The organism is Oxalicibacterium flavum, assembly GCF_014635065.1.
In the GTDB taxonomy this organism is placed as follows: domain Bacteria; phylum Pseudomonadota; class Gammaproteobacteria; order Burkholderiales; family Burkholderiaceae_D; genus Oxalicibacterium; species Oxalicibacterium flavum.
In genome coordinates this window covers 223133-338475 of the sequence record NZ_BMCG01000003.1, presented here as the reverse complement: position 1 = coordinate 338475, position 115343 = coordinate 223133, and the positions used below count along the sequence as shown (strand labels likewise).

Below are 115343 nucleotides of genomic sequence, written 5' to 3'. Positions count from 1 at the left end.
GCGCACCGGTCACACGCACCAGCTCCAGAATGGTATGCAGTGCAATGGTCTCGGCCATCACCGGCACCCCGGCCAATCCGAGGCGCGATGCCACCGGGCCACTGTGCGCGACGCCGCTGCGCCCGATATGCGGATCCTGCGGACGCAGCCAGACCGTGAAGTCGAAGGTCTTCGCATATTGCAGGGCGCGCAACAGGACCGTGGTATCGAGGATCGGCTGGTCGGCCTGCGAGAAGCCGACGCAACCGGCATCGGTCAGCTCCGCCATCTCTGTCAAGGCCTCGCCCTGCAGCTTCATGGTCAGCGCGCCGAGCGGATAGACATGCGCCTGGTTCAGCAAGCGTGCGCGATGCTTGAGCATCTCGACCAGTCCCGGTTCGTCGAGCACCGGATCGGTATCGGGAGGGCACACCAGCGAGGTCACGCCGCCCTGCACCGCCGCCTGCATTTCCGACTCCAGTGTGGCCTTGTGTTCGTACCCCGGTTCGCGCAGGCGCGCAGAAAGATCGACCAGACCGGGTGCCACCACCAGGCTGCTGGCGTCGATCACCTTGCTCGCCGAAAAACCGTCGGGCGCGTGGCCGATGCCGACGATCCGACCTGCCGCAATATAGATGTCCTGCCGGGCATCGATGCCGTTTGCCGGATCGATCAGGCGACCATTCTTGATATGGATCTTCATCTTTTAATTTCCCGCCAAAATGCCCATGACTGCCATGCGTACCGCGATGCCGAACGTGACCTGCGGCAGGATCACCGCCTGCGTGCCGTCGGCCACTGCCGACTCGATCTCGACGCCGCGGTTCATCGGTCCCGGATGCATGACGATCGCGTCGGGCTTGGCCAGTGCCAGGCGCTCGGTCGTCAGGCCGTAGCTCTTGAAGAACTCCTGCGCCGACGGCAGCAGCGCGCCGCTCATGCGCTCGTTTTGCAGGCGCAACATGATGATGACATCGACGCCCTTCAATCCCTTGTTGATGTCGGTGAAGACGCGCACGCCCATCTGCTCGAGCCCGCTGGGCAGCAGCGTGCGTGGACCGATCGCGCGCACTTCCGGCACGCCCAGGGTGGTCAGCGCATGGATGTCCGAGCGCGCCACGCGGCTGTGCAGGATGTCGCCGACGATGGCCACCGTCAGATTGGTGAAATCCTTCTTGTAGTGGCGGATCGTGTACATGTCGAGCAGGCCCTGCGTCGGGTGCGCATGGCGCCCGTCGCCGGCATTGACCACATGCACGTGCGGCTGCCTGGTATCGTTGAGATGCTTGGCGATCAGATAGGGCGCGCCCGACTGCGAATGGCGCACCACGAACATGTCGGCATGCATGGCCGACAGGTTGTCGATGGTATCGAGCAGCGATTCGCCCTTGCTCGAACTCGAGGCGGCGATGTTGAGGTTGATGACGTCGGCCGACAGCCGCTTGGCGGCGATCTCGAAGGTGGTACGGGTGCGCGTCGAATTCTCGAAGAACAGGTTGAAGACGCCCTTGCCGCGCATCAGCGGTACCTTCTTGACCTCGCGGTCGCCAATGCTGACGAACGACGACGCGGTATCGAGGATGTGCAGGATGTTCGCCTTCGGCAGGCCTTCGATGGTGAGCAGGTGCTGCAGCTCGCCGTTCTTGTTCAATTGCGGATTAAGCATGATCCACCGTCAGGAAGAAGCGGCCGTCTTCGGCACGTTGAAGGACCAGCAGGCGCTGGTCCGGAAGAGAAACGGTTTCGGCCAGGAAATCGGCTGCGATCGGCAGCTCGCGCCCGCCGCGATCGGCCAGCGCCGCCAGCAGCACGCGCGCCGGACGGCCGTAGTCGAACAGTTCGTTGATCGCGGCGCGCGTGGTGCGGCCGGTGTAGAGCACGTCGTCAACCAGCACGATGGTCGCGCCCTCGACATCGAACGGAATCTGGGTCGATTTGACATCGGCCTTCAGTCCCTTCTCCGCATAGTCGTCGCGATGAAAGGACACATCGACGAAGCCGAGCCGCTCGGTCAGTTGCAGATCGGCGGCCAGGCGTTCGGCCAGCCAGGCGCCGCCGGAATGGATGCCGACGAGGGCGACATTCTCCACTTGTGCAAGCCCGGCTTTCACCTGCTGCAGCAAGGTCGAATACATCGCCTCGGCATCGAGTTCAGGAGTGGGATTCGTCATCGAAATATTGTTGAAGAATGATTGCAGCCGCGCGATCGTCGATCGCCTCGCCGCGTTGGTGAGAAATCACGGCAGACGAATACCGCTCGTCCACCAGTACGGTTGCCACATCGAAACGTCCATGCAACTGGTTGGCAAAGCGTCGGCAGCGCACGCTCATTTCGTGTTCGACGCCGTCCGGATGACGCGGCAGTCCGACCACGCACACCGCCGGCTGCCATTGCCGGATCAGTTCGCCGATCTCGGCAAACTTGCCATCGTTGGTGGCGGCGCGGATGACGGCCAGCGGCTGCGCCTGCCGGATCACGGTATTGCCGACCGCCACGCCGATGCGCTTGAGACCGAAATCGAAGGCGAGCACCGTATCCACTAGCGGCCGCGCTCCAGGCCGGCATCATGCATGCCCGACCTCGCCGCTCAGCATGGTCATATCGATACCGAGCAGTCGCAGCGCCGCCGAAAAGCGCTGTTCCAGCGGCAGATCGAACAGAATGCCGGGGTCGGCACGCACCGTCAGCCAGCCATTGCGCGAAATCTCGTCTTCCAGCTGCCCTGCGCCCCAGCCAGAGCAGCCAAGGCTGACCAGCAGACGCTGCGGCCCGTCTCCGCGTGCCACCGCTTCCAGAATGTCCCTGGAGGTCGTCAATGCCACTTCCGAGGTGACCGGCATGGTCGAGGAAAAGTCGCCGGCCGGCGCATGCAGCACGAAACCGCGGTCATCCTGCACCGGCCCGCCATACAGCACGGTCGCCTGCTGCGCCGGGATTCCCGGCGCGATCTCCAGCTTGAGATCGATGCGCGCCAGCAGATTCTCGACCGTCATGTCGGTCGGCTTGTTGATGATCACGCCGAGCGCGCCGCTTGCATTGTGCTCGCACAGATAGACCACCGAACCGCCAAAGACCGGATCCAGCATGGACGGCATCGCAATCAGAAAATGATCGGCAAGGTGGAGTTCCGCCACGGGCGGCACATCGGTATCGGAAGAAAAATCGGGGGATTCCGGGACATCACCCGGATCAGAGGGAAGGTGGCTGGTCTTGCGTTGCTTCGACATGACCCCTATTTTAGCAGTTTTGTCCGGCCATTCCAGGCGGTTTTTCCCGGCCAGCGCGCCTGGCTTCATACGGCGCCATCCCTTTTGCGGCATAGTGCAAGACTGCCCATTACCTGCCACCCCATGCCCGACTTCGACCGTTCTCTCGTCTGGCTGCGCCGCGACCTGCGCAGCTTCGACCATGCCGCGCTGCATCATGCGCTGGCGCAAAGCCGCCAGGTGTATTGCGTCTTCGTGTTCGACCGCACGATTCTCGACCTGCTGCCTCGGCGCGACAAACGTGTCGAGTTCATCCATGCCAGCCTGCGCGAACTCGACGGCGAACTCAAGGCGATGGGCGGCGGGCTGATCGTGCTGCACGACCATGCGGAACCCGCCATTCCGCGCCTGGCAGCCGAACTGGATGTGGAAGCGGTCTTCGTCAATCGCGACTACGAGCCGCAGGCCGTACGGCGCGACCGCGCCGTCGCCACCGCATTGGAAAGAGACGGCCGGACCTTCCACACCTTCAAGGATCAGGTGATCTTCGAGTGCAGCGAGATATTGACGAAGAGCGGTACGCCATTTTCCGTTTTCACGCCCTACAAGAATGCCTGGCTGCGGCAACTGCATGCCGGCGGCGACATGGGGCCTTCGATATCGATGCGCAGCGTTCCCGTCTGGCTACACCACCGCCCGGCATGCACGAGATGCCGTCACTCGCAGAGATTGGTTTCGAGAAAACCGATCTGGAGGAACTGGGCATCCTCATCGGCATGAGCGGTGCGCAGGCGCTGTTCGACGATTTTGTCGAGCGCATGTCCGAGTACGGCCGACGACGCGACTTTCCCGCAAGCAAGGGACCGTCCTATCTGTCGGTCCATCTGCGTTTCGGCACCATCTCCATCCGTGCGCTGGTACGGCGCGCGCTGGAGATCATACGAGGCCCGGCTGCGGATGGCGCGGCCACCTGGCTGTCGGAACTGATCTGGCGCGAATTCTATTTCATGATCCTGCATCATCATCCGCATGTCGCACAGCGGGCCTTCAAACCCGCCTACGATGCCATCGCCTGGGAACAAGGCGAACATGCCGACCGCCTGTTCGAGGTCTGGTGCGAGGGACGCACGGGCTACCCGCTGGTCGATGCGGCCATGGCGCAACTCAACCGGACCGGCTACATGCACAATCGCCTGCGCATGGTCGCGGCTTCCTTTCTGGTCAAGGATCTCGGCATCGACTGGCGGCGCGGCGAACATTATTTCGCGGAAAAGCTCAACGATTTCGATCTCGCTGCCAACAACGGCGGCTGGCAATGGGCGGCCTCCTCCGGCTGCGATGCGCAACCCTGGTTTCGCATCTTCAATCCAGTCACGCAATCCGAGAAATGCGATGCCGAGGGCAAGTTCATCCGGCGCTATCTGCCGCAGCTTACCGCACTGCCGGCCAAACAGGTGCATGCGCCCTGGAAGCTGTCCGCCGAGGATTTACGGGCCTTCGACATTGAACTGGGCAAGAACTATCCGCACCCCATCGTCTCGCACGAAGAAGCCCGGGCGAGGACCCTGCAACGCTATGCGGTGGTCAAGACGGTCGCCGAAGCGGCTGATCGTGAAGCAGAGGATGACGCGGCCCCATGAAAAATCCCGCCGGCAGGCGGGATTCTTTTGTACCGGCAATGAGCCTTGGCATCAGTGCAATGCCGAATACCTGCCGACGAAGCCGGCAATCAGTTCCAGCAACACATCTTCCTGATACGGCTTGCCCAGGTACTCATTGACGCCAAGCTCCATCGCAAAGTTGCGATGCTTGGCGGCCGTGCGCGACGTGATCATGATGATCGGGATGCCGCGCGTGCGTTCATCGTCGCGAATGTTGCGCGTCAGGTCGAAACCGTCCATGCGCGGCATCTCGATGTCGACCAGCATCACATCGGGCGTCACCGACTGCAGATGTTCGAGCGCATCCACGCCATCCTTGGCCAGCACCACCTGATAGCCTTCGCGCGTCAGCAGGCGCTGCGTGACGCGGCGCACCGTCAGCGAATCGTCAACCACCATCACGATCGGTTGCGCACGCAGCCCCTGCACCGGCGCCGCGGGTTGCCCTGCATGATCGTCGGATGTCAGTTCGACCACCGCACCCATGTTGTCCGGCGCATCGGACGGCGTCAGACGCGGTGCACGAATATTCTCCTGCGCGGCGCGCTGCGCCAACGGCACCGGGTTGAGGATCAGCACGATCTCGCCGGAACCGAGCACCGTCGCACCGGCAATGCCGATCATGCGCGACAGCTGCGGACCGATGTTCTTGACCACCACCTCGCGGTTGCCGATGACTTCATCGACATGAATCGCCACGCGGTCGCTGCCGCTCTTCAGGATCAGCAGCGGCGAATACTGCTGCGTCACCGGCGTCGCTTCCGCATCGCCAAGCAGGGCCGACAGATAATGCAGCGGCACGCGCTGCGACTGCCAGAGAAGTGCGCCTTCGTTATAGGCCAGTGACAGCGGACCGACCTTCAACTGCTGCACCTGTTCCACCAGCACCGACGGCACTGCGTAAATCCGTCCGCCCGTCGAGAGCAGGACCACCTGCGTCACCGCCAGCGTCAATGGCAGATGGATGGTGAATTGCGCACCCGCGCCGGGTTCCGAAACGATGGCAATACGACCGCCCAGGGAAACCGCTTCCGAACGCACCACGTCCATGCCGATGCCGCGCCCCGCCAGTTCCGTCACCTCCTCGGCGGTCGAGAATCCGGGATGGAAGATCAGTTCGCTCGTTTCTGCATCGGACAGTTGCGCATCGCTGCCCAGCAATCCGATAGCAGTCGCCTTGTTGCGAATGCCATCGATATCGAGCCCGCGACCGTCGTCCGAGAACTGGATGACGACCTCGTTGCCTTCCTGCCGCACCTCGATGCGCAGTTCGCCGGTTTCGCTCTTGCCCGCCGCGCGGCGCCGCTCGCGCGACTCGATGCCATGCACGATGGCATTGCGCAGCAGATGTTCGAACGGACCGGTCATCTTCTCGAGCACGCTGCGGTCGAGTTCCACTGCCGCGCCACGAATGTCGAGATTGACGCGCTTGTCCATCTCCTTGGCTGCCTGGCGCGTGACACGGTAGAGGCGGTCGGCAATGCTGGCGAACTTCACCATGCGCACGCGCATCAGATCCTGCTGCAGATCGCGCGTCAGGCGGGCCTGTACCGACAGGCCGGCGCTGGCACTTTCGATGGTGCGATTCAGCGTCTGCTGCACGGTGCCGACGTCACTGACACTTTCGGCCATCATGCGCGTGAGTTCCTGCAGACGCGTGAAGCGGTCGAACTCGAGCGGATCGAATTCGCGCTCGGGCGAACTTCCCATGCTCGACGTGATTTGCGACTCTGCCTGCATTTCGATTTCGCGCAGCTGGTCGCGCAGCCGCGAAACGTTGTCCGACAACTCGCCCAGCGACTGTCGCAATGTGCCGACTTCGTTTTCCAGCCGCGACCGGGAAATCGACACTTCACCGGCCTGATTGACCACACGATCGAGAATATCGGCGCGCACCCTCACCAACGGCGCAGCTGCCTGCGTCGTCACCGCGCGCGGCGCCTCGGCGGTCTGCAGGCGCCGTTCCTGCACAACATCGCTGCCGCCTGTCGTTGCGTCCTGTACGGGTGCCGTTACTTCGCCAGCGGATTCCGAGGCGGCCTGTTCAGACGCAGATTCGGCTCCTGAGGAAGCGGAAGTGTCGCCATCCTGCAATTGCTCGAACAACTGCGAAGCAAGATCATGCCGCGCCAGCAGATCGTCGAACATCGGCGCCGCCGGGTGACCGGCATGCGAGATGGTCTCGATGCGGGTCTCCATCTCGTGCAGATGCTGTCCCAGGGCCATGGCACCGGCCATGCGCGCGCTTCCCTTCACCGTGTGCAACAGGCGCAACAGGGTCTGCGGCATGACGGCATCGTCAGGCTGCAACTGCCAGCCGCGCAATGCCTCGCCGATCTGCGGCAACATGTCGCGACCCTCTTCGATGAAGACGGGCAACAAGTCCGCGTCGATCTCGTCCTGCATGAACAGTGCGGCATCGCTCGTCTCGATCGCATCCTGTCCATGTGCCGCAGCAGCAAGATGTGATGCGGGCAAATCCGGCACCTCCGATACGCCGTCGTCATCGGAAAGGAATGAAGCACTGGCGGCCGTACCGGCAACGATAGGCTCCAGCGACCTTCCCTCGAAATCCTCGGGCATGGCCGTGAGCTGCGCGACCTGTTCCGCTTCATCTTCCGGCATCTCGCCCAATGCGAACTTCAGAAGCATGGCGCGTATGCACTCCACCGACTGGTCGAGCACATCGTATTCGCTCCACAGCAGCTTGACGGGCTTGCGCGCCAGGTATTGCAACACCATCTCCAGCGCATAGGCCAACTGGTGCAGGGAGAGGAAACCGACCGTGGCCGAACTGCCCGCCAGTGAATGCGCGGCATGCACCGCCTGCACGCTGACATGACGATCCGGTTCGTGCCGCCATTCGCTGAAGTCATGCGCGAGCCTGCGCACCAGTTCGTCTGTCTCGGTCAGATAGATGCTGTAAAGCGGCATGCCGATCTCGAGATCGCCGATGCGCTTGATGTGATCGTCGGCAGCAGGCCCGCCGACTGGATTGCCGGGAAAATCAACGACATTCTCCGCAGCCGACTCCATATCCTGTGCAGGCGACTCCTGCGCGGCGTCATGCTGCTCGGCTGCCATTTCTTCCGTTGCCGACGTGAACCGTCCGAACTGCACGAGTTCCTCATCGCTCAACTGCAACTCTTCGGCTTCCACCGTCTCCGGCGTTGACTCGAGCGAAAACGGCTGGCCATGCCGAACGCGTTCCGCTGCGTCGATCAGCGCACGACCATCGCGTTGCGAACCGCCGGTCTGCCGCAGTTCGCTCACCCACGCACCAAGCTGCTGCGCCGCGCAATCGATCAATGCATGCAGCTCGGGATCGCCACCCTGCGTATCCGCAAGGCGCAGATTGAGCACCTGCTCGATGCTCCAGGCAGCTTCGCCGAAGGCAACCAGTCCCACCATCCGGCTGCTGCCCTTGAGCGTATGAAAGGAGCGCCGCAAGGTCGTCAGGTATTCCTGGTTGTGTGGCGCGTTGCGCGACAGCGGCAAGGTCTCTGCGATGCAGGCCAGCACCTCGACCGCCTCGCCGAGAAAAATATCGAGCAGTTCGGCGTCCGCCTCCGCCTCGGTCTCGGGCGTTGCCGGTGATGCGATCGCATCGGTGGCGGGCTGCTCCGGTTCCGCCAGCGCGATTTCGTCGAGCGCGGCGGAAGAAGCGATGAAATCCGGCGATTCCAGCATGTCGATCACGGCACGCGCGCGATCGCCGGCATCCGGGTTGTCAACCAGGCGCGCATCCAGGCGCACCTGTTCCAGCGATTCCTTCAATTGTTCCTGCAACTGCAGATTGTCCGGCTCTGCCGCCAGCGAATGCGCCAGCTGCTGCGACTGCCGCTGGTGCGCGGCCAGTTCGTCCTCCACCGTCGGCGCTGCCAGGACCTGCTCTTCGCTATCCATTGCGGTTTCGGGCAACGCCGCGGCAGTCTGCCCGTCGTCCGTCATGTCCGCACCGTCAGCCTCTGCATGACGGCGACGATCGTCGATCAGGTTGGCGCGAAAGGTGCCGCTTTCATCATCGAAGCTGAAGCGATGACTGCCCTCGCCATGCAGAGGCAACGTCTCGATGAAGAAACTCAGGGCACCGACATTCTGCGCCACCTGTTCCAGCAGTGCCGCATCGGCCACCTCTTCCGTGGCGACGAAACCGCGCACCGTCTCCTGCACGTGGCGGACCGCGCGCATCGCTTCCTCATGGTCGAGTATCGCGAGGGCGCCGTGAATCTGGTACAGAATCCCTTCGACCTCGCTCAATCCGGCTTTCTGCTGCGGATCGCGGAAATAGGCATCGAGCTGCTTTTCCACCTGCCGCAGACTCGACTGCAGTTCACTCGCCAGCACGGTCATGCTCTGCCGCTGCTGTGCCTGGCGCGACATCTCGTCGAGCCATTGCGCGGACGGCGCCAGCGGTTCACCGGCCACCGCCGACAACAGACGCGCGGTCACGGCCTCGGCGCGCTCGGCAAAATCGTCGGGCAGATGCCCGATCTGCTGCAATGCCTGCTCGACGAACAGCAGGCTGGTGGCAATTTCCAGACTCACCGCATCGCCCGGCACGGTGTGCGCGGCATGACGCGCAATCCCGCTCAATTCACGCAGAAGTTTTCCAAGAGCCGGCGCGTTCAGACCATCACCGGCCTCGGCCAGCCCTGCCATCTCCTGCTGAAATGCCGAGGCCACGCCCGTATCGCCGCCGGCAATGCGGTTCCACAGAATCTTGGCCTGCGACAGACGTGCACGCGCATCGGTCAGCGATTGCGCATCCACCTGCCCGTAACGGCGCGCTTCGTAATCGGCGGGCACCGCGCCGTCGAGCCGATAGGTGCTGCGGATCAGACTGGCCTGCGGTGACGGAGCATCGATGCGCGCCAGAAAGAACAGCGCGTCGCGCAACAGACGTTCGGCAATGCTGGCCGATCCTTCTGCCAGACGCCGCAGTTGCAGATTGATGCGCGCAAACAGTTGCCTGACGTACAGCTCGCCGCCGATCTGGTCGTCGGCGACGGCATCGGCAAACCCTGCCATGACCCACCAGAAGGCACGCGTCTGCGGACTCGTCTGCGCCGCTTCGACCTTTTGCAGGAGATCGCGCATGGCAATCGCACCAGCCTGCCCGGAGCGTCCGCCACCGCCTTTCAGATACAGCAGCAACGCGCGCTCGAAGCGCTTGCGCAGAACGACATAGTCGTCGCGCGTCAATGCATGCGAAGCAGGCGGCAGCTGCGGACGCGCGGTCAGGTTGGGGAAGAACAGATCGGCCGGATGAATGCGTTCGGCACCGCGCACCTCGAGCAGCGCCCGATAGTAGGGAAACAGTCGCACCGGCTGATGCGGCAATCCGGCCAGCAGTTCTTCCAGATATTCGACCAGCGCCCGGCATGCCAGCGCGATCGTGTCTGCCGCCTCCGGGGTCAGTTCAACCTGGCCGGATTCGAAACGCTCCAGCAGATCTTCCACGGTCTCGGTCAGGATGACGACGCCATCGACATCGACAATCTGCAGCGCGCCATGCACCTGGTGCAGCCATGTCCTGGCCTGCCGCAGGGCAGTCGAACGCAGGTCGGCGTCCTGCGTCAGTGCTTCGGTCAGTGCGGCGCGCGAATGCGCCAGCGCGTCGGCGATTTCACCGATCACCCAGGACAGCGGCCCGGCATCGAAATCGTCCGCGCCAGCGTGCGGCGGGAAGGAAGAAGGGGTATTCATGACTGCCTCGCGATGCAGCGGCAACCGGTCAGCTGACGGTTACCGCAGTTTCTGTACGGCCAGGCCATCAGGGCCGCAGCCGGATCGATCAAGCCGTGACGCGGAAACGCGATACCGAGTTCTTCAGCTCCTCGGCCAGTTTGGAAAGTTCGCGAATCGAATGGGCGGTTTGCTGCGTGCCTTCCTGGGTCTGCTCGGTAATCGTCAGAATGCCCTGGATGTTCTGCGCCACGCCGTTGGCCGAAGTCGCCTGCTGCTCGGTCGCCGAGGAAATGCTCTGGATCAGCTCCGCCAGCCGGTTCGACACGCGGCGGATGTCGGCCAGCGCGGCGCCCGCCGCATCCGACAGACGCGCGCCCTCGACCACGCCCTGCGTCGATTTTTCCATGGCGGCGACCGCGTCGTGGGTATCGGTCTGAATCGTGCGGACCAGCGCGCCGATCTGCTTGGTTGCCTCGCCCGACCGTTCGGCCAGCCGCTGCACCTCTTCGGCCACCACCGAGAAGCCGCGTCCCGCTTCGCCGGCCGACGCGGCCTGGATCGCCGCGTTCAGCGCCAGCACGTTGGTCTGCTCGGTAATGTCGGAAATCAGCTCGGTGATCTCGCCGATCTCCTGCGAGGATTCGCCAAGGCGCTTGATTCGCTTCGAGGTTTCCTGGATCTGCTCGCGAATCTCGTTCATGCCCTTGATCGCGTTTTCCACCGCGCGCGCGCCCTGGTCCGCTGCCGACACCGATTGCCGCGCCACCTCCGCCGATTCGTTGGCGGACCTGGATACGTCGGTAATCTGCACGGCCATTTCGAGCACCGCCTGACCGGTTTCCTGAATGTTGCGCGACTGCTTCTGCGATGCCTCGAGCAGTTCGGTCGAAATGTTCTGCGCCTGATCCGACGCCGAGGTCACCTGTTCCGCGGTGCTGGTGACGCGGCCGACCAGGCCGCGCAGCTCTTCCACCGTGTAGTTGACCGAGTCGGCAATCGCGCCGGTAATATCTTCCGACACCGTGGCCTGGATCGTCAGATCGCCGTCGGCCACTTCCTGCAGCTCGTTCATCAGACGCAGAATTGCCGCTTGGTTCTGGTCATTGGCCTGTTTGGCTTCCTCTTCCTGCTTCAGAGCTTCGAGGCGCTGGTTCTCCGCTTCCAGACGACGTGCTTCTGCCTCCTTGGTACGGTTGCGGCTGTCCTGCAGCAGCACCAGCGCAATGCCGGCCGCCGACAACAGCGCGGTAAAGACCGCCAGCAGCATCAGCCAGAACGGCAGTGTCAGCGAATCCTGCTCCGCGCGATAGCTTTGCTGCACATCGGTCAGGCGTTGCTTGATCGCCTCGTTTTCCTTGAAGATCAGTTCTTCGGCCTGCTTGGCGGCGATGAAGTTCTGCAGGTTGCCGAGAATCTGCGCGATCGACTTCTGGTATTCGCCAAAGGCAGCCTGCAGCTCGAGCAGCTTCTCGCGCGTTTCCGGTTCAGTCACACGCGCCAGCCGCAGGGATTCGCTGCCATTGAGAAATCCCTCCGTGATGTCGCGGAAGGTGTTGGTGTCCTTGCCCAGCAGGAAGGCGGTCTCCGGGTTCACACCTTCGGAACTCAGGAATTCGTTGGCGCTTCGCGCCAGGCGCTGGGTCAGCATCACGAGCTGGCCGGCAGCCGAAATCTCGCGCGGCGAGGCGCCGCTCTGCGCCTTCAGGTTGGATATCTGCTCCGACAGTTCCAGCAGCGTTGGCGACAGTTCGTTCATGGTCTGCAGCGTGGCGCCAAAGCCGGTCAGCACGCCTTCCATCTTCAGGATGCTTGCCGCGGCCTTGTCCGAGCCGGCCCACAATGCCCTGGCTTCCTTGAGCATGTTCGCCATTTCAGCATCCGGCGCGCCGATACTGCGTCCCTGATAGACGCCGCCCTGCGACAGCACCGTCAGATCATTGTTGAGCTCCTTACGGCTGTCGGCCAGTTGGCGGAACGCTTCCTTGTTACCCTGGATCGCGTTCGGCGTCGCCTTGCCGACGCGCTGCGAGTGCATCAGCGCGTCGCCCGCAATCTGGGTCTGGGTCGAGGTCAGGGCGGAATAATCGGCATTCATCCAGACGAAGATCGCGCCCAGTACCAGCGAAGCACCCAGCGCGGTCAGCAGGATACGGACCTGCTTCTGCAGCGGCAGCTTGCCGATCAGCGGCAGACGAATGTCGCCGCTCTTCTGCAGCACGTCGCCAATGTAGGTGGCGTTGGGATTGAATTCGCCCTGGCCGTTGCCTGTGCCGGCCTGTGCCTTCGTCGTCTCGGCCGTATCGATGTGCAGCACGGTATCGATGTCTTCGTGCGTGCCGTCAGCCGTTGTCTCCGCCGCATTCTTGTTTCTGGAAAAGAGCGGTAATGTGAACGCCATTTTTAATTCTCCTGACCCTGTTTATCGTGCGTCGCGTTCCTTTCCCGGAAACGCCTTATCGTCCCACCTGCAGAAAATCCGGATGCCGAACCAGGCCCTCGAGATCGAGTTCGATCCAGAGATTGGCTTCCTCATCCATGAAACGACGTCCCTCCCAAGGACATCCCTCTTCCGTTGCCGGCTGCTCCTGCATGCCGGCCGCATGACGCAGGCCAAGCACACCGGATACCAGCAGGCCGCAATTGATGCCAAGCGCCGCGCCAAAGGCGACGATCCTGGAATCCTTGTCGAACGTGCTTTGCGGTCCGCCATCGAAACAGGCGAGGTCGATGACACCGACCAGATTGCCGCGAATGTTGATCAGACCGCGGTACCAGGAACGGGTCAGGGGTACCGGGGTGAGTTCGTGCGCCGAAACGATTTCGCCGGCCGTCTGCAGATCGAGCAGCCAGCGGCGGCCTCCCATCAGCAATCCGAGCTGGCTGGCCTGTACCGCTTCGCTGTCGTGTGCATGGTGCATGCGCTCGACCAACTGCGCCTGGAATTCGCGCAGCCGCATGCGGCGGGCAGTACCGTCAGGCTGCCGTGCCTCGAGATCGGACGCAGACTGACTCATGTGAGCGCGTCAGCCGAGCGCGGCGATCTTGGACAGCAGTTCGGCCGGATCGACGGGCTTGACGATGTAGTCGCGCGCACCCTGGCGCAATCCCCAGATACGGTCGGTTTCCTGGCCCTTGCTGGTGCAGATGATGATGGGCACATCCTGCGTCTCGGGATCGCGCGTGATCGAGCGCGTGACCTGGAAGCCGTTCTGGCCCGGCATCACGATGTCCATCAGGATCAATTGCGGCTTGTCTGCCTTGATTTTCTGCAATGCTTCCTCGCCGCTCTCCGCAGTGGAAACCGAATAGCCCTTCTTGACCAGGATGTCGGTCAGGAAGTAGCGCTCGGTGGGAGAATCATCGACGATGAGAACTTTTTGTATGGCCATCTGAAACCCTTGGATCTGGATTATGGTGCGACCGCCGCCGCCGTGTATTCGCGCACGGTCTTGAGCAGGCTGTCTTTGGTGAATGGTTTGGTGAGGTAGGCGTTGGAGCCGACCATGGCGCCGCGCGCGCGATCGAACAGACCGTCCTTGGATGACAGCATGACAACCGGTGTAGCGTGGAATTTTGCGCTCTTCTTGATGAGGGCGCAGGTTTGGTAGCCGTCGAGACGCGGCATCAGGATGTCGCAGAAGATGAGTGCAGGCCGGTGATCGTTCATCTTGGCCAGGGCGTCGAAACCGTCATCCGCCAGCACCACCTTGTAGCCTGCCTGCCCCAGAAAGATCTCGGCCGACCGACGGATCGTGCTGCTGTCGTCGATCACCATGATTTTCATCTCAGCGCTATCCGGTAACGTTGTCATGATCCGTCTCGTTGAACTGTGGGACACAATATACGGCCCAATAGTGACACAAAGCAAGATTCTTGAAACATTCCGGGATGCCCCTCGCCTGCATGCCGTGGTTTTTCGACACAAATTGTTAAGCAGGCAAGGCAGAGGCCATGAGCAAGGCGCCGATTATCGGCGCCCGGAAAACCTTGTCAGACGGCGACCATCTCGAAGTCTTCCTTGCGCGCGCCGCATTCCGGACATGTCCAGTTCATCGGCACATCGGCCCAGCGCGTGCCGGGGGCGATACCTTCTTCCGGCAAACCCGTGGCTTCGTCGTAGATCCAGCCGCAGATCAGGCACATCCAGGTTTGAAATGGTTCGGTCGATGTTTCGTTATTGCTCACGGCAGACAGCCCTTCAAGTTAAAATGCACAGTCAGCTATCTTAATATACCCGTCGTGCAAAACCAAACTTCCCCGCTCATTTTGACCTTCGGTCCGGCCGATCCGGTCGGTGCAGTCGGCATCCAGGCGGATCTGGCCTCGTTTGCCGCCATGGGTTGCCACGGCCTGTCGGTGGTGACCGGTCTGTTCATCGGCGACACCGCGCGCATCGAGGACCTGCAGGTGATCGACGCCGACTGGGTTACCGACCAGGCGCGCGTCCTGCTCGAAGACATGCCGGTGGCCGCCTTCAAGATCGGCGGCGTCGGCAGTGTGGAAAACGCCGCGGCGATTGCCGAGATCGTGTCCGACTATCCCGACGTGCCGCTGATCTTCGATCCGTTCCTGTCTTCCCAGCCCGAGCAAGGCACCGACAGCGAAGACATGCTGATGGCCGTGCGCGAACTGCTGATTCCGCAGACCACGGTGCTGACCCTGTCGACGGTGGAACTGGCGCGCCTGGCCGAAACCTGGCGCGAACCGTCGGACGAGGACATGATCGCGGTCGATGTCATGCGCCTGATCGACATGGGCTGCGAATACGTGTTCGTCACCGGCACGCCGTCCGACCTGTCGGACGTTGCCAACACCCTGTTCGACGACAGCGGCGTGGTGCGTCACGACAACTGGCAGCGCGTATCCGGCTCGTGCAGCGGCGCCGGTGCCACGCTGTCGTCAACCATCGCTGCGCTGCTCGCCAACGGCCTCGACGTACCGGAAGCCGTGTTCGAGGCGCAGGAATTCACGATCGCCTCGATCGCCAACGCGCAGCGCCTCGGCATGGGCCGGCTGGTGCCGGACCGCTATTTCTGGGCGCGCGAATCGGACGAACTCGGCAGCGCGCCGCCTCCCATACAGTAATCATCTTTTCATCCGCATGACTTCCAACAACGAAACACTCTTCGCCCGCGCGCAACAAAGCACGCCGGGCGGCGTGAACTCGCCGGTACGCGCCTTCCGCTCGGTCGGCGGCACGCCGCGCTTCATCACCCGCGCGGAAGGCCCCTATTTCTGGGATGCCGACGACAAGCGCTACATCGACTACATCGGTTCCTGGGGCCCGGCCATCGTCGGCCATGCGCATCCGGACGTGGTGCGTGCAGTGCAGGACGCCGCCGTGCGCGGCCTGTCCTTTGGTGCGCCGACCGAGGCCGAGATCGAGATGGCCGAACTGATCTGCAGGTTGGTGCCGTCGATCGAGCAGGTACGCCTGGTCTCGAGCGGCACCGAAGCCGCGATGAGCGCGCTGCGCCTGGCGCGCGGCGCGACCGGACGCGACCTGATCGTCAAGTTCGAAGGCTGCTATCACGGCCATGCCGATGCCCTGCTGGTCAAGGCCGGCAGCGGCCTGCTGACCTTCGGCAATCCGACTTCGGCCGGCGTGCCGGAAGATTTCGCCAAGCACACGCTGGTGCTCGACTACAACGATGCGCAGCAACTGGAGGACACCTTCCGCGACATGGGTGAGCGCATCGCCTGCGTGATCGTCGAACCGGTCGCCGGCAACATGAACCTGCTGCGCGCCACGCCGGAATTCCTGCAGACCATGCGCCGCCTGTGCACGCAGCACGGCGCGGTACTGATCTTCGACGAGGTGATGTCGGGCTTCCGCGTCGCGCTCGGCGGCGCGCAATCGCTGTACGGCATTCAGCCCGACCTGACCGTGCTGGGCAAGGTCATCGGCGGCGGCCTGCCGGTCGCAGCCTTCGGCGGCCGCGCCAACCTGATGAAGCACCTGGCGCCGCTCGGCGGCGTCTATCAGGCCGGCACGCTGTCCGGCAATCCGGTCACGGTGGCGGCCGGTCTCGCGACGCTGGCCTTGATCCAGGCGCCCGGCTTTTACGACCGCCTGGCAGCACAGACCACAAAACTGGTACAGGGCTTGAGCACGGCGGCACAGGACAGCGGCGTGCCCTTCTGCGCCGATGCGGTCGGCGGCATGTTCGGCCTGTATTTCGCGCCGCAACTGCCGGTATCGCACGCGACCATGATGGAATGCGACAAGGAAGCCTTCAACCGCTTCTTCCACGCGATACTGGATGCCGGCGTCTATCTGGCGCCGTCGGCCTTCGAGGCCGGCTTCGTCTCGGCGCAGCACGACGATGCGGTGATTGCCGACACGCTGACCGCCGCACGCAAGGCGTTCGCGGTCGTCGCCGGAAAATAGATCAGGGAGTCCTGCCGAAACGCCTGCCGTTTTCACAAACGGCAGGCGTTGTTCATTTGAGCCAGCCGCGCCGGCGGAAGTAGAGGAAAGGCGTGATCGCCGAGGCCAGCATCAGCAGGATGGACATCGGATAGCCGAAGGTCCAGTCCAGCTCCGGCAGCACCTTGAAGTTCATGCCATAGATGCTGGCGATCAGCGTCGGCGGCAGGAAGGCGACCGAGGCCACCGAGAAGATCTTGATGATCTTGTTCTGGTTGATGTTGATGAAACCGACGGTGGCATCCATCAGGAAGTTGATCTTGTCGAACAGGAAGGCGGTATGACCGTCCAGCGATTCGATATCGCGCATGATCTGGCGCGCTTCCTCGAACTGCTCCGAGCTCAGCAGGCGGCCGCGCATCAGGAAGCTGACCGCGCGGCGCGTATCCATCATGTTGCGCCGGATGCGTCCGTTCAAATCCTCCTCGTGCGCAATCGAGTTCAGCACCAGTGCCGCGTCCTCGTCGCTCAGCGCTTCCTGCAGCACGCGGCGGCTGACTTCCTCCAGCGTCAGATAGACGCCTTCCAGAATGTCGGCCGAATACTCGGCGTCGGTCGCATAGAGATCCAGCAGCACGTCGCGATAATCCGAGATCGAACCCGGACGCGACCGCGCGCGCATGCGCACCAGGCGGAAGATCGGCAAGTCTTCCGAGTGCACAGAGAACAGGATGTTTTTTGCAAGGATGAAGGCAACCGTGGTGATGCGCGAAGGACCGTCGTCTTCCTCGATCAGGAAGTCGGTGCGCAGGTGCAGGTCGCCATTGTCTTCTTCGTAATAGCGGGCGGACGCCTCGATGTCCTTGACCTCGTCCTCATCGGGCAGGGTCACGCCATAGATGCTCTTGACCCAGCTGCGCTCTTCCTCGTTCGGATCGCGCAGATCGACCCAGACCGGCGTCGTGTTGGCGAGATCGGCGCGAGTCTCGATGTTGACCTGGTTCAGGCGGCCATTCTGCAGTACAAACACATTGATCATAAGCTCTCCCTGCGCCGTCTTCCTCGCGACAAACGGCGCAACGCCCGCAACGCGCCGACGTCTGCGGGCAATACACATACAAGGGGATACGGCCGGTACACGACTCGATGCGACCGGGCACGACCTCCCACCATATCCGGCGAGAGGCGCTTGAAGGCGTGAGCGTTAAAGCACTATCTCGCGGATCGACCGCCATTTTGCGGTCGGCAACATAGACTAGGACTACCCAAAACGGGAACTCCGGAAACGAAAACAGCGCAAGTGTACTGATAAGTCCATGGGCTCGCAAGCCGATTGAAGGATAAGACCGCGTCTTTGGGGATGACGTTCAACGCCGCAGTATGCGGACCGAATGTGACGCCGCAATGAAACCGGCGTACCAAGAGCGGCTAACAAAACCCAGCGAACCGCAGGTTCGCGGTCGAGACGAGACGCGAAACCGCAGGCAGTACAAAAGTACGACAAGGTGAAGCAACGACGTAGCTAGGGTTTTGTTAGTCGCTCTAGGGCAGCGTCGCGGAATTCATGCGACGCAGGATCAGGTCGGTACGTCGCGCCAGATAGCCGGAGCCGCGATTGACGTCGTAGTAGCGCGGGTTGGGCAGCATGACGGCCAGCCGCGCCGCCTGGTACGGACTGAGACCGGCTGCCGAGACGCCGTAGTAATGGCGCGCCGCCGCCTCGGCGCCGAACACGCCGACACCCCACTCGACCGAATTCAGATAAATCTCGAAGATGCGTTCCTTGTCCATCCAGAACTCGAGCATGTAGGTGATGACCACTTCCTGTCCCTTGCGCAGGTAGCTGCGCTCGCCCGACAGGAACAGGTTCTTGGCGAGCTGCTGGGTAATCGTCGAACCGCCGGCCACCACGCGCCCCTTCTTCTGGTTCTTTTCGTATGCCTTCTGCAGCGCCTGCCAGTCAACACCTTCATGGCCCGAGAAATTGGCATCCTCGGAAGCGATGATGGCGCGCTTGAGGTGATTGGAAATACGGTTGTACGGCACCCACTGGTGCTTGAGCTGCGCCTTCGGATTCTTTTCGCGCATGACCGACAGCTGATGGCGCATGAAGCTGGTTGACTCCGGATCGAAGCGCGTCCACCAGCCGATCTGCATGAAGAAATAGAACTGCAGCACCAGCACCACCAGGAATGGCAGCGCGATCAGCCAGCACAATATGGAACGCAGTTTCTTCTTCATTCCTTGTTCTCGAGTTGCGCGCGCAACTGCGCAAAGACTTCTGTCGTTTCCGGCCGCACGCCGCGCCAGCGGCAGAACGATTCGGCCGCCTGCTCAACCAGCATGCCGAGTCCGTCGCGCACCTGCGCGCCATGCGCGGCGGCAAAAGCCATGAAGGCGGTCGGCGCCGCACCGTACATCATGTCGTAGGCCAGCGTATGCGGCACAAAGACCGATGGCGGAATTTGCGGCACCTCGGCCGACAGGCTGGCGGCGGTGGCATTGATGACGACGTCGAAGGCGCCGGCGATGCCGTCGAAGGTGGCGACCTCGATGGCGCCGCTGCCGGCGAACTGCGCCGCCAGTTCCTGCGCGCGCGCCGGCGTGCGGTTGGCGAGCACCAGGCGTGCCGGCTGCTGATCCAGCAGCGGCAGGATCACCCCGCGCGCGGCACCGCCGGCGCCCAGCAGCAGCACCGACTTGCCGGCGAGCGCAACGCCCGCGTTCTGCACGATGTCGCGCACCAGGCCGACGCCATCGGTATTGTCGCCGACGATCTCCCCGCCTTCGAACAGCAGCGTATTGACTGCGCCCGCCGCCTGCGCCCGCTCGGTCAGGCGCGTTGCCAGTGCCGCCGCTTCGAGCTTGAACGGCACCGTCACGTTCATGCCGCGACCGCCTTCGCGCACGAAGTCCGCGACCGTGGCGGCGAATCCATCGAGCGGTGCCAGCAGGCGCTCATACTTCAATGCCTGCCGCGTCTGACGCGCGAACTGCGCATGGATTTCGGGCGACTTGCTGTGCGCGATCGGGTTGCCGATCACCGCGTAGCGGTCGGGCTGTGCATTCGTCTTGTTCACTCAGTTGCCTCTCGTTTCTGTCTGCAGGGCATCCTCGCGCGTGAAGTTGAAGCGCGTGATGATTTCCCACACGTCGTCACGGCCGGTGGAGCGCATGTTGTCTGGAAAGCGGCCGAACGGCGCCGCGCGGCGCACGATGGCGAGCGCCGCCTGATCGAGCGCCGGATTGCCGGACGTACGTTCGATGCGCGGCCCGCCCTCCTTCATGTAGAGCGTGCCGTCCTGATAGATCGGGATATAGACCACCATCTGCCCGTAGAGCTTCTTGCCATCCTTCTGCGGGAAATTGACGGTGCCGATGCGCTCGATGCGATCCTGCAGCGCCTTGTAATAGGCGGCATAGCCGACCTCGCGCGTACTCGGCGTGACCTGCGTCTTCTTCGGCCGCTTGTTGTAGTCCTCGATGCTGCGCGCGATCTCGGCTTCGCGCCGCAGCAGCGCGCGCGCACTGTCGAGCATGTCGGCCGCACGCGGCTGCGGCGTGTTCCTGACCGGCTCGGTCTCGGTTGACGCCTGCGTGCGCTGCGCCTGTTGCTTCTGCATCTGCGCCAGCATTTGCTGCTGCTGACGCTCGAGTTCCTCGACCTTGCGGCGCGAGGCCTTTGCGCTGTCGCCGTCGGCACTCTGCCGCAGGTCCGGCAGCGGCGACTTGGCACGCCCTTCGGCCGCATTGCCGCCGCCATCGAGATTGGCCTGCGCCAAGGCATCGGCCTTGAGCGGCGCGCGATCGTGCTTGGCATTGACGAGGATCACCTCGAGCCCCGGATCGGTCGGCTTGAACTTGAACGCTTCCGGCGCGACGAAGCGCACGGCCAGTAGTGCCGCATGCACCGCCACGGAAACCGCGATGGCAATCGACAGCGTACGGTTTTTGAGAAGCAGATTCACGCGACCGGGTTCGGAAGAAGAAGGAATCGGCCGATTTTAAGTCAAACCGGCATCGGCCGAGGCTTTTTGCATGATGGCGATGGCATCCGCTTCAGTCTTTGGCGGCTGCTTCCGGGTCGGCTGCGGCGTCGCCAGCCGCAGCGCTGTCGGCCGCATCATCGGCCGCCGCATCGTCAGGCACCGGCTCGGCATCAGCTTCCAGCAGGTCGTCCGACATTTCCTCGTCGAGCTCTTCGGCCACCGCCTCGCTGTCTGCCTGCTGGATGTCGAGAACGCGCGCCTCGACCGACAGATCGACCTCGTCCCAGCGCAGCAGGTCGAGCCTGACCTGCGCGCCGCGCGCCGCCTGCGGCATGCCCGGCATGCGAATCACCAGCGGGATGTCGGTCAGGCGCACGATCTCGTCCTTGAGCACGACGGCCTCAACCTGCATGCCCGACGCATCGCCCTTTTCCTGCGCCAGCCAGCGCAGGCACCAGTAACGCTCCATGTCGCTCTGGAACGCGGCATAGGAACTGTAGGCCGCGTCGAAGGCCGAGACGATCGCGAACAGGTCGGCGTCGCGCTGCTTGAACGGCGCCACCAGCGGCGCGGTCACGCCGTGTTCGGCGCAGGCCAGTATCTGCCACTGGTTGACGAGGTCGGTATAGCGGCGCAGCGGCGAGGTGCTCCATGCGTACTGGTCAACGCCGAGTCCCTGGTGCGGTGCCGCGTGCGTGACCATGCGCACCTGCATCTTGGCGGCCCAGCCGTTGCCCGCGCCCTGGCTGCGATAGATGCCGGGCACGCCGTGGTCGTGCAGCAGCTTGCCCCAGGTGCTGTTGGCGAAGATCGCAAGCTCGGCGACGATCTTGTCAAGCGGCGCACCGCGCTTGCGGCGCAGGATGGTGACGACCTCGTCCTCGACATAGAAGTTGAAATCGACGCGGTTGTTCTGCTCGGGACGCAGGCCGAAGGCTTCGCGCTTGGCCATGCGGCCCTTTTCCAGCAGCTGCACCCATTGCCACAGCAGCACCAGATCATCCTTGTACGGATAGTCGCCGGTGCCGGCTTCCAGGCTTTCCTCGGTGACCAGCGCGTCGAGATCGTTGTGGCGCAGGTTGGCGGCAATCGGCACGCGCTCGGCGCGCGTCTCGGTCGAGATCAGCGACCAGTCGCTCGGATCGAGCGTCGCATACAGAGACAGCGCCGGACACGCGCGGCCCTCGCCGAGCGTGAAGATCTCGACCAGTTCGTCCGGCAGCATGGTGATCTTGTCGCCCGGCATATAGACCGTGGACAGGCGCTGGCGTGCGATCGCATCGAGCGCATCGCCGCGCTTGATGCCGAGACCGGGCGCGGCGATGTGGATGCCGACGCGCACCTTGCCGTCCGGCAGGCGCGTGACCGACATCGCATCGTCGATCTCGGTGGTGGTCACGTCGTCGATCGAAAACGCCTGCACCTCGGCCAGCGGCAGCTCGGGCAGGTTCGGCAGTTCCACTGGCGGAAAGCCGATTCCCTTCGGGAAGGCGTCGAACAGGAATTTCGAAAAATGCAGCTGGTGCGCCGACGCAATGCCGCCGACCGTCAGCATCAGGCGTTGCGGCTGCGTCTGCAGTTCGTTGCTGGCCGTCTCCAGCGCCTTGTACTCGATGCTGTTCTTGTCCGGCTTGAACAACAGTTGCAGCACGTTGCCGCGCATCGCTTCCGGCAGGCGGCCCGCCTTCAGTTCCTCCACGTACTGCGCCTGCACCAGTCCCTGCTGGCGCTTCTTCTCGATGCCGGCCAGCGCCGCCTTCAGCGCGGTTTCGGGCGCGGCCTTGTAGCGTCCCTTGCCCTTCTTCTGGAAATAGATGGGCGCGGCATGCATGCGCATGATGAGACCGGCCGCTTCGTGCGGCTTCGGCTCGTGGCCGAAGTATTCGGTGCCGAGTTCGGCAAAGCCGAATTCCTCCTGTCCCGCCACTTCCCACAGGAAATCGAGGTCGATCTCGCCGGCGATGGCCTGCGCTTCTTCCATCAACTGCGCAGCCGACGGCGCGGCGAACTGCAGCAATACATCCTTGGCGCGCACCTTGGCCCGTTTGCCGGATGGCATCTCGACCTGGTAGGCCTCGCCCTGCTGCGACAGCACGGCACCGGCCTTGAACTCGCCGGATTCGTCAAAAAATAAATTCATCTGAAACTTTGTCTGGATTGGGCCGGCGCATCCTATCCGCGCGGCGTGGTGTCTGGTTGGTACTGCTCAATAGTTATAGGTGCCGCTATTTTCTCATTCGGCGCTCATCTGCCGGGTGTGTGCAAATTCTCCAGTCCCGGCAGAAAGACCTCCGTCACCAGCAGCAGGCCGCGCCGGCGCCGGTACAGGCAGCGCCGCGCATACAGGAAAGGCGGCAATTCCGTGTTCAGCACCGCAGCAGCCCGGCGCAGCAGCGGATGCCGGCGCGACAGGCGCGCGTACTCGAGTTCGCCGCGCCGCACGCGCGGATCGCCGAACAGCGTGGTACCCAGCGAACGTTCGCCGAGCCGGCCGAAGAACGGCCAGTCCGCAGCCGTCGCCGACAGCGGCACCACGGTATGCGCATAGACCACCGGGCGCTCGTCGCAGCGCAGCAGCACTTCGCGCTGCTGTACTTGCAGACGCCGCGGCAAGGCGATCTGCGCGAACTCGTCATGCAGTGCCGGCGCGCGCTCCTGTACCAGGCGCTGCACGCGGAACTGGCGGCAACGCTGCATCAGCTTGACGGTCAGCGACATCTGGTCGGTCAGCCAGCCGCGCATGAAGGGCGAGGCGGCGACGTGGTTGACATGCGCATGCCAGCCCGCAATGGTTGCAGCCGTCTTGCCTTCCGCTTTCGCTTCTGCTTCACCTTGCGTCACGCGCGCGCTCCTGCCGCATCGATGCCGCAGAACGCGAGCACCTGATCCGCATAGGCGGCGAAATCCGACATACCGTGGTCGCTACCTTCGATCACATGCTGGCGTGCGCCTTCGAACTGCGCGACCATCTCGCGCCAGTCGAGCAGTTCGTCGCCGGTCGCCGCGATCAGGAAGTAGCGCTCGGGCCGCGTGATGCGCGGCACCGCCAATGCCTCGAGTTCCGCCAGGTATTCGGCCTTGAACTCGAAGGGTTCATTCGTGTGGTATTGCGTCTTGACGCCGACCTGCGAGGCCAGGTCGCGCGCCGCGTGCACGGCCGGATTCAGCAGCACGGCGCGGCAACCGAGTTGCTCGGCCATCCAGGTCGCGTAGTAGCCGCCCAGCGACGAGCCGATCAGGGTCAGGCGTTGCGGATCGGCACGCTGCGCGATCTGCATCGCGAGTTCGACCGCCGCGCGCGGCGATGCCGGCAATTGCGGGCAGACGTAATCGTCGCCGTGTCCGAGCGCCTGCATGCGCGCCGCCAGCAGACTGGTCTTGAACGACTGCGGCGAAGAACGGAAACCGTGGAGATACAGGATCATGTCGGCAGCGCGTCGAGGATTTTCCGGTGCACGCCGCCGAAGCCGCCATTGCTCATGACGAGCACGTGGTCGCCGGGACGCGCGGCCGCGACGATCGCCTGCACCAGCGCAGGCAATTCGTCGAAGGCGCGCGCCTTGTCGCCGAGCGGCGACAGCGCGGCCGACAGGTCCCAGCCCAGCGCATCCTTGCCGCCACCCGTCGCGCCGTAGCCGAATACCAGATCGGCATCGGTCAGGCTGGCCGGCAGCGCATCCTTCATGGTACCGAGCTTCATGGTGTTGGAACGCGGCTCGAGCACGGCGAGGATGCGCGCGTCGCCCACTTTCCTGCGCAGGCCCTCGACGGTTGTCGCAATTGCGGTCGGGTGATGCGCAAAGTCGTCATAGACGGCGACGCCGTTGACGGTGCCGCGCAGCTCCATGCGGCGCTTGACGTTCTCGAAACGCGCCAGCGCCGCGATCGCCTGTGCCGGCGGCACGCCGACATGGCGCGCGGCGGCAATCGCGGCCAGCGCGTTCAGACGGTTGTGTTCGCCGGTCAGCGCCCATTGCACGGTGCCCTGCATTTCGCCGTCGAACAGCACGTCGAAGCTGCCGTCGGCGTGCGTCGTCAGCGCCCAGCCCTGTTCGCCGCCAAACCATTCGACGCCGCTCCAGCAGCCGCGCTGCAGCACGCGCTGCAGTGACGCTTCGCGCGCATTGGCGATCACGCGGCCGATGCCGGGCACGGTGCGCACCAGATGATGGAACTGGGTTTCGATCGCCTGCAGATCGGGGAAGATGTCGGCGTGGTCGTACTCGAGATTGTTGAGGATCGCGGTCCTGGCGCGGTAATGGACGAACTTGCTGCGCTTGTCGAAGAAGGCGGTGTCGTATTCGTCCGCCTCGATCACGAAGAAGGACGACGCCTCGCCGCCGCCCGACAACCGCGCCGAGATGCCGAAGTTCATCGGCACGCCGCCGATCAGGAAGCCCGGATCGTAGCCGGCATCTTCCAGTATCCAGGCCAGCATCGACGAAGTGGTGGTCTTGCCGTGCGTACCGGCCACCGCCAGCACCCACTTGCCTTGCAGGATGTGTTCGCCTATCCACTGCGGTCCCGACACGTAGGGCAGGCCGCGGTTGAGGATTTCCTCCATCAGCGGATTGCCGCGCGAGACGACGTTGCCGATCACGTACAGGTCCGGGTTCAGTGCGATCTGTTCGGTGCCGAAACCTTCGATCAATTCGATGCCCTGCGCTTCGAGCTGGGTGCTCATCGGCGGATAAACGTTGGCGTCGCAACCGGTCACTTTATGGCCGGCCGCCTTGGCCAGAACCGCCAGGCCGCCCATGAAAGTGCCACAGACGCCAAGGATGTGGATATGCATTGTAGAATTTCGGATTGGAATAAACAGGATTCTACCCGACCCGACCTGATCGCTTCACGGTCCGCTCATGTGGCGACCGCCCAGGTTCGTCGGCTTCCCCGCCACGCATGCCCTCCCATTTCCCCAACGATACCGAACAGCTGCGCGCCGAGATCGCAGCGGCCGCCGCACGCCTGATCGCCGAAGACGGCGTGGATTACGGCACAGCCAAGCGCAAGGCGGCGAAACAGATACTGGGTAACAACAAGGTACGCGGCGATGTGCTGCCGGACAATGCCGCGGTGGAAGACGAGGTACGTGCCTACAACGCACTGTTCTTCGCCGACACGCAGCCCGCGCGACTGCGCCACCTGCGCGAACTGGCGATCCGCCTGATGCGCGAACTTGAACCCTTTCAGCCCTTCCTGACGGGTGCCGTGCTCAATGGCACCGCCGGCGAACATTCGGACATCCATCTGCAACTGTTTGCGGACAGTCCCAAGGATGTCGAAATCTACCTGCTCAACAAGGGTATCGACTTCGAAGTGTCCGAATCGCCGCACTTCGGCGGCCATGGCGACGTGGAGACCCTGAGCTTCCTCTGGCACAATGAAGGCGTGCATCTGGCCCTGTACGACACCGATGACCTGCGCGGCGGCCGCAAAACCGGCAACCGCTCCGAACGCGCTTCCACCGCTACCGTGGAAGCCTTGCTCGCTCCCGACAACTCCAGCCCGCTTATCCCATGACCAAGAAAATCCTGCTGTTCGCCATGGTTGCCCTCGTCTTCGGCATCCTCGGCAGCCTCTACAGCGCCTGGCGCTACATGCCGGCCACGCCCGAGTCGCCCGTCGTGGCCAAGCTGCTCGCCAACAAGATGCCGGACGTCGTCAACCAGCGCGCGCAGTCGCTGTCGGCCTATCAGGGCAAAACCCTGGTGCTGAACTTCTGGGCCACCTGGTGCGCGCCGTGCGTGGACGAAATGCCGGAGCTCGTGCAATTGCAGAAGGATTTCGCCGAACGCGACGTGCAGGTGCTCGGCATCAGCATCGATACCCCCGACAACGTCCGCGCATTTGCCGAGAAATACAACATCAGCTATCCGCTGCTGCTGGCCGGCATGACCGGCACCGATCTGGCCCGGCAATTCGGCAACCAGACCGGCGGCCTGCCTTTCACGGTGCTGGTCACGCCTTCCGGCGCCGTGAAAAAGACCTATCTGGGCCGTCTGAAAATGGAAGAACTGCGAGCCGACCTGCTCGCCATCTGAGCGTCCGCGGCACGATTTCTCCTTGCCAAGGCTTTTCATTTAGCGGCAAAATGCCGCCATCGTCGTCAAACGGAGTTTTATCTCCATGGCAAGAAACATCCTTTTACTGAACGGTCCGAACCTGAATCTGCTCGGCACGCGCGAGCCTGAAGTCTATGGCAGCACGACCCTGGCCGACGTGGAACAGGCTGCGACCGCGCAGGCAACGCAGGCCGGAGCGACCTTGCACACCTTCCAGAGCAATCATGAAGGCGCGCTGATCGATCGTATTCAGGCGGCGAAAAAGGAGGGAGTAGATGCCATTGTCATCAATCCGGGCGGACTCACGCATACCAGCGTCGCCCTGCGCGATGCCCTCACCGGCGTTGCCATCCCGTTCGTGGAAATTCATATCTCGAACATCCATCAGCGCGAAGCGTTTCGCCATCACTCGTATCTGTCGGCCGTGGCGGCCGGCGTGATCTGCGGGCTGGGCACGGACGGCTATGCAGCCGCCATCTCCTTTGCGCTCAAAAATCTTTAAAATTCACTATTTGACGGCAAATACCTTATAATTTCCGCCAATTTACATTTTTCTACCTAATACCCAAGGAATTCTTTCATGGATCTACGCAAGCTCAAGACGCTGATCGACCTCGTCGCCGAATCCGATATCGCTGAACTCGAAGTCACCGAAGGCGAAAGCAAGGTCCGTATCGTCAAATCGGGCGGTACGCAAGGTCAGGTCGTGATGATGCAGCCGCAGAGCGCGCCGCAGCAGTTCGTGGCACCGACCGCCGCACCCGCTGCAGCGCCGGCAGCCGCGCCGGCGGCACCTGCCGCTCCCGAAACCAAGGGCCACGTTGTCAAATCGCCCATGGTCGGCAGCTTCTACCGCGCCTCCGCACCGGGCGCACCGGCCTTCGTCGAAGTCGGCAGCACGGTCAAGGAAGGCGACACGCTCTGCATCATCGAAGCCATGAAGCTGCTCAACGAGATCGATGCCGAGGTGTCCGGCGTCGTCAAGGAAATCCTGGTCGAGAACGGCCAGCCGGTCGAATTCGGCCAACCACTGTTCATCATCGGTTGAATCACGTGATGCGCGGCACGCATGCCGCGCCGCCGGCCATCGGCTTCATTCTCTAGACGAGTCCAGTTCTCATGTTTGAAAAAATCCTCATTGCCAATCGTGGAGAGATCGCGCTTCGCATTCAGCGCGCCTGCCGCGAGATGGGCATCAAGACCGTGGTCGTCCACTCGGAAGCGGATCGCGACGCCAAGTACGTCAAGCTGGCCGACGAGTCGGTCTGCATCGGCCCCGCGCCTTCCCCGCTCAGCTACCTGAACATGCCGGCCATCATCAGCGCGGCCGAAGTGACCGATGCCGAGGCGATCCATCCGGGCTACGGCTTCCTGTCCGAAAACGCGGACTTCGCCGAGCGCGTCGAGAAGTCGGGTTTCGTTTTCATCGGCCCGCGCTCGGACTCGATCCGCATGATGGGCGACAAGGTCTCGGCCAAGCAGGCGATGATCGCCGCCGGCGTGCCCTGCGTGCCGGGCTCCGACGGCGCCCTGCCCGAAGATCCGAAGGAAATCATCCAGGTTGCGCGCCGCGTCGGCTATCCGGTCATCATCAAGGCAGCCGGCGGCGGCGGCGGTCGCGGCATGCGCGTGGTGCATACCGAGGCAGCCCTGCTCAATGCGGTCACCATGACCAAGACCGAAGCCGGCGCCGCCTTCGGCAACCCGGAAGTCTATATGGAGAAGTTCCTGGAAAATCCGCGCCACGTGGAAATCCAGATCCTCGCCGACGAGCACAAGAACGCCATCTGGCTCGGCGAACGCGACTGCTCGATGCAGCGTCGCCACCAGAAGGTGCTGGAAGAAGCGCCGGCGCCCGGCATTCCGCGCAAGACCATCGAACGCATCGGCGACCGCTGCGCCGAAGCCTGCCGCAAGATGGGCTATCGCGGCGCCGGCACCTTCGAATTCCTCTATGAAAACGGCGAGTTCTACTTCATCGAGATGAACACGCGCGTGCAGGTCGAGCATCCGGTGACCGAGATGATCACCGGCATCGACATCGTGCAGGAACAGATCCGCATCGCCGCCGGCGAAAAGCTGCGCTATCGCCAGCGCGACGTGATCCTGAGCGGCCATTCGATCGAGTGCCGCATCAATGCCGAGGACCCGTTCAAGTTCACGCCGTCGCCGGGCAAGATCGTGTCGTGGCATGCACCGGGCGGCCCCGGCATCCGCGTCGATTCGCATGCCTATGCCGGCTACTACGTACCGCCGAACTACGACTCGATGGTCGGCAAGGTCATCGCCTACGGCGCCACGCGCGAGCAGGCGATTCGCCGCATGCAGATCGCGCTGTCGGAAATGGTGGTCGAAGGCATTTCGACCAACATCCCGCTGCACCGCGAGCTGATGGTTGACGCGCGCTTCATCGAAGGCGGCACCAACATCCACTATCTCGAGCAGAAACTGTCGGAACGCCCCAAGGGCTGATCCTTCTTCTGCCGCGCGGCCCTCGCCGCGCACAAGAAAGGCCGCATCCCTTCCGCCCCGCGGACGATGCGGCCTTTCCCTTCCCTGACCCGCACAAATCAGCCATACTTTGCCCTGGCTATCGCACGCAACCACCGAGGAATCATGAGCTGGACAGAAATCGTCATCGAAGTCGAACGCACCCAGGCAGAAGCCCTGTCCGATGCCCTCATGGAAATCGGTGCGCTGTCGGTCTCGGTGGAAGATGCGGACGTCGGCACCGAAGCGGAACAACCGCTGTTCGGCGAACCCGGCATGGAGCCGACGCAGGCCGCCTGGGAGCACAGCCGCGTGGTGGCGCTGACACCTGCCGACGCCGATCATGCAGCGCTGGTAGCCGAAGCCGCCGCCTCGTCCGGATTGGGCAACGCCATACCCAACTACACGCTGCGCGAAGTCGCCGAACAGGATTGGGTACGCCTGACGCAGTCGCAATTCGAACCCATCCATATCGGTACGAACATCTGGGTCGTGCCGAGCTGGCATGACGCACCCGATCCGTCGGCGCTGGTGCTCGAACTCGATCCGGGCCTCGCTTTCGGCACCGGCAGTCATCCAACCACGCGCCTGTGCATGGAATGGCTGGAAGCGCATCCGCCCGTCGGTCTGCGCGTACTCGACTACGGTTGCGGCTCCGGTATTCTCGCCATGGTCGCGAAGAAGCTCGGCGCGCGCGAAGTGATCGGCATCGACATCGATCCGCAGGCGATCGAAGCCGCGCGCGAGAATACCGCGCGCAACGACTGCGAGGTCGCCTATTACGTGCCGGACGACTTTGCCGCCTCCGGTCACGAACATGCCTTCGACGTGGTGGTCGCCAACATCCTCGCCAATCCGCTCAAGCTGATGGCGCCGATGCTGGCCGGCCGCGTCAGGCCCGGCGGGCAGCTGGTGCTGTCCGGCGTGCTGGCCACCCAGGTCGAGGACGTTACCGCCATCTATCGCCCCTTCATCGAACTGTCCGTGTGGCGCGAGCATGAAGGCTGGGTTGCGCTGGCCGGCCGGCTGCCCGCCTGAGGAAAAACGGCAATGGCACTTGCAACGCAATGTCCCCACTGCCAAACGACGTTCCGCGTCGTCCACGATCAATTGAAGCTGCGCGCCGGCCTGGTGCGCTGCGGCCGCTGCAAGCAGATCTTCAACGGCATCGAACACCTGCTGCCGTCTGACGGCGCTGCGCCGCCGCGTGTCGTGCCCTCGGGCAGCGCACCGACGGCAACGGCGGCACCCGCGACGGTCGCCAACCAGGCAACGCCGGCTGCACCGTCATTCAACGATAACGCCGTACAGGCGGTCGCCCCCGCCGCCGCGCCGGCAGCGCCCGCCGTCCCCGAGGAAGACGAGCCCTCGACCTTCACCGCGGCAGCCTCGCCGTCGCCGGCATCGGTCATGCCGACCAGCCGCCTGTCGTTTGCGATCCCCTCGCACTTCGAGCGCGAACATACCGCGCCCATCTATCACGAAGGCGATCCCAAACCCGAGGATCCGCTGCAGCGCATGACGCTGGTGGACATCGACCGCGATCTGCCGGACAGCTTCGACGACCTCGACGCCGCTGCGCAAACCACGACATCGAGTGACGAACCCGACGATCTTGACAAGGCGATCGACGACCTGCAGCGCAAACCATGGCGCCGCAGCGCCGGCAGGAAGCACGCCACGGACGACAGCCTGGCCGACGACGAACTGCCGGATGAAGAACCGGGCTTCGTGCGCCAGCATCGCGCGCAGCGGGAAACCAGCGCCACCTTGCGCACCACGCTGATCGTCGGCTGCTGCCTGCTCGCATTGACCGCCTTGCTGCAGGCTGGCTATGTCTTCCGCAACCAGTTGGCCGGTGTGTTCCCGCAGGCCAAGCCGGCGCTGTCGGCGCTGTGCCAGGCCTTCGGCTGCCGCATCGACCTGCCGGCCAACATCAGCGCGGTCTCCATCGAATCCAGCGAACTGCAGGCGCAGGACAGTGAACGCAGCCGCTTTCTGCTGAACGTTCTGCTGCGCAATGACAGCAGCCTTTCGCAGGAATGGCCGTCGCTCGAACTGACGCTGAACGATGCCGCCGAACGTCCGCTGCTGCGCCGCGTGTTCGCGCCATCCGAATACCTGCACGAAGCCGGCCTGCTGCGCACCGGTTTCGCCGCCAACAGCGAACGCAGCGCGCGCCTTGCCTTCGAACTCGAGGAGACCCGCGCTTCAGGCTACCGCGTCTATCTCTTTTATCCGTGACCGTTGACAGGTGCTGCGCCTGCCGCCGCGCCCGCTCTCTTTCCTTCTTCCTTCCACTTTTTCCTTGCCATGAAATCACTCATCTGCGGTTCGCTTGCCTTCGATAACATCATGTCCTTCCAGGGCCTGTTTTCCGAGGCGCTGCTGGCCGACCAGCTCCACAAGATCAACGTCTCCTTCCTCGTCCCGCACATGCGCCGCGAGTTCGGCGGCTGCGCCGGCAACATCGCCTACAACCTGAAGCTGCTGGGTGGCGAACCCGTGATCATGGCGACCCTCGGCCAGGACGGCGCGCCGTATCGCGAACATCTGACCCGCCTCGGCCTGTCGCAGCAAAGCGTGCGCACCGTTGACGACACCTTCACCGGCCAGGCCTTCATCACCACCGATGCCGGCGGCAACCAGATCACCGCCTTCCATCCGGGCGCGATGAGCTTCTCGCACCAGAACAAGGTGGCTGACGCCGGCGCGGTCGCGATCGCCATCGTCGCGCCTGACGGCCGCGACGGCATGCTGCAGCATGCACAGCACTGCGCCGAACTGAAGATTCCGTTCATCTTCGATCCGGGCCAGGGCCTGCCGATGTTCAATGGCGACGAGCTCAAGAACTTCATCGAGCAGGCGACCTACGTCGCCGTCAACGACTACGAAGCCGAGCTGCTGACCAGCCGCACCGGACTCAGCCTGAACCAGATCGCCGAACGCGTGTCGGCGCTGGTCGTCACGCGCGGCGAGAACGGCGCGGAGATATTCGCGGCCGGCGAGCATCTCGCCATTCCGTGCGTGAAGGTGGAAAAGGAAGTTGACCCGACCGGCTGCGGCGATGCCTTCCGTGCCGGCATGCTGTACGGCCTGACCAATGGACTGGACTGGGCCACCACCGGCCGCCTGGCGAGCCTGATGGGATCGATCAAGATCGCGCACCAGGGCCCGCAGAACCACGTGCTGTCGCGTGCGGAAATCGAAAACCGCTTCGAACAGGCCTTCGGCTATCGTTTCTGAGCGGGAGTATCGGTAAGCGTCATGGCCGGTGCAATACCGGCCGCGACGCTTACATGAACGAGGTGATGGCGATCGCGACCAGCTGGATCGCGATGCGCAGCAGGATCAGCGCTACCAGCGGCGACAGATCGATGGAGCCGATCAGGGGCACGACACGGCGCAAGGGGCGCATGACGGGTTCATTGAGCGCGCGCACGAATGGCGCCAGCGGTGCCTGCGGATTGACCCAGCTGAAGATCACTTCGATCAGAATCAACCCGATCAGACCGTACAGTGCCCAGTGGATGACGTTCATCAGGGCCAGCAGGAACAGGAACGGGACCGCGAATACACCGCGCAACCAGATTTCGATCGCCGTGGCAATCAGTGCCACGACAAATGCTCCCAGCAGACTCGCCCAGTCATAGCCGCCGGCTCCCGGCAATACCCGCCGCAAAGGCCTGACCAGCCAGTCGGTCAATTGATAAACGAATTGTGCGATCTGGATCGGTGGGCGCACGCGCACGGCCTGCATCCAGAAACGCAGCAGCAACGCACCCGCGAGGATGATGGCGACCGTATCGACAATCAGCATGAATATGCTATCGAGCAAGGCAGACTCCTTGAAATGAAAAACCGCTGTGCGACGCAAGCCGCACAGCGGAATTGTGCCCGAAATCAATCAGGCGCATCCGGACATCGCCGGAATTACGGGCGGTTGGTACCCGTCGGGAATGGCCATGCCGCTGCCGGGTTCAACACCGTTTTCACCGCAGGAGCTGCCACGGCTGCCGGTTTGGCTGCAGGCTTTTTAGGCGCTGGCGGCTTCTTCGGAGCTGCCGGTTTCTTGGCTGCCGCAGGCTTCGCTGCAGCTTTCTTCGCTACCGGCTTCTTGGCGGCTGCCTTTTTAGCTACCGGCTTCTTGGCAACCGGCTTCTTAGCCGCAGCCTTTTTAGCTACCGGTTTCTTGGCTGCTGCCTTTTTGGCTGCCGGCTTCTTGGCTGCCGGCTTCTTGGCGACCGACTTCTTGGCAACGGCTTTCTTCGCTACCGGCTTCTTGGCCGCTGCCTTTTTGGCTACCGGCTTCTTGGCGACTGCCTTTTTAGCGACGACTTTCTTGGCTGCCGCTTTTTTGGCTACCGGCTTCTTGGCGACTGCTTTCTTGGCCACTGCCTTTTTGGCAACTGGCTTCTTGGCTGCTGCCTTCTTCGCTACCGGCTTCTTGGCAACCGCTTTTTTAGCCACTGGCTTTTTGGCGACTGCTTTCTTGGCTACCGGCTTCTTGGCTGCTGCCTTCTTGGCTGCGACAGGTTTCTTAGCAGCGGTTTTCTTGGCGGCGGGCTTCTTGGCCGCCGGTTTTTTTGCTGTTGCCATATTGTTTCTCCTTCACGTGATGGAAAAAATCAAGTTTCTAAGGTTGAAACCCGCCCACACCATCGCGATGGAATTGGCGGATTATTCATCGGCACAAGCGTGTTCATGCTTGCGCTAATGAATTCGGCTCCAGCTGAACTGCTGCATCTCCTCACTTATGCAGCACTTCAGCCATGCTGACCATGCCATCGACTGTTACGACGACTGGCAATAGTCAAAAAAAACGCCAGCGCACGCGCCGGCATTGGAATTCTGTTTCCCGAAGGACAAGCCTTTTTTAAACGAAAAAGCCGCCACACCTGATTGAATCAGGTGAAGCGGCTTGCTCAGCAGATGAGATCGTATCGGTCTTCTACTGTTCATTAAAGTCGGTTGTTGCCTTTCCTGTTTTACGCAGAGTCGGCTTCGACATCTGCCTGTTTTTTGTGCTGCCTGTTTTTCAGGCAGCTACAAGATGGTCAACTTCTGTGCTCCGGTCATTCCCAGTTGAGTGCACCGCCGGTCTGATATTCGATGACGCGCGTTTCGAAAAAGTTGCGCTCTTTTTTCAGATCGATCATTTCGCTCATCCAGGGGAAAGGATTTTCCTCCTGCTCGAACATCGGTTCCAGACCAATCTGCTGCGCGCGACGATTTGCGATGAACCGCAGATAGCCCTTGAACATCGGAGCATTCAAGCCAAGCACTCCACGCGGCATTGTATCCTCTGCGTAACGATATTCCAACTCCACCGCGCGTAAAAACAACGATTTGATTTCGTCCTTGAACTGCGGCGTCCACAGATGCGGATTCTCGAGCTTGATCGTGTTGATCAAGTCGATGCCGAAGTTGCAGTGCATGGACTCGTCGCGCAGGATGTATTGGTACTGTTCGGCTGCGCCCATCATCTTGTTCTGGCGACCGAGCGCGAGAATCTGCGCGAAGCCGACATAGAAGAACAGGCCTTCCATCAGGCAGGCAAACACGATCAGCGAACGCAGCAGCGTCTGGTCGGATTCCAGCGTACCGGTCTTGAATTCGGGATCGGTCAGCACATCGATGAACGGGATCAGGAACTGATCCTTGTCGTGAATCGATTTGATCTCGTTGTAGGCATTGAAGATCTCGCCTTCATCCAGACCCAGCGATTCGACGATGTACTGATAGGCGTGGGTGTGAATCGCTTCCTCGAAAGCCTGGCGCAGCAGGTACTGGCGGCACTCCGGCGCCGTGATGTGGCGATAGGTGCCGAGCACGATATTGTTGGCGGCCAGCGAATCGGCAGTGACGAAGAAGCCGAGATTGCGCTTGACGATGCGGCGCTCGTCCTCGGTCAGGCCGTTCGGGTTCTTCCACAGCTCGATGTCGCGCTGCATGTTGATTTCCTGCGGCATCCAGTGGTTGGCGCAGCCGGCCAGGTATTTGTCCCAGGCCCATTTGTACTTGAATGGCACCAGTTGATTGACGTCCGTCTGGCCGTTGATCACGCGCTTGTCGGCGGCATCCATGCGGCGTGCCGTATCGGCTGCAGCAACCGGCTTGGCCATCAGCGCAGGATCCAGGGCGACGTCCTGCTGCGCCGCGGCACGCGGCTGGACGGCCGGCTGCAATCCTGGCTGGGGCTGCGCGGGCGTCGGCTTGACTTCATCATCCCAACTAAGCATGACTCATTTCCTTATCTGTTTGCTGCCGATGCCGCACCTTGTTGCGAACAAAGGCCCTGTCAGGGCTTTGTCCGCATTGCGTGGTGCAAGTTCATTCGGCACGTTGTCTATATGAGGCCCGGTTCACGATTCGCTTCACGTTCGATCCATGAAACCGGGCAGATTTCCTTACTGGCAGGCTTCGCATTCCTCGAAACCCGGATCGCCTGGACGCAGCATGCAGGCCGGGCCGTCGGCTTCCGGCGCCGCTTGCGAACCGCCGAGACCGGCACCCGAATCCACCGCGTTCAGCGCACCGGCCTTGGAGGTCGATTTCTCGGTGTGCGTGGCGCCGATGGTGCGCAGGTAGTAGGTGGTCTTCAGGCCGCGCAGCCATGCCAGCTTGTAGGTTTCGTCGAGCTTCTTGCCCGAGGCGCCGGCCATGTAGATGTTCAGCGACTGTGCCTGATCGATCCACTTCTGGCGACGCGAGGCGGCTTCCACCAGCCATTTCGGTTCGACTTCGAAGGCGGTCGCATAGATGTCGCGCAGGTCCTGCGGGATGCGGTCGATCTTGGCCAGGCTGCCATCGAAGTACTTGAGGTCGGAAATCATGACTTCGTCCCACAGGCCGCGTGCCTTGAGGTCGCGCACCAGGTATTCGTTGATCTCCGTAAACTCGCCCGACAGGTTCGATTTCACGTACAGGTTCTGGTAGGTCGGCTCGATGCAGGCCGACACGCCGATGATGTTGGAAATCGTCGCCGTCGGCGCGATCGCCACGCAGTTCGAGTTGCGCATGCCGTACTGCTTGATGCGGTCGCGCAGCGAGGTCCAGTCCAGCGTTTCGCTGCTGTCGGCTTCCAGGTAGCCGCCGCGTTCCTCGGCCAGCAGCTTGAGCGAATCCTGCGGCAGAATGCCGCGATCCCACAGCGAGCCGCGGTAGGAGCTGTAGCGGCCGCGTTCCTCGGCCAGCTCGGTTGACGCCCAGTAGGCGTAGTAGCAGACGGCTTCCATCGAGCGGTCGGCGAATTCGACGGCGTCGGCCGATGCGTACGGCACGCGCATCATGTGCAGGCAATCCTGGAAACCCATGATGCCGAGGCCGACCGGACGGTGGCGCAGGTTGGAATCACGTGCTTTCTTGACCGCGTAGTAGTTGATGTCGATCACGTTGTCGAGCATGCGCATCGCGGTACGGATGGTCTTCTGCAGCTTGTCCAGATCGAGCTTGCCGTCCTTCATGTGAGCCGGCATGTTGACCGAACCCAGGTTGCAGACCGCGATTTCGGAATCGTTGGTGTTCAGCGTGATCTCGGTGCACAGGTTGGAGCTGTGAACGACGCCGACGTGCTGCTGCGGCGAGCGGATGTTGCACGGATCCTTGAACGTGATCCACGGATGGCCGGTTTCGAACAGCATCGACAGCATCTTGCGCCACAGGTCGAGCGCCTGCACCTTCTTGAACAGCTTGAGTTCGCCGCGCGCGGCCTTGGCTTCGTAGCCGGTATAGGCTTCCTCGAAGGCCTTGCCGACCTTGTCGTGCAGGTCCGGGCAGTCGGCCGGCGAGAACAGCGTCCACTCGCCCTTCTCCATCACGCGCTTCATGAACAGGTCGGGAATCCAGTTCGCGGTGTTCATGTCGTGCGTGCGGCGGCGGTCGTCGCCGGTGTTCTTGCGCAGGTCGAGGAATTCCTCGATGTCCATGTGCCAGGTTTCCAGGTAGGCGCAGACCGCGCCCTTGCGCTTGCCGCCCTGGTTGACGGCGACGGCGGTGTCGTTGACCACCTTCAGGAACGGCACCACGCCCTGCGACTTGCCGTTGGTGCCCTTGATGTGCGAACCGAGCGCGCGCACCGGGGTCCAGTCGTTGCCGAGGCCGCCTGCGTATTTGGCCAGCAGCGCGTTTTCCTTGATCGCCTCGTAGATGCCGTCCAGATCGTCGGCCACCGTCGTCAGGTAGCACGACGACAGCTGCGAACGTTGCGTGCCGGAATTGAACAGCGTCGGCGTCGAGCTCATGAAGTCGAAGGACGACAGCAGGTTGTAGAACTCGATGGCGCGCGCTTCACGGTCGATTTCGTTGAGCGCCAGGCCCATCGCGACGCGCATGTAGAACGCCTGCGGCATTTCGATGCGGGTTTCGCGGATGTGCAGGAAGTAGCGGTCGTACAGCGTCTGCAGGCCGAGGTAGCCGAACTGCAGGTCGCGTTCCGGCTTGAGCGCATCGGCCAGCTTCTTCAGGTCGAACTGGCCGAGCTTGGCGTCCAGCAGATCGGCGTCGATGCCCTTCTTGATGAATTTCGGGAAGTATTCGAGATACTCCGCCGGCGCGTCGGCCTGCGCGACTTCCTTGCCGAACACTTCCTTGCGGATGGTGTGCATCAGCAGGCGCGCGGTCACGGTGCTGTAGGCCGGGTCCTTTTCCATCAGCGCGCGGGCAGCCAGGATGGCGGACTTGTGCAGTTCCTCGACCGGCACGCCGTCGTACAGGTTCTTGATCGTTTCGTTGATGATGGCGGCGGCATCGACGTGCTGCTCCAGACCTTCGCAGGCGGCGTTGATCAGGCGGCGCACCTCGTCCAGATCGAGCGGACGGCGCTGGCCGTTCTCGATCACGTGCAACTGGTGTTCCTGCGAGGCAGGCTGCGCAGCCTGCTGCTGCGCGCGCTCTTCCATGCGCTTGGCGCGGTAGAGCACGTAGGCGCGGGCCACGTCATGCTCGCCCGAACGCATCAGCGACAGTTCGACCTGATCCTGGATGTCTTCAATATGGAAGGTGCCGCCGGCCGGCTGGCGGCGCACCAGCGCATTGACGACGTTGGACGTCAGTTGCTCGACCAGTTCGCGCACGCGCGCGGATGCCGCGCCCTGCCCGCCGTTGACGGCGAGGAAGGCCTTGGTGACGGCGATCGAGATCTTCGACGGCTCGAAGCCGACGACGGCGCCGTTGCGGCGGATAATGCGGTAGTTGTTCAGGCCGACCTGGTTGGTGCTGGCGGTCGAGGGAGCGACGGCCAGCGAACCGGCGTTGGCGATATCCGAAGGCGACTTGGCCGAAATTTCTTGTGCAGAGTGCATGAAGACTCCTTCTGGCAGATTGCAGGCGCTTGCCTTGCGTGATTTAAAAAAAGAGAAAACCGGAGCATGGCCGGTTTCGCGAAACGTCATGGAAACAGGGCCTCGACAAGGAAAATGCCCTGTTCATATGCTGCAGTTTTTGTACCACCCGCTGCATCCATCCGGCCTGTCGGCCTTATCCGGCGCGGCTGCGAGCCGAAAGGACGGACATGGGAGTATTGCGCCGATAACCCACTACATCTAGTAAGGAAACCGCGATTTGCACTAATTCTAGTACCTCGATTCCCGATGCGCAATCGATTTATCCCGGTTTTTTCAGATAATTTTTTTATAAGAACTTTGCATCATTCATAGCCTGCTTCGCACGCTCGCCGGAAGCGCAAGCCGGCTCTGCATTTGCCGTCTTGGCCGGCGTTTTCCACTGCGTCCGCCGCCGTTTCTTCCAGCGCCAGATAATCGCGCTCGTAGCGCTGCCAGTCGAAACAAGGACCGGGATCGGTCTTCCTGCCGGGCGCGATATCCTCGTGGCCCATCACGTCGGCCAGCGGATACGCCGCCCGCAGCGCAGCCGTCAACGCGGCCAGCGTATCGTACTGGGCCGGCTCGAACGGAAGGTCGTCGGTTCCTTCCAGCTCGATGCCGATCGAGAAATCGTTGCAGCGCTCGCGTCCGCAGAAGGCCGACACGCCCGCATGCCAGGCCTGGTCATGCGCGGAGACGAACTGCACCAGCGCGCCGTCACGCCGGATCAGGAAATGCGCGGAGACGCGCAGCGACCGCAACTGGTCGAAATACGGATGGGCATCGCAATCCAGACGGTTCAGGAACAGGTCGGCGATGTAGGGACCGCCGAACTCGCCCGGCGGCAGGCTGATGTTGTGCACCACCAGCAGCGCGATCTCGGTCCCCTCGGCACGCTGGTCGAAATTCGGGGACGGCATGCGCAGCGCCTGGTCTGCCCAGCCGTCGGCATCGATGCGAATGGCGGAAACCGGCATGCGCTACTCCGGCGCCTGGATGTTCAGGCGCTGCATGCGATAGCGTAGCTGGCGGAAACTGATGCCCAGCAGTTCGGCCGCCTGGGTGCGGTTGAAGCGCGTGCGCGCCAGCGCGCGGCAGATCACTTCGCGCTCGACGCTGTCGAGATGATCGGGCAGCGAGGCCGGCAGTTCCGTGTCGGCCAACACCGGTACGGAATGGTCATCGGCTACCCTGTACGGCACGGCTTCTTCCTCTACCTTTGTCACCGCTGCGGCCTGAAGCAGCCGTGCGTCGCCGTCATCGTCCAGTTGGACTGCCGGATTCACCGCAGCCCCTTTCAGCAACAGGTCCGCCGCCTCGATGCGACCCTCCACCGAGAACGCCAGTGCGCGTTCCAGGATGTTCTCGAGTTCGCGCACGTTGCCCGGGAATGCATACCGCTGCAGCGCAGCCAGCGCCTCGTCTGTCAGTGTCGCCGGCTGGCCGCCATTCAACCGCTGCAGGATGGCATCGGCCAGCATGCCGACATCCGACAATCGCTCGCGCAAGGGCGGCAAATGCAGTTCGATCACATTGAGCCGGTAATAGAGATCCTGACGAAAGCTGCCGCGCGCCACGCATGCATGCAGGTCCTGGTGCGTGGCACTGATGATGCGCACATCGACCGCCTCCTCCTGCGTGGCGCCGACGCGGCGCACGCGGCGCTCCTGGATCGCACGCAGCAGCTTGACCTGCATCGGCAGCGGCAGGTCGGCCACCTCGTCGAGCAGCAGCGTGCCGCCGTCGGCCGCCTGGAAAAAGCCGTCCCTATCCTCGACTGCGCCGGTGAACGCGCCCTTGCGGTAGCCGAAGAACTCGGCCTCCATCAGGTTTTCGGGAATGGCACCACAGTTGACGGCGACAAAGGGCTTGTCGCTGCGCGCGCTCTGGGCATGAATGTCACGCGCCGCCAGTTCCTTGCCGCTGCCGGACTCGCCGCTGATGGCGACCGGCGCCATGCTGCGCGCAAGTCGCGCGATCTGCGCGCGCAAGGCCTGCATGGCGTCCGATTGTCCCATCAGGCGCAACGGCTGCGCCTGCTGTACGCCACCCGGCCTGTGCGCGGCAGGCGGCTCGCTGATGCGCAGCGCCGAACGCACCATGATGCGCAATTGCTCGAGTCCGACGGGCTTGGAGAGGTAATCGAAGGCGCCGGCCTTGAGCGCCGCGACCGCATTGTCGGCGCTGCCGAAGGCGGTGATCACGGCCACCGGCGTCTGTTTATGGTTGGCAGTGATTTCCTGCACCAGCTCGATGCCGGAACCGTCGGGCAGCCGCATGTCGGTCAACACCAGCGCATAGTGCGTGTCCTGCAGATGGCGGCGCGCAACCGCCAGCGATTCGGCGCTATCGACATCCAGTCCCATGCGGATCAGCGTCATCTCGAGCAGTTCGCGCAGGTCGGCTTCGTCATCGACGATCAGGATGCGGGGAGAACTCATGCTGTGCGGCTCGCAAAAATCATTGTCCATCCATGCCGTCATCGACGGAAAAGGCGATCACGAAACGTCCCGAGGGCTGTCCAGGCTCACTGTCACCGCGGCCGTCGTTTCTATATTCATAGTTGAGCCTTGCGCCATTGTTCATGCACAGCTCCCTCGCAAGATACAAGCCAAGGCCTGTTCCCTTGCTCGACGTCGTGTAGAAGGGCTCGAACAGATGGGCACGTACCGCGCGCGTCATCTGCGGACCGTCGTCGCGTACATGCAACTCGACGCGATGGCCGGCGATCACGTTCACGTACAGGCGGATGCTGCCGGGCGCGCCGCTTGCATAGCGTAACGCATTTGTGAGCAAGTTCAAGATGATCTCGCGCAAATGCAGCGGATCGAAACGCACACGGATGCCGCGCATGCCGGCAATCGCGATCACCTCGGGGCCGACCTTCTGCATCTCGCGCAATTCGGTCACGATGTCCTCGACCAGCGCGCCCAGATCGAGCGGCTTCTGGTCGCGATCGGCCTTGCGCGACAGCTTCAGGATGTCTTCGATCATCCGGTTCAGGCGCGCCACATTGTCATTGATGATGCCCAGTAGCCGCTGCCGCGCGGTATCCGCCTCGTCCTCCGCCAGCAGCGCGGCGGCATGGCCGATGGCAGAAAGCGGATTGCGCACTTCATGCGCAATGCTGGCGGTCAGGCGCCCCATGGATGCCAGTTTCAGTTGCTGTGCCTGGTTTTCGATTTCCGTCACATCCTGCAGAAAGACGACCACGCGCCCTTCCTGCACACCTCCGGTATCCACCCGCACGAACCGCAAACGCAGATGCATGGAAGGATCGCGCCGTACCCCGACAATGGTGGTATTGCCGCCCTGCAGGGTCGAGTCGTCGAGATGGCGAATACGCAGGAAGATGGGAGCATGGGTAGGCGACGTCCGGCCGGCGCCGGTTTTCCTGCGCCACTCCTCATAGGCATCGGCGATCGGCTGCAGCCAGCCCAGATCGGCCAGCCTGCCATGCGCCGCCTCGGCCGTGAGCGACAGGCCAAGCATGCGCGCGGCCGACGGATTGCCGGTCAGGATGCGGCCATTGCGATCGATCACCAGCACGCCATCTTCCATGTCCTCGATGACCAGCCGGTTGATCGCCTGCTGCACCTGCAGTGCCTTGCCGCGTCCCAGCGCCAGCGACTCCTGCTTGATCAGGCGATCGGCCAGCCGATTGATGGACAGGATGATGATGAAAAACGCCGCACAGTACAGGCCGATCTGCGTGGACGAAATATCGGCACTGGCATTCAGCAACTGATAGCCGTTTTCAGCCAGCATGACCACGGTGGCGATCGACACGAAGAACAGTGCCAGCACCAGCGGCGCCAGGATCGCACCACCGGCGAGCGGGAACAGATACAGGATCGCCAGCCCGCTCTTCAGACCGCCTACCGACAGATAAAGCAGAGAAACCGCAGCCAGATCGACCAGAATCTGTACCGTGACCTGCCACAGAAAACGATGGCGCCAGTACGCAGCCAGCAGCGCGAACCCTAGCGCCAGCACCATATAGACGATGCAGACGCCCCAGAAATATTCGTCCGCACGCGCGGCCCTGGCGCCGGCCCAGCCGAAATAGCCGAGCAGCAGCGCCACGATCACGGTGCGGGTAAAGGCAAACGTCTGCAGCGTACGCCAGAACGTCTCGCGCACATCCCCGGAAATCGGGCGCGATTGCGTCATACTCGGGTGCCGGTGTGCTGGCGGCGATGCTCGTCACAGCAGAACGCTGCATCGGACGCATCACGAACCGCTTCTGAAGAAGGAAAATGTACGCCGCAATGGGCGCAGGCAATCATGACTTCGGCCTCGGGCAGGGCCGGTTGTGAAGGTTGAGGCGGAGGTGAGGCGGCTTCCTGACGCGCTTTCTGCTGCGCTTTGGCCTTGCTGCGCAATACCCAGATCACGGCAAAAATCAGGATGGCCCATGCCAGCAGTTTCATGCAATGCTCCGATGCAGCACGACCTCCAGCACGAAACGGCTGCCGACATAAGCCAGGAACAGCGTCGCAAAACCGGCCAGCGTGAAGGTCAGTGCGGTCTTGCCGCGCCAGCCGCGCCAGAAGCGTCCGATCAGCAGAATGCCGAACAGCGCCCACGACAGCATGGTGAAGACGGTCTTGTGTTCCCACTTGAAGGCCTGACCGAACACTTCCTCCGAGAACACCACGCCGGACAGCACCGTCAGGGTCAGCAGCACGAAGCCGAAGGTGATCAGCCGGAACAGCAGTTTCTCCATCGTCAGCAATGCCGGCAGGCGATCGATCGCCATCGCGAACAGACCGCTCTGGCTGCGCGGCAGGCGCGTATGCAGCTTGGATTCCTGCACCGCCATCAGCACTGCATGGAAGGCGGCAATCGTCAGCGTGCTGTATGCGAGCAGGGCAATCGCGATATGCCAGGAAAACAGCGCCGACCTGCCTTCGAGCGGCACCACGCTACCCGGGAACAGCAGCGGCAGCCATACCGAAACCGCGGCACAGGGCAGCACCAGGATGCGCAGGCCGTCGAGCGTGAAATTGCGGTTCTCCAGCCAGTAGGCGGCCACCGAGATCCACAAGGTGGCCGACAGCATGATGGCAAACCCCATGTGCAATTGAGCCGGCTCCGTCATTTCCATCCACAATGCACTGCCGTGCAGCAGCCACCCGGCCAGCACGCCGAGTGAAATGGCCAGGCGCCGGCGCGAGGGGAGGAAGGCGCACACCGCGTAGCACAAGGCCGCAAGGGCAAGAGAATAGGTATACATATCGTTTCGAGTTTACACCATGTGACCTCGTGCTTTTGTCCCCGATCAAGAAAATCCGGCAGGAAAATCAACGGACATCCCTGTTGCCGATAGGGTGAACGGATACACCGCCGCCACCTCCTCTGTTCCGAGCCGGTGCGGCCGTGCGGATGCCGCGCATCGGTTAAAATGCGAGATTGCCGTTCGCCCTGCGCGACCCACGTTTTCCTTACCCCGTCACCACCATGCTCGACAATCTCACCCAACGTCTGGCCAAGGCCGTCAAGACCATGCGCGGCGAAGCGCGCCTGACCGAAGCTAACACCGCCGACATGCTGCGCGAAGTGCGCCTGGCCCTGCTCGAGGCCGACGTCGCCCTGCCCGCCGTGCGCGAATTCATCGGCCGCGTCAAGGAAAGGGCGATGGGCGAAGACGTCGTCGGCTCGCTGACGCCGGGCCAGGCGCTGGTCGGCGTGGTGCAGCGCGAACTCGCCGCCATCATGGGCGCCGATCTCGGCCGCGACGCATCCGAACTCAATTTCGCGACCCAGCCACCGGCGATCATCCTGATGGCCGGCCTGCAGGGCGCGGGCAAGACCACCACCGTCGGCAAGCTTGCCAAGTACCTGCGCGAGCAGAAGAAAAAGAAGGTGCTGACCGTTTCCGCCGACGTCTATCGTCCGGCCGCGATCGGCCAGCTGCAGACCGTGACGGAACAGGTCGGCGCCGATTTCTTCCCGTCGCAGCCGACCGACAAGCCGGTCGACATCGCACGCGCCGCGCTCGATTACGCCAAGCGCCACTACCATGACGTGCTGATCATCGATACCGCCGGCCGGCTCGGCATCGACGAGGCGATGATGCAGGAAATCCGCGCCCTGCACGATGCCGTCAATCCGATCGAAACCCTGTTCGTGGTTGACGCCATGCTCGGCCAGGACGCGATCAACACCGCCAAGGCCTTCAGCGACGCGCTGCCGCTGACCGGCGTGGTGCTGACCAAACTCGACGGCGACTCGCGCGGCGGCGCGGCGCTGTCGGTGCGCCACATCACCGGCAAGCCGATCAAGTTCGCCGGCGTGGCCGAGAAGATGGACGGCCTCGAAGCCTTCGATCCGGCGCGCATGGCCGACCGAATCCTCGGCATGGGCGACATCCTGGCGCTGGTCGAGGAAGCCCGCAAGGGCGTCGACATGGAGGCCGCCCAGGGCCTGGCGCAGAAGATCAAGGGCGGCGGCAAGTTCGACCTGACCGACTTCCAGCTGCAGCTGGCGCAGATGAAGAAGATGGGCGGCATGGCCAACTTGATGGACAAGCTGCCGGCGCAGCTGCAGATGGCGGCCGGCAACGCCAACATGGGCATGGCCGACAAGCAGGTTGCGCGCATGGAAGGCATCATCAATTCGATGACGCCGGCCGAACGGGCCAAGCCGGACCTGATCAAGGCTTCGCGCAAGCGCCGCATCGCCGCTGGCGCCGGCGTCCAGGTGCAGGAAGTCAACCGCATGCTCAACCAGTTCGAGCAGATGCAGACCATGATGAAGAAGCTCAAGGGCGGCAACATGGCCAAGCTCATGCGCGGCATGAAAGGCATGCTGCCCGGGATGCGATAAGCCCGTCTCTCTCTGCCCAAAAGCCCGGCCCGCAGCCGGGCTTTTTTGATGGATGCGCCGCCAACCCGCGCCGGCAAAGGCCGGATAAGCCCCGTCATCCTATCCACCATCCAAGCGGAGGTGCGCGAAAACACTGCACACTGCCGATTCGGCAGGCTGCATGGTCGTCGGATGAAGCGCCGATTTACACGTCCCGCGATCCACGCATCGCATCGTGTTTTTCGACCGCGCAAAACGCCGTGGCGCCGAGCAGACACCGCGCCGCGCATACGCATAAAAAACACTTGCATGCCGGGAAAAACCGCACCACTATTAGCGTTGCGTGAATTGGCGCAATTTCCCAACACTCTGTGAAGGAGGCTTTAAGATGGCAACAGCCAAAAAACCAGCGGCCACTAAAACGGCCGCCAAGAAACCAGCTGCGAAGAAACCGGTAGCGGCTAAAAAAGCAGCACCCGCCAAAAAGGCAGCGCCGGCCAAGAAAGCCGCTCCTGCCAAGAAGGTAGCAGCGAAAAAACCCGCAGCAAAGAAAGCAGCCGTCAAGAAAGTCGCAGCCAAGAAACCGGCAGCAGCCCGCAAGCCAAACGCCGCCTTCATGAAGCCCGTGACTCCTTCCGCCGTTCTGGCAGCAGTGATCGGCGCCAATCCGGCACCGCGTACCGAGATCACCAAAAAGGTCTGGGACTACATCAAGAAGTTCAAGCTGCAAAACCAGGAAAACAAGCGTCTGATCGATGCGGACGACAAACTGAAAGCTGTCTTTGGCGGCAAGAAGCAAGTCTCGATGTTCGAAATGACCAAGCTCATTTCCGGTCACCTGAAGTGATCTTCGTCATCGCCAAACAAAAACGCCCGCATCGCGCGGGCGTTTTTGTTTGTGCTGTTTCCACTGCTGTGCGCCGCTCACCGCCTCACGGCCGATGCTCCCATTTGCGCCACGCCGCGCGCACCGCGTTCGGATACTCGGGCCGGCCGCGGCTGCCGTTGTAGCGGCCCAGCGCCAGGAACAGGTCGCCCTTCTCGATATCGATGTACATGCGCAGGATCGAGCAGCCATAACGCAGATTGGTCTGCATGTGGAACAACCGACGGCGGTCGCCATCGCCGATCACGCGCGTCCAGAACGGCATGACCTGCATGTAGCCATGTGCGCCGACCGGCGATACCGCATATTTGCGGAACGCCGATTCGACCTGGATCAGGCCCAGCACCAGTGCCGGATCGAGTCCGGCACGGCGTGCCTCGTACCATAGGGTCTGCAGGAATTCGATGCGGCCGTCACGATCCGGCATGCGCTGCGCGAGGCGGTCCGACATGTCGCCCAGCCAGCGCAGATAGGCCAGGCGTTCGTCGATGTCGATGAATTGCGGCGTCGGTGGACGCGGATCGGAGATCGCACGCGACAGGGCCATGCGGACCGAGTCGGCCAGCGCTTCCTCCTTCTGGTTGCCGGCCATGACCGACAGCGGCAGGGCCGCCATCAGCCATGCCAGGCCGACCGCCCACTGGCGATGCCGGCGGGAGAGGAAGCCGGTCATCGCCCGCGATCAGGCCAGGCGTGCCTGCAGGAAGGCGGCCATCTCGTCGACCGCCACCGCCGTCGCCTCGGTGTCGCGGCGACCCTGGTATTCGAGCTTGCCTTCCTTCAGGCCGCGTTCGCCGATCACCACGCGATGCGGCACGCCGATCAGTTCCCAGTCGGCGAACATGACGCCCGGACGCTCGCCGCGGTCGTCGAGGATGACGTCGATACCGGCTGCCGTCAGTGCCTCGTACAGACGGTCGGCTTCCGCCTTCACGCTCTCGCTGCGGTCGTAGCCCATCGGGCACAGCACCACTTCGAACGGCGCCAGCGAGGCCGGCCAGATGATGCCCTTGTCGTCGAAGTTCTGCTCGATCGCCGCACCCAGGATGCGCGTGACACCAATGCCGTAGCAACCCATCTGCAGCAGCTGCGGCTTGCCGTTCTCGTCGAGGAAGGTCGCCTTCATGTCTTCCGAATAGCGGGTGCCGAGCTGGAACACGTGGCCGACCTCGATGCCGCGCTGGATCGCCAGCACGCCCTTGCCGTCCGGCGACGGATCGCCTTCGACCACGTTGCGCAGGTCGGCCACCTCGGCTTCCGGCAGGTCGCGGCCCCAGTTGACGCCGGTGAAGTGGAAGTCCGTCTCGTTGGCGCCGCAGACGAAGTCGCTCATGGCCGCCACCGTGCGATCGGCCACCACACGCACCGGTTTCTTGGTGCCGATCGGCCCCAGGTAGCCCGGCGGGCTGCCGAACCACTCGAGGATTTCCGATTCACCGGCAAAACGGAAACCGGCCAGGCCCGGCACCTTGGATGCCTTGACTTCGTTGAGATCGTGGTCGCCGCGAACCAGCAGCAGCCAGACCTGCTTGCCTGCGCCATTTTCCTCTTCGCCTTCGGTCACGACCACGATGGACTTGACGTTCTGCGTCAGCGGCAGGCCCAGCAGCGCAGCCACATCCTCGCAGCGCTGCTTGCCGGGCGTCGAGGTCTTTGTCAGCGCCTGCGTCGGCGCCGCGCGCGCTGCGGTCGGTGCCAGCGCCTCGGCCGCTTCCATGTTGGCGGCGTAATCGGAATCCGGGCAATAGACGAGCGCGTCCTCGCCGGTCTCGGCGATCACGTGGAATTCGTGCGAACCGGAGCCGCCGATGGCGCCGTTGTCGGCGGCCACCGCGCGGAACTGCAGGCCGAAGCGCGTGAAGATGCGCGTGTAGGCGTCGAACATGATCTCGTAGGAGCGCTGCAGGCCGGCCGTGTCGCGGTCGAACGAGTACGCATCCTTCATCGTGAATTCACGGCCGCGCATGAGGCCGAAGCGCGGCCGGCGCTCGTCGCGGAACTTGGTCTGGATGTGATAAAAGTTGACCGGCAGCTGGCGGTACGAACGGATCTCGGTGCGCACCACGTCGGTGACGACTTCTTCCGAGGTCGGCTGGATCGCGAAATCGCGGCCGTGCCTATCCTTCACGCGCATCAGCTCCGGCCCCATCTTGTCCCAGCGTCCGGTCTCCTGCCACAGCTCGGCCGGCTGCACCACCGGCATCAGCAGTTCGATCGCGCCGGCGCGGTTCATTTCCTCGCGGACAATCGCCTCCACCTTGCGGATCACGCGCAGCCCCATCGGCATGTAGGTATAGATGCCGGAACCCAGGCGCTTGATCATGCCGGCGCGCATCATCAGTTTGTGGCTGACGATTTCGGCGTCGGCGGGAGCTTCTTTGAGGGTGGAAATGAAAAAACGGGAGGCGCGCATGAGGATGTGTCTTGTTAAAAAGAGAGCGGGTTATAATCGTTCCAATTTTAAAGGATTAGCTGGCTGATGCACCCCCTGTTCGTACAATTGATTGCCCTGCCTGCCGCAAGCGCCCGTCGGCGCGCGCGGCCATTGCCGGATGATTGCCGCATTGTTCTTCGATCGAGGGTCGATTAGCCGCAGAAAGTACAGGTGCAACATGCTGGATCGTGAAGGCTTCCGCCCTAACGTCGGCATCATTCTGCTCAATGCACAGAATGAGGTGTGGTGGGGCAAGCGTGTGCGCGAACACTCGTGGCAGTTCCCGCAGGGCGGCATCAAGTTCGGCGAAACGCCCGAACAGGCCATGTACCGCGAGCTCGAGGAAGAGGTCGGCCTCAAGGCTGAACACGTCAAGATCATCGGCCGCACGCGCGACTGGCTGCGTTACGAAGTGCCCGACCATTTCATCAAGCGCGAGATCCGCGGCCACTACCGCGGCCAGAAGCAGATCTGGTTCCTGCTGCGCATGGTGGGCCGCGACTGCGACGTCAACCTGCGCATGACCGAACATCCCGAGTTCGACGCCTGGCGCTGGCACGAGTACTGGGTACCGCTCGACGTCGTCATCGAGTTCAAGCGCGACGTCTATCAGCGCGCCCTGCAGGAGCTTTCCCGCTTCCTGAACAAGCCGCAGCACGGCAATACCTCGCGCTATCTGCGCCAGACGCATTCTCCGCGCAAGAATCCATCCTCCACTCCCCGCGAGAAGAAACCAGAACATGAATAACCGCCATTCCAATCCGTTCGCACGTGCCTGGCTTCGCCTGGCCGCCCCTGTCGCGCTGCTGCTCGCTGCGCACACTGCCTTTGCACAGGCGAATTTCGAGGAAGACTTCGATGACGAGAACAAGACCTGGGAAGAAATCGCGATCCAGCTGCCGGCACCGCCGAAGGAAGAAGACTTGATCGAGTTCTACGTCGGCCCGACCACCACGCAGACCTTCGCGATCGATGCCAAGTCGCTCGCCATCGGCCGCGACGGCGTGATCCGCTACACACTGATCGCCACCAGCCCGGCCGGCGCCAAGAACATCAGCTACGAAGGCATACGCTGCGCCACCTTCGAAAAGAAACTGTATGCCTTCGGGCGCAGCGACGGCTCCTGGGGCCGCTCGCGACGCGACCAGTGGGAAGGTATCGTGCGCGGCAATGTCAACCGCCAGCACGCGGCACTGGCGCAGGATTACTTCTGCAGCAACCTGACCATCGTCGGAACCGAAAAGGATATGCTGCAGCGCCTGCGCAGCAAACGCACGCTGACCGACAGCCTGCTGCGCGAATAGGGCCATTCGCCCCCATGAAAAAAGCCTGCCTCGTCGATACCGGGCAGGCTTCTTTGTTTTCAGAGCAAAACCATGTTGTCGCGATGAATGAGCTCGGGCTCTTCGACATAGCCGAGAATACCCGCAATCTCGGAAGACGGCTTGCGCAGGATGCGCCGCGCCTCTGAACTCGCATAGTTGGTGATGCCGCGCGCCACCGCGCGACCGGCCTGATCGACACAGGTGATGACGTCGCCGCGGCCGAAGCTGCCAGCCACTTCGGTCACACCGATCGGCAGCAGCGACTTGCCCTCGGCCGTCAGCTTCCTGACCGCACCATCGTCTAACACCACCCTGCCGGCGGTCTGCAGATGATCGGCCATCCACTGCTTGCGTGCGGTCAGCTGCGCGGTCTGCGCCGTCAGCTGGGTGCCGATCGCCTCGCCCTGTGCGAGGCGCGTCAGCACATTGTCCTCGCGGCCCCATGCGATCACGGTATGCGCGCCCGACAGTGCCGCGCGCTTGGCGGCGAGAATCTTGGTCAGCATGCCGCCGCGTCCGAGGCTGCTGCCGGCGCCACCGGCCATGGCCTCCAGTGCCGCATCGCCGGCCTTCGCTTCATGCACGAATTCGGCTTCCGGATTCTTGCGCGGATCGGCTGTATACAGGCCGCGCTGGTCGGTGAGGATGATCAGCGCATCGCCTTCGATCAGGTTGGCGACCAGCGCACCCAGGGTGTCGTTGTCGCCGAACTTGATTTCGTCGGTGACCACGGTGTCGTTCTCGTTGATGATGGGCACCACGCCCAGTCGCAGCAGCGCGAACAGCGTCGACCGCGCGTTCAGATAACGCTCGCGGTCGGCGAGGTCGGCGTGCGTCAGCAGCACCTGCGCGGTGCGCACATTGCGCCGGCTGAAGCTGCTTTCGTAAATCTGCGCAAGCCCCATCTGGCCGACCGCGGCACAGGCCTGCAGCTCGTGGATACCGGTCGGGCGGCGCTCGAAGCCGAGCCGCAGCATGCCTTCCGCGATCGCGCCGGAGCTGACCAGCACCACTTCCTTGCCGAGCGCGCGCAACTGCACGATCTGCTCGGCCCATTTCTCGATGGCCTGCGCATCGAGCCCCTTGCCCTCGTTGGTGACAAGAGAAGAACCGACCTTGATGATGATGCGCTTGGCTTGCTGGATCACGGAATGCATGACTTGTCCGCTTGTTTTTATGGATGGATGCCGGCCGCTTGCGTGAATGGCTTGTTAATCGATGACCTTGAAGCGCGGATCGTCGGCATCGATCGAATCGATCGCCCGTACTTCCTCGGCGATCTGCTGCGTTTCCTCCGAGCGCTGTTCGATTTGCCGCTGCTGCGCCAGATAATCGTAAATCTCGACGATCAGATCGTTGCAGCCGTCGCGCGTCAGGGCCGAAATCTCGAACACCGGCCCCTTCCAGCCGAAGCGCTTGACGAAATCCTTGACGCGCTTGGCGCACTCGTCTTCCGGCACCACATCCAGCTTGTTGAGCACCAGCCAGCGCGGCTTGTCGAACAGCGATTCGTCGTACTTCTTGAGTTCCTTGACGATGGCCTTGGCTTCCTTGACCGGGTCGACATTGTCGAACGGCGCCAGATCGACGATGTGCAGCAGCAGGCGCGTGCGCTGCAGATGACGCAGGAACTGATGACCAAGGCCGGCACCGTCGGACGCGCCTTCGATCAGGCCCGGAATGTCGGCGATCACGAAGCTCTGCTCATGACTGACGCGCACCACGCCCAGATTCGGATGCAGCGTGGTGAACGGATAATCGGCGATCTTGGGCCGCGCGTTGGAAACCGCCGTGATGAAGGTCGATTTACCGGCATTCGGCATGCCAAGCAGACCGACGTCGGCCAGCACCTTGAGCTCGAGCCGCAATTCGCGACGCTGACCTTCCTTGCCCTCGGTCTTCTGACGCGGTGCACGGTTGGTCGAGGACTTGAAGTGGATGTTGCCCCAGCCGCCCTCGCCGCCCTGCGCGAGCAGAACCTTCTGGCCGTGCTCGGTCAGGTCGGCCACCAGCTCGCCGTCGTTCTGGTCGATCACCAGCGTACCGACCGGCATGCGCAGGAAGATGTCGTCCGCGCCCTTGCCGTAGCAGTCGGAGCCGCGACCGTTCTCGCCGTTCTTCGCCTTGTGGATCTTGGAATAGCGGAAGTCGACCAGCGTGTTGATGTTGCGGTCGGCCACCGCCCAGATGCTGCCGCCCTTGCCGCCGTCACCACCGTCCGGACCGCCGAACGGCCTGAACTTCTCGCGGCAAAACGAGGCGACGCCATTGCCGCCATCGCCGGCAATGACCTCGATTTTTGCTTCGTCGATGAATTTCATGAAACCGTCCGTAAGAAACCGAAAAGGCCCTTGAACCCAAAGGCCTTGAAACTAAAAAGGCCCCACCTGCGGCAGAGCCTTTTGACTGAAGGCTTGCGCCTCGCTTTATATAGTTGAACCGATCAGGCTGCAACGACCGTCACATAGTGACGCTTGAGCGCGCCCTTGGTCACGAAGGCAACCTTGCCGTCGATCAGTGCGAACAGGGTGTGATCCTTGCCGATGCCGACGTTCTCGCCCGCGTGCATCTTGGTGCCGCGCTGGCGAACGATGATGCCGCCTGCATTGATGGTCTGGCCGCCGTAAACCTTGACGCCGAGGCGTTTCGATTCCGAGTCGCGACCGTTACGCGTAGTGCCGCCGCCCTTCTTGTGTGCCATTTCTGACTCCTTGGTATCTGGTTGATCCCGACCGGCTTAGCCGTTGATCGAGACGATTTGCAATTCGGTGTAGTTCTGACGATGGCCCTGACGCTTCTGATAGTGCTTGCGGCGACGCATCTTGAAGATCTTGACCTTGTCGTGACGACCGTGGGAAACAACCGTGGCAAGGACCGTCGCACCTTCAACCAGCGGAGCGCCAAACTTGATGGCTTCTCCGGCGCCCACTGCGAGCACCTGATCAAGGGTGATTTCGGATCCAATGTCTGCCGGTATCTGTTCTACTTTGAGTTTTTCGCCAGCAGCAACCTTGTATTGCTTGCCACCGGTTTTTATGACCGCGTACATGTGAAACCTCATCAAATGATTTAGGAATTTATTTTTCCTCCGCTCCACAACCTCCGCGGAAACGGGAAAACCCCAAATTATACATGCACTTACATGCGCGGTCAAAACGAATTCTGCATGCCTGTCGCCACACGCCGACGGCAGCCGGCCGGCCCGCTGTTCGGCCGCCGCCTCATTTTTGCCCCGGCATCGTATAATTCGGCAACTTCGACCGCTTACTTTTGATCAGGCTCACCTTGGTTTCCGCATCCGCCCCATCCGCCCAAACCCAGATTATCCAGCCAATTTCCACCGATTTGCAGGCAGTTGACGCCGTGATCCGGCAAAAACTGCATTCCGAGGTGGCGCTGGTCAACCAGATCGCCGATTACATCATCAGCGCCGGTGGCAAGCGCATCCGCCCCGTTCTGGTGCTGCTGATGGCAAACGCCTACGGTTACACGGGCACTCATCATCATCAACTGGCGGCGGTCGTCGAATTCATTCACACCGCGACCCTGCTGCACGATGACGTAGTCGACGAATCGTCGATGCGGCGCGGCCGCCAGACCGCCAACGCGCTGTTTGGCAACGCCGCTTCGGTGCTGGTCGGCGACTTCCTCTATTCGCGTGCCTTCCAGATGATGGTATCGGTGGGCGACATCCGCATCATGGAAATCCTGGCCGATGCCACCAACGTGATCGCCGAGGGAGAAGTGCTGCAGTTGCTCAACATGCACGATCCGGATGTGACGGAAGAACGCTACACCCAGGTCATTCGCTCCAAGACTGCCAAGTTGTTCGAGGCTGCCGCCCAGCTCGGTGCACTGGTGGCCGGCGCGGACGAGGTGCAGACCGAGGCCGCAGCAGAATATGGCCGCTCGATCGGCACCGCGTTCCAGCTCATCGACGATGTACTCGACTATTCGGGGCAGGCGGAAGACATCGGCAAGAACGTCGGCGACGACCTGCGCGAAGGCAAGGCGACGCTGCCGCTCATTTATCTGATGGAACACGGCACCGCGGAACAGCGCGAACTGGTGCGTAGTTGCATCGAGAATGGCGACGAGCAGCATTTCGATGCCGTTTTGACAGCAGTCACCATGTCGGGTGCGCTCGATTACACGCGCCGCAAGGCCGAACAGGCCGCAGCCGCCGCAACCGCAGCTGTGGCCGCGCTACCGCCCACCCCCTTCAAGGAAGCACTGCGGCAATTGAGCCACTTTGCCGTCAATCGCAACCACTGAGCGAGCCACGCAAAGCGGCCTAAAACCGCAAAAGTAGCACTGAAGTAACAACTCCAGCCTGTTTCCTTTACAAAATAGATGCCGGGAGGCATTATCTAACGCACCTTTGGCGCTTCGATAGTCTTCCGGCACAGATCATGGCTGCAGTACTCCCCAGCTCCACTCCTCCCATTTCAATGTCCGGACTTGCCCGTGCATTGTTGCAGGCAGGAAAACTGTTGCCCCAACAGGCCGAAGCGCTCTCCCGCCAGGCAGGTACGGAAAAAATCCCCTTTGTCGATGTACTGCTGCAAAGCGGCGCCATCAGCGCATCCGACATGGCGGTCTTCTGTTCCGAAACCTTCGGCTATCCGCTGCTGGACCTGAACGCCTTCCATACCGCCATCCTGCCGGACAAGATCATCGATGATCGGCTGATGCAGAATCATCGCGTGGTAGCCCTTTCCAAACGTGGCAACAAGGTCGCGATCGCCATCTCCGATCCGACCAATGCTGCCGCCCTCGATCAGATCAAGTTTCAGACGCAATTGACAGTGGAGCCGGTGATCGTTGACCACGGCGCGCTGCTCAAACTCATCGAAAAACTCGGAAAAAGCGCCGAACAGGGCCTGAACGAGCTGATCGGCGAAGACCTCGAGAATATCGACTTCGTCGATGACGACAATACTTCCGCGCCGCTGGATGCCGCTTCCGCCGATATCGACGATGCGCCGGTGGTCAAATTCCTGCAGAAGATCCTGATCGACGCCATCAACCAGGGCGCCTCCGACCTGCACTTCGAACCCTTCGAGAAGTTTTACCGCATCCGCTTCCGCGTCGATGGCGTGTTGCGCGACATCGCCCAGCCGCCGCTGGCGATCAAGGAAAAACTGGCTTCGCGCATCAAGGTCATCTCCAAGCTCGACATTTCCGAAAAACGCGTGCCGCAGGACGGCCGCATGAAGCTCGTCATGTCCAAGACGCGCTCCATCGATTTCCGCGTCAGCACGCTGCCCACGCTGTTCGGCGAAAAGATCGTCATGCGTATCCTCGACGGCTCGCAGGCGCAGATGGGCATCGATGCGCTCGGCTACGACGAAGACCAGAAGGCGATCCTGCTCGATGCCATCCAGCGCCCCTACGGCATGGTGCTGGTGACCGGCCCGACCGGTTCCGGCAAGACGGTGTCGCTCTACACCTGCCTCAACATCCTGAACAAGCCCGGCATCAACATCTCCACCGCCGAGGACCCGGCCGAGATCAACCTGCCCGGCGTCAACCAGGTCAATGTCAACGACCGCGCCGGCCTGACCTTTCCGGTCGCGCTCAAGGCCTTCCTGCGGCAGGATCCGGACATCATCATGGTCGGCGAGATCCGCGACCTCGAGACCGCCGACATCGCGATCAAGGCCGCGCAGACCGGCCACATGGTGTTCTCCACGCTGCACACCAACGACGCGCCGGCCACGCTGACGCGCCTGATGAACATGGGCGTGGCGCCGTTCAACATTGCCTCCTCGGTGATCCTGATTACGGCGCAGCGCCTGGCGCGCCGCCTGTGTTCGTGCAAGGAGACCACCGTGATCCCGGACGAGGCGCTGCTCGAAGCCGGCTTCGACGAAGCCGATCTCGACGGCACCTGGCTGCCGTACAAGCCGGTCGGCTGCGAGCGCTGCAACGGTAGCGGCTACAAGGGCCGCGTCGGCATCTACCAGTTGATGCCGATCACCGAGAACATCGAACGCATCATCCTGAACCACGGTACCGCGCTCGAGATCGAGGAACAGGCAAAACAGGATGGCGTACGCACGCTGCGCCAGTCGGGCCTGATCAAGGTCAAGCAAGGGCTCACCAGCCTGGAGGAAGTACTGGGCTGCACCAATAACTGAAAAGGAAAAAGGGGATGGCAACGTCAGCACGCAGAACCGGCAGCGCCGCGCTTGTCAAGGAATCGGTCTTTGCCTGGGAGGGCAAGGACAAGGCGGGGAAGATCGTCCGCGGCGAAATCCGCGCCGGTGGCGAAGCCATCGTCAATGCCACCCTGCGCCGTCAGGGCGTGCTGGTCACCAAGGTCAAGAAGAAGACCTATCGCAGCGGCAAGAAGGTCTCGGACAAGGACATCACGCTGTTTACGCGCCAACTCGCCACCATGATGAAGGCCGGCGTACCCTTGCTGCAATCGTTCGACATCGTCGCCAAGGGCAACGACAATCCGGCAGTCTCCAAGCTGGTGCAGGACATCCGCGCCGACGTCGAGACCGGTACCAGCCTGAACCAGGCCTTCCGCAAGTTCCCGCTCTACTTCGACCCGCTGTTCTGCAATCTGGTGGCGGCCGGCGAACAGGCCGGCATCCTGGAAGACCTGCTGACACGACTGGCGGTCTATAAGGAAAAGACGCTCGCCATCAAGGGCAAGATCAAGTCGGCGATGTTCTATCCGATTTCCATCCTGGCCGTCGCCTTTGTGGTGACCGCCGTCATCATGATCTGGGTGGTACCCGCCTTCAAGGGCGTCTTCACCAGCTTCGGCGCCGACCTGCCCGCGCCGACCTTGATGGTGATGGCAATTTCAGACTTCTTCGTCGCCAACTGGTACCTGATCTTCGGCCTGCTGTTCGCCGGCCTCTACCTGTTCTTCCAGAGCTGGAAGCGTTCGCTGCGCATGCAGCAGTTCATGGATCGCCTGCTGCTCAGGCTGCCCATCTTCGGCCCCGTCATCCGCAAGGCGACCATCGCACGCTGGACGCGCACGCTGTCGACCATGTTCGCGGCCGGCGTACCGCTGGTGGAGTCGCTGGATTCGGTCGGCGGCGCCTCCGGCAATGCGGTCTATCTCGACGCGACGCGCCGGATTCAGACCGAGGTCAGCACCGGTACCAGCCTGACCGCCGCCATGCAGAATGCCGACGTCTTTCCCAACATGGTCACGCAGATGGTTTCCATCGGCGAGGAATCGGGTTCCCTCGACAGCATGCTGGGCAAGGTGGCCGACTTCTATGAAGAAGAAGTCGATGAAGCCGTGGCCTCGCTGTCGAGCCTGATGGAACCCCTGATCATGGTCATCCTCGGCGTGCTGATCGGCGGTCTCGTCATCGCCATGTATCTGCCTATCTTCAAGCTCGGCTCAGTAGTCTGACATTTTGGGGCAGGACGGCCTTCACTGGCCGCCCTGCGCCACTGCGGTTGTTGGCCGGCACGAAGTAAGCTAACGTTCCGGCTGCCACACCTTCCCACTCATTGCACTGTCCCTGTCTCCACCGACGTCCATGCTCGATCAGATTCTGTTTGCACCGCCTTCCAGCCTGCTCCCCGCCGTTGTCGCCGGCATCTTCGGCCTGCTGGCCGGCAGCTTCCTCAATGTCGTGATCCATCGCGTGCCGAAGATGATGCAGCGCGAATCCGACAACTACGTCGCCAGCGAAAGCAACCTGCCGCCGCCGCACCAGGACCGCTACAACCTGATGGTGCCGCGCTCGGCCTGCCCGCAGTGCGGCCACCAGATCACGGCGCTCGAAAACATCCCGGTCGTCAGCTATGCGCTGCTCGGTGGCAAATGCAAGGAATGCAAAACGCCGATCTCGCTGCGCTATCCGGTGGTGGAACTGCTGTCGGGTGCGTTGTCGGCACTGCTGGTATGGCGCTTCGGCAGCGGGCTGGCGGGACTCGCCACGCTGGTCTTCGTCTGGCTGCTGATCGCCATGAGCTTCATCGATATCGATACCCAGTTGCTGCCCGACGACCTGACGCTGCCGCTGCTGTGGCTGGGGCTGCTGGTCAATCTCGACGGCACCTTCGTCCCGCTGCAGGAAGCCGTGATCGGCGCGGCCGCCGGCTACCTGAGCCTGTGGTCCATCTACTGGCTGTTCAAGCTCGTCACCGGCAAGGAAGGCATGGGGCATGGCGACTTCAAGCTGCTGGCGGCGCTCGGTGCCTGGCTCGGCTGGAAGATGCTGCCGGTGATCATCCTGCTGTCGTCGGCGGTCGGCGCGGTGGTCGGCATCGGCCTGATCGTGCTGGCGCGACGCGGGCGCGACATTCCGATTCCGTTCGGCCCCTATCTGGCAGCAGCCGGCCTGCTGGCGCTGCTGTTCGGTCCCGTGCTGACACAAGCCTATCTGGATATACTCTGAGTCCATGCAGACCATGGACAAGAAGCCCTTCTCGGTCGGGCTGACCGGCGGCATCGGCAGCGGCAAGAGCACGGTCGCCGATCTGTTCGGCGCGCGCGGCGCGGCCATCATCGATACCGACCGCATCGCACACCAGTTGACCGCGGCCGACGGCCTCGCCATCGAACCGATCCGCCAGGCCTTCGGCGCCGATTTCATCGGGGCCGACGGAGCGCTCGACCGCGCGCGCATGCGCGAAGCCGTGTTCACCGATCCCGAGCGCAAGAAGCTGCTCGAATCCATCCTGCATCCTCTGATCCGACAGGAAACCGAACATGCCGCGCGTACCACGCCCGGCGACTATCCGATCTTCGTGGTGCCGCTGCTGGTGGAGTCCGGCCGCTGGGTGCAGCGCGTCTCGCGCGTGCTGGTGGTTGACTGCCCCGAAGACGTGCAAATCCGGCGTGTGATGCAGCGCAGCCAGTTAAGCGAAGAGCAGGTACGGGCGATCATGGCGACCCAGACGTCGAGAGAAAGTCGGCTCGCGGCGGCCGACGACATCCTGCTCAACGACGGCGACACCAGCCGTCTGCCGGCACTCGTCGATACGCTGCATGAGCGTTATCTGGCGCTGGCTGCCCAGTTACCGCAAGGGTGAACGATCACGCGCACGGGCGGTCTATTCCCACATCGCGCAGGGCAGGTTGCAGCACGCGCCGCCCGGCATCGACAAATTCCGCACGGCATTTGTATTTTGCTGCGGCTTCGTTCAGAATCACATAATTGATTCACAACAGCGCGTCACCCACACCGGTCCAACATTTTAGGGATGCCACTTTGATTGTCTACGAATACCCTTTCAACGAGCGTATTCGCACGTTGCTGCGGCTGGAAGACCTGTATGAGAAATTCGCTTTCTTCATCGGTCACGAGCACCCGCAGCACCATCATGTCGCACTCTCCACGATCTTCGAAATGCTGGAAGTGGCAGGTCGCGCCGACCTGAAGTCGGACCTGCTGCAGGAACTCGAACGGCAGAAGCAGACCCTGCTGGGCTTCCGTTCCAATCCCAACGTAGAGCCCGAGATGCTCGATGCCATCCTCTACGACATCGACCGCATCAGCGCTGCACTGGTCGCCTCGCAGGGCAAGACCGGCCAGCACATCCGCGAGAACGAGTGGCTGATGAGCATACGCGGCCGCACCATCATCCCGGGTGGCGCCTGCGAGTTCGACCTGCCGTCCTACTACGCGTGGCAGCAGGATTCGGCCGAACAGCGCGTCGCCGACATTCAGAAATGGTTCATGCCGCTGGTGCCGCTGTTCGACGCCATCAGCATGGTGCTGCGCCTGCTGCGCGAGTCGGGAAGGCCGGTCAAGATGATCGCACAGTCCGGCAGCTACCAGCAGATGCTGCAGGGAAAGTCTTACCAGATGCTGCGCCTGACGCTCGACAACGAGTTGCGCGCCATTCCAGAAATCTCCGCCAACAAGTACATGCTGTGGATACGCTTCACCACGCAGGATGGCGACATGAAGCCCAAGTCCTTCGAAGGCGATGTGCCGTTCGAGCTCAGCCTCTGCAGCTTCTAGGAATCACGCGATGGCCGTCGTCAATTGCCCAACCTGCGGCACCAAGGTGGAATGGGTGGAAGCCAACAAGTTTCGTCCGTTCTGCTCCGAACGCTGCAAGCAGATCGACCTGGGCGCCTGGGCCGAAGAGAAGTACGTGATCCCGGTCGCCAATCCGCTCGAAGATTTCGACGAAGACGCGCCGCCCCCGCCGCGGCACGAACCTTAAACCAATCCAGCGTCCGGATAGCGCAGCCGATCCAGCCATTCGATCAGCGGGATCGTGGCCGGCAGCAAGGGCTCGACGCCGACGCTGCCCTGCCAGGCAAAGGCCTGGTTCTCCAGACTCTGCGGTTCGCCGCGCCATTCGCGGCTGATGTAGAAATGCAGGCGCACGTGCGCGTGCGGATAGACGTGTTCGACGCCGCACCACGGCTCGGCCGACAGTACCTCGATCCCAAGCTCTTCCTGCATCTCGCGCTTGAGCGCATCGAGGATCGCCTCGTCCGGCTCGACCTTCCCGCCCGGGAATTCCCAGTAACCCGCATACGGCTTGCCGTCGGGGCGCTGCCCGAGCAGCACGTCACCGTTGGCTTTCATCAGGATGCCGACGGCAACGTCGATGGGCACCGGGCTGCGGACAGGATCGGTCATCGAAACAGCCTCGCTCACTTCTTCATCTTGCCGGCATGATCCTTGGCGAATTGCCAGGCCACGCGCCCCGAGCGCGAACCGCGCTGCAGCGCCCAGCGCAACGCTTCCGGCTTGGCTTCCTCGATCTGTTCGGCATTGCAGCCGAAGTGCGCGAGCCAGTGCGCGACGATGTCGAGGTAGTCGTCCTGCTTGAACGGATAGAAGGTCACCCACAGCCCGAAGCGCTCGGACAGGGAAATCTTTTCCTCGACAGTCTCGCCCGGATGCAGGTCGCCGTCGTCACCATGGCGGTAACCGGCATTGTCGGACATGCGCTCGGGCAGCAGATGGCGACGGTTCGAGGTCGCATAGATCAGCACGTTGTCCGACTGCGCGGACACACTGCCATCCAGCGCCACCTTGAGCGCCTTGTAGCCGCCCTCGCCTTCCTCGAACGACAGGTCGTCGCAGAAGATCACGAAGCGTTCGGGCCGTACCGACACCAGATCGACGATGTCGGCCAGATCGCCGAGATCGCTCTTGTCGACCTCGATCAGGCGCAAGCCGCGATCGGCGAACTGGTTGAGGCACGCCTTGATCAAGGACGACTTGCCGGTGCCGCGCGCGCCGGTCAGCAGCACGTTGTTGGCCGGCAGGCCTTCGACGAACTGGCGCGTGTTCTGCTCGATCTGCGCCTTCTGCGGCCCGATGTTGTGCAGGTCGTCGAGCGCGATCGGCGACATGTGCCTGACCGGCTGCAGCCAACCGCGACCGTTCGATTTGCGCCAGCGGAAGGCTACCGCCGCATTCCAGTCGGGCTCGGCGAGTGCCGGCGGCAGAAAGGCTTCGAGGCGGCCGAGCAGCGCTTCGGCACGTGTCAGGAATTGTTCGAGTTGCGTCATTTTGATCGGAGGAAAAAGCGGTTCAGTCATGACCCGCAGGAAAATCAGGAACGGTAATCGGCGTTGATCGACACGTATTCGTGCGACAGGTCGCAAGTCCAGATCGTTGCTCCCGCCTGCCCGCGCCCCAGTTTCACGCGGATCGTGATCTCGCTCTGCTTCATCACGCGCTGGCCGTCGGCCTCCTGATAGTCGGGATGGCGGCCGCCGTTCCTGGCAACCCAGACGTCATCCAGATACAGGTTGATCTTGCCGACATCCAGATCATCGACACCGGCGTAGCCGATCGCGGCCAGGATGCGGCCAAGGTTCGGATCGGATGCGAAGAAAGCGGTTTTGACCAGTGGCGAATGCGCGATCGAATAGGCGATTCTGCGGCACTCTTCCACATCCTTGCCCTCCTCGACCGTGACCGTGATGAATTTGGTCGCGCCCTCGCCGTCGCGCACGATCATCTGCGCCAGCTCCTGCGACAGGCCGAGCACGGCGTCGTACAGCGCAGCGTAGGCCGGCGAATCAACGCTCTCGACCGCCAGCGCCGAAGTACCGGTCGCCATCACGATGAAGGAGTCGTTGGTCGAAGTGTCGCCATCGATGGTGATGCAGTTGAACGAACGGTCGGCCACCGCCTTCGTCAGCTGTTCGAGTACCGGCTGCGCCACGCGCGCATCGGTCGCCAGGAAGCCGAGCATGGTCGCCATGTTGGGCTTGATCATGCCGGCGCCCTTGCTGATGCCGGTCAGCGTGACGGTGTGGCCGTCGATGACCACCTGACGCGACGCCGCCTTGGGCTGGGTGTCAGTGGTCATGATGGCCAGCGCGGCATTGTGCCAGTTGTCCTCGTTCAGGTTACCAATCGCCTGCGGCAGGCCGGCGACCAGGCGGTCGATCGGCAGCGGCTCCAGGATCACGCCGGTGGAAAACGGCAGGATCTGCGTCGGCGCGCAATCGAGCAGCGTCGCCAGCTCGGCGCAGGTCTGCTTCGCATGCGCAAGACCGCTTTCGCCGGTGCCGGCATTGGCGTTGCCGGTATTGATCACGAGTGCGCGAATCGGCGCACCGTCGCGCAGATTGCCCAGATGCTCCTTGCACAGCTGCACGGGGGCGGCGCAGAACCGGTTCTTGGTGAACACGCCGGCCACCGTCGCGCTCGGCGCCAGTTTCACCACCAGCACATCCTTGCGATTCGCCTTGCGGATGCCGGCTTCGGCATGGCCGAGTGCGACGCCGGCGACCGGCTTCAGGTTTTCGGGAATCGGGAGAGGAAGATTGACGGCCATGGCAGGAAAGAGGGAGTTGAATACGGTTGAAATCGATCGGCTATTGTAAATCCAAAGCCGAGACAGGGTAATGACAAGGGATGCTGACAACAGCAGCGGAAACGACAAGGGCGGGAATCAACCCGCCCTTCGTGGAAAGTGCATGGACTAGCAGGTCAAGGCGAGGGCAAGGCGCAATGCCGCAGACAGTACTTAAGTACGGCAAGGCGAAGCAACGCAGTAATCGCCTTGACCTGCTGGTCCATCAAGCCAGACGGCCGTGGCATTGCTTGTACTTCTTGCCGCTGCCGCACGGGCATGGATCGTTGCGACCGACCTTGGGGAAGGGATTGGCCTGCGTACGCTGCTCGTCCGTGTCCGGACCGGCGGTCGGCGCCAGCAGTTCCTCGGGCGCGGCGTTCTCGTCGAACTCGGCGTGCTGGTAATGCACGTTCTCGACCTGCGGTTGCGCGAGCTGCTGCTCGGCTGCGTCGATCTCGTCTCGCGATTGCACGCGCACGGTCATGACGATGCGCACCACCTCGGCCTTGATCAGGTTCAGCATCTGGCCGAACAGTTCGAACGCCTCGCGCTTGTATTCCTGCTTGGGATTCTTCTGCGCGTAGCCGCGCAGGTGGATGCCCTGACGCAGGTGGTCGAGCGCGGCAAGGTGTTCGCGCCAGTGCGAGTCAACCGCCTGCAGCATCACGCTGCGCTCGAAACCGCCGAACGATTCCTGGCCGACGATCGCGACCTTGGCATCGTAGGCGGCATCGGCTGCCTTGAGCAGATGGTCCAGCATCTCTTCGTCCGAAACATTGCTGTCCTTCTCCACCAGATCGGCCATCGAGAAGTCGAGCTGCCATTCGTCGCGCAGCGCGGCGTCGAGACCCGGCAGGTCCCATTGCTCTTCCATCGACTGCGGCGGCACGTGGGTATAGAACAGGTCGGTAAACACGCCGTGGCGCAGGGCCGCGATCAGCGCCGACACATCCCTGGTTTCGAGCAGTTCGTTGCGCTGCTGGTAGATGACCTTGCGCTGGTCGTTGGCGACGTCGTCGTATTCGAGCAGCTGCTTGCGGATGTCGAAGTTGCGCGCCTCGACCTTGCGCTGCGCCGATTCGATCGAGCGCGAGACGATGCCGGCCTCGATCGGCTCGCCTTCCGGCATCTTCAGGCGGTCCATGATCGCGCGCACGCGGTCGCCGGCAAAGATGCGCAGCAGCGCATCGTCGAGCGACAGGTAGAAACGCGAGGAACCCGGATCGCCCTGGCGTCCCGAACGACCGCGCAACTGGTTGTCGACGCGGCGCGATTCGTGGCGTTCGGTACCGATGATGTGCAGGCCGCCGGCCGCCACCACCTGGTTGTGCAGCGACTGCCATTCGTCGCGCAGCTTCTGTGCCTGCGCCACTTTATCGGCTTCGCTCAGGTCGGGATTCGATTCCAGCAACTGGATCTGTTTCTCGACATTGCCGCCCAACACGATATCGGTACCGCGGCCTGCCATGTTGGTGGCGATCGTGATCGCCTGCGGCCGGCCGGCCTGCGCGATGATCTCGGCTTCGCGCGCGTGCTGCTTGGCGTTGAGCACGTTGTGCGGCAGCTTGGCCTGGGTCAGGATGCCGGACAGCAGTTCGGAGTTCTCGATCGACGTCGTGCCGACCAGCACCGGCTGGCCACGCTCGTAGCAATCCTGAATGTCCTTCAGCATCGCCTGGTATTTTTCCTGCGCGGTCTTGTAGACCTGATCCTGACGATCCTTGCGCTGGCTCGGGCGGTTCGGCGGGATGACGACGGTTTCGAGCTTGTAGATTTCCTGGAATTCGTAGGCTTCGGTGTCGGCCGTGCCGGTCATGCCCGCCAGCTTGGCGTACATGCGGAAGTAGTTCTGGAAGGTGATCGAGGCCAGCGTCTGGTTCTCGTTCTGGATGCGCACGCCTTCCTTCGCCTCGACCGCCTGGTGCAGGCCCTCGGACCAGCGGCGGCCCGTCATCAGGCGACCGGTGAATTCATCGACGATCACGACTTCGTTGTTCTGCACCACGTAGTGCTGATCCTTGTGATACAGCGTGTGTGCGCGCAGCGCGGCGTACAGGTGATGGATCAGCGAGATGTTGGCGGCGTCGTACAGCGAGGCGCCTTCGGCCAGCAGGCCCATGCGGGTCAGGATTTCCTCGGCCTTTTCGTGGCCGGCTTCGGTCAGCAGCACCTGATGCGACTTTTCGTCCTTGGTGTAGTCGCCGGGCACCTCGACCTTGCCCTTGCCATCCGGCGTTTCCTCGCCGATCTGCAGCGTCAGCAGCGGCGGTACCGCGTTGATCTTGTGATAGAGCTCCGTATTGTTTTCGGCCTGGCCCGAAATGATCAGCGGCGTACGCGCCTCGTCGATCAGGATCGAGTCCACCTCATCGACGATCGCGAAATTCAGGCTGCGCTGCACGCGATCGGCAAGGTCATAGACCATGTTGTCACGCAGGTAGTCGAAGCCGAACTCGTTGTTGGTGCCGTAGGTGATGTCGGCGTTGTAGGCAGCCTGCTTGGCCTCGTGCGGCATCTGCGACAGGTTCACGCCCGTCGTCAGGCCGAGCCAGCCGTACAGCACGCCCATCGATTCGGCGTCGCGCTGTGCGAGGTAATCGTTGACCGTCACCACGTGTACGCCCTTGCCCGCCAGGCCGTTCAGGTAGGCCGGCAGCGTCGCCATCAGCGTCTTGCCCTCGCCGGTGCCCATCTCGGCGATCTTGCCGTAATGCAGGGTCATGCCGCCGATCAGCTGGACATCGAAGTGACGCATGCGCAGCACGCGCTTGCTGGCCTCGCGGCAGACCGCAAAGGCCTCCGGCAGCAGGTCGTCGAGGGCTTCTCCCTTGGCGAGGCGTTCCTTGAATTTGGGCGTCTTGGCTTTCAGCTCGTCGTCCGTGAGTTTTTCCAGGGCCGGCTCGAGTGCATTGATTTGGCGAACGGTTTTCTGGTACTGCTTGATGAGTCGCTGGTTGCGGCTGCCAAAGATCTGGGTCAGTAATGACATGCTTGGATTCTTGCGTGGATTCTAATGAAGGCGCCTGGAACAACTTCACGGACATGCGGAAAACCGCATGCCATCGCGCTGGGCGTGGCTAAAGGGCTGATTCTAACATGTGGTTTCCGGCATATTGGGCTTGCCCGTCCGGAAACAATGGCATGACACAAAAGAAATGAATCCGAAGGCGAACTCCGGCCGAAAACCGCTCCCTGCGATCAGGGTGTGACCAGGGCCAGCTTGCGCGCATGGCTGGCACCGGCCAGCAGGAATTTGTGCGGGTCCTGCGCCACGCCCTTGATGCGCACCTCGAAGTGGAGGTGCGGGCCGGTCGAGCGGCCGGTGGTGCCGATATCGGCGATGTGCTGGCCGCGCCGCACGATGTCGCCGACGTTGCGCACCAGGCGCGAGGCATGCGCGTAGCGCGTGATCATGTCGTTGCCGTGATCGACCTCGATCATGTTGCCGTACTGCGGATGGAATTCGGCGGTGGTCACCACGCCGCCGGCCGCCGCCAGGATGGGCGTGCCGGACGGCGCGGCGAAATCGATGCCTTCATGCATGGAGATGCGGCCGGAAAACGGATCGACGCGGCGGCCGAAGGTGGAAGCGTTGTAGGCGACATTGACCGGCTGGATGGTCGGCAGCAGGCGCGACTGGATCTTGTCGCTCATGAGCGCCGATTCGACCACGTTCAGATAGTCGGCGCGCCGTTCGAGGTCATGTCCCATGCCATCCAATAACGCCTGGAATTCGGAAAGCGTGATGTCGCGGCTGCTGGTGCCGTCCATGCTCGACGGTTCCATCCCGCCCTGGCCCGGCTTTTCGCGGAAATTGAATTCGGTCGGCTTGACGCCGGCCAGGCCCTGCACGCGTTCGCCGAGCGCGTCCAGGCGCATCAGCTGCGCCTGCATCTCGCCCAGGCGGCGCGCCATCAGCGCCAGGTTTTCCTTCAGGTATTTGTCCTGCTCGGCAGCGTCGGTCGCCACCGATTGGCCCAGCATGTCGCGCACCGGTGCCGGCATGCTGGCCGCCCGGCTCACCGCCACGTAGGACAGCAGCGCAGCGCCGCCGACGATGGACAGCAAGAAGGCGAGCAACAGGATGATCAGATGCCGGCGCGTCAGTGTGACCGACCGCGCGTGCGTCAAGCGAGGGTGCAACAAAATAATCTGCATCGCGACTCCCTGGTTGCCCGCCTGCGTCGGACGAGCTGTGATAAGGTTTCATAACGATGTGGCCACCCTCATTTACCCCTTTCAAGCACCGCTCACCCTCGCAAAAATCGGCAAAGGGCGCTGCGGAATTCCTGCGTTCGCACGACAGGCTGGCAGCACTGCTGCCTTCGGTCACCCGAATGGCTGCGCTGCAGAAGGATTGTGCGGCGGCGCTGCCTGCGATGTTCGCGCAGTGCGCCATCCTGCAGTTCGAGGCCGGCCAGCTTGTGCTGGGAATACCCAACACCGCACTGGCCGCGAGGTTGAAACAGCAATTGCCAAAACTGCAAGGCCAATTGCTGCACCGGGGCTGGCAGGTTAATGCAATACGTCTCAAAGTGCAAGTTGCCCAACCCCTCGACAAATCAAGGGTTTCGGTCAAAAAACCGCTGTCCGAAAAGGCCCTGTCCGCCTTCGACTCACTGCATCATGGGCTGGAAGATACGCCGCGCAATCAGACGCTCAAGGATGCACTGGAACGCCTGCTGCGTCATCAGCGCAATGTAAAAGAAGGTTAAACAGCGCGAAGGCGCACGCAGCAGGGGGAACTGCCGCGACGTGCGGCGGGCGCACCGCTCAGGTAAGTGTCCACTCCAGCTCGGCCTGGCGCGCATAATCGGTAGGCGCCGAATCAACGCGATCGAAGGAGACGATCTCGTAGGCATCGGGCTGCTCGAGCAGGGCGCGCACCAGCAGGTTGTTGAGCATGTGGCCCGACTTGTGGGCATGGTAGCTGGCGATCAGCGGATGGCCGACCAGGTACAGATCGCCGATCGCATCGAGAATCTTGTGCCGCACGAACTCGTTGTCGTAGCGCAGGCCGTCGGCATTCAATATCCGGTATTCGTCCATCACGATCGCGTTTTCGAGCGAACCGCCGCGGATCAGGCCCAGGCCGCGCAGGGTTTCCATGTCCTGCATGAAGCCGAAGGTGCGCGCGCGCGCCACGTCCTTCACATAGGATTCCAGGCTGAAGTCGATGGTCGCGGTCTGGCCGGTGCCATCCACCGCCGGATGCTTGAACTCGATGAAGAAATGCAGCTTGAAGCCGTCGTAGGGTTCGAGCCGCGCCCAGATCTCGCGCTCGCCGCTGCCCTGCCGCACTTCCACCGCCTTCTTGATGCGGATGAATTTCTTGGGCGCTTCCTGCTCCTGCAGACCGGCCTGCTGCAACAGGAACACGAAGGACGACGCCGAGCCGTCCATGATCGGCACTTCCTCGGCGGTCAGATCGACGTAGAGATTGTCGATGCCGAGGCCGGCGCAGGCCGACATCAGGTGTTCGACGGTCGAAACCTTGGCACCATCCTTGGCCAGCGTCGAGGCCATGCGCGTGTCGCCGACGATGGTCGCCTGCGCCGGCAGTTCGACCACCGGATCGAGGTCGATGCGACGGAACACGATGCCGGCATCCGCCGGCGCCGGGCGCAACGTCAGCTCGACCTTGGTGCCGGAATGCAGACCGACGCCAACCGTCCTGACCTGTTGTTTGATGGTGCGTTGTTTGAGCATGGGAAGATTATAGCAACCGGCGCCAGGGCGCGCGGCGGATGGAAACACTTTGCAACAGCTTACCGGCAAGCACCGCGGCGCGCCATTTGGCTTTCGCTATGGCACTCATCGGCCGTTTCTTGCATTCAGAAAAGAACAAGCCGCGCATCGTGGCGCGGCTTGTTGCGTAACATGCTGCCGAGGCAGCGATTCGTTAGATCTGCGACAGCAGTTTTTCTGCGGTCGAGGTTTCCAGGTGGCCACTGTCTTCCACGTTGAGCACCTTGACCACACCGTCCTCAACCAGCATCGAGTAACGCTGCGAACGCACGCCCAGGCCGCCCTTGGTCAGATCGAATTCCAGGCCCAGCGCCTTGGTGAAGGTACCGCTGCCGTCGGCGATGAAACGCACCTTGCCGTCGGCCTTCTGTTCACGGCCCCATGCGCCCATCACGAACGGATCGTTGACCGACAGGCACCAGATTTCATCGACGCCCTTGGCCTTGAACTGGTCGGCAGCCTTGATGTAGCCCGGCGCGTGCTGTTCGGAGCAGGTCGGGGTGAAGGCGCCTGGAACGGCGAAGATCGCGATCTTCTTGCCCTTGGTGGCCTCGTGCACCATGACTTTGCTGGGGCCGATTGCGCAGCCTTCGGTGGCCACGTTGACGTATTCTGCGAGCCGCGCTTCCGGCAGCTGATCACCTACTTTGATAGTCATCTTGATTCCTTTGATTGATTGGTTTGGTAAGAACGGGCGTAGCCGGTGAAAAAACGCCGCGCACTGGGCGCGGCGTGGAACGTCAAGTATGCCCTGTTCTGATTATTTTTGCAGACAGTTTGACAACGAGGTCAAACCGTCCGCGCCATCAGGCAGGGCGGCAGGCCGATCAGTCGGCCTGTTTGCGCAGGAAGGCCGGAATGTCGTAGGTTTCCATGCCATTCTTTTCGAGCGCACGGACCGTGTCCGAGGCCGATTCGCGACGCCATACCGCCGGCGCCTTCAGGCCTTCGAACGAAGACGACTGCGCGCTGCCCTGCATCATGCCGGTGTTGGCCATCATCGGCTCGTTGTGGGTACCGGTGCGCAACATTGGCGTCTGCACCAGTTGCACACCCTTGCGTGCGCGGCCCAGGCCGGTCGCCACCACGGTCACGCGGATGTCGTCGCCCATCGTATCGTCGTAGGCGATGCCTTGCGCGATCGAGGCATCGGGTGCCGCAAACGCGCGCACGGTTGCCATGACTTCCTTGATTTCCTTGCCCTTGAGGCTGCGGCTGGCGGTAACGTTGACCAGCACGCCGCGCGCGCCCGACAGGTCGATGCCGTCCAGCAGCGGCGAGGCAACGGCCTGTTCGGCGGCAATGCGTGCGCGATCGACGCCGTGCGCGGTGGCCGTACCCATCATGGCCTTGCCCTGCTCGCCCATGATGGTTTTCACATCGTTGAAATCGACGTTGATATGGCCCGGCACGTTGATGATCTCGGCGATACCGGCGACGGCATTGTTGAGCACGTCATCGGCGTGTTGCAGCCATTCGATCATGCTGTCGTCCTCATAGATGTCTTCGAGCTTTTCGTTGAGGATGATGATCAGCGAATCGACGTGTTCGCTCAGCGCTTCCAGGCCTTCCTCGGCGATGTCCATGCATTTCTGGCCTTCGTACGAGAACGGCTTGGACACCACGGCCACCGTCAGCGCGCCCTGTTCCTTCGCCACCTGCGCGACGATCGGTGCGGCGCCGGTACCGGTACCGCCGCCCATGCCGGCCGCGATGAAGACCATGTGCGCACCGCGCAGTGCATCCTCGATGCGCGCACGCGATTCCTCCGCCAGCTGGCGACCGACCGCCGGCTTCATGCCCGCGCCCAGGCCGGTCTCGCCGATCTGGATCACGTTGTGCGCCTTCGACTGTTCCAGCGCCTGGGCGTCGGTATTGGCGGCGATGAATTCGACGCCGGACACGCCCTTGTTGATCATGTGCTGCACCGCGTTGCCGCCGGCGCCGCCGACGCCGACGACCTTGATCACGGTCCCTTGCGAAGCATTTTCGAGCATATCGATTTCCATGACAGTTCCTTTTATATAGTGCAGTTTCCAGTTGATAGACATCACGCGGTGTGACGGCTAGCAACTGCTAACTGCGGGGTTAAGACAAAATCAAAAAACAAAAAATCAGAAATTACCGAGAAACCATTCCTTCATGCGACGCCACAATGCCGTCGCCGATCCATCCTGTCGCGTGACCAGATTGCCACGCAGGTACTGCTTCTTCGCCTCCAGCAACAAACCCAGCACGGTGGCGTACCGGGGACTGCGCACCACATCTGCCAACTGCCCGTTGTACTCCGGCACGCCGAGACGCGCCGGTTTGAGGAAGATGTCTTCCGCGAGTTCCGCCATGCCCGGCATCAGCGCGGTACCGCCCGTCAGCACGATGCCCGACGACAGCACTTCCTCGTAACCCGACTCGCGCACCACCTGGTGCACGAGAGAAAACAGCTCTTCGATGCGCGGCTCGATCACCGCCGCCAGCGCCTGGCGCGACAGCGCGCGCGAACCGCGATCGCCGAGTCCCGGCACTTCGATCGTCTCGCCCGGATCGGCCAGCACCTGCTTGGCCATACCGAAACGCAGCTTGATCTCTTCGGCTTCCGCGGTCGGCGTGCGCACCGCCATCGCGATGTCGTTGGTGATCTGGTCGCCGGCGATCGGGATCACGGCCGTGTGGCGGATCGCGCCTTCGGTAAAGATCGCCACGTCGGTTGTGCCGCCGCCGATGTCGATCAGCACCACGCCGAGTTCCTTCTCGTCCGGCGTCAGCACGGCTTCGGCCGATGCCATCGGCTGCAGGATCAGGTCCGACACTTCGAGCCCGCAGCGACGGATGCACTTGACGATGTTCTGCACCGCGGACACCGCACCGGTGACGATGTGCACCTTGACCTCGAGTCGGATACCGCTCATGCCGATTGGTTCACGCACATCTTCCTGGTTATCGACGATGAATTCCTGCGGCACCGTATGCAGCAATTGCTGGTCGGTCGGGATGTTGACGGCCTTGGCGGTTTCGATCACGCGCGCGACGTCGGTCGCCGTGACTTCCTTCTCCTTGATCGCCACCATGCCGCTCGAATTGAAGCTGCGGATATGGTTGCCGGCGATGCCCGTATAGACATGACGGATCTTGCAGTCGGCCATCAGCTCGGCTTCCTCGAGCGCGCGCTGGATGGATTCGACCGTGGCCTCGATGTTGACCACCACGCCCTTCTTCAGGCCGCGCGACTCGTGCTGGCCGAGTCCAATCACTTCATGGCGCCCGTTGGGCAGCACTTCCGCCACCACGGCCACCACCTTGGAGGTACCGATGTCCAGCCCGACAATCAGGTTTTTCGCGTCTTTTGTCATGTCTTTCCGTTTGCCTTTTTGTTGCCGTTGGTTCCGATGTTCAGACCCTGCGCGCGCAGGGCCAGGCCATTGGGATAACGCATGTCGATGTTTTCAATCCGGTCCTGCAGATGCGCCACCAGTTGCGGATAGATCGCCACCAGCCGGTCGGCGCGCTCCTTGAGCGTGGTCGCGGTCTTTTCCCTGCCCAGCTCGATCGTCATGCCATTGTTCATCCGCACCGTCCATGCATAGCGGTCCGACAGGTTCAGTTCCTCGGCCGTCAGCTTGAGCGGCGCAAACCAGCGGTTCAGGTCCTGCAGCCGCGCCACCACTTCCTTCTCGCTGCCGTCCGGTCCGTTGAACGCCAGCAGTTGCGCATCTTCCTCGGCCTCGGCCAGGTTGGCGACAAACACATCGCCCTTCACCGACAGCAGCCGGCCGTCGTCGCCCCAAGTTCCCAATGGCACATGCTCCTCGATCGTCACGATCAACTGGTTTGGCCACGAGCGGCGCACGGTCGCCTTGTGCACCCAAGGCACCGATTCGAAGGTCTTGCGCACCTCGTCCAGGTTGGCCGTGAAGAAGTTGCCCTTGATGCGCGCCAGCACCGCGCTGCGCACCGTCAGCGGATTGATGTGGCGCAGGGCGGCATGGCCTTCCCCTTCGACGCGAATCACTTCCAGCGTGAAATACGGACGCTGCGCGACCCACCACAGGCAGGACGCCATGAGCGCCAGCACCACCAGCCCGAACAGACTGTTGGCGGTCGCATTGAGCATCCGGACGTCATGCCACATGGTTCGTCACTTTCCTTTCACCGGCACGGCCGGCTTCAATCCCAGCGTCGCCAGACGCAGGATTTCCACGCACAACTCTTCGTAGGCGGTACCCGCCACGCGCGCCGACATCGGCACCAGCGAATGGCTAGTCATGCCGGGCGAGGTATTGATCTCGAGCAGGAACGGTTCGTCGTCCGACTCGCGCAGCATGAAATCCACGCGCGCCCAGCCGGTGCAGCCGATCGCGTTGAAGGCATCGACCGCCAGCGCCTGGATGCGTTTAGTCAGGGCCTCGTCGAGCGGTGCCGGGCACAGATACTCGGTGTCGTCGCTGAAATACTTGTGCTCGTAGTCATAGTTGCCCTGCGGCGCGCGGATCTCGACGATCGGCAGCGCACGCGCGGCACGGCCGGCGCCGATCACCGGCACCGTCAACTCGCGTCCCTTGACGAACTGCTCGGCCAGGATCACGGCGTCGTATTGCGCGCACAATTCGAACCCTTCGCTCAGACCGGCGGCCGATTCCACGCGCGCGATGCCGATGGTTGACCCTTCGTGCGGCGCCTTCAGCATCAGCGGAAAGCCGAAGGTCTCTGCCACTTCGTGCAGGCGCTCGGGCGTGGTCGTCGCCACGTCCAGCGAGGCGAAGGCCGGCGTCGGCACGCCATGGCTCAGGCAGATGCGCTTGGTCATGATCTTGTCCATCGCGATCGCCGACGCCATCACGCCGGGGCCGGTATAGGGAATGCCCAGTTGCTCGAGCGCACCCTGCAGCGTGCCATCCTCGCCATAGCTGCCATGCAGCGCGATGAAGACGCGATCGAACCTCTCGGCCGCCAGCTCCGCCAGGCTGCGCTCGGCCGGATCGAAGGCATGCGCATCGATGCCCCTGGCCTGCAGCGCAGCCAGCACGCCCTTGCCCGACATCAGCGAGACTTCGCGCTCGGCCGAGCGCCCGCCGAACAGGACGCCGACCTTGCCGAATTCGTTTTTCAGTTCCGTTGCGCTCATGGTTGTTCCTGCATGATTTTTCCCGGCACGCCGCTGATCGAGCCGGCACCCATCGTGATCAGCACATCGCCGTCACGGATCACGTTGCGGATCGTCGCCGGCATCTCGGCGATGTCCTCGACGAATACCGGCTCCACCTTGCCCGCCACGCGCAGCGCATGCGCGAGCGTGCGGCCATCGGCGGCGACGATCGGCTGTTCGCCGGCTGCATAGACTTCGGCCAGCAGCAGCAGATCGGTGCTCGACAATACCTTGACGAAATCCTCGAACAGGTCGCGCGTGCGTGTGTAGCGATGCGGCTGGAACGCCAGCACCAGCCGACGGCCCGGATAAGCGCCGCGCGCTGCCGCCAACGTCGCCGCCGTCTCGACCGGGTGATGACCGTAGTCATCGACCAGAGCAAACGAGCCAGCCGGCTTTCCGTTGACATCCTTGATGCTTATTTCGCCGTAGCGCGTGAAGCGGCGGCCGACGCCGTTGAATTCGCTCAGGGCCTTCTGCGTGGCGCTGTCGGCAATGCCGAGCTCGCGCGCGATCGCGATCGCCGCGCACGCGTTCTGCACGTTGTGCATGCCAGGCTGATTGAGGCTGACCGGCATGGGCGCGTAGCCGTCCTGCATCACCGTGAACTGCATGTGGCCGTTGACGGCGCGCGCATCGACGGCGCGCACGTCGGCATCCTCGTGGAAGCCATAGGTGACGACCAGCTTGGAGATGCGCGGGATGATCTCGCGCACGGTCGGATCGTCGATGCACAGCATGGCGACACCGTAGAACGGCAGGCGCTGCGTGAAATCGACGAAGGCCTGCTTGAGCTTGTCGAAACTGTGATCGTAGGTTTCCATGTGGTCGGCATCGATGTTGGTGATGACCTCGATCATGGGCGACAGGTTCAGGAAGGACGCATCCGATTCGTCTGCCTCGACCACGATGTAGTCGCCCTCGCCGAGCTTGGCGTTGGCGCCGGCGCGATTGAGCAGGCCGCCGATCACGAAGGTCGGATCGAGCCCGCCTTCGGCCAGCACGCTCGCCACCAGGCTGGTGGTGGTGGTCTTGCCGTGCGTGCCGGCGATCGCGATGCCGCGCTTCAGGCGCATCAGCTCGGCCAGCATCAGTGCACGCGGCACGATCGGGATGTGCTTCTCGCGGCCGGCCACCACTTCCGGATTGTCGGCCTTGACGGCGGTCGAGGTCACGATCGCATCGGCGCCGGCGATGTTCTCGGCGGCGTGGCCCAGCATCACCGTCGCGCCAAGCTCGGCCAGGCGGCGCGTGGCCGTGTTGCTGCCGAGGTCGGAGCCGGAAATCGTATAGCCGAGATTGAGCAGCACTTCGGCAATGCCGCTCATGCCGCTGCCCCCAATGCCCACGAAATGGATGTGTTTGACTTTGTGTTTCATGCGGTTTTCACCAGTTGTTCCAGCACGTTCGCGATTGCCTCGTTGGCGTCGCGCCGACCCTGCGCGTAAGCCGCTTCCGCCATGTCCAGGCAGCGCGCACGCGTCATGCCTTGCAGCAGCTCGGCCAATGCCCGGGCCTTCAATTCCGTTTGCGGCAGATGGATGGCCGCGCCCTGCTGCGCCATCCACTGCGCGTTGTTGCGCTGGTGCGTGGTGGTTGACACCAGCAGCGGCACCAGCACGCTCGCCACGCCGGCCGCCGTCAGTTCCGATACCGTGATCGCGCCGGCACGGCAGATCACGAGGTCGGCCTCGGCATAACGGCGCGGCATGTCGTCGATGAAATCCAGCACTTCGGCCTCGACCTGCGCCTGCGCGTAGTTGGCGCGCAAGGCATGGATATTCTTCTTGCCCGACTGGTGCGTGACGAATGGACGCTCCCCTGCCGGGATCAACGCCAGCGCTGCCGGCAGCGTTTCGTTCAGCACCTGCGCGCCGAGGCTGCCGCCGACCACCAGGATGCGCAGCGGGCCGCTGCGACCTGCATAGCGCTGCGCCGGCGGTGCCGACTCGATGATTTCCTGGCGTACCGGATTGCCGGTCACGACGGCCTTGTCCGCCGCCGCACCGAAGTCGGCGGGGAAGCCGAACAGCACGCGCTGCGCGATCGGCGCCAGCGTCTTGTTCGACAGCAGCAGCGCCGCGTCGGCATTCAGCAGCGCGACCGGAATACCGCGCAGCTTGGCCATCAACCCACCGGGCACGGTCACGTAACCGCCCATGCCGAGCACCACGTCCGGCTTGCGACGCGACAGGATGCCGCGGCACGCGCCAAAACTTGCCAGCAGACGGAACCCGCCCTTGATCGTGTGCGACAGCCCCTTGCCGCGCAGGCCGCTGAAAGCGATGGTGTCCATCGCTATGCCGCGCTGCGGCACCAGGTCGCGCTCCATGCCGTGCGTCGTACCCAGCCACGACACCTGCCAGCCGCGCGCCTGCATGGTTTGCGCAATCGCAAGGCCGGGAAAGATGTGACCGCCGGTGCCGGCTGCCATGATCATCAGCTTCTTCATACGCGGCCTCCGCGCATGAGTACCCGATTCTCGTAGTCGATTCTCAGAAGAATCGCGAGCCCGATGCAGTTGATCAGCACACCCGATCCGCCATAGCTCATCAGCGGCAGCGTCAGACCCTTGGTCGGCAGCAGTCCCATGTTGACGCCCATGTTGATGAAAGCCTGCACGCCGATCCAGATGCCGATGCCCTTGGCGACCAGGCCGGCGAAGGTCAGGTCCATCGCGATCGCCTGGCGACCGATCTCGAAGGCGCGCTTGATGATCCAGTAGAACGCGACCACCACCGCCAGCACGCCGACGAAACCGAGTTCCTCGCCGATCACGGCCAGCAGGAAGTCGGTATGCGCCTCCGGCAGGTAGTGCAGCTTCTCGACGCTGCCGCCAAGGCCGACGCCGAACAGTTCGCCGCGGCCGAAGGCGATCAGCGAGTGCGACAGCTGATAGGCCTTGCCGAGCGCATTGCTTTCCTCCCACGGATTCAGGTAGGCGAAGATGCGTTCGCGCCGCCACGGCGAGGCGATGATGACGAGCGTGAAGATGCCGACCAGCGAGGCGCCGATGCCGCCGAACCAGATGCCGTTGATGCCGCCGAGGAACAGGATGCCCATCGCGATGCAGACGATCACGCCGAAGGCGCCCAGGTCCGGTTCGAGCAGAAGCAACAGGCCGACGAAAGCGATCGCCAGCGTCATCGGCATGAAACCCTTGGTCAGCTTGTGCATGACCTGCTGCTTGCGCACCGTGTAATCGGCCGCATACAGCACCACGAACAGCTTCATCAGTTCCGATGGCTGCAGGTTGAAGACATGGAACGACAGCCAGCGGCGCGCGCCGTTGACGCCCTTGCCCACGCCCGGGATCAGCACCAGCACCAGCAGCACCAGCGTCGCCACGAACAGGTAGGGGGCGAGCTTCTGCCAGGTTTCGATGCGCACGCGGAAAGCCAGCAGGCCGGCGAACAGCGCGAGGCTGATGAAGATCGCCTGGCGGCCGAGGAAATGCGCATTGTCGTAGCGCGCGTACTTGGGCGAATCCGGCAGTGCGATCGAGGCCGAATAGACCATCACCATGCCGTACAGCATGAGCAGGATCACGACCCACACCAGCGGCTGGTCGTAGGCCATCATCTTCGAGCGCTGCTCGAGGCTGGGCACCGGCTTCTTGTCCGGCGCGGAACGGAACAGCGATGGCAGCGCGAGCTTCATGCGCTCACCTCCCCGCGTGCCAAGGCGATCTCGCGCACGGCGTCGATGAAGACCTCGGCGCGATGCGCGTAGTTGCGGAACATGTCGAGGCTGGCGCAGGCCGGCGACAGCAATACGGCATCCCCGCCCGCCGCCAGATCGGCTGCCTGCGCGGTCGCTTCTTCCAGCGTGGCGCAGTCGGTCGCCGTCACGCCCGTGTTTTCCAGCGCCGCGCGCAGGGCCGGCGCATCCTTGCCGATCAGCAGCACGGCCTTCGCATATTTGGCGACCGCGTCGGCCAGTGGCGAGAAATCCTGGCCCTTGCCGTCGCCGCCCGCGATCAGGATCAGGTGCGGTGCAGCGCCGGCACGTCCCGCACCCAGGCCCTTGAGCGCGGCCACGGTGGCGCCGACGTTGGTACCCTTGCTGTCGTCGTAGTATTCGGTGCCGGAAATGGTCGCCACCAGTTCGACGCGGTGCGGCTCGCCGCGATACTCGCGCAGGCCGTGCAGCAGTTGCGCGAACGGCAGCCCGATCGCACGGCACAGCGCCAGCGCCGCCAGCGCGTTGAGCGCGTTGTGCTGGCCGCGGATGTGCAAGGCGTCAACGGGCATCAGCTTCTTAGTCATGACTTCGATCTCGACCTGTTCCTTCTTGCGGCGCCTCGGTTGTTGATCTTCGTCGGCAACCGCGACCGACAGCCAACGCATGCCGTTTTCGTCGGCCAGGCCGAAACAGTCGGGCGCGTCCGCCTCGTCGGTGCCGAAAGTGACGACGCTCGCCAGCGGCGACGCCATCTGCATCACCATCGCATCGTCGCGGTTGAGCACGCGCACGGTGTGCGCGCCGAAGATGCGCGCCTTGTCGGCCGCGTAGGCTTCCATGTCGCCATGCCAGTCGAGGTGATCCTGCGTCACGTTGAGCACGGTGGCAACGTCGGCCTGCAGCGATTCGGTGGTGTGCAACTGGAAGCTCGACAGCTCGAGCACCCAGGCCTGCGGCAGACGGTCTTCGTCGAGCGCGGCGCACAGTCGGTCCAGTGCGGCGGGGCTGATGTTGCCGGCGACCTCGACCGTCAGGCCGGCGCGGCGGCACAGCAGTCCGGTCAGGCTCGTCACCGTGGTCTTGCCGTTGGTGCCGGTGATCGCGATCACCTTGGGCGCATAGCCACGCTCTTCCTTCAGTGCCTCCAGCGCCTGCGCAAACAGTTCGATCTCGCCCCAGACCGGAATCTGTCTTTCGGCAGCGGCCGGGACGATGTCCGCCAGTTCGCGCGCCGGCATCAGGCCTGGACTGACGGCAACGGTGTCGATGCCTTCGAGCAGCGCGGCATCGAATTTCCCGTCCACGGCGCCGCCGACGAATTCCGCATCGGGCACCAGCGTGCGCAGCTGCGCCAGGCGTTCCGGCTGCGCGCGCGTATCGGCGACGCGCAGCGTGGCGCCGCAGCGGTTCAGCCACTGCGCCATCGCCAGTCCCGACTCGCCGAGACCCATCACCAGAAAATGCCTGCCTGCGTAATTCATCGCTCTTGCTTCTTCAACGGAGTTTCAACGTGGACAAACCGAACAGCACCAGCATCATCGTGATGATCCAGAAGCGGACCACCACCTGTGTTTCCTTCCAGCCCTTCTGTTCGAAATGGTGATGCAGCGGCGCCATCAGCAGGATTCGCTTGCCGGTGCCGGTACGCATTTTTGTGTACTTAAAGTAGCTCACCTGCAGCATCACCGACAGCGTCTCGACCACGAAGATGCCACCCATGATGAACAACACGATCTCCTGGCGCACGATGACGGCGATGGTGCCGAGCGCGCCACCGAGCGCGAGCGCGCCGACATCGCCCATGAAGACCTGCGCCGGATGCGCGTTGAACCACAGGAAGGCAAGGCCCGCGCCGGACATCGCGCCGCAGAAGATCAGCAGTTCGCCCGCGCCCTTGATGTGCGGTATGAACAGGTATTGCGAATAGATCGCGCTGCCGGTCAGGTAGGCGAACAGGCCGAGCGCGGTGCCGACCATCACGGTCGGCATGATCGCCAGGCCGTCGAGACCGTCGGTCAGGTTGACTGCGTTGCTGGTCCCAACGATGACGAAGTACGTCAGCGCGATGAAGCCCCACACACCAAGCGGATAACTGATGGTCTTGAAGAACGGCACGATCAGGTCGGCCTTGGGCGGCAGGTCCATGCTGAAGCCCGACTGCACCCAGGCCACGAACAGGTCGATGACCTGCGCATTGCTCGGTGCCGAGACCGAGAACGCCAGATAGACCGCGGCGAACAGGCCGATCACCGACTGCCAGAAATACTTCTCCTTGGACGACATGCCCTTCGGATCCTTATAGACCACCTTGCGGTAATCATCGACCCAGCCGATCGCGCCGAAACCCAGCGTGACGATCAGCACCACCCAGATGAAGCGGTTGGACAGGTCGGTCCACAGCAGCGTCGCGATGCCGATCGCCAGCAGGATCAGCGCACCGCCCATGGTCGGCGTGCCGCTCTTGATCAGGTGCGTCTGCGGACCGTTGGTGCGCACTGCCTGTCCGACCTTCAGACGCGTCAGCATGCGGATCACGGCCGGACCGGCAAACAGGCCGATCGCCAGCGCCGTCAGCGTCGCGAACACGGCGCGGAAAGTGATGAAGTTGAAGATCCGCATCGGGCCGATGTGATCCTGGAGAAGCTGTGCCAGCCAGAGCAGCATGTTAGTGGCCTTCCTGAGTATGTTGACCGAGCAAATGCTGCACCACGCGTTCCATCTTCATGAAACGCGATCCCTTGACCAGCGCTGTTGTCTCGTTGTTGAAAAATCCGTCCAGTGCGCCGTTGAGCTGATCGACGTCGTCGTAGTGCGCGGCGCCTGCGCCGAATGCCTTGTTCGCATGCGGCGTCAGTTCGCCCAGCGTCAGCAGGCGATCGATGCCCCGCGCGCGCGCGTAGCTGCCGACTTCCTCGTGGTACTGCGGGCCGTCGTTGCCGACCTCGCCCATGTCGCCCAGCACCAGGATGCGCGGCGATGCCGCCTGCGCCAGCACATCGATGGCGGCGCGTACCGAATCCGGATTGGCGTTGTAGGTGTCGTCGATGACCAGCGCGCCGTTCGGTGCAGTCTTGCGTTGCAGGCGGCCGCTAACCGGCGCGAATGCCTGCAGGCCGCGCACGACGGCGTCAACCGGCACCTCGATCGCCAGCGCACAGGCGATCGCCGCCAGCGCATTGCGCACGTTGTGCAGGCCGGCCGCTGCCAGTTCGATCGTGAAGTGCTGCGTGCCTGCGGTGACCTGCAACGTACTGCCGAAGGCATGCGCCTCATGCGTGCAACGCACGTCGGCTTGTTCATCGAGGCCGAAGGTCAGCGCGCGGCAATGCGCCGCATAGCCGCGCCACAGAGATGTATAGGCGTCGTCGGCCGGAAACACGGCCACGCCGTCGGCCGGCAGCGACTGGATCACCGCGCCGTTTTCCTGCGCCACCGCTTCCACGCTGGCCATGAATTCCTGATGCTCGCGCTGCGCGTTGTTGACGAGACCGACCGTCGGCCGCGCGATCGCCGACAGTAGCGCGATCTCGCCCGGATGATTCATGCCGAGTTCGACCACCGCCGCCTTGTGGGCTTCGTTCAGGCGCAACAGCGTCAGCGGCACGCCGATGTCGTTGTTGAAGTTGCCGCGCGTCGCCAGATGCGCATCCGCGCCGAAAGCGGCTTCAAGGATTGCCGCGATCATTTCCTTGACCGTGGTCTTGCCATTGCTGCCAGTTACGCCGATCAGCGGCAGCGCGAACTGCGCACGCCAGCCATGCGCGATCTCGCCAAGGGCGCGGCGCGTGTCAGGCACGACCAGAGCCGGCAGCTTGACGTCATCCGGCAGGCGTTCGACCACCAGCGCCGCGATGCCGCGCTCCGCCAATTGCGGCAGGAAGTCGTGTGCATCGAAACGCTCGCCGCGCAACGCAACAAACAGGTTGCCGGCAGCCGCCGCACGGCTGTCGGTCGAGATGCCGTCGAAGGTGGCATCGCCCGTCAGCGTCGCGCCGGCGACCCAGGGTTGCAATGTGCGCAGCGTCGATTTCATCCGTGCGCTCCCTGCATGGCGCGCGACGACAGCGCCAGCGCCGCATGATCGGCATCGAGGAAAGGCAGCTTGCGGCCCTTGATTTCCTGATGGCTTTCGTGGCCCTTGCCGGCCAGCAGGATCACGTCCTGCCGCGTCGCATTGCGGCATGCCCACAGGATCGCGGTGGCGCGGTCCTCGATGATGTGCAGGTCGCCTTGCATGGCGTTCTTTTCCGCTTCGATGCCGGCGACGATCTGCGCGATGATGGCGTCCGGTTCTTCGTGGCGCGGATTGTCAGAGGTGACGACCACATGGTCGGCCGCCATTGCGGCGCGTCCCATCTGCGGGCGCTTGCCCGGATCACGGTCGCCACCGCAGCCGAACACGCACCACAGCGCGCCGCCGCGTTCCTCGGCTACCAGCCGCAGCGTCGCCAGTGTTTTTTCCAGTGCATCCGGTGTGTGCGCATAATCGATGACCACCAGCGGCGCATCGTTGCCACCGAGCTGCTGCATGCGGCCGGGCACGGCCTGCAGTGCCTCGACCGCATCGATCGCATCGCGCCAGGCAATGCCGTTGGAGAGCAGCACGCCGACGATACCGAGCACATTGCTGACGTTGAAATCGCCGACCAGTTGCGTGCGCACCTGGCTGCGTTCGCTGCCGAAGCGCAGCTGGAACACGGTACCGGACTGGCTGCTGCGCACGTCGCTCGCCTGCAGCACGGCAATGCCCTCGGATGCCTGGCCCGACAGACCGTAGCCGGTCACGACCACCTCGCTGCGTGTCCGGCGCAGACGCTCCACCAACCGGCGGCCCATCGCATCGTCGAGATTAACGACGGCGTGACGCAGGCCGGGCCAGTCGAACAGTGCCGTCTTGGCTTCCTCGTAGGCCGCCATGTCGCCGTGGTAATCGAGATGGTCGCGCGTGAAATTGGTGAACAGCGCGGTGTCCACATGCATGCCGGCCATGCGCTTCTGGTGCAGGCCGATCGAGGACGCCTCGATCGCCAGCGCGGTCGCGCCGTTCTTGCGCAGTTCGGCCAGGGCGCGCTGCAGCTGCACCGCGTCCGGCGTGGTGTAACCGGTAGCATTGAACTGACCGGCCTGGCCGGCACGGAAGATGCCGATGCCAAGCGTGCCGATGACGGCGGTCGGGCGTCCCAGGCGCGACAGCGCGCTGCCCAGCCATTGCGAGCACGAGGTCTTGCCGTTGGTGCCGGTGACGGCCACGCTCAGCATCTCACGGTCCGGATGACCGTACCAGGCGGCGGCGATCTCGCCGGCGCGTTCCTTCAGTTGCGCAACGGTCAGATGCGGCACATCGACTGTCGCCGTGAACAGTTCTTCCGCGCCGTCGTCAACCAGCACCGCCCGCGCACCGCGTTCGACGGCGTCGCCGATGTAGTTGCGGCCGTCAGCCTCGTCACCCGCATAGGCGACAAACACGTCGCCGGCCGCGATGCGGCGCGAGTCGGCGCTCAGCTGCGCGTCGGGCGCCTGCGTTTGCAGCCAGGCCAGGATGTCGTCGAGCGCGATCATGACAGACGCCGTCATCACAGCACCTCCTGCAGCGGCTCGGCCGGAATGATGATGTTGGTCACGCTGGAATCCGGCGCCACGTTCATGGCGCGCAGCGCGCTGGCCGTGACCGACGAGAACACCGGACCCGCGACCGAACCGCCGTAGTGGCGGCCGGCGCTCGGCTCGTCGATCATGACGGCGACGATGATGCGCGGATCGGACACCGGCGCGAAGCCGACGAAAGACGCCACGTATTTCTTCACGTACTTGCCGTTCTCGAGCTTGTAGGCGGTGCCGGTCTTGCCGCCGACGCGGTAGCCGGGTACCTGTGCCTGCGGCGCGGTGCCGTGCGGACCGGCTGCCATTTCGAGCATGCTGCGCATTTCGCGCGCGGTCTTTTCGGACAGCACGCGCTGCGCGATCGGCTGGTCGGTCGAGCGCTGTAGCGTCAGCGGAATCATTTCGCCGTCACGCGCAAAGATCATGTAAGCATGGGCGATCTGCAGCAGCGACAGTGAAATGCCGTGACCGTAGCTCATGGTCGCCTGCTCGATCGGACGCCACGACTTGTAGGGACGAACGCGGCCGGCCACCGCGCCGGGGAAGCCGATCTTCGGCTGCTGGCCGAAACCGACCGAGGTGAACAGGTCCCACATGTCCTGCGGCGGCATCTGCAGCGCGATCTTGGCGGTGCCGATGTTGGACGACTTCTCGATCACCTGCGATACCGACGCCAGTCCGATCGAGTGCGCGTCGCCGATGGTGGCGGTGCCGATCGTCATGCGGCCGGGCGCGGTATCGATCATGGTATTGGGCGTGACGATGCGCTTTTCCAGACCGAGCGCGACCGTGAAGGGCTTGAGCGTGGAGCCCGGCTCGAAGGTATCGGTCAGCACGCGGTTGCGCAGTTGCGCGCCCGTCAGTTTGCGGCGGTCGTTGGGATCGTAGGTCGGCAGGTTGGCCAGCGCCAGGATCTCGCCGGTCTTGGCGTCCAGGATCACGATGCCACCGGCCTTGGCCTTGTTGGCCTCGACCGCCGCCTTCAGGTTCGAGAAGGCGATGTACTGCAGCTTGCTGTCGATTGACAGCGCGAGGTCGGCGCCGTCATGCGGTTCGCGGATCGCCTCGATATCCTCGACCACGCGGCCCAGGCGGTCGCGGATCACGCGGCGGCTGCCCGGCGTGCCGGCCAGCGTCTGCTGATAGGCCAGCTCCATGCCTTCGAGGCCCTTGTCCTCGACGTTGGTGAAGCCGACGATGTGCGCCATCGCCTCGCCTTCCGGATAGAAGCGCTTGTATTCCTTGCGGGTGTTGATGCCGGCGATCTCGAGCTTTTGCACCATCTCGACGATGTCCATCTCGACCTGGCGCTTCAGATAGACGAAGGTACGGTCCGAATCGAGGCGGCGATAGAGGTCCTTCTCGCTCATGTCGAGCAGCTTGGCGAGCTGGCGCAGCTTGTCCTTGGGCGCTTCCATCACGTCTTCCGGAATCGCCCAGATCGCGCGCACCGGCAGCGAGGATGCCAGCACCTGACCGTTGCGGTCGGTGATCTTGCCGCGCGTGGCCGGCAGTTCCAGCGTGCGCGTATAGCGCGAAGCGCCCTGCTTCTGTAGGAAATCGGTGGACATGCCCTGCAGCCACAGCGCGCGGCCGGCCAGCGTGGCGAACGCGGCGAAGATCAGGAACAGCACCACGCGCGAGCGCCAGGCCGGCAGCTTGGCCGCCAGCACCGGGCTAGATACGTAAGGAACGCCTTTGCCCATGCGGCTCATGGCTGCCCCACCGACAGATATTGCGTGCTGGACGGCGCCACCGGCACCATGCGCAGATCGCGCCGCGCGTTGGCTTCGATGCGCGCATGCACGCCCAGCGTCGATTGATCGAGCTGCAGTTGCGACCATTCGATCTCGAGCTGGCGCGCCTTGGCCTGTTCGCGTTCGAGCGCGATGAACAGGCTGCGCGACTGGTAATGCGCATTGACCACCGACAGTGCGCACAGCACCAGCAGCGCGGTCAGGACGAAGGCGATGCGGCCGCTCACTGCAGCACTCCAGCCGGCGCCAGGCGCTCGGCGATGCGCATCACGGCGGAACGCGCGCGCGGATTGTCGCGGACTTCGTCGTCGGAAGGCCTGATGCGTCCGAGCAGTTTCATTTCGGGCTGCGGCAGGTCGGCGGCGCGGATCGGCAGGCGACGGTCGGGCTGGGCCACCCTGGCCTTGCCCGCCATGAACTGCTTGACGATACGATCTTCGAGCGAGTGAAAGCTGATCACCACCAGTCTCCCGTGCGGCGCCAGATGCCTGAACGCCGCTGCCAGCGCTACTTCGAGTTCTTCAAGCTCCTGATTGATGAAAATCCGGATAGCCTGAAAGGTGCGAGTTGCCGGGTCTTTGCCTTTCTCGCGAGTTTTGACGGCGTTTGCCACGATCTCGGCAAGCTGTCGTGTGCTTGAAATTGGCTCGACTGCCCGGCGAGCAACAATCGCCTTTGCAATCTGAAAAGCAAACCGTTCTTCCCCATAATCCCGTATCACTTTCTCGATTTTCTGTTCGGTTTCCGTTGCCAGCCATTCCGCTGCCGACATGCCGCGCGTGGTATCCATGCGCATGTCCAGCGGTCCATCCGCGCGAAAGCTGAAGCCCCGTGCAGCGTCGTCCACCTGCGGCGACGAAATGCCGAGATCCAGCAGCACCCCATCCAACTGCGCTATGCCGCGCGCCGACAAGGCCTCTGCCAGCGTCGCGAAACTGTCGTGCACGATCTCGAAACGCGCATCGTCGATCGATGCCGCATTCGCGATCGCATACGTATCCTTGTCGAACGCCAGCAGCCGGCCGCGCTCGCCCAGCCGCTGCAGGATCAACCGGCTGTGACCGCCACGCCCGAAGGTGCCGTCAACGAAGATGCCCTGCCTGCGATCGTCTTCCAGCGCCAACGCCTCGACCGCTTCATTCAACAGGACTGTCCGGTGCTGGTAAGGCGGCACCGCTTCTACATTCGTCACGGGCGTCAGAAGGAAAAATTGTTGAGTACATCGGGCACGCCGGCGGCGATCGCATCCGATTCGCTTTCAGCCAGCTTGGCCGCATCCCATATCTCGAAATGGCTGCCCATGCCCATTAGCATGATGTCGCGCGTCAGGCCCACCGCCGTGCGCAGCTCGGGCGCGATCAGGATGCGGCCTGCGGTATCGAATTCGACGTCGGAAGCATTGCCGAGGAAGATGCGCTGCCAGGCGCGAGCGGAAATCGGCCACTTGGCGATTTCCTCGCGGCGGCCTTCCCACACGGGACGCGGGAAGAGCAGCAGGCAGCCATCCGGATGCTTGGTCAGGGTGAGGCGTCCCTCGCATTGCAATTGCAATGCGTCGCGATGCCGCGCCGGAATCGTCATCCGGCCCTTGGCATCGAGATTGAGAGAAGAAGCGCCCTGGAACACCCTGAAATCCTTTGTTGTAGTCTGCACTGTCCTGGTGAAATCGTGTGCTGGCTGCGGCCCAAAAACCCACAAATAGACACTTTTTCACACTGTCGCCCACTTTAGAGGATGGCTCATGGCCGGTCAAGCGAATTTCAGGGGTAAAAACAAGATTTTTTTCAATGAAGTCAAGGACTTAGCGCATTACGTTCGCGCAACTTTAAGTAGAAATTACTTAAAGAATTAAGTACTTATCGCACATAGTGAAAGTGACGCATCAGCTAAACACATGTGTTTGGCTTACAAAAGTTTGGAGATGAAGGCTGGATGCGGGGCAGCGCCGGGAACGCGGCGTCGAAAGGAAGGGAAAGCGACAATTCTCGCGTTTCCGGGAGAGGAAACAGAGCGTCGAAGCGGCCGCGTTACAAATCACCGGTCGCAGCCGGCATGCAGATCAGGAGCGGTTCAGGAAAACTCAGCGCATATCCGGCGCCGCGCCGCACTCCGCGGAAGGATCGGTCACCGGCTTGCAATACTTGAATGCCTCTTCGCTGAGATGCGCATGTCCATGCTTCTGCGCGCCGTTGATGTAGGGCGCGAAACATTCCTGGCTTTCGCGATAGGCGCGCCACTTGGCTGTGCAGGCATCTTCCTGTGGCACTGTCAGTTCGCCTGCGCCCTGCGGCACGGCCGGTGCCGCATCGGCCTGCGCCTTGCGCGCCGCCGCGCGCTGCGCCTCGAGCTGCTGGCGTTCACGCTCGGCACGTTGCCGCGCCGCATTCCGGTCCTGCTCGGAGACATCGGCCGCACTCGTATCGACCCGCGTCGCCGCGCTGCGATAGCGTGCCGGCACCGTGTCCGATACATGGGTACGGCCATCCTCATCGACCCAGCGATAGATGTCCGCTGCAACTGCAGGAGAAGAATGCAGGCTGGCCGGTAGTACGCATGCCGCCAGCAGCAGGAAACGCAGGATGTACATGATCGACCTCCGTAGGCCAGGAATCATGTCGCCGTTATATCACGTCGCCGACATGCGGTCACACGGCCTTGCCGGCCACAGCATGCCGGCCGAACTTCTTCGGCCACACAAAGAAATGGCGCCCGCAAGCGCCAATAAAAATAGGTGAAGCAGACCGGTAGGCCGGATTCTGTTACGGCGGACCGGCAAGCCGGGCCGCTATGACAACCATTCCTCTAGGCCGTGAATTGCTCCACGGCTCAAGCTTTCTACCCGCACGCTCCGCGAGCAGCATCATCGCGTGCCTATTTGAAATTGCTCCAGGTGGAGGTTACCGCGTTTCACCCTTTGTAACGCAGGGAGCGGCTTTCGCCCTCCCCGGTCCCAAAGACTCGTCTCTGTGGCCCTGTTCCTCGCCTCACGGCGGACGGCCGTTAGCCGTCACCCTGCTCTATGGAGTCCGGACCTTCCTCCCGTCGTCACCGAAATGACGGCCAGCGGTTGTCTTGGACTGCTTCACCCGTCATTGTAATGCAGCCCGCTGCCATCGCGCGAATACAGTACAGCGCGTCGTGCGCCTGCCGCTGAGACTATGAGCGCGCCCAAAAACAGGGCACAATCCGGACGACGATCCTCGGACCATGCAGCATCCAGGAACAGATTGAGACGACCATGCGCGACATCTTTCCCCTGCATTTCGCCCTTGCGCCGCTACCGCCGGCGCGCCTGCTGTTCCCCCTGCTGCTGTTGCTTGCCGCGATGCTGGCAAGCCCCGCACGCGCGCAGACCAGCGCCGTGCCGGATACCATCGCGCAGCGCGTGGCCGCCTGCACGGTCTGCCACGGCAAGGAAGGTCGCGCCGCCAGCGACGGCTATTACCCGCGCATCGCCGGCAAGCCGGCCGCCTACCTGTACAACCAGCTCGTCAATTTTCGCGACGGCAAGCGCCACTATCCGATCATGACGGCGATGCTGGACAACCTGTCCGACGCCTACCTGCGCGAGATCGCGCAATACTTCGCCGACCAGCACCCGCCCTACCCGGCACCGCAACCGAGCCGCGCCAGCGCCGCCGAACTCGAACGCGGCCGCCAGCTCGTGCATGCGGGCGACGCTGCCAACGGCATTCCGGCCTGCATCGCGTGTCACGGCGCACGCATGACGGGCCTGGCACCGGCCGTGCCGGGCCTGATCGGCCTACCGCGCGACTATCTGCTGGGCCAGATCGGCGCCTGGAAGATCGGTGTGCGCAAGGCGGCCGAACCCGACTGCATGGCGCAGATCGTGCAGAAACTGAGTGCCGCCGACATCAGCGCTGTCGCATCGTGGCTGTCCGCGCAGACCGTGCCGGCCGACAGCCAGCCCGCGGTCCTGCCTGCCGGCGCCAGCCTGCCGCTGGAATGCGGTGGCCAGCATGCGCTGGAGGCACGACCATGAAGCGCCTGTTCATCGGCATTGGCGCCTTTGTTCTTGTGCTGGTCGCGGCTATCGCACTCTGGCTGACGCTTGCCAACCGCAACCCCGATCTCGACCAGCAGTCAGTGCCTGTCGCCGACCGCCAGCAGCAACTCGCACAGGGCGAATATCTGGCGCGCGTCGGCAACTGCATGAGCTGCCACACCGCGCGCGGCGGCGCGGCCTATGCGGGTGGACGCGCGATTCCCACACCCTTCGGGACCATCTATGCCTCCAACCTGACGCCCGATCCCGAAACCGGTCTCGGCAGCTGGAACAGCGACGACTTCTGGCGTGCCATGCACGATGGCCGTTCCAAGGACGGCAGCCTGCTCTACCCGGCCTTTCCCTATACGAACTACACCAGGGTCACGCGTGCCGATTCGGATGCGATCTTCGCCTGGCTGCAGACACTGCCGGCCGTCCGGCAGGAAAATCGCGCCCCCGAACTGCGCGCGCCCTACGACAACCGCGCGTTGCTGGCGGCATGGCGCGCCCTCTATTTCCGCCCCGGCCAGTACGTGGACGATCGCTCGCAAAGCGTGGAATGGAACCGTGGCGCCTACCTGGTGCAGGGCCTCGGTCATTGCAGCGCCTGTCATTCGACGCGTGACAGCCTCGGCGGCATCGGACCGAAGGCCGAGCTCGGCGGCGGCCTGATCCCGTCGCTGAACTGGTATGCGCCGGCGCTGGATGCCGACAGCCTAGTCGCATGGGAAGCGCAGCACGTGGCCGCCTTCCTGCGCGACGGCGTCACGCCACAGCGCGCGGTGACCGGACCGATGGCCGAAGTCGTCGCCAACAGCCTGCAGCACCTGACGCAAGAAGACGTGCAGGCGATGGCTGGCTATCTGAAGTCGCTGCCGGCGCGTGAGGGCATGCCGGCCTCCACGGACAATTTGCGGCCGGATGAAAAACAGGCGATCATCGCCAGCGGCGCGCGCCTGTATGAAAACCAGTGTGCAAGCTGCCACCAGGCATCCGGCAAGGGCGTGCCCGCCATGTATCCGGCGCTGGCCGGCAACCGTGCGGTCACCGCGGCGATTGCGGCCAATCCGATCCGGCTGGTATTGCATGGCGGCTTTGCACCGAGTACCGGCGGCAATCCGCGCCCCTATGGCATGCCGCCGTTCGGACAGGTGATGACGGATGCGGAAATCGCCGCCGTCGTGACCTACATCCGTAACGCCTGGGGCAACCAGGCCAGCGCCGTCAGCGCCCACGACGTCAACCAGTATCGCTCTCAGGAAGGGTTATGAACGCAAGCACGCACACCGCCGTCATCAGTCAGCACAAGAGCAAGATCCTCGCCCTGCTGCTCGCCATCTTCCTGGGCGGGACCGGCGCGCACCGCTTCTATCTGTATGGAAAACGCGATTTCCTCGCATGGAATTATCTGCTGGCGCTACTGCTGTTCATCGGCGCCGTGATCGTGGCGCAGGGACCGCATTCGTGGGCAATCAGCGTGCTCGCGCTGTTTCCGATCTCGATCTACATCGGCCTGGTCGAGGCGCTGGTGATCGGCCTGACACCGGACGAAAAATGGGATGCGCGCTTCAATCCGCATTCGGGCCAGTCCACGCGCTCGCGCTGGCCGGTGGCCGTGCTGCTGGTGCTGACCTTCGCCATCGGCATCACCGCCTTCCTCGTCAGCATCTCGCGCGCGATCGACCTGTTCCTGACGGGCGGCGCCTTCGGCTGAAGATCGAACCGCAGCCTCAGATCACGCCGAACAGTTTCAGCGCCAGCGGCAGCAGCAGCGCGGTCAGGATACCGCACACGCCCATCGCCAAGCCGGAGAAGGCGCCCATTTCCGCGCTGACCTGGAACGCGCGCGCCGTGCCCACGCCGTGCGCGGTGGCGCCGAGCGCGAAGCCGCAGGTGGCCTCGTCCTCTATCTTGAATGCCTTGAATACATAGTGCGCGACGCCGGCACCGAACACGCCGGTCAGCATTACCATCACTGCCGTCAGCGTCGGCAGGCCGCCGATCTTCTCGGTCACACCCATCGCGATCGGCATGGTCACGGATTTGGGCGCAAGCGACAGCATCGTCAACGGCGACGCACCAAGAGCCCAGGCAATGCTCATCGACGATGCGATTCCCGCCACGCCGCCAGCCAATGCTCCCGCCAGCAACGCAAACCAGTTGCGCCTGAGCTTGGCGAGCTGGTGATACAACGGAATCGCCAGGGCCACCGTGACCGGCCCCAGCAGGAAGTGCACGAACTGCGCACCGTTGAAATACACGGCATACGGCGTATCGGTGATCAACAGGACCAGCACCAGCAAGGCGACCGAGATCGCAACCGGATTGGCCAGTCCGCTGCGGCCGCTGCGCTCGTAGATGAAGAGCGCGATGCGATAGGCCAGCAGCGTCGCCGTCAGCCACAGCAGCGGCGAACCCGCCATATAGACCCACAGCGTATCCAGGTGCGGAATCATTACCGGCCCTCCCTGCGCATGCGCGACAGCCAGCGGATCACCAGCGCCGTCACCACGATGGAAACCAGCGTGCTGACCAGCACCGAGACCAGGATGGCGAACCACTCGTCGGCAATGCGATGGAAATGCACGCTGATGCCGACACCCGCCGGCACGAACAGCAGCGCCATGTGCGCCAGCAATTGCGATGCCGAAGGCGCCAGCCGGTCGGCCAGCCCCTTGCGGAGGATCAGGTAGCCCAGCAGGAGCAGCATACCGATCACCGGCCCGGGCACCGGCAGCCCGACAAGATAGACCAGACCTTCACCCAGGGTCTGGAAGATGAGAAGCGTCAGCAAGGTATCGAGCATGGTCTGGTCGAAGACGAAGTTGCGCTTGCGTGGCGCGGATGCCTATCGTAGCAGCACCTGCGGCAGCGTCACCGGCAGGCCGGGATGAATTTATTTCAGCCGCACTTTCAAGCGTAGCCGATCGAGACCGACGAATATGGAGCACGAAGGCGCGCAACTGCGGTACAGCGTTACGCACGATCTCCATGCGGCACTCTTTCGCTGCGACGGCCACCTCGCCGTCCTCGCCATCCTTTCCTCAGTCCCGTCAACCGGAAAAAACCGCCATGGAAGGCATGTCACTATTTTGCCTTTCATAAGAATAAGGACATGCATCCTTCCCATTTCCGACATCACTTCCGCATCGTCAGCCAAGCGAAAAATAGGCGTGGAAACACCCGAAAAGCCCGCGCAGAATCAGTCCGGACCAGCGATACAGGCATAGCCGGCAACCGGCAAGCCGCTGGCATCCGCACATACGGCATGGCCGATCAGGGACTTGTCCCATGCATCAGAAACAGCCATGCGTGCGTCCACCATTTCGTGAAAAAAGGACTTCAGACATGAGCATGCCACTGGAAGGAATCAAGATCATCGACTTTACGCACGTGCAGGCCGGCCCCGCGTGTACGCAGATGCTGGCGTGGTTCGGCGCCGACGTCATCAAGATCGAACGTCCGGGCGCGGGCGACGTCACGCGCTCGCAGCTGCGCGACATTCCGGGCGTGGATGCGCTCTACTTCACCATGTTGAACAGCAACAAGAAATCGCTGACGCTGGATACCAAGAAACCGGAAGGCAAGGAAGTGCTGGAAAAGCTGATCCGCGAATCCGACGTGCTGGTCGAGAATTTTGCGCCCGGCGCGCTGGATCGCATGGGCTTTTCGTGGGAACGCATCCAGGAACTGAATCCGCGCATGATCCTGGCATCGGTCAAGGGCTTCTCGGAGGGCCACCATTACGAAGACCTCAAGGTCTATGAGAACGTCGCGCAATGCGCAGGCGGCGCAGCCTCCACCACCGGCTTCTGGGACGGTCCGCCGACCGTCAGCGGCGCGGCGCTCGGCGACTCCAACACGGGCATGCACCTTGCCATCGGCATTTTGACCGCGCTGATGGGCCGCCAGAAAACCGGACGTGGCCAGAAGGTCTCTGCCTCGATGCAGGACGCCGTGCTCAACCTCACGCGCGTCAAGCTGCGCGACCAGCAACGCCTCGACAAGGTCGGCTTCCTCGAAGAGTATCCGCAGTACCCGAACGGCAAGTTCACCGACGTCGTGCCGCGCGGCGGCAATGCCGGCGGCGGCGGTCAGCCAGGCTGGGTGCTGAAGTGCAAGGGCTGGGAAACCGATCCCAATGCCTATATCTACTTCACCATCCAGAGCCATGCGTGGGGACAGATCTGCAAGGCGCTGGGCAAGGAAGAATGGATAGACGACCCGGCCTACAACACGCCCATCGCGCGACAGGACAAGATCTTCGACATCTTTGCCTTCATTGAGGACTTCATCAAGGACAAGACCAAGTTCGAGGCAGTCGATATCTTCCGCAAGTTCGACATCCCGTGCGCGCCGGTGCTGTCGATGAAGGAAATCGCCGAGGACGAGTCGCTGCGCAAGAGCGGCTCCATCGTCGAAGTCGAGCACAAGGAACGCGGCAAGTACCTGACCGTCGGCAGCCCGATCAAGTTCTCGGAACTCACGCCCGAGATCAAGGCATCGCCGCTGCTCGGCGAGCATACGGACGAAGTGCTGAAACGGCTCGGCTACAGCGACGAGCAGATCGCCGCCCTGCACGCACAACAGGCAGTCTGAGCACGTCCCGCACCAGCACCGCCCGGCGCCCACCTCGCCGGACGGTTTGCTATGATCGCCATTCCTTTTCGCACTTTTCACCAGCATGCGCAAGATCACCGTCGGACTCCTGGTATTCCCGCGCTTCCAGATGCTCGACATCGCCGCGCCGAGCGACGCCTTTGCCGAAGTCAAGGTGCTCGGTAAGGAGGTCGGCGAATACGAAATCCTGACCGTCGGCACCACGCGCGGCCCGATCCAGTCGTCGAGCGGACTCACCATTTCGCCCGACCGCACCATCTTCGATCCCTGTCCGCATTTCGATACGCTGATCGTGCCGGGTGGGCTTGGCGTGTTCGACATCCTCGAAGACACCACCCTGACCGACTGGCTCGCCGCGCAGGGCGAGAACTGTCGCCGCATCGGCGCCATCTGCAACGGCGTGTTCGCGCTCGGCGCCGCCGGCATGATCAATGGCCGCACCGTCACCACACACTGGATGGATGCGGCACGGCTCGCCGCCATGTTCCGCAAGGCCACGATCGAACCGGATCGGATTTACGTCAAGGATGGTGCGCTCTATACCACCGCCGGCGTGACGGCCGGCATCGACCTGTCGCTGGCGCTGATCGAGGAAGATTTCGGCAAGAAGATGGCGGTCGATGTGGCAAAGTACCTGATCGTCTATCTGCGCCGTGCCGGCGGCCAGTCGCAGTTCAGTCCGCTGCTCGACCTGCAGGTCGAAAGCGACACGCCGACCGCGGCCGTGCAGGGCTATATCCTCGGCAACCTGGAAAGCGAACTGACGCTGCCATCCATCGCCGGAAAAATGCAGATGAGCGCACGCCACCTGTCGCGCATCTTCAAGCAGGAATGCGGCATGACCGTGATGAACTTCGTCAACGACGCGCGCATCGATGCCGCACGCCATCAGCTCGAAGCGACCGACCTGCCGCTGACGGAAATTGCGCGCCGCTGCGGTTTCGGCAATGCCTCAACCTTCCGCCGCATATTCGGCAAGCGCCTGGGCATCAGTCCTGGCGATTACCGGCAGCGCTTTCATTCGGAAGACATGACCATCTGATCAATACCGTTCGTCACGCAACGCCGTCAGCGACCGCATGATGGCCCCTTGCGCGGAAGCCAGTTCGTTCAGGATAGTGAAGTGGTTATGTTCGGGCAAGGGCAACAGACTGCCGGGAAGAGCCTGCCGTAACGAGGCGAACGATGTGGATTGCCGCTGCAATTCATCCAGTTCGCCACAACCATATGCGAGCACGAGCGGTCGCGCACTTGGCGGCAGACGCAAGGGACTCAGCATCCGCTCTTCCTCGTCGCTCAAGCTCAGTTTTTCGTTCAGATAGCACAGGCGGATCGGCTCGAGATCGTAAATGCCGCTGATCGCCACACCACCCGCCACACCCGGTTCATCGAGACACATCGCGGTCAGATGGCCGCCGGCGGACCAGCCGGATATGAACATGTGAGACGCATCGCCACCCAGCGCCGGTGCATGCTCGCGCAACCAGGCCAGCCCCTCGCGCACTTCGCGCACAATACCTGTCAGGTTTTGTTCGGGCGCCAGCGTATAGCCGATCAGCGCCACATGGAAGCCGTGCGCCAACGGTCCTTCGGCGATGAAGCTGAAGGTTTCCTTGGCGCGCATCTGCCAGTAGCCGCCATGGATGAACACCAGCAGCGGCCCCGGACGGTCTGCTGCAAAGTAGTCGATACGGTTGCGCGGCGCGTTCCCGTAGCGCAGGTCCAGATGTGCCGGATGCCTTTCGCGCAGGGCGGCACTGCGCGCGTCGAAACCCTGGAGCAGCAGCGCGCTGTCGCGTACCGCCAGCGTATTGTTGTAGGCGGCATCCAGCACGGCTTTGTCCATGCCGCGATAGATCGCCTCCTGCCGCTCCTGCATCATGCGATTCCCTTCATGCCGCAACCCGGCTCGAAACGTGACTGGTCAGATACTGCGTCATGTCGCGGCGCACTTCGTTGAATTCGATGGCCGTGATGTCGCGCGGACGCGGCAGTTCGAGGCGGATATCCTTCTCGATGCGTCCCGGCCCCGCCGTCATCACCACCACGCGATCCGACAGCATCACGGCCTCCTCCACCGCATGTGTGACGAACACCACGGTGACCTTGGTACGCGCCCATATTTCCAGCAGATCCTGCTGCAGTTTCTCACGGGTCAGGGCGTCCAGTGCACCGAACGGCTCGTCCATCAGCAACACCTCGCAATCGTTGGCCAGCACGCGCGCGATCGCCACGCGCTGCTTCATGCCACCCGAGAGTTGGCCGGGATAGTAATCGGCAAATTTGCCGAGCCCAACCATGTCGGTGTAATGCATGGCGATCTCGTCGAGCTTCGCCTTCGGCAGATTACGCTGACGCTGACCGAAGCCGATGTTCTCCTTCACCGTCAGCCACGGGAACAGACCGTAATCCTGGAACACCATGCCGCGTTCCGGACTCGGGCCGTCGATCGGCATGCCGTACATGCTGGCGGTGCCCGACGAAACCGTCTCGAATCCCGCCATGATGCGCAACAGCGTCGATTTTCCGCATCCCGACGCACCGATCAGGCAGACGAACTCGCCCTTGTTGATGGTGAGATTGACGTCGCGCAGTGCGTGCACGGTGTTGCCGCCAATCGAGAAGACCTTGCTGACACCCTTGATGTCGATCGCCGGTAGGGGCCGGCGCTCCGCATAGATTTCAGACATGATGCTGCGGGCTCCATTTGAGAAGACGGTTGTTCAACATGACCAGCAGGCGGTCGGTCGTATAGCCGGTGATGCCGATGACGATCATGCCTGCAATGACCAGATCGGTACGCGACAACATGCGGCCATCCATGATCACAGCACCCAGGCCTTCCGGCACGCCGGTCATCTCGCCCACCACGATCAGGATCCAGGCAAAACCGTGACCGAGCCGCAAGCCGTTGAGGATCGACGGCGTGGCGGCCGGCAGCACCACCTGGCGGAACATCGCCGAACCCGTGCAACCCAGCATCTGCGCCGCCTCGAACAAGCGGTTGTCCACCGACTTCACGCCAAAGATGGTATTGAAGACGATCGGATAGAAAGCCCCCAGGAAGACCAGGAAGATGGCCGCATTCGGGCCGATGCCGAAGAAGATCATCGACAGCGGCAACCAGGCCGTGACCGGCACCGGACGCAGCAGTTGCAGGGTCGGGTCCAGCAGTTCGCGAATCACGCGGATGCGGCCGATCAGCAAGCCCAGCGGAATGCCGACCAGTGCCGCAGCAAGAAAGCCGCCATAGACCCGCGTCACTGACTTCCACAGATGCAGCGACAGGGTTTCGCTGAAGGCATCGTCATACACGCCGCCAAAGGCGAAATCCCACAGCATCAAACCGACTTCGCGCGGCGACGGAATCAGCAACGTGCCTGTCATCCTGACCGCAATATCCCATGCCACCAGTAACAGCAATGGCATGACCAGAGGGGTGACGAATCGCGCCGGCCGCCACGCATGGCCGGCCCGCCCCGTTCGCATCGTCAATGCAGCTTGTCCCACGACAGCTCCTTCCCGAAAATGATTACTGAATCTGCTTCACGAAACCCGTTTCGATGAAGGCGTTGTAGTCGGGCAGCCGGCGAATCTGCTTCTTGTCCAGCATCTGCGAGCCGTAGTATTTGGCACGCTTGGTCCAGTCGTCATCGACTTTCCAGGTCAGCTCCACGTTGGGTGCTGCCAGCTCCGCAGTCTTTGCCGGCAAACCCAGCTTCTGCACCGACATATCGACAAATGCCGAACGATTGGCCATCACGTAATCGGTCGCCTGCTGATGAATCTTCAGGAATACCTTGATCAGTTCGGGCTTGTTCTTGACCGTATCGGCATGGGTCGTCATCACCATGTTGACGCTGCCGGTCGGCGTCGAATACGGATACTCAACGATCTTGCCGATTCCCTTGCCGACGCTGATCGATGGACCAGGTTCCGCCCCCACGTAGGCATCCACATCGCCGCGCTCCAGTGCCGACGCCATCTCGCTGAACGACACGCGCACCGGCTTGATGTCCTTGACGGTCATGCCCTCCTGCTTGAGACGGTCGAGGATCACGACTTCCTGCGTCGAGCCCGGCAGGATGCCGACGCGTTGGCCTTTCAGATCCTTGATCGAGGAAATCTTGCCATCGGCGCGCGCAACCACTGCCATGCCGCGATTGCACTGCGCCGCCACAACCACTACCGGCTCGCCCGCGGCGGCACCCAGCGTGGCTGCCGCCAGACCGTAGGTGCCGAAATCGACGGACTTGGTCACCACGGCATTCTTGCCGTCAGTCGGCGTCTCGAAGGGAATCACCTCGATCTTGTAGCCGGGCGGCGTGAACTTGTCGTAGAAATACGGTGTGATGCCATGCATCAGCTTCAGAGTACCGACACGGATGACCTGATCCGCTGCCAGTACCGAACCTGATCCGGCCGCCGCGAGCGAAGCGGCAATGAGGGTGGCGATGAAATGTCTGCGAGTCTGCATGGCTGTTCCTTTGGAAGTCGGTGAATGGCGGCCGCAAGCACGCAAGAAGGATGCTCAAAACTGGAATACCTTCTTGTGTACAAGCACGACTACCATTCAGCAAGGTCTGTGCCATGTCAGCAAAGCGCGTGAGCCGCGTTTAAAAGGCATGAATGGAAAGGAAGATCGCTGGTTCACGGATTGCGGCATTCGCATGGTGCGCCTTGCACCACGGCAGTGCACTACGCATGCCGCCATGAAAAAAGCCGCAGGCCTGCTGGCACTGCGGCTTATCTTTCCATGCAAGCGATGCTAAATGATCAAAGGGACGCGCATCTAGGATGTGTGGCAGGGCGGTTTATCGACAAGCATCTGAGAATTATCGGCATCGGCATTGCCCAAGTCTTGGCAAGCCAGTTGCCAGATACTGGCATTGTCCGGGCCGCCATATTGAGTGAAAAGTTCAGCAAAGTGCCGTCGCTCGCCGCCGCGCAACTTGACCAGCGGTGCAGGTACGGGCTCACTATTGACAAGACACAGCCGCGCATACAACCAATACCATTTCCAGCCAAGCGCCTTCTGATAGAAATAGGCAGTGTCTTCCGCCTTGAACAAGGCAAGGCGGTAGCCGTTGGAACGGCGCAGTACCTGTTGCGCGGCGACGTGAATCAGCAGATAGGCCGGATCGGCAATCCCCTGCAACACGGTCGTGCCATCTTCACGGCTGCGCAACGCATCCAGATAGGATTCGGTACCGACCTCGATCAAGGCACGATGAAACTCCCGCTGCCAGGCGATCATGAACGGCGAATTCGCCGGCGCACCGAATGCCCAGCTTTCCACGACCGGGAAACGCACGTCATGCGTATAGCCTTCCAGATAGAAGCCGACAGCTTCAGCTCCCTGCACGCACCGCTGCGATTCCAGCCAGCCCAGCGAGCACGTCAGCAGAATCGAAGCATCCAGCCAGTAACCGCCATAACGACTGACAAGATAGAGACGTATCCAGTCCGAGCGCTTGGTCGGATGCAGCTCGCCAAACACCGCCGGAATATCTTCCTGCGGAATATGAACGCCCATGTTCTGACTGTTGAGAACATGGATTTCGAAACCCGGATTGTGCGCTCGCCAGTTCGCAATGCATTGATCCACCAATGCATCCGGCCTCTCCGAATCCCAATACGTCCAGATGTGCTCGGGAATCGGCTGGAGCGCACATACTTGTGACCGGGCGTCCACTTCTTCGCCAAGAAATGCCACCGGAGCCGGATGACCGGGATACTGCGCTAGATGGCGCGGCTGCAGGTAGCTCAACAGGCGAGAGGCACCCCGAAGAAGAGAGATGAACAATGAGGAGAACATGGATATGTAAGGAGAATCAGGAACGGTGGCCGACGCTCAAGCGCAAGAGAGTGTATACGCGCGGCTCGACAAAGACGACAGCTTGGCAAATATTTCCAGAAATACGACAGGTTGCCCATATGACCATCTTTTCAACGAGGGCCTATAACATACCGTTCGGACGACCGGCTTCCCCAAGCGATTCTCAAATAAAAACCGCAGCCTTTTGAGGCTGCGGTTTTTATTGAAGCTGATAGATATTACATACGCTCAAAAATCCCCGCCGCGCCCATCCCCGTTCCCACGCACATCGTCACCATGCCGTACTTGAGCTTGTTGCGGCGCAGGGCATGAACGACGGTAGCGGAGCGGATGGCGCCGGTGGCGCCGAGCGGGTGGCCGAGGGCGATGGCGCCGCCCATGGGGTTGACCTTGGCGGGATCGAGGCCGAGGTCGTGGATCACGGCCAGCGCCTGGGCGGCGAAGGCTTCGTTGAGTTCGATCCAGTCCATCTGGTCCTGCTTGAGGCCGGCCGCGCGCAGGGCGGCAGGAATCGCCTCCTTGGGGCCAATGCCCATGATCTCGGGCGGCACACCGCGCACCGAGAACGAGACGAAGCGCGCCAGCGGCGTCAGGTTGAACTGCCTGAGGATCTTTTCGCTGACGACGATCAGTGCGCCGGCACCGTCCGAGGTCTGCGAACTGTTGCCGGCGGTGACCGAGCCCTTGGGCGAGAACACCGGCTTGAGTTTTGCCAGGGCTTCCAGGCTGGTGTCGGCGCGCGCGCCTTCGTCCATGTTGACGATGCGGGTGGCGATGTCGATCTCGCCGTTAGCAAGGTTGGGCGTGCGCGTGACGATCTCGACCTCGGTCATCTCGTCGTTGAACTGGCCGGCCTGCTGCGCAGCCAGTGCCTTCAGGTGCGAATTCAGCGCGAATTCATCCTGCGCCTCGCGCGAGACCTTCCACTGCGCGGCGACCTTCTCGGCGGTCAGGCCCATGCCATAGGCCATGCCGACGTTCTCGTCCTTGAAGATGCCCATGTTCATCGATGGATGGTGACCCATCATCGGCACCATGGACATCGATTCGGCACCGGCGGCGATGATGACGTCGGCCTCGCCGACGCGAATGCGATCGGCCGCCATCGCCAGCGCCGTCAGGCCCGACGCGCAATAGCGGTTGACCGTGACGCCGCCGACCGTCTGCGGCAGACCCGCGAGCAGCACACTCATGCGCGCCATGTTCAGACCCTGCTCGGCTTCCGGGAACGAGCAGCCGACGATGGCGTCTTCGATCACATCCGGATCGAGCGACGGCACCTGCGCCAGCGCCGACTGCAGCACGCGCACCAGCAGGTCGTCGGGACGCGTGTTACGGAACATGCCGCGCGGTGCCTTGCCGATCGGCGTGCGGGTGGCGGCGACGATGTAGGCATCCTGAAGTTGTTTGCTCATCTTGTGCTCCAAGGAGAATGGATTCTTTAATCAGCTTCGGAAGGGGAGAAAACGTAGCGAGCGAATCAAGGCCGGCGCGAGAAGCGCAGCCGTACCGATGTACGGCGAGCATCGCAGTGTCGGGATTGGTTCGCGCAGTAGCTTTATCGCCCCTTCAATTCCGCACGGGCTTGCCGGTCTGCATCATGCCCATGATGCGCTCCTGCGTCTTCGGATGATCGAGCAGTTCCATGAATGCCTTGCGTTCGTGGTCGAGCAGCCATTGCTCGTCGACCAGGCTGCCGGCATCCAGATCGCCGCCGCTGACGATCTCGGCGATCATCAGGCCGAGCTTGTAATCGTGCGACGAGATGAAGCCGCCATCGCGCATGTTGATCAGCTGTGCGCCGATGGTGGCGATGCCGTAACGGCCGATCACCGGCACCAGTGTCCTGCGTGGCGGACGATAGCCTGCTTCGTGCAGGGCAAGCACCTGGCTCTTCGCCACGTGCAGTAGTTCATAGGGATTGAAGACGATGACATCGTCGTTCTTCAGGTAGCCCATGCTCTGTGCTTCCAGCGCCGAACGCGAGACGGCAGCGGTGGCGGCATGCATGTAGCTGTGCTTGAGGAATTGCAGGATGTCGTTTCCTCTGGCCGCATCCGCAGCGCGCACGGCGATCTCCTTCAGGCCGCCGCCCGCGGGGATCAGGCCCACGCCGACTTCCACCAGACCGATGTACGATTCGAGCGCGGCGACACGGCGCGTTGCATGCAGCAATAACTCGCAGCCGCCGCCGAGCGCCAGGCCGGCCACCGCGGCCACTACCGGCACGTTGGCGTATTTGAGTGCCTGATGCGCCTGCTGCAACTTGACGACTTCCGGCTCGATCGCCTTGGTGCCGCCCGACATGAACAGCGGCAGCATGGATTGCAGATCGGCACCGGCCGAAAAGGCTCCGCCTTCCGCCGCATCGGCATGCCAGATCACGAGCCCCTTGTAATTGGCCTCGGCTTCCGCGATCGCCTTGTGAATGCCGGCGGTCACACCCGGTCCGATCACGTGCATCTTGGTCTTGAAGGACAGCACCAGCACGTCGTCGTCCTGATGCCACAAGCGCACCGATTCGTCCTCGAACACGGTATTGCCTGCAGCACCGCCTCCGACACCGTGGTCGCCAAACACGCCAGCGCGGAATGCCTGCCGCGCATACACCGGCAACGCCGAGCGCGGCACCACCTTGCGCTGCGAAGGCGACCATGAGCCGTCTTCCACATGCACGCCGCGCCGTCCGTCGAACACCCAGGCCGGCAGCGGCGCGCGGCTCAATGCCTTGCCGGCATCGATGTCTTCCTTGACCCATTGCGCGATCTGCGCCCAGCCCGCCGCCTGCCAGATCTCGAACGGGCCGAGATTCCAGCCGTAACCCCAACGCATGGCGAAATCGATATCGCGCGCATTGTCGGCGATGTCCTCGAGGTGCACGGCGATGTAGTGGAACATGTCGCGGAAGATCGCCCACAGGAACTGCGCCTGCGGATTGCTCGAATCGTGCAGCGCCTTCATGCGCTTGGCCGCGTCCTTCTCCTTGAGGATGCGGCCGATCAGGTCGTCGGCCTTGGCACCGCTCGGCACATAATCAATCGTGGCAGGTTCCGCTTTTGCGTCGATACGCAAAATGTCCTTGCCGACCTTCTTGTAGAAGCCGGCCCCGCTCTTCTGCCCCAGCGCACCGCCTTCGATCAGTTTGCCGACCAGTTCCGGCGTGCGATAGACGGCGTAGAAGGGATCGTCCTGCAGGTTGTCCTGCATGGTGCGGATCACATGCGACATCGTATCGAGCCCGACCACGTCGGCGGTGCGGAAGGTGCCGGACTTGGCGCGGCCGAGTTTGCTGCCGGTCAGATCGTCAACCACATCGACCGTCAGGCCGAACTTCTCGGCCTCGATGATGGTGGCCAGCATGCCGAAGATGCCAACGCGGTTGGCGATGAAGTTGGGCGTATCGAAGGCACGCACCACGCCCTTGCCGAGCGTGGTGGTCAGAAAGGCTTCGAGCTGGTCGAGTATCTCCGGCCGCGTGTCGGCGGTCGGGATCAGTTCGAGCAGATGCATGTAGCGCGGCGGATTGAAGAAATGCACGCCGCAGAAGCGCTGCTTGAGCGCCTCATCGAATCCTTCGGCCAGCGCGGTGATCGACAGGCCCGAGGTATTGGTGGCGAAGATCGCATGTTCGGCGATGTGCGGCGCCACCTTCTTGTACAGATCGTGCTTCCATTCCATGCGCTCTGCGATCGCCTCGATGATGAGGTCGCATTCGCCAAGGCACGCCAGGTCGTCCTCGTAATTGCCGATCTCGATCTGCGCCGCAAGCTCGGGCGTGCCCAGTGCTGCGGGACTGAGCTTCTTCAGGTTGTCGATCGCGCGCAGGACGATGCCGTTCTTCGGCCCTTCCTTCGCCGGCAGATCGAACAGGATGACCGGCACTTTGGCGTTGACGCAATGCGCGGCGATCTGCGCGCCCATCACGCCGGCGCCAAGGACCGCGACTTTCTTGATGATGAAGTTGCTCATGCAAGGCCTTTCAGAACAGAAGGCAGCGCATGCGATGCTGCATGCACCTGCCCGATATCGACGATCAAAGCAACGGATGTGTGGCTAGAACAGCTCGGCATCCAGCGCCATCAGGCTGTCCGAACCGGCGCGTGCCTGGCGGATCAGCATGGCGGTTTCCGGCAGCAGGCGCGCGAAGTAGAAACGTGCCGTCGCCAGCTTGGCGGTATAGAAACGCTCGTCCTCGGCACGCTTGTCGAGCGCGATCTTGGCCATGCGCGTGAACAGATAGGCATAGATCAGGTGGCCGACCACGCGCAGATACGGCACCGCCGCCGCACCGACCTCATCCGGATTGCGCATCGCCTTCATGCCGATCTCGACCGTCAGCTTCTCGACCTTGGCGGCCAGATCGGCCAGCGGCGTGATGAACTCGGACAGCGATTCATCGAGGCCGTTTTCCTCGACGTAGCTGCGGATCTTCTCGCCCAGCTTGCGCAGCTTGACGCCGTTGTCCTGCAGGATCTTGCGGCCCAGCAGGTCGAGCGACTGGATGGTGTTGGTGCCTTCGTAGATCATGTTGATGCGCGAGTCGCGCACGTACTGCTCCATGCCCCATTCGGCGATGAAGCCGTGGCCGCCATAGACCTGCATCGCTTCCGAGGTCGAAATCCAGCCGTTGTCGGTCAGGAAGGCCTTGATGATGGGCGTCAGCAGCGCCACCTCGTCGGCCGCTTCCTGCCGCACCTTCTCGTCGGGATGGTTCAACTCGCGATCGATCTGCAAGGCGACGTAGGCGCTGAACGCGCGGCCGCCCTCGGCATAGGCGCGCGCGGTCAGCAGCATGCGCCGCACGTCCGGGTGCACGATGATCGGGTCGGCCGGCTTGTCGGTCGCCTTGGGGCCGCTCAGGCTGCGCATCTGCAGGCGGTCCTTGGCGTAGATCAGCGCGTTCTGGTAGGCCACTTCGGTCAGGCCCAGCGACTGCACGCCGACGCCGAGGCGCGCGGCGTTCATCATCACGAACATCGCATTCAAACCCTTGTTGGGTTCGCCGATCAGCCAGCCCCGGGCGCCGTCGATGTTCATCTGGCAGGTGGCATTGCCGTGGATGCCCATCTTCTCTTCCAGCGCGCCGCAAAAGATCGGATTGCGCTCACCCGGCGTGCCGTCTTCCTTGGGCAGGAACTTGGGCACCAGAAACAGCGAGATGCCGTGGGTGCCGGCCGGCGCATCGGGCAATCGCGCCAGCACCAGGTGCACGATGTTGTGCGACATGTTGTGCTCGCCGGCCGAGATGAAAATCTTGTTGCCGGTGATCTTGTAGGAGCCGTCGCCCTGCGGTTCGGCCCTGGTGCGCAGCAGTCCCAGATCGGTGCCCGAATGCGCCTCGGTCAGGCACATGGTGCCGGTCCACTCGCCGGACACCAGCTTGGGCAGATACAGCGATTTTTGTTCGTCGGTGCCGTGCTTGAGCAGGCATTCGTAGGCGCCGTGCGACAGGCCCGGATACATGGTCCATGCCTGATTGGCGGAATTGAGCATTTCGAGGAAAACCGTCTGCACCACGGTCGGCAGGCCCTGGCCGCCGTACTCGGGATCGGCTGCCAATGCCGGCCAGCCTGCCGCAACGTATTGCTCGTAGGCTTCCTTGAAGCCGGTCGGTGGCGTTACCTCGTGCGTGGCCGTATCGAGCGTACAGCCTTCGCGGTCGCCCACATGGTTGAGCGGAAAAAGGATTTCCGACGTGAATCTTGCGCCTTCCTCCAGCACCTGGTTGATGATGTCGGCATCGATGTCGGCATATTTCGGCAGTTGCTTCAACTCATCCGACACGTTCAGCAGTTCGTGCAGCACGAATTGCATGTCGCGCAACGGCGCAATGTATTGACCCATGAAACGTCTCCTCCTGCGGTTGTCTTTATCAGAATACTACCGCATGATGCCGCGCCGATGATGTCCTGCGCGTGACATCATCCTGCCGATGCGAGTCTCAGCGCGTGCCGTCGAGACGGCGCCGGTCGCGCTTGGTCGGTCGCCCCTTGATTTCCTGCGCCGGCTCGCGAAACAGGCGGCGCCGGTCGGCTTCCTGCTGGCGTTTCTGCACGCTGGCGGCAGTCTCTGCGTACAGCTTCTGCGCGATCTCCGCCGAACCGCGCTTGTCGGCCAGCGCGCGCACCTCGACTTCCCATTCGGTCGAACCATTGTCGATCTGCAGCAGGTCGCCCGGCTTGACGCTGCGCGCCGGCTTCATGCGTTCGCCGTCGATGCGCACGCGGCCGGCATCAACCGCATCGGTCGCCTGCGAGCGCGTCTTGAAGAAGCGCGCCGCCCACAGCCACTTGTCGATGCGTACCGAATCGTCGGCCATGGTCAATCCACCTTCGCCGGCACGAACATGCGCGCAAAGCTGGTCACGCTGGCGGCTGCCGCAAAAGCAACGCCCAGACTCAGCGCCAGCGTTTCGCCATGCCGTGCCGAAATCGTGAAGCAGAATGCGACCAGCGCCGCGCCCGACGCCTGGCCGATCAGGCGCGAAGTCGCGACGACGCCGCTGGCACCGCCGCCGCGCGAGGGCGGCGCGCTGCTCAGGATGGCACGCAGATTGGGCGCCTGGAAGAAACCGAAGCCGATGCCGCAGACCGCCATGCGCCAGCAGATATCGAAGGTGCTGGCATGCGCAGGCATGAAGATCATCAGCATCAGCCCGCTCGCCAGCACGGCAGTGCCGACGCCGCCGAGGATACCGACCGGATAGCGGTCGCTCAGGCGTCCGGCGATCGGCGCCATCACGCCGACCAGCACTGCCCATGGTGTGAGCAGAAAACCGGTCTCGACCGCCGAACGGCCGAGCACTGCTTCGAAGTAGAACGGCAATGAAACGAAGGCCAGTCCCTGCGCCGCGAAGGTGAAGACCGCCGTCAATGCCGACAGCGAAAACTGCGGCAGCCGGAACAGATCGACCGGCAGCATGGGCGCGTGGTGCCCGGCCTGCCGGCGCAGCAGCAGCACGAAGAAGATCAGCGCGCCGCAGGCTTCGAGCAGCACGGTGCGCACGCTGCTCAGGTGCGCGCCCTCGCCGATCGTCAGAATCAGCAGGCCGAAGGCGCAGAAACTGTAGAACGCGGTCAGCGCGTCGAGTTTGTGACCGGCCCTGGCCGTTTGCGGCAGCGCCTTGCAGGCCAGGTAGATCGCCAGCGCGCCGAACGGCAGGTTGATCGCAAACAGCCACGGCCACGACCACAGCGTCAGGATGGTGGAAGCCAGCGTCGGGCCGACGGCAAAGGACACCGCTACCACCAGTGCATTGGTGCCAAGTCCGCGCCCCAGCATGTGGCGCGGATAGATCTCGCGCAGCAGCGCGGTGTTGATGCCCATCACGGCCGCCGCGCCCACGCCCTGGAAGAAGCGCGCGATCACCAGCGACGGCAGCGACCACGCCATCGCGCAGGCGGCCGATGCCACCGTGAACAGGATCAGGCCGAAGATGAAGATGCGGCGGTAGCTGACGATCTCCGCCAGCGCGGCAAAGGGCAGCAGGGTCGCCACCATCGCCAGCTGATAGATATTGACGATCCAGACCGAATCGGCCGGCGTCGCCATCAGCTGCGCGGCCATCGCGGGCAAGGCGGTATTGGCGATGGCGGTGTCCAGCGACGACATCGATACGCCCATCGCGACCGCCAGTACCGCGCGGTTGCGTGCCGCAGGCGGCAGGCCGCCATCGGTCACCACTTCGTTCGGATTCGCGTCGGCCCTCTGCCCGCCCATGTCTGCTCGCTGGTTGCCTCAAAAACACAGGTGGCGGTCCGTTCCCCGGTACCACCACCCGTACTTTCCATAGTGTAAATCGATTTGCCTCTCGGCGTAGGCGGGCGCTACTCGACCGACTTGCCCCAGGTGATCAGACGCAGCACGCTGGCATAGACCAGGTAGGCGATGCGATGGAAAGCCTTGCGATGCCACGGTATGCCTTCGAAGTCGGCCAGCGTCACTTCCTGCCCCTCCGCAATGCCCTTCTCGATATGCGCGCGCAACGTCCGCGCGAAGTCGGCATCGATCACCACCACGTTGGCTTCCTGGTTGACGAAGAGGCTGAAGCCGTCATAGTTGCTGGAACCGACGGTTGACCAGCGATCGTCGATCACGGCCACCTTGCCGTGCAGCTGGGTCTTGCGGTATTCGACGATCCTCACGCCGGCCTTCAGCAGGCGCGGAAAGTAGGAGCGTGCGATCACGTCCTGGAAGCGATATTGCCCGACGCCGAGCAGCAAGGTGACGTCGATGCCGCGTCGGGCGGCGATGGTCAACGCGCGGCGCATCTTGCGGCCGGGCGCGAAATACGGATTGGCGAGCAGCGCCGAATACCGCGCGCCACCCAGCGCCTGCAGATAGGCTTTCTGGATCGTGCGCCGGTTGCGCAGGTTGTCGCGCACCACCAGTCCCGCCACCACCGGTTCGTGCGCTTCCTCGATACGCGCGCGCCGCCGCTCCTGAAAAGTGGCCCAGCGCGTGCGCCAGCTGATGCTGCCGAGGCGCGCCCAGTGCACCGCCATTTCCCAATGAATGGTCGCCACCAGCGGCCCCGTGATGCGCACGCCGAAATCCCAGCGTGGCGCCGGCAGCGCGATGCTGGCGTCGTCATCGTCGTGCAGATCATCGACGACGTTGAGCCCGCCGAGGAAGGCGACCTGCCTGTCAACCACGCACAGCTTGCGATGCATGCGCGCAATGCCGCGCACGAACCAGGGATTGAAGCTGCGATGCGTCACGCCCAGCGTGTCGAAATCGCGCTGCAGCGCCTGCGCCTGCGCATTGCCGGTACCGACCCAGTCGGTAAGCACATTGACAATGACGCCGCGTGCGGCGGCACGCCCGAGCGCGGCCTTGATCGATTCGGCGGTCTCGTCGGCGGCGAAGATATAGGTTTCGAAATAAATTTCGATCTGCGCTGCATCGAAGGCCTCGATCAGCGCCGGGAAATACTCGGCGCCGCAATGCAGCAGGCGGATGTCGTTGTGTCCTGTGAAGCTGACCGAGCGCATGGATGGAGAACCGGCAAACGACTATCGGAAAGATCGCGCGCCATGCGCCGGGAAGCGCATGGCCATACGACCGCGAAGCATCATTTCAACGCCAGCGAGGCGATGATGGGCGCGTGATCGGACAGCTTGGCCCAGATCCTGCCGTGCAGGACTTCGGCCGATTCTACCTTGAAGCCGCGCACATAGATGCGGTCCAGTTGCAGGAACGGCATGGCGGCCGGAAAGGTGCGTGCCGGCTGAATCCGGGTACCGCGTCCGCTCAGCTGCCGCAGGTAGGTACCGAAGCCGCGCCGCGAAATGTTCTCGTCGAATACCTCGCTGACGCCGAGGCGTTCGCGCAACTCATCGCTCAACTGGTTGCTCCAGTCGTTGAAGTCGCCGGCGATGATAATGGGCGCGCCTGACGGTGCGGTCGAATTGACGGCATCGATCAGCGCCTCGTTCTGGCGCTTGCGGCTGCCGGCAAACAGTCCCAGATGGATCACGTAGCAATGCACCTCTGCTTCCGGCGCCTGCACCACGCAGTGCAGGATGCCGCGCGATTCGTACTTGTGATCGGAGATGTTGCGGTTGTTGGACGACAGGATCGGAAAGCAGCTCAGCAGCGCATTGCCATGGTGGCCGTGGTCATAGACGGCGTTCATGCCGTAGGCACACTGGTGCGAGTCGCCGGCCAGGAAATCCTGCTGCGGCAGCTCCGGCCAGTCGGTTGCGTGCTTGAGTGCATGCAGGTCGTGCCGTCCCTGCACTTCCTGCAGGAACAGGACGTCCGATTGCATTGCGTTGATGGCCTGCTTGAGGGCGTGAATGCGGGGCCGCGCTCCGAAAGAGGACACGCCCTTATGGATGTTGTACGTCGTGATACGAAGTTTCATACACGTTGCATGAGCCGTTGTTTTTCCATGTAGTGCCACTCGCGCATTATTCAAGATGCACATTCAGCATTGTCCGCAGGGGGACGCCGCGCTTCCGTTCGCTGCCTCACATCAGGGGCGCTGTTTCACCGGCTGATACGCGTCGGCAATTGCAGGATCGCTTCCGCGTTGGAGGCCGAGAAACAGCGATCGGCCGCCTCGCGCCACGGCAGCCAGGCCGATTGCAGATGCTCGCGCGGCGCCAGTTGCACCACAATGTCGCGCGGCACCTGCAGGCCGAATACATGCTCGGTGTTGCGCGTCACGCCCGGTGCGTAGCGATGCCGCCACACCGGATAGATTTCATAGACGTTGGAAAGTTGCCAGTCGCGCAAGGCAGATGGCGGGACCGTCGCCTGCCCTTGCGTTTGCGCCGCGCCGATCCGGATGCCCGTCTCTTCCTCCACCTCGCGCACCGCGGTCGCGCTCAGCGACTCTTCCGGCGTATCGCGCGACCCGGTCACGGACTGCCAGAATCCCGGGCGGTCGGCGCGCTCCAGCAGCAGCACCTCGAGTTGCGCGGTGTGGATGACGACGAGTACCGATTCCGGAATCTTGTAGGTCTTCTGTGTTTCGTCGGACATGGTGAATGGACAGGCTGCAACGTACAAAAAACAAAAGGCGCGGAATTCCGCGCCTTTCGATTATGCCGCAAAAACCTCGACGGGCAGTTACGCCTTGACCGCCGGCTCGACGTTGCGCAGGCGGATGTGCAGTTCGCGCAGCTGCTTCTCGTCGACCTCGGACGGCGCCTGCGTCAGCAGGCATTGCGCGCGCTGGGTTTTCGGGAAGGCGATCACGTCGCGGATCGATTCGGCGCCGGCCATCATGGTCACCAGGCGGTCGAGGCCGAAGGCCAGGCCGCCATGCGGCGGCGCTCCGTACTGCAGCGCGTCGAGCAGGAAGCCGAACTTGAGCTGCGCTTCCTCGGCACCGATCTTGAGCGCGTTGAACACCTTGCTCTGCACGTCCGCACGATGGATACGCACCGAGCCGCCGCCGAGCTCCCAGCCGTTGAGCACCATGTCGTAGGCTTTCGCCAGGCACTTGCCCGGATTGCCTTCCATCAGGTCTTCGTGGCCGTCCTTCGGCGCGGTGAACGGATGGTGAACTGCGGTCCAGCGCTGGTTGTCTTCGTCGAATTCGAACATCGGGAAGTCAACCACCCACAGCGGACGCCAGTCATCGTCGAACAGGCCACCCTTGCGGCCGAATTCGCTGTGACCGATCTTCACGCGCAGCGCGCCGATGGCGTCGTTGACGACCTTGGCCTTGTCGGCGCCGAAGAAGATCAGATCGCCGTCTTCCGCTTCCGTCAGCTCGAGAATCTTCGTCAATGCGGCATCGTGGATGTTCTTGACGATCGGCGACTGCAGGCCGTCACGGCCTTTCGCCTTCTCGTTGACCTTGATGTAGGCCAGACCCTTGGCACCATAAATGGCGACGAACTGCGTGTAGGCGTCGATCTCGGAACGCGGCATGACACCGCCGCCCGGCACGCGCAGCGCGACCACGCGGCCGTTCTCCATGTTGGCGGCGCCCGAGAAGACTTTGAAATCGACGTCCTTCATGACGTCGGTCAGTTCGGTGAACTGCAGCTTGACGCGCATGTCCGGCTTGTCGGAGCCGTAGAGGCCCATCGCGGTCGCGTAGTCCATGACCGGGAACGGATTCGGCAGTTCGACGTCCAGCACCTTTTTGAACACGAGACGGATCATGTCCTCGAACAGGTCGCGGATTTCCTGCTCGCTCATGAACGAGGTTTCGCAGTCGATCTGCGTGAACTCGGGCTGGCGGTCGGCGCGCAGGTCTTCGTCGCGGAAGCACTTGGTGATCTGGTAGTAGCGGTCGAAGTTGGCGACCATCAGCAACTGCTTGAACAGCTGCGGCGACTGCGGCAGCGCGAAGAAGTTGCCGGCGTTGACGCGCGACGGCACCAGGTAGTCGCGCGCGCCTTCGGGCGTCGATTTGGTCAGCATCGGCGTTTCGATGTCGATGAAGCCGTTCTCGTCGAGGAACTTGCGCACTTCCATCGCCACGCGGTAGCGCAGGCGCAGGTTGTTCTGCATCTGCGGGCGGCGCAGGTCCAGCACGCGGTGCGTGAGGCGCGTGGTTTCCGACAGGTTGTCGTCGTCGAGCTGGAACGGCGGCGTGACCGATGCGTTCAGGATTTCCAGTTCCTGCGCGAGCACTTCGATCTTGCCGGACTTCAGGTTGGCGTTGGTCGTGCCTTCCGGACGGTTGCGCACCAGGCCGGTGATGCGCAGGCAGAACTCGTTGCGCACCGACTCGGCCTTGCCGAACACGTCGGCGCGGTCGGGATCGCAGACCACCTGCACCAGACCTTCGCGATCGCGCAGGTCGATGAAGATGACGCCGCCGTGATCGCGGCGACGATGGACCCAGCCGCACAGGCTGACGGTTTGGCCGAGCAGCGCTTCGGTGGTGAGGCCGCAGTATTGAGTTCGCATAGACATGATTGTGGTTCCGGTTTTCAGTGTTTGATCTGCCGCCGATCACGGCAGCGTGCAAGGGTTAAGGCAGCGGGCCGGCCGCATTCTTCTTGGGATCGAGAATGCGCGACTTCTCGAAATGGCCAGGCGTGACCACGCCCATGGACACGATGTACTTGAGCGCCTCGTCGACGCTCATGTCGAGCTCGATCACGTCGGCCGCCGGCATCATCAGGAAGAAGCCGGAAGTCGGGTTAGGCGTGGTCGGCACATAGACGCTGACGTAGTCGCCGGTCAGGTGATTGCGCACGTCGCCGCCCGGCGTGCCGGTCTGGAACGCGATGGTCCACGAGCCGTGGCGCGGGTACTGCACCAGCAGCGCCTTGCGGAAGGCATTGCCGGACGACGAGAACAGCGTGTCCGAGACCTGCTTGACGCTCGAATAGATGGCATTGAAGATCGGGATGCGGCGCAGGATGCTTTCCCAGATTTCCACCACCTTGTTGCCGATGAAGTTGCGCGTCGCCAGTCCGATCAGGAAGATGATCAGCAGCGTCAGGATGGTGCCCAGTCCCGGAATGCGGAAGCCGAACAGCACCTCCGGCTGCCAGCGTGCCGGCAGCAACAGCAGCGACTGGTCCATGGTGCTGATGATGAGGTTCAATACCCACAGCGTGATCGCCAGGGGCAGCAGGATCAGCAGGCCGGTGATGAAATATTTGCGCATGGCTTGTTCAGTCGAAAATTGGTCAGGCAGCGTCTGCGGCAGGCGCTGCCGGCGTGGCCGCGGGCGCTGCCGAGGCCGGAGCCGTATCGCTCTTCGCGGCCGGCTTGCTGCCTGCATTCTTGAAATCCGTGGCGTACCAGCCGGTGCCCTTGAGCTGGAAACCGGCCGCCGTCACCTGCTTGCGAAAACCGGGCTTGCCGCAAGTCGGGCAATCGGTCAGCACGGGGTCGGACATCCTTTGCAGCACGTCCTTGGCGAAATCGCATTCAACACAGCGGTAGGCATAGATCGGCATCGCACACTTCCTGCAGAAATCGTACAAAACCCTGCATTATAAAGGGTTTCGACTACATTTTCGGGTTTTACGACCGACAGAATCGGCGTTTGCGACAGACAGAAAGACGCATATCGTCTTCCGTTGCACCCTTATTAACGCGGCACGTTCCGCACTTTGCACGAATTCAAAAACAATGGCCGGCTCACGCCGGCCATATCATTTCCACAATAACAAACGTCAGCGTGCGCGAATCTCGGTCCAGATGCGGTTCAGCGTGCGGCGCTGGCGGCTGTTGAGGTCGTTCAGCATTTCCAGCCTGGCGGTGGTGGCTGCATCCGGGAAGATCGCCGGGTTCTTGGCGATCTCGGGCTTGATGAAGGGAACGGATGCCTTGTTCGGGCTGCCCGAGCCGACCAGGTTGCTCAGCTCAGCGCCATTCTTGCCGTCGAGGATGAAGTTGATGAACTTGTGCGCGAGGTCGGGGCGCGGCGCATCCTTGGGGATCACCAGGCTGTCGATCGACATCGAGGCGCCCTCCTTCGGCAGCGCGTGGCGGATGCGGAACTTGCGGCCGGCCGCCTTGGCGTCCTCGTCAGCCTGATAGATATCGTTCGAATAGCCGTGCACCAGCCAGATGTCGCCGACCGTCAGGCCCTTGATGTAGCTGGTGCCGTTGAAAGCGGCCCAGTACGGCTTGGCCTTGAGGATCACGTTTTTAGCTTCCTGCCATTTCTTCTCGTCGGTGTCGTTGATCGAGTAACCGAGATATTTCATGGCGGCTGCCATCAGCTCGTTGGCCGAATCGAGCACCGTGACCTTGCCCTTGATCTTGGCGAGGATGGCCGGGTCGAAGATCGCGGCCCAGCTATCGACGGTGATGCCGAGTTCCTTCATCTTCTGCTCGTTGTAGCCGAGCAGCGTGATCGTGTAGGCATACGGCACCGAGTACTGGTTGCCCTTGTCGAACTGGGTATCCATCATCTGCGGATTCAGGTTCTTCAGGTTGGGCAGCTGCTTCTTGTCGAGTGGCTGCAAGGCGTTCTGCTTGATCAGAGACTGCAGCGCATTACCGGTCGGCACCAGCAGGTCGTAACCCTTGGCGCCGGCTGCCAGCTTGGCCAGCATTTCCTCGTTGTCGCCGTAGTAGCTCTGCACGAGCTGGCACTTGCACGATGCCTCGAAGCGCTTGGCGGTTTCCTCGCCGAGGTAGTTGTTCCAGTTGTAGAGATGCAGCTTGTCCTGCGCCTGCGCCGAGGCGCCGAGCAGCAGGAGAGAAAGGACGGCAAACAGTTTTTTCATGGCGAATCCCCGGCAAATGAAATCAGGAACAGGTTATGAACGGAAGGCGTTGGGCGACAGCTTGGAGGCGATCACGATCAGCACCAGCGTCAGCGCCATCAGCAGCGTCGAGATCGCATTGACCTCGGGCGTGACCGCGATCTTGATCATCGAATAGATCTGCAGCGGCAGCGTCTGCGTGTTGGCACCGGCGGTGAAGAAGGTGATCACGAAATCGTCGATCGACAGCGTGAAGGCCATCAGCGCGCCCGCCACCACGCCCGGCATGATCAGCGGCAGCGTCACGCGGCGGAAGGCCTGCCACGGCGTGGCACCGCAGTCGCGCGCGGCTTCGGTCAGGCTTTCGTCCATGCCGGACAGGCGTGACTGCACGACGATGGCGACGAAGCCGAGGCTGAACGCGATGTGCGCGAGCGTGATCGACAGCATGCCGAGTGTCATGTTCAGCATCACGAAGAAGATCAGCAGCGACACGCCGACCAGGATTTCGGGAATCGCGATCGGCGTCAGCACCAGGATCTGCAGCGCCTTGACCTTGTAGCGATGCAGCGCAAAGCCGGCCATGGTGCCGAGCACGGTGGAGACGGCGCTCGACATCAGCGCGATGACCAGCGAATTGCCGGCCGCGCGCAGCATTTCCTGGTTGTTGAACAGCTGCCGGTACCAGTCGAGCGTAAAGCCGACCCACTCGGCATTCAGGCGCGAATCGTTGAACGAATACAGCACCACGATCGCCAGCGGCACGTAGAGGAAGGCATAGACCAGCACCGCGCTGGTCGTCAGCAGCAGCGAATGACGCATCCGGCTCATGCCGCCCTCCTGCGCGGGCGCGCCAGCAGCGCGGCGAGTCCGGCCGCCGCCAGCGCCGCCACCGTCAGCATGACCGACAGCACGCTGCCGAACGGCCAGTCGCGCGACTCGAGGAACTGCTGCTTGATGACGTTGCCGATCATGATGCCGTCGGTGCCGCCGAGGATATCGGACACGGCGAAGATGCCGAGCGCCGGAATGAACACCAGCGCCGAGCCGGCCACCACCCCGGGCAGCGAGAGCGGGAAGGTGATGCGCCAGAAGCGCTGCCAGGCATTGGCGCCGAGGTCCTGCGCGGCGTCGAGCAGTGCCGGGTCGTGCTTCTCGAGATTGGCGTACAGCGGCAGCACCATGAACGGCAGGTGCACATAGACCAGGCCGACGATGACCGCGAACGCACTATAGAGCAGCGAGACCGGCTCGAAGCCGAAGGTGCCGAGCACGGCGTTGAGCCCGCGCGTGAACAGCGAT

The 115343-nt window shown here is 62.9% G+C and carries 107 protein-coding genes, 1 other RNA gene and 1 pseudogene (2 of these 109 running past the window's edge); 30 read left to right on the top strand and 79 right to left on the bottom strand.

The genetic code is table 11. The annotated features are described in order from the left end of the window. The 5 genes in view from IEV38_RS08630 to IEV38_RS08610 are tightly spaced (at most 24 nt apart) and all read right to left on the bottom strand, a layout consistent with a single transcriptional unit that may run on beyond the window. On the bottom strand, positions 1-682 hold the 5' portion of the coding sequence (locus IEV38_RS08630) for a dihydroorotase (RefSeq protein WP_188395779.1). Its footprint begins 602 nt before the window's first position; only the first 682 of its 1284 coding nucleotides appear in the window; its start codon is at positions 680-682; its stop codon lies off the left edge, out of view. A 3-nt stretch (positions 683-685) separates the two neighbouring features. Continuing rightward, a complete protein-coding gene (locus IEV38_RS08625) occupies positions 686-1645 on the bottom strand; it encodes an aspartate carbamoyltransferase catalytic subunit (RefSeq protein WP_188395778.1) in 960 nt (319 codons plus the stop codon). Continuing rightward, positions 1638-2150, bottom strand: coding sequence for a bifunctional pyr operon transcriptional regulator/uracil phosphoribosyltransferase PyrR (pyrR, locus tag IEV38_RS08620; RefSeq protein ID WP_188395777.1), 513 nt, complete (start codon positions 2148-2150; stop codon positions 1638-1640). The genes IEV38_RS08625 and pyrR overlap by 8 nt, the downstream gene beginning before the upstream one ends. Then, positions 2131-2520: a Holliday junction resolvase RuvX gene (gene ruvX, locus IEV38_RS08615; RefSeq protein ID WP_188395776.1), complete on the bottom strand. Its 390-nt coding sequence runs from the start codon at positions 2518-2520 to the stop codon at positions 2131-2133. Before ruvX ends, pyrR begins: the two co-directional genes overlap by 20 nt. 24 nt (positions 2521-2544) lie before the next feature. Then, positions 2545-3207: a YqgE/AlgH family protein gene (locus tag IEV38_RS08610; RefSeq protein ID WP_188395775.1), complete on the bottom strand. Its 663-nt coding sequence runs from the start codon at positions 3205-3207 to the stop codon at positions 2545-2547. A gap of 123 nt (positions 3208-3330) precedes the next feature. Between IEV38_RS08610 and IEV38_RS08605 the strand changes: the two are divergent. Then, positions 3331-4826 (top strand): annotated as a pseudogene (locus IEV38_RS08605) (cryptochrome/photolyase family protein). A 51-nt stretch (positions 4827-4877) separates the two neighbouring features. Here the strand turns inward: IEV38_RS08605 and IEV38_RS08600 are convergent. From IEV38_RS08600 to IEV38_RS08575, 6 genes are all read right to left on the bottom strand, one after another. Next, positions 4878-10556 (bottom strand): hybrid sensor histidine kinase/response regulator, encoded by a 5679-nt coding sequence (locus IEV38_RS08600; protein ID WP_188395774.1) that lies wholly within the window; start codon positions 10554-10556, stop codon positions 4878-4880. A gap of 88 nt (positions 10557-10644) precedes the next feature. Then, positions 10645-12936 carry a methyl-accepting chemotaxis protein gene (locus tag IEV38_RS08595; protein ID WP_188395773.1) on the bottom strand — a complete coding sequence of 764 codons (2292 nt, stop codon included), beginning with the start codon at positions 12934-12936 and terminating at the stop codon, positions 10645-10647. Between the two features lie 55 nt (positions 12937-12991). Then, positions 12992-13552, bottom strand: a complete 561-nt coding sequence (locus tag IEV38_RS08590) for a chemotaxis protein CheW (RefSeq protein WP_188395772.1) — start codon at positions 13550-13552, stop codon at positions 12992-12994. 9 nt (positions 13553-13561) lie between these two features. Beyond that, on the bottom strand, positions 13562-13927 hold the full coding sequence (locus IEV38_RS08585) for a response regulator transcription factor (protein ID WP_188395771.1): 366 nt from the start codon (positions 13925-13927) through the stop codon (positions 13562-13564). A 20-nt stretch (positions 13928-13947) separates the two neighbouring features. Continuing rightward, positions 13948-14349, bottom strand: a complete 402-nt coding sequence (locus tag IEV38_RS08580) for a response regulator (protein WP_188395770.1) — start codon at positions 14347-14349, stop codon at positions 13948-13950. Positions 14350-14528: 179 nt separating this feature from the next. Next, positions 14529-14681 carry a rubredoxin gene (locus tag IEV38_RS08575; protein ID WP_188396112.1) on the bottom strand — a complete coding sequence of 51 codons (153 nt, stop codon included), beginning with the start codon at positions 14679-14681 and terminating at the stop codon, positions 14529-14531. 96 nt (positions 14682-14777) lie between these two features. Here IEV38_RS08575 and thiD point away from each other — a divergent pair, with 96 nt between their 5' ends. Further along, positions 14778-15623, top strand: coding sequence for a bifunctional hydroxymethylpyrimidine kinase/phosphomethylpyrimidine kinase (gene thiD / locus IEV38_RS08570; RefSeq protein ID WP_188395769.1), 846 nt, complete (start codon positions 14778-14780; stop codon positions 15621-15623). 16 nt (positions 15624-15639) lie between these two features. Continuing rightward, positions 15640-16929, top strand: coding sequence for a glutamate-1-semialdehyde 2,1-aminomutase (gene hemL, locus IEV38_RS08565; protein WP_188395768.1), 1290 nt, complete (start codon positions 15640-15642; stop codon positions 16927-16929). A 52-nt stretch (positions 16930-16981) separates the two neighbouring features. On the opposite strand, the gene corA is transcribed toward hemL, so the two are convergent. From corA to mpl, 8 genes are all read right to left on the bottom strand, one after another. Then, positions 16982-17947 (bottom strand): magnesium/cobalt transporter CorA, encoded by a 966-nt coding sequence (gene corA / locus IEV38_RS08560; RefSeq protein WP_188395767.1) that lies wholly within the window; start codon positions 17945-17947, stop codon positions 16982-16984. A 503-nt stretch (positions 17948-18450) separates the two neighbouring features. Beyond that, positions 18451-19149 (bottom strand): monofunctional biosynthetic peptidoglycan transglycosylase, encoded by a 699-nt coding sequence (gene mtgA / locus IEV38_RS08555; protein WP_188395766.1) that lies wholly within the window; start codon positions 19147-19149, stop codon positions 18451-18453. After that, positions 19146-19988 (bottom strand): shikimate dehydrogenase, encoded by an 843-nt coding sequence (gene aroE, locus IEV38_RS08550; protein WP_188395765.1) that lies wholly within the window; start codon positions 19986-19988, stop codon positions 19146-19148. The genes mtgA and aroE overlap by 4 nt, the downstream gene beginning before the upstream one ends. Then, the gene (locus IEV38_RS08545; RefSeq protein ID WP_188395764.1) at positions 19989-20876 is read right to left on the bottom strand and encodes a TonB C-terminal domain-containing protein; all 888 of its coding nucleotides are present in this window, start codon (positions 20874-20876) and stop codon (positions 19989-19991) included. A 91-nt stretch (positions 20877-20967) separates the two neighbouring features. Further along, positions 20968-23037, bottom strand: coding sequence for a ribonuclease catalytic domain-containing protein (locus IEV38_RS08540; RefSeq protein WP_188395763.1), 2070 nt, complete (start codon positions 23035-23037; stop codon positions 20968-20970). A gap of 104 nt (positions 23038-23141) precedes the next feature. Beyond that, the gene (locus IEV38_RS08535) at positions 23142-23738 is read right to left on the bottom strand and encodes a chorismate--pyruvate lyase family protein (protein WP_268234715.1); all 597 of its coding nucleotides are present in this window, start codon (positions 23736-23738) and stop codon (positions 23142-23144) included. Further along, entirely contained in the window at positions 23735-24322 is a 588-nt protein-coding gene (locus IEV38_RS08530; RefSeq protein ID WP_188395762.1) for a YqiA/YcfP family alpha/beta fold hydrolase, read from the bottom strand. Before IEV38_RS08530 ends, IEV38_RS08535 begins: the two co-directional genes overlap by 4 nt. Further along, positions 24319-25692 carry a UDP-N-acetylmuramate:L-alanyl-gamma-D-glutamyl-meso-diaminopimelate ligase gene (gene mpl / locus IEV38_RS08525; protein WP_188395761.1) on the bottom strand — a complete coding sequence of 458 codons (1374 nt, stop codon included), beginning with the start codon at positions 25690-25692 and terminating at the stop codon, positions 24319-24321. The genes IEV38_RS08530 and mpl overlap by 4 nt, the downstream gene beginning before the upstream one ends. 107 nt (positions 25693-25799) lie before the next feature. Here mpl and IEV38_RS08520 point away from each other — a divergent pair, with 107 nt between their 5' ends. The 8 genes from IEV38_RS08520 to IEV38_RS08485 all read left to right on the top strand — a co-directional run bounded on the left by IEV38_RS08520 (position 25800) and on the right by IEV38_RS08485 (position 32698). Continuing rightward, the gene (locus IEV38_RS08520) at positions 25800-26420 is read left to right on the top strand and encodes a hypothetical protein (protein ID WP_188395760.1); all 621 of its coding nucleotides are present in this window, start codon (positions 25800-25802) and stop codon (positions 26418-26420) included. Next, positions 26417-26941 carry a peroxiredoxin family protein gene (locus IEV38_RS08515; RefSeq protein ID WP_188395759.1) on the top strand — a complete coding sequence of 175 codons (525 nt, stop codon included), beginning with the start codon at positions 26417-26419 and terminating at the stop codon, positions 26939-26941. The genes IEV38_RS08520 and IEV38_RS08515 overlap by 4 nt, the downstream gene beginning before the upstream one ends. A gap of 85 nt (positions 26942-27026) precedes the next feature. Continuing rightward, the gene (gene aroQ / locus IEV38_RS08510) at positions 27027-27464 is read left to right on the top strand and encodes a type II 3-dehydroquinate dehydratase (RefSeq protein WP_188395758.1); all 438 of its coding nucleotides are present in this window, start codon (positions 27027-27029) and stop codon (positions 27462-27464) included. Between the two features lie 78 nt (positions 27465-27542). Next, the gene (accB, locus tag IEV38_RS08505) at positions 27543-28010 is read left to right on the top strand and encodes an acetyl-CoA carboxylase biotin carboxyl carrier protein (RefSeq protein ID WP_188395757.1); all 468 of its coding nucleotides are present in this window, start codon (positions 27543-27545) and stop codon (positions 28008-28010) included. 71 nt (positions 28011-28081) lie between these two features. Beyond that, a complete protein-coding gene (gene accC / locus IEV38_RS08500; protein WP_188395756.1) occupies positions 28082-29434 on the top strand; it encodes an acetyl-CoA carboxylase biotin carboxylase subunit in 1353 nt (450 codons plus the stop codon). A 144-nt stretch (positions 29435-29578) separates the two neighbouring features. After that, a complete protein-coding gene (gene prmA, locus IEV38_RS08495) occupies positions 29579-30490 on the top strand; it encodes a 50S ribosomal protein L11 methyltransferase (protein WP_188395755.1) in 912 nt (303 codons plus the stop codon). Between the two features lie 12 nt (positions 30491-30502). Further along, entirely contained in the window at positions 30503-31696 is a 1194-nt protein-coding gene (locus IEV38_RS08490) for a DUF3426 domain-containing protein (protein WP_188395754.1), read from the top strand. Between the two features lie 69 nt (positions 31697-31765). Continuing rightward, a complete protein-coding gene (locus IEV38_RS08485) occupies positions 31766-32698 on the top strand; it encodes a carbohydrate kinase family protein (protein WP_188395753.1) in 933 nt (310 codons plus the stop codon). Between the two features lie 49 nt (positions 32699-32747). Here the strand turns inward: IEV38_RS08485 and IEV38_RS08480 are convergent, their stop codons facing one another. From IEV38_RS08480 to IEV38_RS08465, 4 genes are all read right to left on the bottom strand, one after another. Next, positions 32748-33290, bottom strand: coding sequence for a YggT family protein (locus IEV38_RS08480; RefSeq protein ID WP_188395752.1), 543 nt, complete (start codon positions 33288-33290; stop codon positions 32748-32750). A 95-nt stretch (positions 33291-33385) separates the two neighbouring features. Further along, complete coding sequence (locus tag IEV38_RS08475) at positions 33386-34051, bottom strand: histone H1-like DNA-binding protein (protein ID WP_188395751.1); 666 nt, start codon at positions 34049-34051, stop codon at positions 33386-33388. Between the two features lie 476 nt (positions 34052-34527). Then, positions 34528-35694, bottom strand: a complete 1167-nt coding sequence (locus IEV38_RS08470; protein WP_188395750.1) for a ribonucleotide-diphosphate reductase subunit beta — start codon at positions 35692-35694, stop codon at positions 34528-34530. A gap of 168 nt (positions 35695-35862) precedes the next feature. Further along, on the bottom strand, positions 35863-38754 hold the full coding sequence (locus IEV38_RS08465; protein ID WP_188395749.1) for a ribonucleoside-diphosphate reductase subunit alpha: 2892 nt from the start codon (positions 38752-38754) through the stop codon (positions 35863-35865). Here IEV38_RS08465 and IEV38_RS08460 point away from each other — a divergent pair. After that, positions 38753-38998, top strand: coding sequence for a hypothetical protein (locus IEV38_RS08460; protein ID WP_188395748.1), 246 nt, complete (start codon positions 38753-38755; stop codon positions 38996-38998). The two genes, IEV38_RS08465 and IEV38_RS08460, sit on opposite strands and share 2 nt — an antisense overlap. A gap of 100 nt (positions 38999-39098) precedes the next feature. On the opposite strand, the gene ampD is transcribed toward IEV38_RS08460, so the two are convergent. From ampD to IEV38_RS08435, 5 genes are read right to left on the bottom strand one after another with little or no spacing between them, the layout of a single operon-like run. Next, positions 39099-39752 (bottom strand): 1,6-anhydro-N-acetylmuramyl-L-alanine amidase AmpD, encoded by a 654-nt coding sequence (ampD, locus tag IEV38_RS08455; RefSeq protein WP_188395747.1) that lies wholly within the window; start codon positions 39750-39752, stop codon positions 39099-39101. Between the two features lie 3 nt (positions 39753-39755). Further along, on the bottom strand, positions 39756-41216 hold the full coding sequence (locus IEV38_RS08450) for a sigma-54-dependent transcriptional regulator (protein ID WP_188395746.1): 1461 nt from the start codon (positions 41214-41216) through the stop codon (positions 39756-39758). A gap of 19 nt (positions 41217-41235) precedes the next feature. Then, positions 41236-42948, bottom strand: coding sequence for a sensor histidine kinase (locus IEV38_RS08445; protein WP_188395745.1), 1713 nt, complete (start codon positions 42946-42948; stop codon positions 41236-41238). Further along, positions 42945-43208: a PP0621 family protein gene (locus IEV38_RS08440; RefSeq protein ID WP_188395744.1), complete on the bottom strand. Its 264-nt coding sequence runs from the start codon at positions 43206-43208 to the stop codon at positions 42945-42947. Before IEV38_RS08440 ends, IEV38_RS08445 begins: the two co-directional genes overlap by 4 nt. Next, a complete protein-coding gene (locus tag IEV38_RS08435) occupies positions 43205-44014 on the bottom strand; it encodes a cytochrome C assembly family protein (protein ID WP_188395743.1) in 810 nt (269 codons plus the stop codon). The genes IEV38_RS08440 and IEV38_RS08435 overlap by 4 nt, the downstream gene beginning before the upstream one ends. A gap of 224 nt (positions 44015-44238) precedes the next feature. Between IEV38_RS08435 and ffh the strand changes: the two genes are divergently transcribed. Both ffh and IEV38_RS08425 read left to right on the top strand, forming a co-directional pair. Next, a complete protein-coding gene (gene ffh / locus IEV38_RS08430; protein ID WP_188395742.1) occupies positions 44239-45606 on the top strand; it encodes a signal recognition particle protein in 1368 nt (455 codons plus the stop codon). A gap of 367 nt (positions 45607-45973) precedes the next feature. After that, positions 45974-46432, top strand: a complete 459-nt coding sequence (locus IEV38_RS08425) for an SWIB/MDM2 domain-containing protein (RefSeq protein WP_188395741.1) — start codon at positions 45974-45976, stop codon at positions 46430-46432. A gap of 85 nt (positions 46433-46517) precedes the next feature. Here IEV38_RS08425 and IEV38_RS08420 read toward each other — a convergent pair whose 3' ends face one another. Both IEV38_RS08420 and IEV38_RS08415 read right to left on the bottom strand, forming a co-directional pair. Beyond that, positions 46518-47087, bottom strand: coding sequence for a lytic transglycosylase domain-containing protein (locus tag IEV38_RS08420; protein WP_229728976.1), 570 nt, complete (start codon positions 47085-47087; stop codon positions 46518-46520). Positions 47088-47153: 66 nt separating this feature from the next. Beyond that, entirely contained in the window at positions 47154-48884 is a 1731-nt protein-coding gene (locus IEV38_RS08415; RefSeq protein WP_188395739.1) for a proline--tRNA ligase, read from the bottom strand. Between the two features lie 199 nt (positions 48885-49083). On the opposite strand from IEV38_RS08415, the gene IEV38_RS08410 reads away from it, so the two are divergent. Together IEV38_RS08410 and IEV38_RS08405 are read left to right on the top strand one after the other, a co-directional pair. Further along, positions 49084-49653 carry an RNA pyrophosphohydrolase gene (locus tag IEV38_RS08410; RefSeq protein ID WP_188395738.1) on the top strand — a complete coding sequence of 190 codons (570 nt, stop codon included), beginning with the start codon at positions 49084-49086 and terminating at the stop codon, positions 49651-49653. Continuing rightward, complete coding sequence (locus tag IEV38_RS08405) at positions 49646-50209, top strand: CNP1-like family protein (RefSeq protein WP_188395737.1); 564 nt, start codon at positions 49646-49648, stop codon at positions 50207-50209. Before IEV38_RS08410 ends, IEV38_RS08405 begins: the two co-directional genes overlap by 8 nt. A 59-nt stretch (positions 50210-50268) precedes the next feature. Here IEV38_RS08405 and proB read toward each other — a convergent pair whose 3' ends face one another. From proB to rplU, 4 genes are all read right to left on the bottom strand, one after another. Further along, the gene (proB, locus tag IEV38_RS08400) at positions 50269-51387 is read right to left on the bottom strand and encodes a glutamate 5-kinase (RefSeq protein ID WP_188395736.1); all 1119 of its coding nucleotides are present in this window, start codon (positions 51385-51387) and stop codon (positions 50269-50271) included. A 54-nt stretch (positions 51388-51441) separates the two neighbouring features. Then, entirely contained in the window at positions 51442-52551 is a 1110-nt protein-coding gene (gene cgtA, locus IEV38_RS08395) for an Obg family GTPase CgtA (protein ID WP_188395735.1), read from the bottom strand. A gap of 122 nt (positions 52552-52673) precedes the next feature. Further along, positions 52674-52931: a 50S ribosomal protein L27 gene (gene rpmA, locus IEV38_RS08390; RefSeq protein WP_188395734.1), complete on the bottom strand. Its 258-nt coding sequence runs from the start codon at positions 52929-52931 to the stop codon at positions 52674-52676. Positions 52932-52967: 36 nt separating this feature from the next. Further along, positions 52968-53279 carry a 50S ribosomal protein L21 gene (rplU, locus tag IEV38_RS08385; protein ID WP_188395733.1) on the bottom strand — a complete coding sequence of 104 codons (312 nt, stop codon included), beginning with the start codon at positions 53277-53279 and terminating at the stop codon, positions 52968-52970. A 275-nt stretch (positions 53280-53554) separates the two neighbouring features. Between rplU and ispB the strand changes: the two genes are divergently transcribed. The 7 genes from ispB to yacG all read left to right on the top strand — a co-directional run bounded on the left by ispB (position 53555) and on the right by yacG (position 60394). Then, entirely contained in the window at positions 53555-54505 is a 951-nt protein-coding gene (gene ispB / locus IEV38_RS08380) for an octaprenyl diphosphate synthase (protein ID WP_188396110.1), read from the top strand. A gap of 137 nt (positions 54506-54642) precedes the next feature. Beyond that, entirely contained in the window at positions 54643-56373 is a 1731-nt protein-coding gene (gene pilB / locus IEV38_RS08375; RefSeq protein WP_188395732.1) for a type IV-A pilus assembly ATPase PilB, read from the top strand. A gap of 14 nt (positions 56374-56387) precedes the next feature. Next, entirely contained in the window at positions 56388-57620 is a 1233-nt protein-coding gene (locus tag IEV38_RS08370) for a type II secretion system F family protein (RefSeq protein ID WP_188395731.1), read from the top strand. 130 nt (positions 57621-57750) lie between these two features. Further along, positions 57751-58614, top strand: a complete 864-nt coding sequence (locus tag IEV38_RS08365; protein ID WP_188395730.1) for a prepilin peptidase — start codon at positions 57751-57753, stop codon at positions 58612-58614. A 13-nt stretch (positions 58615-58627) separates the two neighbouring features. Further along, entirely contained in the window at positions 58628-59251 is a 624-nt protein-coding gene (gene coaE / locus IEV38_RS08360; RefSeq protein WP_188395729.1) for a dephospho-CoA kinase, read from the top strand. 179 nt (positions 59252-59430) lie between these two features. Further along, positions 59431-60186 carry a cell division protein ZapD gene (gene zapD, locus IEV38_RS08355; RefSeq protein WP_188395728.1) on the top strand — a complete coding sequence of 252 codons (756 nt, stop codon included), beginning with the start codon at positions 59431-59433 and terminating at the stop codon, positions 60184-60186. Positions 60187-60196: 10 nt separating this feature from the next. Next, the gene (gene yacG / locus IEV38_RS08350; protein WP_188395727.1) at positions 60197-60394 is read left to right on the top strand and encodes a DNA gyrase inhibitor YacG; all 198 of its coding nucleotides are present in this window, start codon (positions 60197-60199) and stop codon (positions 60392-60394) included. On the opposite strand, the gene IEV38_RS08345 is transcribed toward yacG, so the two are convergent. The 5 genes from IEV38_RS08345 to IEV38_RS08325 form a co-directional block, all read right to left on the bottom strand. Further along, positions 60391-60819, bottom strand: coding sequence for an NUDIX domain-containing protein (locus IEV38_RS08345; protein ID WP_188395726.1), 429 nt, complete (start codon positions 60817-60819; stop codon positions 60391-60393). The two genes, yacG and IEV38_RS08345, sit on opposite strands and share 4 nt — an antisense overlap. Positions 60820-60833: 14 nt before the next feature. Continuing rightward, on the bottom strand, positions 60834-61700 hold the full coding sequence (locus IEV38_RS08340) for an ATP-binding protein (protein WP_188395725.1): 867 nt from the start codon (positions 61698-61700) through the stop codon (positions 60834-60836). Positions 61701-61744: 44 nt separating this feature from the next. Then, complete coding sequence (gene argJ / locus IEV38_RS08335) at positions 61745-62980, bottom strand: bifunctional glutamate N-acetyltransferase/amino-acid acetyltransferase ArgJ (protein ID WP_188395724.1); 1236 nt, start codon at positions 62978-62980, stop codon at positions 61745-61747. 244 nt (positions 62981-63224) lie between these two features. Continuing rightward, positions 63225-65990 (bottom strand): preprotein translocase subunit SecA, encoded by a 2766-nt coding sequence (gene secA, locus IEV38_RS08330; RefSeq protein WP_188395723.1) that lies wholly within the window; start codon positions 65988-65990, stop codon positions 63225-63227. Positions 65991-66199: 209 nt separating this feature from the next. Beyond that, positions 66200-67159 carry a M23 family metallopeptidase gene (locus IEV38_RS08325; protein ID WP_188395722.1) on the bottom strand — a complete coding sequence of 320 codons (960 nt, stop codon included), beginning with the start codon at positions 67157-67159 and terminating at the stop codon, positions 66200-66202. A gap of 56 nt (positions 67160-67215) precedes the next feature. On the opposite strand from IEV38_RS08325, the gene IEV38_RS08320 reads away from it, so the two are divergent. Beyond that, entirely contained in the window at positions 67216-67716 is a 501-nt protein-coding gene (locus IEV38_RS08320; protein ID WP_229728947.1) for an McrC family protein, read from the top strand. A 58-nt stretch (positions 67717-67774) separates the two neighbouring features. On the opposite strand, the gene lpxC is transcribed toward IEV38_RS08320, so the two are convergent. The 19 genes from lpxC to rnpB form a co-directional block, all read right to left on the bottom strand. After that, on the bottom strand, positions 67775-68710 hold the full coding sequence (gene lpxC / locus IEV38_RS08315; RefSeq protein WP_188395721.1) for a UDP-3-O-acyl-N-acetylglucosamine deacetylase: 936 nt from the start codon (positions 68708-68710) through the stop codon (positions 67775-67777). A 193-nt stretch (positions 68711-68903) separates the two neighbouring features. After that, complete coding sequence (locus IEV38_RS08310) at positions 68904-69407, bottom strand: peroxiredoxin (RefSeq protein WP_188395720.1); 504 nt, start codon at positions 69405-69407, stop codon at positions 68904-68906. 169 nt (positions 69408-69576) lie between these two features. Continuing rightward, positions 69577-70758 (bottom strand): cell division protein FtsZ, encoded by a 1182-nt coding sequence (gene ftsZ / locus IEV38_RS08305; RefSeq protein ID WP_188395719.1) that lies wholly within the window; start codon positions 70756-70758, stop codon positions 69577-69579. A 105-nt stretch (positions 70759-70863) separates the two neighbouring features. Continuing rightward, the gene (gene ftsA, locus IEV38_RS08300; RefSeq protein WP_188395718.1) at positions 70864-72096 is read right to left on the bottom strand and encodes a cell division protein FtsA; all 1233 of its coding nucleotides are present in this window, start codon (positions 72094-72096) and stop codon (positions 70864-70866) included. After that, a complete protein-coding gene (locus IEV38_RS08295) occupies positions 72093-72875 on the bottom strand; it encodes a cell division protein FtsQ/DivIB (protein WP_188395717.1) in 783 nt (260 codons plus the stop codon). The genes ftsA and IEV38_RS08295 overlap by 4 nt, the downstream gene beginning before the upstream one ends. 6 nt (positions 72876-72881) lie before the next feature. Continuing rightward, positions 72882-73868 carry a D-alanine--D-alanine ligase gene (locus tag IEV38_RS08290; RefSeq protein ID WP_188395716.1) on the bottom strand — a complete coding sequence of 329 codons (987 nt, stop codon included), beginning with the start codon at positions 73866-73868 and terminating at the stop codon, positions 72882-72884. Continuing rightward, positions 73865-75268: a UDP-N-acetylmuramate--L-alanine ligase gene (gene murC, locus IEV38_RS08285; RefSeq protein WP_188395715.1), complete on the bottom strand. Its 1404-nt coding sequence runs from the start codon at positions 75266-75268 to the stop codon at positions 73865-73867. The genes IEV38_RS08290 and murC overlap by 4 nt, the downstream gene beginning before the upstream one ends. After that, positions 75265-76341 carry an undecaprenyldiphospho-muramoylpentapeptide beta-N-acetylglucosaminyltransferase gene (gene murG, locus IEV38_RS08280; protein ID WP_188395714.1) on the bottom strand — a complete coding sequence of 359 codons (1077 nt, stop codon included), beginning with the start codon at positions 76339-76341 and terminating at the stop codon, positions 75265-75267. The genes murC and murG overlap by 4 nt, the downstream gene beginning before the upstream one ends. Then, positions 76338-77549: a putative lipid II flippase FtsW gene (gene ftsW, locus IEV38_RS08275; RefSeq protein ID WP_188395713.1), complete on the bottom strand. Its 1212-nt coding sequence runs from the start codon at positions 77547-77549 to the stop codon at positions 76338-76340. The genes murG and ftsW overlap by 4 nt, the downstream gene beginning before the upstream one ends. Further along, the gene (gene murD / locus IEV38_RS08270) at positions 77546-79054 is read right to left on the bottom strand and encodes a UDP-N-acetylmuramoyl-L-alanine--D-glutamate ligase (RefSeq protein WP_188395712.1); all 1509 of its coding nucleotides are present in this window, start codon (positions 79052-79054) and stop codon (positions 77546-77548) included. The genes ftsW and murD overlap by 4 nt, the downstream gene beginning before the upstream one ends. 13 nt (positions 79055-79067) lie before the next feature. Then, on the bottom strand, positions 79068-80237 hold the full coding sequence (mraY, locus tag IEV38_RS08265) for a phospho-N-acetylmuramoyl-pentapeptide-transferase (RefSeq protein ID WP_188395711.1): 1170 nt from the start codon (positions 80235-80237) through the stop codon (positions 79068-79070). Position 80238: 1 nt separating this feature from the next. Further along, a complete protein-coding gene (locus IEV38_RS08260) occupies positions 80239-81606 on the bottom strand; it encodes a UDP-N-acetylmuramoyl-tripeptide--D-alanyl-D-alanine ligase (protein WP_188395710.1) in 1368 nt (455 codons plus the stop codon). After that, a complete protein-coding gene (locus tag IEV38_RS08255) occupies positions 81603-83147 on the bottom strand; it encodes a UDP-N-acetylmuramoyl-L-alanyl-D-glutamate--2,6-diaminopimelate ligase (protein ID WP_188395709.1) in 1545 nt (514 codons plus the stop codon). The genes IEV38_RS08260 and IEV38_RS08255 overlap by 4 nt, the downstream gene beginning before the upstream one ends. Further along, positions 83147-84880, bottom strand: coding sequence for a peptidoglycan D,D-transpeptidase FtsI family protein (locus IEV38_RS08250; RefSeq protein ID WP_229728946.1), 1734 nt, complete (start codon positions 84878-84880; stop codon positions 83147-83149). Before IEV38_RS08250 ends, IEV38_RS08255 begins: the two co-directional genes overlap by 1 nt. A 5-nt stretch (positions 84881-84885) precedes the next feature. After that, complete coding sequence (gene ftsL, locus IEV38_RS08245) at positions 84886-85158, bottom strand: cell division protein FtsL (protein ID WP_188395707.1); 273 nt, start codon at positions 85156-85158, stop codon at positions 84886-84888. Continuing rightward, positions 85155-86105 carry a 16S rRNA (cytosine(1402)-N(4))-methyltransferase RsmH gene (gene rsmH, locus IEV38_RS08240; protein ID WP_229728945.1) on the bottom strand — a complete coding sequence of 317 codons (951 nt, stop codon included), beginning with the start codon at positions 86103-86105 and terminating at the stop codon, positions 85155-85157. Before rsmH ends, ftsL begins: the two co-directional genes overlap by 4 nt. 23 nt (positions 86106-86128) lie before the next feature. Next, on the bottom strand, positions 86129-86557 hold the full coding sequence (gene mraZ, locus IEV38_RS08235) for a division/cell wall cluster transcriptional repressor MraZ (protein ID WP_188396108.1): 429 nt from the start codon (positions 86555-86557) through the stop codon (positions 86129-86131). A 454-nt stretch (positions 86558-87011) separates the two neighbouring features. Next, positions 87012-87518 (bottom strand): DUF4124 domain-containing protein, encoded by a 507-nt coding sequence (locus IEV38_RS08230; RefSeq protein ID WP_188395705.1) that lies wholly within the window; start codon positions 87516-87518, stop codon positions 87012-87014. A gap of 142 nt (positions 87519-87660) precedes the next feature. Beyond that, positions 87661-88015: RNase P RNA component class A (gene rnpB, locus IEV38_RS08225), an RNA gene on the bottom strand. A 241-nt stretch (positions 88016-88256) separates the two neighbouring features. Between rnpB and IEV38_RS08220 the strand changes: the two genes are divergently transcribed. The 3 genes from IEV38_RS08220 to IEV38_RS08210 are packed head-to-tail and all read left to right on the top strand — an operon-like array spanning position 88257 to position 90654. After that, positions 88257-88934, top strand: a complete 678-nt coding sequence (locus IEV38_RS08220) for a c-type cytochrome (protein ID WP_188396107.1) — start codon at positions 88257-88259, stop codon at positions 88932-88934. Beyond that, complete coding sequence (locus IEV38_RS08215) at positions 88931-90211, top strand: c-type cytochrome (RefSeq protein WP_188395704.1); 1281 nt, start codon at positions 88931-88933, stop codon at positions 90209-90211. The genes IEV38_RS08220 and IEV38_RS08215 overlap by 4 nt, the downstream gene beginning before the upstream one ends. Further along, positions 90208-90654: an NINE protein gene (locus tag IEV38_RS08210; RefSeq protein WP_188395703.1), complete on the top strand. Its 447-nt coding sequence runs from the start codon at positions 90208-90210 to the stop codon at positions 90652-90654. The genes IEV38_RS08215 and IEV38_RS08210 overlap by 4 nt, the downstream gene beginning before the upstream one ends. Positions 90655-90670: 16 nt before the next feature. Here IEV38_RS08210 and IEV38_RS08205 read toward each other — a convergent pair whose 3' ends face one another. Together IEV38_RS08205 and IEV38_RS08200 are read right to left on the bottom strand one after the other, a co-directional pair. Continuing rightward, positions 90671-91396 carry an LrgB family protein gene (locus tag IEV38_RS08205; RefSeq protein WP_188395702.1) on the bottom strand — a complete coding sequence of 242 codons (726 nt, stop codon included), beginning with the start codon at positions 91394-91396 and terminating at the stop codon, positions 90671-90673. After that, positions 91396-91746 carry a CidA/LrgA family protein gene (locus tag IEV38_RS08200; protein ID WP_188395701.1) on the bottom strand — a complete coding sequence of 117 codons (351 nt, stop codon included), beginning with the start codon at positions 91744-91746 and terminating at the stop codon, positions 91396-91398. The genes IEV38_RS08205 and IEV38_RS08200 overlap by 1 nt, the downstream gene beginning before the upstream one ends. A gap of 542 nt (positions 91747-92288) precedes the next feature. On the opposite strand from IEV38_RS08200, the gene frc reads away from it, so the two are divergent. Beyond that, the gene (gene frc, locus IEV38_RS08195) at positions 92289-93539 is read left to right on the top strand and encodes a formyl-CoA transferase (RefSeq protein ID WP_188395700.1); all 1251 of its coding nucleotides are present in this window, start codon (positions 92289-92291) and stop codon (positions 93537-93539) included. An 85-nt stretch (positions 93540-93624) separates the two neighbouring features. After that, positions 93625-94602, top strand: a complete 978-nt coding sequence (locus IEV38_RS08190; RefSeq protein WP_188395699.1) for a GlxA family transcriptional regulator — start codon at positions 93625-93627, stop codon at positions 94600-94602. Here the strand turns inward: IEV38_RS08190 and IEV38_RS08185 are convergent, their stop codons facing one another. From IEV38_RS08185 to IEV38_RS08170, 4 genes are all read right to left on the bottom strand, one after another. Then, positions 94603-95442: an alpha/beta hydrolase gene (locus IEV38_RS08185; RefSeq protein ID WP_229728944.1), complete on the bottom strand. Its 840-nt coding sequence runs from the start codon at positions 95440-95442 to the stop codon at positions 94603-94605. A gap of 10 nt (positions 95443-95452) precedes the next feature. Then, positions 95453-96250: an ABC transporter ATP-binding protein gene (locus IEV38_RS08180; protein ID WP_188395698.1), complete on the bottom strand. Its 798-nt coding sequence runs from the start codon at positions 96248-96250 to the stop codon at positions 95453-95455. Next, complete coding sequence (locus IEV38_RS08175; RefSeq protein WP_229728943.1) at positions 96243-96989, bottom strand: ABC transporter permease; 747 nt, start codon at positions 96987-96989, stop codon at positions 96243-96245. The genes IEV38_RS08180 and IEV38_RS08175 overlap by 8 nt, the downstream gene beginning before the upstream one ends. A gap of 103 nt (positions 96990-97092) precedes the next feature. Further along, positions 97093-98037, bottom strand: a complete 945-nt coding sequence (locus IEV38_RS08170; protein WP_188395697.1) for an ABC transporter substrate-binding protein — start codon at positions 98035-98037, stop codon at positions 97093-97095. On the opposite strand from IEV38_RS08170, the gene IEV38_RS08165 reads away from it, so the two are divergent. Further along, positions 98036-98332 carry a hypothetical protein gene (locus IEV38_RS08165; protein ID WP_188395696.1) on the top strand — a complete coding sequence of 99 codons (297 nt, stop codon included), beginning with the start codon at positions 98036-98038 and terminating at the stop codon, positions 98330-98332. The two genes, IEV38_RS08170 and IEV38_RS08165, sit on opposite strands and share 2 nt — an antisense overlap. 20 nt (positions 98333-98352) lie before the next feature. Here IEV38_RS08165 and IEV38_RS08160 read toward each other — a convergent pair whose 3' ends face one another. From IEV38_RS08160 to IEV38_RS08090, 15 genes are all read right to left on the bottom strand, one after another. After that, positions 98353-99330 (bottom strand): glycosyltransferase family 32 protein, encoded by a 978-nt coding sequence (locus tag IEV38_RS08160; protein ID WP_229728942.1) that lies wholly within the window; start codon positions 99328-99330, stop codon positions 98353-98355. A gap of 287 nt (positions 99331-99617) precedes the next feature. Then, complete coding sequence (locus tag IEV38_RS08155; RefSeq protein ID WP_188395694.1) at positions 99618-100814, bottom strand: acetyl-CoA C-acyltransferase; 1197 nt, start codon at positions 100812-100814, stop codon at positions 99618-99620. 154 nt (positions 100815-100968) lie between these two features. Continuing rightward, a complete protein-coding gene (locus IEV38_RS08150) occupies positions 100969-103368 on the bottom strand; it encodes a 3-hydroxyacyl-CoA dehydrogenase/enoyl-CoA hydratase family protein (protein ID WP_188395693.1) in 2400 nt (799 codons plus the stop codon). A gap of 84 nt (positions 103369-103452) precedes the next feature. After that, the gene (locus IEV38_RS08145; protein WP_188395692.1) at positions 103453-105243 is read right to left on the bottom strand and encodes an acyl-CoA dehydrogenase C-terminal domain-containing protein; all 1791 of its coding nucleotides are present in this window, start codon (positions 105241-105243) and stop codon (positions 103453-103455) included. 97 nt (positions 105244-105340) lie between these two features. After that, positions 105341-105718: an RNA-binding S4 domain-containing protein gene (locus IEV38_RS08140; protein WP_188395691.1), complete on the bottom strand. Its 378-nt coding sequence runs from the start codon at positions 105716-105718 to the stop codon at positions 105341-105343. Between the two features lie 2 nt (positions 105719-105720). After that, positions 105721-107118, bottom strand: a complete 1398-nt coding sequence (locus IEV38_RS08135; protein ID WP_188395690.1) for an MFS transporter — start codon at positions 107116-107118, stop codon at positions 105721-105723. A 107-nt stretch (positions 107119-107225) separates the two neighbouring features. Continuing rightward, the gene (locus IEV38_RS08130; protein ID WP_188395689.1) at positions 107226-108392 is read right to left on the bottom strand and encodes a phospholipase D-like domain-containing protein; all 1167 of its coding nucleotides are present in this window, start codon (positions 108390-108392) and stop codon (positions 107226-107228) included. An 80-nt stretch (positions 108393-108472) separates the two neighbouring features. Continuing rightward, complete coding sequence (locus IEV38_RS08125; protein WP_188395688.1) at positions 108473-109267, bottom strand: endonuclease/exonuclease/phosphatase family protein; 795 nt, start codon at positions 109265-109267, stop codon at positions 108473-108475. A gap of 125 nt (positions 109268-109392) precedes the next feature. Next, positions 109393-109890, bottom strand: coding sequence for a dihydroneopterin triphosphate diphosphatase (nudB, locus tag IEV38_RS08120; protein WP_188395687.1), 498 nt, complete (start codon positions 109888-109890; stop codon positions 109393-109395). Between the two features lie 87 nt (positions 109891-109977). Next, positions 109978-111783, bottom strand: a complete 1806-nt coding sequence (gene aspS / locus IEV38_RS08115) for an aspartate--tRNA ligase (protein WP_188395686.1) — start codon at positions 111781-111783, stop codon at positions 109978-109980. A 58-nt stretch (positions 111784-111841) separates the two neighbouring features. After that, the gene (locus IEV38_RS08110) at positions 111842-112486 is read right to left on the bottom strand and encodes a DUF502 domain-containing protein (RefSeq protein ID WP_188395685.1); all 645 of its coding nucleotides are present in this window, start codon (positions 112484-112486) and stop codon (positions 111842-111844) included. 22 nt (positions 112487-112508) lie between these two features. Further along, positions 112509-112781, bottom strand: coding sequence for an FmdB family zinc ribbon protein (locus IEV38_RS08105; protein WP_188395684.1), 273 nt, complete (start codon positions 112779-112781; stop codon positions 112509-112511). A 219-nt stretch (positions 112782-113000) separates the two neighbouring features. Beyond that, a complete protein-coding gene (locus IEV38_RS08100; protein ID WP_188395683.1) occupies positions 113001-114062 on the bottom strand; it encodes an ABC transporter substrate-binding protein in 1062 nt (353 codons plus the stop codon). 33 nt (positions 114063-114095) lie between these two features. Then, positions 114096-114872: an ABC transporter permease gene (locus IEV38_RS08095; protein ID WP_229728941.1), complete on the bottom strand. Its 777-nt coding sequence runs from the start codon at positions 114870-114872 to the stop codon at positions 114096-114098. After that, positions 114869-115343, bottom strand: partial view of an ABC transporter permease gene (locus IEV38_RS08090; RefSeq protein ID WP_188395682.1) — the 3' portion only. The gene runs 458 nt beyond the window's last position; 475 of the gene's 933 nt are visible here — the last part of the coding sequence; the start codon falls outside the window, past its right edge — the gene reads right to left on this strand; it ends in the stop codon at positions 114869-114871. Before IEV38_RS08090 ends, IEV38_RS08095 begins: the two co-directional genes overlap by 4 nt.

Bases quoted from the DNA above. Each gene is read 5' to 3' on its own strand.
- IEV38_RS08135 (WP_188395690.1), bottom strand. From the start codon at position 107,118: ATGGGCGGGCAGAGGGCCGACGCGAATCCGAACGAAGTGGTGACCGAT.
- IEV38_RS08210 (WP_188395703.1), top strand. From the start codon at position 90,208: ATGAACGCAAGCACGCACACCGCCGTCATCAGTCAGCACAAGAGCAAG.
- IEV38_RS08585 (WP_188395771.1), bottom strand. From the start codon at position 13,927: ATGGCCATACAAAAAGTTCTCATCGTCGATGATTCTCCCACCGAGCGC.
- IEV38_RS08110 (WP_188395685.1), bottom strand. From the start codon at position 112,486: ATGCGCAAATATTTCATCACCGGCCTGCTGATCCTGCTGCCCCTGGCG.
- pilB (WP_188395732.1), top strand. From the start codon at position 54,643: ATGGCTGCAGTACTCCCCAGCTCCACTCCTCCCATTTCAATGTCCGGA.
- yacG (WP_188395727.1), top strand. From the start codon at position 60,197: ATGGCCGTCGTCAATTGCCCAACCTGCGGCACCAAGGTGGAATGGGTG.
- IEV38_RS08205 (WP_188395702.1), bottom strand. From the start codon at position 91,396: ATGATTCCGCACCTGGATACGCTGTGGGTCTATATGGCGGGTTCGCCG.
- IEV38_RS08405 (WP_188395737.1), top strand. From the start codon at position 49,646: ATGAATAACCGCCATTCCAATCCGTTCGCACGTGCCTGGCTTCGCCTG.
- IEV38_RS08150 (WP_188395693.1), bottom strand. From the start codon at position 103,368: ATGAGCAACTTCATCATCAAGAAAGTCGCGGTCCTTGGCGCCGGCGTG.
- rplU (WP_188395733.1), bottom strand. From the start codon at position 53,279: ATGTACGCGGTCATAAAAACCGGTGGCAAGCAATACAAGGTTGCTGCT.
- IEV38_RS08310 (WP_188395720.1), bottom strand. From the start codon at position 69,407: ATGACTATCAAAGTAGGTGATCAGCTGCCGGAAGCGCGGCTCGCAGAA.
- pyrR (WP_188395777.1), bottom strand. From the start codon at position 2,150: ATGACGAATCCCACTCCTGAACTCGATGCCGAGGCGATGTATTCGACC.
- IEV38_RS08580 (WP_188395770.1), bottom strand. From the start codon at position 14,349: ATGACAACGTTACCGGATAGCGCTGAGATGAAAATCATGGTGATCGAC.
- IEV38_RS08185 (WP_229728944.1), bottom strand. From the start codon at position 95,442: ATGATGCAGGAGCGGCAGGAGGCGATCTATCGCGGCATGGACAAAGCC.
- IEV38_RS08125 (WP_188395688.1), bottom strand. From the start codon at position 109,267: ATGAAACTTCGTATCACGACGTACAACATCCATAAGGGCGTGTCCTCT.
- rpmA (WP_188395734.1), bottom strand. From the start codon at position 52,931: ATGGCACACAAGAAGGGCGGCGGCACTACGCGTAACGGTCGCGACTCG.
- IEV38_RS08340 (WP_188395725.1), bottom strand. From the start codon at position 61,700: ATGACGCAACTCGAACAATTCCTGACACGTGCCGAAGCGCTGCTCGGC.
- IEV38_RS08415 (WP_188395739.1), bottom strand. From the start codon at position 48,884: ATGCGCGCCTCCCGTTTTTTCATTTCCACCCTCAAAGAAGCTCCCGCC.
- ftsW (WP_188395713.1), bottom strand. From the start codon at position 77,549: ATGAAGCTCGCGCTGCCATCGCTGTTCCGTTCCGCGCCGGACAAGAAG.
- IEV38_RS08290 (WP_188395716.1), bottom strand. From the start codon at position 73,868: ATGAGCGCAACGGAACTGAAAAACGAATTCGGCAAGGTCGGCGTCCTG.
- IEV38_RS08320 (WP_229728947.1), top strand. From the start codon at position 67,216: ATGTGGCCACCCTCATTTACCCCTTTCAAGCACCGCTCACCCTCGCAA.
- aroQ (WP_188395758.1), top strand. From the start codon at position 27,027: ATGGCAAGAAACATCCTTTTACTGAACGGTCCGAACCTGAATCTGCTC.
- IEV38_RS08230 (WP_188395705.1), bottom strand. From the start codon at position 87,518: ATGTACATCCTGCGTTTCCTGCTGCTGGCGGCATGCGTACTACCGGCC.
- IEV38_RS08475 (WP_188395751.1), bottom strand. From the start codon at position 34,051: ATGGCAACAGCAAAAAAACCGGCGGCCAAGAAGCCCGCCGCCAAGAAA.
- IEV38_RS08440 (WP_188395744.1), bottom strand. From the start codon at position 43,208: ATGAAACTGCTGGCATGGGCCATCCTGATTTTTGCCGTGATCTGGGTA.
- cgtA (WP_188395735.1), bottom strand. From the start codon at position 52,551: ATGAAATTCATCGACGAAGCAAAAATCGAGGTCATTGCCGGCGATGGC.
- proB (WP_188395736.1), bottom strand. From the start codon at position 51,387: ATGCATTCCGTGATCCAGCAAGCCAAGCGCATCATCATCAAGGTCGGT.
- IEV38_RS08250 (WP_229728946.1), bottom strand. From the start codon at position 84,880: ATGGGCAAAGGCGTTCCTTACGTATCTAGCCCGGTGCTGGCGGCCAAG.
- IEV38_RS08600 (WP_188395774.1), bottom strand. From the start codon at position 10,556: ATGAATACCCCTTCTTCCTTCCCGCCGCACGCTGGCGCGGACGATTTC.
- IEV38_RS08470 (WP_188395750.1), bottom strand. From the start codon at position 35,694: ATGCTTAGTTGGGATGATGAAGTCAAGCCGACGCCCGCGCAGCCCCAG.
- IEV38_RS08365 (WP_188395730.1), top strand. From the start codon at position 57,751: ATGCTCGATCAGATTCTGTTTGCACCGCCTTCCAGCCTGCTCCCCGCC.
- IEV38_RS08490 (WP_188395754.1), top strand. From the start codon at position 30,503: ATGGCACTTGCAACGCAATGTCCCCACTGCCAAACGACGTTCCGCGTC.
- IEV38_RS08140 (WP_188395691.1), bottom strand. From the start codon at position 105,718: ATGGCCGACGATTCGGTACGCATCGACAAGTGGCTGTGGGCGGCGCGC.
- IEV38_RS08295 (WP_188395717.1), bottom strand. From the start codon at position 72,875: ATGTGGCATGACGTCCGGATGCTCAATGCGACCGCCAACAGTCTGTTC.
- IEV38_RS08435 (WP_188395743.1), bottom strand. From the start codon at position 44,014: ATGTATACCTATTCTCTTGCCCTTGCGGCCTTGTGCTACGCGGTGTGC.
- prmA (WP_188395755.1), top strand. From the start codon at position 29,579: ATGAGCTGGACAGAAATCGTCATCGAAGTCGAACGCACCCAGGCAGAA.
- IEV38_RS08190 (WP_188395699.1), top strand. From the start codon at position 93,625: ATGCGCAAGATCACCGTCGGACTCCTGGTATTCCCGCGCTTCCAGATG.
- hemL (WP_188395768.1), top strand. From the start codon at position 15,640: ATGACTTCCAACAACGAAACACTCTTCGCCCGCGCGCAACAAAGCACG.
- IEV38_RS08590 (WP_188395772.1), bottom strand. From the start codon at position 13,552: ATGAGTCAGTCTGCGTCCGATCTCGAGGCACGGCAGCCTGACGGTACT.
- IEV38_RS08370 (WP_188395731.1), top strand. From the start codon at position 56,388: ATGGCAACGTCAGCACGCAGAACCGGCAGCGCCGCGCTTGTCAAGGAA.
- IEV38_RS08200 (WP_188395701.1), bottom strand. From the start codon at position 91,746: ATGCTCGATACCTTGCTGACGCTTCTCATCTTCCAGACCCTGGGTGAA.
- IEV38_RS08595 (WP_188395773.1), bottom strand. From the start codon at position 12,936: ATGGCGTTCACATTACCGCTCTTTTCCAGAAACAAGAATGCGGCGGAG.
- mraY (WP_188395711.1), bottom strand. From the start codon at position 80,237: ATGCTGCTCTGGCTGGCACAGCTTCTCCAGGATCACATCGGCCCGATG.
- coaE (WP_188395729.1), top strand. From the start codon at position 58,628: ATGGACAAGAAGCCCTTCTCGGTCGGGCTGACCGGCGGCATCGGCAGC.
- murD (WP_188395712.1), bottom strand. From the start codon at position 79,054: ATGAATTACGCAGGCAGGCATTTTCTGGTGATGGGTCTCGGCGAGTCG.
- IEV38_RS08145 (WP_188395692.1), bottom strand. From the start codon at position 105,243: ATGGGTCAATACATTGCGCCGTTGCGCGACATGCAATTCGTGCTGCAC.
- ftsZ (WP_188395719.1), bottom strand. From the start codon at position 70,758: ATGGAAATCGATATGCTCGAAAATGCTTCGCAAGGGACCGTGATCAAG.
- IEV38_RS08520 (WP_188395760.1), top strand. From the start codon at position 25,800: ATGCCCTCCCATTTCCCCAACGATACCGAACAGCTGCGCGCCGAGATC.
- IEV38_RS08460 (WP_188395748.1), top strand. From the start codon at position 38,753: ATGAAGACTCCTTCTGGCAGATTGCAGGCGCTTGCCTTGCGTGATTTA.
- IEV38_RS08465 (WP_188395749.1), bottom strand. From the start codon at position 38,754: ATGCACTCTGCACAAGAAATTTCGGCCAAGTCGCCTTCGGATATCGCC.
- aspS (WP_188395686.1), bottom strand. From the start codon at position 111,783: ATGTCTATGCGAACTCAATACTGCGGCCTCACCACCGAAGCGCTGCTC.
- ampD (WP_188395747.1), bottom strand. From the start codon at position 39,752: ATGCCGGTTTCCGCCATTCGCATCGATGCCGACGGCTGGGCAGACCAG.
- IEV38_RS08170 (WP_188395697.1), bottom strand. From the start codon at position 98,037: ATGCAGACTCGCAGACATTTCATCGCCACCCTCATTGCCGCTTCGCTC.
- murG (WP_188395714.1), bottom strand. From the start codon at position 76,341: ATGAAGAAGCTGATGATCATGGCAGCCGGCACCGGCGGTCACATCTTT.
- nudB (WP_188395687.1), bottom strand. From the start codon at position 109,890: ATGTCCGACGAAACACAGAAGACCTACAAGATTCCGGAATCGGTACTC.
- IEV38_RS08425 (WP_188395741.1), top strand. From the start codon at position 45,974: ATGGCAACAGCCAAAAAACCAGCGGCCACTAAAACGGCCGCCAAGAAA.
- IEV38_RS08345 (WP_188395726.1), bottom strand. From the start codon at position 60,819: ATGACCGATCCTGTCCGCAGCCCGGTGCCCATCGACGTTGCCGTCGGC.
- IEV38_RS08610 (WP_188395775.1), bottom strand. From the start codon at position 3,207: ATGTCGAAGCAACGCAAGACCAGCCACCTTCCCTCTGATCCGGGTGAT.
- IEV38_RS08485 (WP_188395753.1), top strand. From the start codon at position 31,766: ATGAAATCACTCATCTGCGGTTCGCTTGCCTTCGATAACATCATGTCC.
- IEV38_RS08180 (WP_188395698.1), bottom strand. From the start codon at position 96,250: ATGTCTGAAATCTATGCGGAGCGCCGGCCCCTACCGGCGATCGACATC.
- IEV38_RS08155 (WP_188395694.1), bottom strand. From the start codon at position 100,814: ATGAGCAAACAACTTCAGGATGCCTACATCGTCGCCGCCACCCGCACG.
- IEV38_RS08260 (WP_188395710.1), bottom strand. From the start codon at position 81,606: ATGAAATCGACGCTGCGCACATTGCAACCCTGGGTCGCCGGCGCGACG.
- IEV38_RS08325 (WP_188395722.1), bottom strand. From the start codon at position 67,159: ATGCAGATTATTTTGTTGCACCCTCGCTTGACGCACGCGCGGTCGGTC.
- IEV38_RS08625 (WP_188395778.1), bottom strand. From the start codon at position 1,645: ATGCTTAATCCGCAATTGAACAAGAACGGCGAGCTGCAGCACCTGCTC.
- mtgA (WP_188395766.1), bottom strand. From the start codon at position 19,149: ATGAAGAAGAAACTGCGTTCCATATTGTGCTGGCTGATCGCGCTGCCA.
- IEV38_RS08100 (WP_188395683.1), bottom strand. From the start codon at position 114,062: ATGAAAAAACTGTTTGCCGTCCTTTCTCTCCTGCTGCTCGGCGCCTCG.
- IEV38_RS08515 (WP_188395759.1), top strand. From the start codon at position 26,417: ATGACCAAGAAAATCCTGCTGTTCGCCATGGTTGCCCTCGTCTTCGGC.
- lpxC (WP_188395721.1), bottom strand. From the start codon at position 68,710: ATGCTCAAACAACGCACCATCAAACAACAGGTCAGGACGGTTGGCGTC.
- IEV38_RS08220 (WP_188396107.1), top strand. From the start codon at position 88,257: ATGCTGGCAAGCCCCGCACGCGCGCAGACCAGCGCCGTGCCGGATACC.
- accC (WP_188395756.1), top strand. From the start codon at position 28,082: ATGTTTGAAAAAATCCTCATTGCCAATCGTGGAGAGATCGCGCTTCGC.
- IEV38_RS08130 (WP_188395689.1), bottom strand. From the start codon at position 108,392: ATGCGCTCGGTCAGCTTCACAGGACACAACGACATCCGCCTGCTGCAT.
- frc (WP_188395700.1), top strand. From the start codon at position 92,289: ATGAGCATGCCACTGGAAGGAATCAAGATCATCGACTTTACGCACGTG.
- ffh (WP_188395742.1), top strand. From the start codon at position 44,239: ATGCTCGACAATCTCACCCAACGTCTGGCCAAGGCCGTCAAGACCATG.
- IEV38_RS08450 (WP_188395746.1), bottom strand. From the start codon at position 41,216: ATGAGTTCTCCCCGCATCCTGATCGTCGATGACGAAGCCGACCTGCGC.
- IEV38_RS08215 (WP_188395704.1), top strand. From the start codon at position 88,931: ATGAAGCGCCTGTTCATCGGCATTGGCGCCTTTGTTCTTGTGCTGGTC.
- argJ (WP_188395724.1), bottom strand. From the start codon at position 62,980: ATGGCCGTCAATCTTCCTCTCCCGATTCCCGAAAACCTGAAGCCGGTC.
- murC (WP_188395715.1), bottom strand. From the start codon at position 75,268: ATGAAACACAAAGTCAAACACATCCATTTCGTGGGCATTGGGGGCAGC.
- ftsA (WP_188395718.1), bottom strand. From the start codon at position 72,096: ATGACAAAAGACGCGAAAAACCTGATTGTCGGGCTGGACATCGGTACC.
- accB (WP_188395757.1), top strand. From the start codon at position 27,543: ATGGATCTACGCAAGCTCAAGACGCTGATCGACCTCGTCGCCGAATCC.
- IEV38_RS08410 (WP_188395738.1), top strand. From the start codon at position 49,084: ATGCTGGATCGTGAAGGCTTCCGCCCTAACGTCGGCATCATTCTGCTC.
- secA (WP_188395723.1), bottom strand. From the start codon at position 65,990: ATGTCATTACTGACCCAGATCTTTGGCAGCCGCAACCAGCGACTCATC.
- mpl (WP_188395761.1), bottom strand. From the start codon at position 25,692: ATGCATATCCACATCCTTGGCGTCTGTGGCACTTTCATGGGCGGCCTG.
- IEV38_RS08105 (WP_188395684.1), bottom strand. From the start codon at position 112,781: ATGCCGATCTATGCCTACCGCTGTGTTGAATGCGATTTCGCCAAGGAC.
- IEV38_RS08420 (WP_229728976.1), bottom strand. From the start codon at position 47,087: ATGGCGGCCCTGCCGCTGTCGGTCATGGCCGGCAACCAGAAGGAGGAA.
- IEV38_RS08575 (WP_188396112.1), bottom strand. From the start codon at position 14,681: ATGTGCCTGATCTGCGGCTGGATCTACGACGAAGCCACGGGTTTGCCG.
- IEV38_RS08530 (WP_188395762.1), bottom strand. From the start codon at position 24,322: ATGATCCTGTATCTCCACGGTTTCCGTTCTTCGCCGCAGTCGTTCAAG.
- IEV38_RS08255 (WP_188395709.1), bottom strand. From the start codon at position 83,147: ATGACGGCGTCTGTCATGATCGCGCTCGACGACATCCTGGCCTGGCTG.
- IEV38_RS08095 (WP_229728941.1), bottom strand. From the start codon at position 114,872: ATGAGCCGGATGCGTCATTCGCTGCTGCTGACGACCAGCGCGGTGCTG.
- IEV38_RS08175 (WP_229728943.1), bottom strand. From the start codon at position 96,989: ATGCCATTGCTGTTACTGGTGGCATGGGATATTGCGGTCAGGATGACA.
- IEV38_RS08540 (WP_188395763.1), bottom strand. From the start codon at position 23,037: ATGAATTTATTTTTTGACGAATCCGGCGAGTTCAAGGCCGGTGCCGTG.
- IEV38_RS08445 (WP_188395745.1), bottom strand. From the start codon at position 42,948: ATGACGCAATCGCGCCCGATTTCCGGGGATGTGCGCGAGACGTTCTGG.
- IEV38_RS08165 (WP_188395696.1), top strand. From the start codon at position 98,036: ATGGCTGTTCCTTTGGAAGTCGGTGAATGGCGGCCGCAAGCACGCAAG.
- corA (WP_188395767.1), bottom strand. From the start codon at position 17,947: ATGATCAATGTGTTTGTACTGCAGAATGGCCGCCTGAACCAGGTCAAC.